Source organism: Paenibacillus sp. FSL H7-0716 (assembly GCF_038002705.1).
Classification (GTDB): Bacteria; Bacillota; Bacilli; order Paenibacillales; family Paenibacillaceae; genus Paenibacillus_AQ; species Paenibacillus_AQ odorifer.
Map to the genome: position 1 here is coordinate 1 of NZ_JBBODA010000021.1, position 115,343 is coordinate 115,343.

The 115,343-nt window shown below is 45.2% G+C and carries 119 protein-coding genes, 2 tRNA genes and 1 other annotated feature (1 of these 122 running past the window's edge); of the genes, 108 read left to right on the forward strand and 13 right to left on the reverse strand.

Features of this window, described 5'->3' with window-relative positions; genetic code table 11:
* Positions 1-1,121 precede the first annotated feature (1,121 nt).
* Complete coding sequence (locus MHH60_RS22565; protein WP_076136559.1) at positions 1,122-2,342, reverse strand: aminotransferase-like domain-containing protein; 1,221 nt, start codon at positions 2,340-2,342, stop codon at positions 1,122-1,124.
* A gap of 93 nt (positions 2,343-2,435) precedes the next feature.
* On the opposite strand from MHH60_RS22565, the gene pdxR reads away from it, so the two are divergent.
* Positions 2,436-3,866: a MocR-like pyridoxine biosynthesis transcription factor PdxR gene (gene pdxR, locus MHH60_RS22570; protein ID WP_076136557.1), complete on the forward strand. Its 1,431-nt coding sequence runs from the start codon at positions 2,436-2,438 to the stop codon at positions 3,864-3,866.
* 5 nt (positions 3,867-3,871) lie between these two features.
* On the opposite strand, the gene MHH60_RS22575 is transcribed toward pdxR, so the two are convergent.
* Complete coding sequence (locus MHH60_RS22575) at positions 3,872-5,806, reverse strand: S8 family peptidase (RefSeq protein ID WP_076136555.1); 1,935 nt, start codon at positions 5,804-5,806, stop codon at positions 3,872-3,874.
* Between the two features lie 316 nt (positions 5,807-6,122).
* On the opposite strand from MHH60_RS22575, the gene MHH60_RS22580 reads away from it, so the two are divergent.
* From MHH60_RS22580 to thiI, 6 genes are all read left to right on the forward strand, one after another.
* Positions 6,123-6,620, forward strand: a complete 498-nt coding sequence (locus tag MHH60_RS22580) for a YpuI family protein (protein ID WP_036683764.1) — start codon at positions 6,123-6,125, stop codon at positions 6,618-6,620.
* Between the two features lie 199 nt (positions 6,621-6,819).
* Positions 6,820-7,008, forward strand: a complete 189-nt coding sequence (locus MHH60_RS22585) for a DUF1540 domain-containing protein (protein WP_370511262.1) — start codon at positions 6,820-6,822, stop codon at positions 7,006-7,008.
* 12 nt (positions 7,009-7,020) lie between these two features.
* Positions 7,021-7,431 (forward strand): hypothetical protein, encoded by a 411-nt coding sequence (locus MHH60_RS22590; RefSeq protein WP_076136553.1) that lies wholly within the window; start codon positions 7,021-7,023, stop codon positions 7,429-7,431.
* Positions 7,432-7,616: 185 nt separating this feature from the next.
* The gene (locus MHH60_RS22595) at positions 7,617-8,321 is read left to right on the forward strand and encodes a lytic transglycosylase domain-containing protein (protein WP_038572880.1); all 705 of its coding nucleotides are present in this window, start codon (positions 7,617-7,619) and stop codon (positions 8,319-8,321) included.
* An 82-nt stretch (positions 8,322-8,403) separates the two neighbouring features.
* Entirely contained in the window at positions 8,404-9,555 is a 1,152-nt protein-coding gene (locus MHH60_RS22600; RefSeq protein ID WP_076136551.1) for a cysteine desulfurase family protein, read from the forward strand.
* Between the two features lie 3 nt (positions 9,556-9,558).
* Positions 9,559-10,845 (forward strand): tRNA uracil 4-sulfurtransferase ThiI, encoded by a 1,287-nt coding sequence (thiI, locus tag MHH60_RS22605; protein WP_256715163.1) that lies wholly within the window; start codon positions 9,559-9,561, stop codon positions 10,843-10,845.
* A gap of 67 nt (positions 10,846-10,912) precedes the next feature.
* Here thiI and MHH60_RS22610 read toward each other — a convergent pair whose 3' ends face one another.
* Positions 10,913-11,605, reverse strand: a complete 693-nt coding sequence (locus MHH60_RS22610) for a TerC family protein (RefSeq protein WP_076098540.1) — start codon at positions 11,603-11,605, stop codon at positions 10,913-10,915.
* A 172-nt stretch (positions 11,606-11,777) separates the two neighbouring features.
* Between MHH60_RS22610 and MHH60_RS22615 the strand changes: the two genes are divergently transcribed.
* The 6 genes from MHH60_RS22615 (at position 11,778) to MHH60_RS22640 (ending at position 17,377) form a co-directional block, all read left to right on the forward strand.
* Positions 11,778-12,437 carry a TerC family protein gene (locus tag MHH60_RS22615; protein ID WP_076136549.1) on the forward strand — a complete coding sequence of 220 codons (660 nt, stop codon included), beginning with the start codon at positions 11,778-11,780 and terminating at the stop codon, positions 12,435-12,437.
* Between the two features lie 219 nt (positions 12,438-12,656).
* A complete protein-coding gene (locus MHH60_RS22620; protein ID WP_076136547.1) occupies positions 12,657-13,166 on the forward strand; it encodes a hypothetical protein in 510 nt (169 codons plus the stop codon).
* Between the two features lie 206 nt (positions 13,167-13,372).
* Entirely contained in the window at positions 13,373-15,214 is a 1,842-nt protein-coding gene (typA, locus tag MHH60_RS22625) for a translational GTPase TypA (protein ID WP_076129029.1), read from the forward strand.
* A gap of 129 nt (positions 15,215-15,343) precedes the next feature.
* Positions 15,344-15,640 (forward strand): YlaH-like family protein, encoded by a 297-nt coding sequence (locus MHH60_RS22630; protein ID WP_036683721.1) that lies wholly within the window; start codon positions 15,344-15,346, stop codon positions 15,638-15,640.
* Between the two features lie 82 nt (positions 15,641-15,722).
* Positions 15,723-16,823 carry an LCP family protein gene (locus MHH60_RS22635; protein ID WP_076136545.1) on the forward strand — a complete coding sequence of 367 codons (1,101 nt, stop codon included), beginning with the start codon at positions 15,723-15,725 and terminating at the stop codon, positions 16,821-16,823.
* A 101-nt stretch (positions 16,824-16,924) separates the two neighbouring features.
* Positions 16,925-17,377: a pyridoxamine 5'-phosphate oxidase family protein gene (locus tag MHH60_RS22640; protein ID WP_076136543.1), complete on the forward strand. Its 453-nt coding sequence runs from the start codon at positions 16,925-16,927 to the stop codon at positions 17,375-17,377.
* A 55-nt stretch (positions 17,378-17,432) separates the two neighbouring features.
* Here MHH60_RS22640 and MHH60_RS22645 read toward each other — a convergent pair whose 3' ends face one another.
* Positions 17,433-18,008: a YhcN/YlaJ family sporulation lipoprotein gene (locus MHH60_RS22645; RefSeq protein ID WP_076136541.1), complete on the reverse strand. Its 576-nt coding sequence runs from the start codon at positions 18,006-18,008 to the stop codon at positions 17,433-17,435.
* Between the two features lie 107 nt (positions 18,009-18,115).
* Between MHH60_RS22645 and MHH60_RS22650 the strand changes: the two genes are divergently transcribed.
* Both MHH60_RS22650 and MHH60_RS22655 read left to right on the forward strand, forming a co-directional pair.
* Positions 18,116-19,447, forward strand: a complete 1,332-nt coding sequence (locus tag MHH60_RS22650) for a PhoH family protein (protein ID WP_036683710.1) — start codon at positions 18,116-18,118, stop codon at positions 19,445-19,447.
* Between the two features lie 380 nt (positions 19,448-19,827).
* On the forward strand, positions 19,828-21,054 hold the full coding sequence (locus tag MHH60_RS22655) for an extracellular solute-binding protein (RefSeq protein WP_076136539.1): 1,227 nt from the start codon (positions 19,828-19,830) through the stop codon (positions 21,052-21,054).
* On the opposite strand, the gene MHH60_RS22660 is transcribed toward MHH60_RS22655, so the two are convergent.
* Together MHH60_RS22660 and MHH60_RS22665 are read right to left on the reverse strand one after the other, a co-directional pair.
* Positions 21,046-22,146, reverse strand: coding sequence for a coiled-coil domain-containing protein (locus MHH60_RS22660; RefSeq protein ID WP_076136610.1), 1,101 nt, complete (start codon positions 22,144-22,146; stop codon positions 21,046-21,048). The genes MHH60_RS22655 and MHH60_RS22660 overlap by 9 nt on opposite strands.
* A 167-nt stretch (positions 22,147-22,313) precedes the next feature.
* On the reverse strand, positions 22,314-22,550 hold the full coding sequence (locus MHH60_RS22665; RefSeq protein ID WP_036683705.1) for a DUF2626 family protein: 237 nt from the start codon (positions 22,548-22,550) through the stop codon (positions 22,314-22,316).
* Between the two features lie 345 nt (positions 22,551-22,895).
* On the opposite strand from MHH60_RS22665, the gene MHH60_RS22670 reads away from it, so the two are divergent.
* The 38 genes from MHH60_RS22670 (at position 22,896) to MHH60_RS22855 (ending at position 65,199) form a co-directional block, all read left to right on the forward strand.
* A complete protein-coding gene (locus tag MHH60_RS22670) occupies positions 22,896-23,546 on the forward strand; it encodes an RsfA family transcriptional regulator (protein WP_036683702.1) in 651 nt (216 codons plus the stop codon).
* A 107-nt stretch (positions 23,547-23,653) separates the two neighbouring features.
* Positions 23,654-24,616 carry a ketopantoate reductase family protein gene (locus tag MHH60_RS22675; protein ID WP_076136537.1) on the forward strand — a complete coding sequence of 321 codons (963 nt, stop codon included), beginning with the start codon at positions 23,654-23,656 and terminating at the stop codon, positions 24,614-24,616.
* 21 nt (positions 24,617-24,637) lie between these two features.
* The gene (locus MHH60_RS22680; protein WP_036683696.1) at positions 24,638-25,024 is read left to right on the forward strand and encodes a DUF3397 domain-containing protein; all 387 of its coding nucleotides are present in this window, start codon (positions 24,638-24,640) and stop codon (positions 25,022-25,024) included.
* Positions 25,025-25,174: 150 nt separating this feature from the next.
* Positions 25,175-26,884, forward strand: coding sequence for a peptide ABC transporter substrate-binding protein (locus MHH60_RS22685; protein ID WP_076136535.1), 1,710 nt, complete (start codon positions 25,175-25,177; stop codon positions 26,882-26,884).
* Between the two features lie 221 nt (positions 26,885-27,105).
* Positions 27,106-28,038, forward strand: a complete 933-nt coding sequence (locus tag MHH60_RS22690; RefSeq protein ID WP_036683691.1) for an ABC transporter permease — start codon at positions 27,106-27,108, stop codon at positions 28,036-28,038.
* 3 nt (positions 28,039-28,041) lie between these two features.
* Positions 28,042-28,977 (forward strand): ABC transporter permease, encoded by a 936-nt coding sequence (locus tag MHH60_RS22695; protein ID WP_036683689.1) that lies wholly within the window; start codon positions 28,042-28,044, stop codon positions 28,975-28,977.
* 11 nt (positions 28,978-28,988) lie between these two features.
* On the forward strand, positions 28,989-29,984 hold the full coding sequence (locus MHH60_RS22700; protein WP_036683686.1) for an ABC transporter ATP-binding protein: 996 nt from the start codon (positions 28,989-28,991) through the stop codon (positions 29,982-29,984).
* A complete protein-coding gene (locus tag MHH60_RS22705) occupies positions 29,981-30,901 on the forward strand; it encodes an ABC transporter ATP-binding protein (RefSeq protein ID WP_036683682.1) in 921 nt (306 codons plus the stop codon). The genes MHH60_RS22700 and MHH60_RS22705 overlap by 4 nt, the downstream gene beginning before the upstream one ends.
* A 230-nt stretch (positions 30,902-31,131) precedes the next feature.
* Positions 31,132-32,763, forward strand: coding sequence for a bacillithiol biosynthesis cysteine-adding enzyme BshC (bshC, locus tag MHH60_RS22710; protein WP_076136533.1), 1,632 nt, complete (start codon positions 31,132-31,134; stop codon positions 32,761-32,763).
* 36 nt (positions 32,764-32,799) lie between these two features.
* The gene (locus MHH60_RS22715; RefSeq protein WP_170914265.1) at positions 32,800-34,071 is read left to right on the forward strand and encodes an adenosylhomocysteinase; all 1,272 of its coding nucleotides are present in this window, start codon (positions 32,800-32,802) and stop codon (positions 34,069-34,071) included.
* 263 nt (positions 34,072-34,334) lie between these two features.
* Positions 34,335-34,772: a division/cell wall cluster transcriptional repressor MraZ gene (gene mraZ, locus MHH60_RS22720; RefSeq protein WP_036683674.1), complete on the forward strand. Its 438-nt coding sequence runs from the start codon at positions 34,335-34,337 to the stop codon at positions 34,770-34,772.
* Between the two features lie 36 nt (positions 34,773-34,808).
* Positions 34,809-35,762, forward strand: a complete 954-nt coding sequence (gene rsmH / locus MHH60_RS22725) for a 16S rRNA (cytosine(1402)-N(4))-methyltransferase RsmH (RefSeq protein ID WP_036683671.1) — start codon at positions 34,809-34,811, stop codon at positions 35,760-35,762.
* 23 nt (positions 35,763-35,785) lie between these two features.
* Complete coding sequence (locus MHH60_RS22730; protein ID WP_036683668.1) at positions 35,786-36,178, forward strand: septum formation initiator family protein; 393 nt, start codon at positions 35,786-35,788, stop codon at positions 36,176-36,178.
* A 46-nt stretch (positions 36,179-36,224) separates the two neighbouring features.
* Positions 36,225-38,459 carry a penicillin-binding transpeptidase domain-containing protein gene (locus MHH60_RS22735; protein ID WP_076136532.1) on the forward strand — a complete coding sequence of 745 codons (2,235 nt, stop codon included), beginning with the start codon at positions 36,225-36,227 and terminating at the stop codon, positions 38,457-38,459.
* A gap of 79 nt (positions 38,460-38,538) precedes the next feature.
* Positions 38,539-40,464 carry a stage V sporulation protein D gene (locus tag MHH60_RS22740; protein WP_076136530.1) on the forward strand — a complete coding sequence of 642 codons (1,926 nt, stop codon included), beginning with the start codon at positions 38,539-38,541 and terminating at the stop codon, positions 40,462-40,464.
* A 55-nt stretch (positions 40,465-40,519) separates the two neighbouring features.
* Complete coding sequence (locus tag MHH60_RS22745) at positions 40,520-42,007, forward strand: UDP-N-acetylmuramoyl-L-alanyl-D-glutamate--2,6-diaminopimelate ligase (RefSeq protein ID WP_038572864.1); 1,488 nt, start codon at positions 40,520-40,522, stop codon at positions 42,005-42,007.
* Positions 42,004-43,410 carry a UDP-N-acetylmuramoyl-tripeptide--D-alanyl-D-alanine ligase gene (locus tag MHH60_RS22750; RefSeq protein ID WP_076136528.1) on the forward strand — a complete coding sequence of 469 codons (1,407 nt, stop codon included), beginning with the start codon at positions 42,004-42,006 and terminating at the stop codon, positions 43,408-43,410. The genes MHH60_RS22745 and MHH60_RS22750 overlap by 4 nt, the downstream gene beginning before the upstream one ends.
* A gap of 21 nt (positions 43,411-43,431) precedes the next feature.
* A complete protein-coding gene (gene mraY, locus MHH60_RS22755; RefSeq protein WP_036683653.1) occupies positions 43,432-44,397 on the forward strand; it encodes a phospho-N-acetylmuramoyl-pentapeptide-transferase in 966 nt (321 codons plus the stop codon).
* A gap of 3 nt (positions 44,398-44,400) precedes the next feature.
* Positions 44,401-45,822, forward strand: coding sequence for a UDP-N-acetylmuramoyl-L-alanine--D-glutamate ligase (gene murD / locus MHH60_RS22760; RefSeq protein WP_076136526.1), 1,422 nt, complete (start codon positions 44,401-44,403; stop codon positions 45,820-45,822).
* Positions 45,823-45,871: 49 nt separating this feature from the next.
* Positions 45,872-46,969: a stage V sporulation protein E gene (spoVE, locus tag MHH60_RS22765; protein ID WP_036683647.1), complete on the forward strand. Its 1,098-nt coding sequence runs from the start codon at positions 45,872-45,874 to the stop codon at positions 46,967-46,969.
* A gap of 5 nt (positions 46,970-46,974) precedes the next feature.
* A complete protein-coding gene (gene murG, locus MHH60_RS22770; protein WP_076136524.1) occupies positions 46,975-48,087 on the forward strand; it encodes an undecaprenyldiphospho-muramoylpentapeptide beta-N-acetylglucosaminyltransferase in 1,113 nt (370 codons plus the stop codon).
* Between the two features lie 205 nt (positions 48,088-48,292).
* Positions 48,293-49,576 carry a UDP-N-acetylglucosamine 1-carboxyvinyltransferase gene (murA, locus tag MHH60_RS22775; protein WP_036683642.1) on the forward strand — a complete coding sequence of 428 codons (1,284 nt, stop codon included), beginning with the start codon at positions 48,293-48,295 and terminating at the stop codon, positions 49,574-49,576.
* Between the two features lie 65 nt (positions 49,577-49,641).
* Positions 49,642-50,397 (forward strand): cell division protein FtsQ/DivIB, encoded by a 756-nt coding sequence (locus tag MHH60_RS22780; protein WP_076136522.1) that lies wholly within the window; start codon positions 49,642-49,644, stop codon positions 50,395-50,397.
* Positions 50,398-50,740: 343 nt separating this feature from the next.
* On the forward strand, positions 50,741-52,003 hold the full coding sequence (gene ftsA, locus MHH60_RS22785; RefSeq protein WP_076136520.1) for a cell division protein FtsA: 1,263 nt from the start codon (positions 50,741-50,743) through the stop codon (positions 52,001-52,003).
* 61 nt (positions 52,004-52,064) lie between these two features.
* Positions 52,065-53,186 carry a cell division protein FtsZ gene (gene ftsZ / locus MHH60_RS22790; protein ID WP_076129065.1) on the forward strand — a complete coding sequence of 374 codons (1,122 nt, stop codon included), beginning with the start codon at positions 52,065-52,067 and terminating at the stop codon, positions 53,184-53,186.
* 268 nt (positions 53,187-53,454) lie between these two features.
* Positions 53,455-54,402, forward strand: a complete 948-nt coding sequence (gene spoIIGA, locus MHH60_RS22795) for a sigma-E processing peptidase SpoIIGA (RefSeq protein ID WP_076136609.1) — start codon at positions 53,455-53,457, stop codon at positions 54,400-54,402.
* 92 nt (positions 54,403-54,494) lie between these two features.
* Positions 54,495-55,217, forward strand: a complete 723-nt coding sequence (gene sigE, locus MHH60_RS22800; protein ID WP_036683937.1) for an RNA polymerase sporulation sigma factor SigE — start codon at positions 54,495-54,497, stop codon at positions 55,215-55,217.
* A 78-nt stretch (positions 55,218-55,295) separates the two neighbouring features.
* Positions 55,296-56,078: an RNA polymerase sporulation sigma factor SigG gene (sigG, locus tag MHH60_RS22805; protein ID WP_036683631.1), complete on the forward strand. Its 783-nt coding sequence runs from the start codon at positions 55,296-55,298 to the stop codon at positions 56,076-56,078.
* A 130-nt stretch (positions 56,079-56,208) separates the two neighbouring features.
* Positions 56,209-56,553 (forward strand): YlmC/YmxH family sporulation protein, encoded by a 345-nt coding sequence (locus MHH60_RS22810; RefSeq protein ID WP_036683628.1) that lies wholly within the window; start codon positions 56,209-56,211, stop codon positions 56,551-56,553.
* Between the two features lie 104 nt (positions 56,554-56,657).
* On the forward strand, positions 56,658-57,515 hold the full coding sequence (pgeF, locus tag MHH60_RS22815; protein WP_076136518.1) for a peptidoglycan editing factor PgeF: 858 nt from the start codon (positions 56,658-56,660) through the stop codon (positions 57,513-57,515).
* 3 nt (positions 57,516-57,518) lie between these two features.
* Positions 57,519-58,205 (forward strand): YggS family pyridoxal phosphate-dependent enzyme, encoded by a 687-nt coding sequence (locus tag MHH60_RS22820; protein WP_076136516.1) that lies wholly within the window; start codon positions 57,519-57,521, stop codon positions 58,203-58,205.
* An 11-nt stretch (positions 58,206-58,216) separates the two neighbouring features.
* Positions 58,217-58,657, forward strand: a complete 441-nt coding sequence (locus MHH60_RS22825) for a cell division protein SepF (RefSeq protein ID WP_036683619.1) — start codon at positions 58,217-58,219, stop codon at positions 58,655-58,657.
* Between the two features lie 7 nt (positions 58,658-58,664).
* Positions 58,665-58,931 carry a YggT family protein gene (locus MHH60_RS22830; RefSeq protein WP_036683616.1) on the forward strand — a complete coding sequence of 89 codons (267 nt, stop codon included), beginning with the start codon at positions 58,665-58,667 and terminating at the stop codon, positions 58,929-58,931.
* Positions 58,932-58,940: 9 nt separating this feature from the next.
* Positions 58,941-59,723, forward strand: a complete 783-nt coding sequence (locus MHH60_RS22835; RefSeq protein ID WP_076129071.1) for a YlmH family RNA-binding protein — start codon at positions 58,941-58,943, stop codon at positions 59,721-59,723.
* A 227-nt stretch (positions 59,724-59,950) separates the two neighbouring features.
* Entirely contained in the window at positions 59,951-60,463 is a 513-nt protein-coding gene (locus tag MHH60_RS22840; RefSeq protein WP_051491297.1) for a DivIVA domain-containing protein, read from the forward strand.
* Positions 60,464-60,648: 185 nt separating this feature from the next.
* Positions 60,649-60,922, forward strand: a binding site (T-box leader).
* Positions 60,923-61,319: 397 nt separating this feature from the next.
* Positions 61,320-61,457: a hypothetical protein gene (locus MHH60_RS22845; RefSeq protein ID WP_341161160.1), complete on the forward strand. Its 138-nt coding sequence runs from the start codon at positions 61,320-61,322 to the stop codon at positions 61,455-61,457.
* Between the two features lie 23 nt (positions 61,458-61,480).
* Positions 61,481-64,573, forward strand: coding sequence for an isoleucine--tRNA ligase (ileS, locus tag MHH60_RS22850; protein WP_076136513.1), 3,093 nt, complete (start codon positions 61,481-61,483; stop codon positions 64,571-64,573).
* 335 nt (positions 64,574-64,908) lie between these two features.
* Entirely contained in the window at positions 64,909-65,199 is a 291-nt protein-coding gene (locus MHH60_RS22855; protein WP_282579970.1) for a DUF5665 domain-containing protein, read from the forward strand.
* 92 nt (positions 65,200-65,291) lie between these two features.
* On the opposite strand, the gene MHH60_RS22860 is transcribed toward MHH60_RS22855, so the two are convergent.
* Positions 65,292-66,014: a TraR/DksA C4-type zinc finger protein gene (locus MHH60_RS22860; RefSeq protein ID WP_076136511.1), complete on the reverse strand. Its 723-nt coding sequence runs from the start codon at positions 66,012-66,014 to the stop codon at positions 65,292-65,294.
* 246 nt (positions 66,015-66,260) lie between these two features.
* On the opposite strand from MHH60_RS22860, the gene lspA reads away from it, so the two are divergent.
* The 14 genes from lspA (at position 66,261) to MHH60_RS22930 (ending at position 82,502) form a co-directional block, all read left to right on the forward strand.
* On the forward strand, positions 66,261-66,773 hold the full coding sequence (gene lspA / locus MHH60_RS22865) for a signal peptidase II (protein ID WP_036683603.1): 513 nt from the start codon (positions 66,261-66,263) through the stop codon (positions 66,771-66,773).
* The gene (locus tag MHH60_RS22870; protein WP_076136509.1) at positions 66,766-67,737 is read left to right on the forward strand and encodes an RluA family pseudouridine synthase; all 972 of its coding nucleotides are present in this window, start codon (positions 66,766-66,768) and stop codon (positions 67,735-67,737) included. The genes lspA and MHH60_RS22870 overlap by 8 nt, the downstream gene beginning before the upstream one ends.
* Before the next feature lie 205 nt (positions 67,738-67,942).
* Entirely contained in the window at positions 67,943-69,196 is a 1,254-nt protein-coding gene (locus MHH60_RS22875) for an LL-diaminopimelate aminotransferase (protein WP_076098555.1), read from the forward strand.
* Between the two features lie 1,025 nt (positions 69,197-70,221).
* The gene (gene pyrR, locus MHH60_RS22880; protein ID WP_036683379.1) at positions 70,222-70,785 is read left to right on the forward strand and encodes a bifunctional pyr operon transcriptional regulator/uracil phosphoribosyltransferase PyrR; all 564 of its coding nucleotides are present in this window, start codon (positions 70,222-70,224) and stop codon (positions 70,783-70,785) included.
* Positions 70,786-70,789: 4 nt separating this feature from the next.
* Positions 70,790-71,695, forward strand: a complete 906-nt coding sequence (locus MHH60_RS22885) for an aspartate carbamoyltransferase catalytic subunit (protein WP_036683376.1) — start codon at positions 70,790-70,792, stop codon at positions 71,693-71,695.
* 109 nt (positions 71,696-71,804) lie between these two features.
* Complete coding sequence (locus MHH60_RS22890; protein ID WP_076136507.1) at positions 71,805-73,088, forward strand: dihydroorotase; 1,284 nt, start codon at positions 71,805-71,807, stop codon at positions 73,086-73,088.
* Between the two features lie 115 nt (positions 73,089-73,203).
* Complete coding sequence (locus MHH60_RS22895; protein WP_076136505.1) at positions 73,204-74,385, forward strand: glutamine-hydrolyzing carbamoyl-phosphate synthase small subunit; 1,182 nt, start codon at positions 73,204-73,206, stop codon at positions 74,383-74,385.
* Between the two features lies 1 nt (position 74,386).
* Positions 74,387-77,614, forward strand: coding sequence for a carbamoyl-phosphate synthase large subunit (gene carB / locus MHH60_RS22900; protein ID WP_076136504.1), 3,228 nt, complete (start codon positions 74,387-74,389; stop codon positions 77,612-77,614).
* A gap of 111 nt (positions 77,615-77,725) precedes the next feature.
* Positions 77,726-78,472, forward strand: a complete 747-nt coding sequence (gene pyrF / locus MHH60_RS22905) for an orotidine-5'-phosphate decarboxylase (RefSeq protein ID WP_038572835.1) — start codon at positions 77,726-77,728, stop codon at positions 78,470-78,472.
* Positions 78,469-79,107, forward strand: coding sequence for an orotate phosphoribosyltransferase (gene pyrE, locus MHH60_RS22910; RefSeq protein WP_076128834.1), 639 nt, complete (start codon positions 78,469-78,471; stop codon positions 79,105-79,107). The genes pyrF and pyrE overlap by 4 nt, the downstream gene beginning before the upstream one ends.
* Before the next feature lie 1,352 nt (positions 79,108-80,459).
* Positions 80,460-81,947 (forward strand): ABC transporter substrate-binding protein, encoded by a 1,488-nt coding sequence (locus MHH60_RS22915; protein WP_076136501.1) that lies wholly within the window; start codon positions 80,460-80,462, stop codon positions 81,945-81,947.
* A 113-nt stretch (positions 81,948-82,060) separates the two neighbouring features.
* Positions 82,061-82,225: a hypothetical protein gene (locus tag MHH60_RS22920; protein WP_167347621.1), complete on the forward strand. Its 165-nt coding sequence runs from the start codon at positions 82,061-82,063 to the stop codon at positions 82,223-82,225.
* An 82-nt stretch (positions 82,226-82,307) separates the two neighbouring features.
* Positions 82,308-82,384 (forward strand) — tRNA-Met (locus MHH60_RS22925).
* A 44-nt stretch (positions 82,385-82,428) separates the two neighbouring features.
* A tRNA-Ile gene (locus MHH60_RS22930) sits at positions 82,429-82,502 on the forward strand.
* 119 nt (positions 82,503-82,621) lie between these two features.
* Here the strand turns inward: MHH60_RS22930 and MHH60_RS22935 are convergent.
* From MHH60_RS22935 to MHH60_RS22945, 3 genes are all read right to left on the reverse strand, one after another.
* Complete coding sequence (locus MHH60_RS22935) at positions 82,622-83,782, reverse strand: site-specific integrase (protein ID WP_076136499.1); 1,161 nt, start codon at positions 83,780-83,782, stop codon at positions 82,622-82,624.
* Positions 83,783-83,802: 20 nt separating this feature from the next.
* Entirely contained in the window at positions 83,803-84,684 is an 882-nt protein-coding gene (locus MHH60_RS22940) for an ImmA/IrrE family metallo-endopeptidase (RefSeq protein ID WP_076136497.1), read from the reverse strand.
* Between the two features lie 339 nt (positions 84,685-85,023).
* Positions 85,024-85,494, reverse strand: a complete 471-nt coding sequence (locus tag MHH60_RS22945) for a helix-turn-helix domain-containing protein (protein ID WP_306082173.1) — start codon at positions 85,492-85,494, stop codon at positions 85,024-85,026.
* A 47-nt stretch (positions 85,495-85,541) separates the two neighbouring features.
* On the opposite strand from MHH60_RS22945, the gene MHH60_RS22950 reads away from it, so the two are divergent.
* The 22 genes from MHH60_RS22950 (at position 85,542) to MHH60_RS23050 (ending at position 97,074) form a co-directional block, all read left to right on the forward strand.
* Positions 85,542-85,769, forward strand: coding sequence for a helix-turn-helix transcriptional regulator (locus MHH60_RS22950; RefSeq protein ID WP_076136493.1), 228 nt, complete (start codon positions 85,542-85,544; stop codon positions 85,767-85,769).
* Positions 85,770-85,910 (forward strand): hypothetical protein, encoded by a 141-nt coding sequence (locus MHH60_RS22955; RefSeq protein ID WP_179088918.1) that lies wholly within the window; start codon positions 85,770-85,772, stop codon positions 85,908-85,910.
* Positions 85,911-85,922: 12 nt separating this feature from the next.
* Positions 85,923-86,225, forward strand: a complete 303-nt coding sequence (locus MHH60_RS22960) for a hypothetical protein (protein ID WP_076136491.1) — start codon at positions 85,923-85,925, stop codon at positions 86,223-86,225.
* Between the two features lie 128 nt (positions 86,226-86,353).
* The gene (locus tag MHH60_RS22965) at positions 86,354-86,869 is read left to right on the forward strand and encodes a transcriptional regulator (protein ID WP_076136489.1); all 516 of its coding nucleotides are present in this window, start codon (positions 86,354-86,356) and stop codon (positions 86,867-86,869) included.
* Between the two features lie 9 nt (positions 86,870-86,878).
* Entirely contained in the window at positions 86,879-87,151 is a 273-nt protein-coding gene (locus MHH60_RS22970; protein ID WP_076136486.1) for a hypothetical protein, read from the forward strand.
* Positions 87,148-87,420 carry a hypothetical protein gene (locus MHH60_RS22975; protein WP_076136484.1) on the forward strand — a complete coding sequence of 91 codons (273 nt, stop codon included), beginning with the start codon at positions 87,148-87,150 and terminating at the stop codon, positions 87,418-87,420. Before MHH60_RS22970 ends, MHH60_RS22975 begins: the two co-directional genes overlap by 4 nt.
* Before the next feature lies 1 nt (position 87,421).
* Positions 87,422-87,673, forward strand: coding sequence for an AbrB/MazE/SpoVT family DNA-binding domain-containing protein (locus MHH60_RS22980; RefSeq protein WP_076139120.1), 252 nt, complete (start codon positions 87,422-87,424; stop codon positions 87,671-87,673).
* A 121-nt stretch (positions 87,674-87,794) separates the two neighbouring features.
* Entirely contained in the window at positions 87,795-88,031 is a 237-nt protein-coding gene (locus MHH60_RS22985; RefSeq protein WP_341161161.1) for a hypothetical protein, read from the forward strand.
* A gap of 98 nt (positions 88,032-88,129) precedes the next feature.
* Positions 88,130-88,390 carry a hypothetical protein gene (locus tag MHH60_RS22990; protein ID WP_076139090.1) on the forward strand — a complete coding sequence of 87 codons (261 nt, stop codon included), beginning with the start codon at positions 88,130-88,132 and terminating at the stop codon, positions 88,388-88,390.
* Positions 88,387-90,375: an ATP-binding protein gene (locus tag MHH60_RS22995; protein WP_076139089.1), complete on the forward strand. Its 1,989-nt coding sequence runs from the start codon at positions 88,387-88,389 to the stop codon at positions 90,373-90,375. The genes MHH60_RS22990 and MHH60_RS22995 overlap by 4 nt, the downstream gene beginning before the upstream one ends.
* Positions 90,376-91,425, forward strand: coding sequence for a recombinase RecT (locus tag MHH60_RS23000; RefSeq protein WP_076139088.1), 1,050 nt, complete (start codon positions 90,376-90,378; stop codon positions 91,423-91,425).
* Positions 91,425-92,132, forward strand: a complete 708-nt coding sequence (locus MHH60_RS23005; RefSeq protein WP_076139087.1) for an MBL fold metallo-hydrolase — start codon at positions 91,425-91,427, stop codon at positions 92,130-92,132. The genes MHH60_RS23000 and MHH60_RS23005 overlap by 1 nt, the downstream gene beginning before the upstream one ends.
* Positions 92,129-92,308, forward strand: a complete 180-nt coding sequence (locus MHH60_RS23010; protein ID WP_076139086.1) for a hypothetical protein — start codon at positions 92,129-92,131, stop codon at positions 92,306-92,308. Before MHH60_RS23005 ends, MHH60_RS23010 begins: the two co-directional genes overlap by 4 nt.
* Positions 92,309-92,335: 27 nt before the next feature.
* Entirely contained in the window at positions 92,336-93,316 is a 981-nt protein-coding gene (locus MHH60_RS23015; RefSeq protein WP_076139085.1) for a hypothetical protein, read from the forward strand.
* Entirely contained in the window at positions 93,303-93,647 is a 345-nt protein-coding gene (locus tag MHH60_RS23020) for a hypothetical protein (RefSeq protein ID WP_076138555.1), read from the forward strand. Before MHH60_RS23015 ends, MHH60_RS23020 begins: the two co-directional genes overlap by 14 nt.
* Positions 93,640-95,058 (forward strand): replicative DNA helicase, encoded by a 1,419-nt coding sequence (dnaB, locus tag MHH60_RS23025; protein ID WP_341161164.1) that lies wholly within the window; start codon positions 93,640-93,642, stop codon positions 95,056-95,058. The genes MHH60_RS23020 and dnaB overlap by 8 nt, the downstream gene beginning before the upstream one ends.
* 10 nt (positions 95,059-95,068) lie before the next feature.
* Positions 95,069-95,365: a hypothetical protein gene (locus MHH60_RS23030; RefSeq protein ID WP_076139064.1), complete on the forward strand. Its 297-nt coding sequence runs from the start codon at positions 95,069-95,071 to the stop codon at positions 95,363-95,365.
* Entirely contained in the window at positions 95,304-95,474 is a 171-nt protein-coding gene (locus MHH60_RS33340) for a DUF6906 family protein (RefSeq protein WP_445667986.1), read from the forward strand. The genes MHH60_RS23030 and MHH60_RS33340 overlap by 62 nt, the downstream gene beginning before the upstream one ends.
* Entirely contained in the window at positions 95,474-95,677 is a 204-nt protein-coding gene (locus tag MHH60_RS23035) for a hypothetical protein (RefSeq protein ID WP_076139063.1), read from the forward strand. Before MHH60_RS33340 ends, MHH60_RS23035 begins: the two co-directional genes overlap by 1 nt.
* Entirely contained in the window at positions 95,658-95,855 is a 198-nt protein-coding gene (locus MHH60_RS23040; protein ID WP_179088989.1) for a hypothetical protein, read from the forward strand. The genes MHH60_RS23035 and MHH60_RS23040 overlap by 20 nt, the downstream gene beginning before the upstream one ends.
* Positions 95,806-96,219, forward strand: a complete 414-nt coding sequence (locus tag MHH60_RS23045; protein WP_076139062.1) for a RusA family crossover junction endodeoxyribonuclease — start codon at positions 95,806-95,808, stop codon at positions 96,217-96,219. Before MHH60_RS23040 ends, MHH60_RS23045 begins: the two co-directional genes overlap by 50 nt.
* A 21-nt stretch (positions 96,220-96,240) precedes the next feature.
* A complete protein-coding gene (locus tag MHH60_RS23050) occupies positions 96,241-97,074 on the forward strand; it encodes a hypothetical protein (protein WP_076139061.1) in 834 nt (277 codons plus the stop codon).
* 126 nt (positions 97,075-97,200) lie between these two features.
* On the opposite strand, the gene MHH60_RS23055 is transcribed toward MHH60_RS23050, so the two are convergent.
* Entirely contained in the window at positions 97,201-97,641 is a 441-nt protein-coding gene (locus MHH60_RS23055; protein ID WP_076139060.1) for a hypothetical protein, read from the reverse strand.
* A 98-nt stretch (positions 97,642-97,739) separates the two neighbouring features.
* Between MHH60_RS23055 and MHH60_RS23060 the strand changes: the two genes are divergently transcribed.
* Positions 97,740-98,207 carry an ArpU family phage packaging/lysis transcriptional regulator gene (locus tag MHH60_RS23060; protein WP_076139059.1) on the forward strand — a complete coding sequence of 156 codons (468 nt, stop codon included), beginning with the start codon at positions 97,740-97,742 and terminating at the stop codon, positions 98,205-98,207.
* A gap of 83 nt (positions 98,208-98,290) precedes the next feature.
* Positions 98,291-99,037, forward strand: coding sequence for a hypothetical protein (locus tag MHH60_RS23065; protein ID WP_076139058.1), 747 nt, complete (start codon positions 98,291-98,293; stop codon positions 99,035-99,037).
* A gap of 182 nt (positions 99,038-99,219) precedes the next feature.
* Here MHH60_RS23065 and MHH60_RS23070 read toward each other — a convergent pair whose 3' ends face one another.
* Positions 99,220-100,368: a hypothetical protein gene (locus MHH60_RS23070; protein WP_076139057.1), complete on the reverse strand. Its 1,149-nt coding sequence runs from the start codon at positions 100,366-100,368 to the stop codon at positions 99,220-99,222.
* 32 nt (positions 100,369-100,400) lie between these two features.
* On the opposite strand from MHH60_RS23070, the gene MHH60_RS23075 reads away from it, so the two are divergent.
* The 7 genes from MHH60_RS23075 to MHH60_RS23105 all read left to right on the forward strand — a co-directional run bounded on the left by MHH60_RS23075 (position 100,401) and on the right by MHH60_RS23105 (position 106,619).
* Positions 100,401-100,589, forward strand: coding sequence for a hypothetical protein (locus MHH60_RS23075; protein WP_076139056.1), 189 nt, complete (start codon positions 100,401-100,403; stop codon positions 100,587-100,589).
* 110 nt (positions 100,590-100,699) lie between these two features.
* The gene (locus tag MHH60_RS23080; RefSeq protein WP_076139055.1) at positions 100,700-101,431 is read left to right on the forward strand and encodes a restriction endonuclease; all 732 of its coding nucleotides are present in this window, start codon (positions 100,700-100,702) and stop codon (positions 101,429-101,431) included.
* A gap of 450 nt (positions 101,432-101,881) precedes the next feature.
* Positions 101,882-103,048 (forward strand): hypothetical protein, encoded by a 1,167-nt coding sequence (locus MHH60_RS23085; protein WP_076139054.1) that lies wholly within the window; start codon positions 101,882-101,884, stop codon positions 103,046-103,048.
* A gap of 587 nt (positions 103,049-103,635) precedes the next feature.
* Positions 103,636-104,058, forward strand: coding sequence for a hypothetical protein (locus tag MHH60_RS23090; RefSeq protein WP_143766821.1), 423 nt, complete (start codon positions 103,636-103,638; stop codon positions 104,056-104,058).
* 104 nt (positions 104,059-104,162) lie between these two features.
* On the forward strand, positions 104,163-105,464 hold the full coding sequence (locus tag MHH60_RS23095; RefSeq protein ID WP_076139052.1) for a site-specific DNA-methyltransferase: 1,302 nt from the start codon (positions 104,163-104,165) through the stop codon (positions 105,462-105,464).
* A gap of 63 nt (positions 105,465-105,527) precedes the next feature.
* Positions 105,528-106,223, forward strand: coding sequence for a hypothetical protein (locus tag MHH60_RS23100; RefSeq protein WP_076139051.1), 696 nt, complete (start codon positions 105,528-105,530; stop codon positions 106,221-106,223).
* A 186-nt stretch (positions 106,224-106,409) separates the two neighbouring features.
* Positions 106,410-106,619 carry a hypothetical protein gene (locus MHH60_RS23105; protein WP_076139025.1) on the forward strand — a complete coding sequence of 70 codons (210 nt, stop codon included), beginning with the start codon at positions 106,410-106,412 and terminating at the stop codon, positions 106,617-106,619.
* Here MHH60_RS23105 and MHH60_RS23110 read toward each other — a convergent pair.
* Positions 106,616-107,188, reverse strand: coding sequence for a hypothetical protein (locus MHH60_RS23110; RefSeq protein WP_076139024.1), 573 nt, complete (start codon positions 107,186-107,188; stop codon positions 106,616-106,618). The two genes, MHH60_RS23105 and MHH60_RS23110, sit on opposite strands and share 4 nt — an antisense overlap.
* A 44-nt stretch (positions 107,189-107,232) precedes the next feature.
* Between MHH60_RS23110 and MHH60_RS23115 the strand changes: the two genes are divergently transcribed.
* The 10 genes from MHH60_RS23115 to MHH60_RS23160 form a co-directional block, all read left to right on the forward strand.
* Positions 107,233-108,150 carry a phage terminase small subunit-related protein gene (locus tag MHH60_RS23115; RefSeq protein ID WP_256715264.1) on the forward strand — a complete coding sequence of 306 codons (918 nt, stop codon included), beginning with the start codon at positions 107,233-107,235 and terminating at the stop codon, positions 108,148-108,150.
* A 52-nt stretch (positions 108,151-108,202) separates the two neighbouring features.
* Positions 108,203-109,453, forward strand: a complete 1,251-nt coding sequence (locus tag MHH60_RS23120) for a PBSX family phage terminase large subunit (RefSeq protein WP_440941446.1) — start codon at positions 108,203-108,205, stop codon at positions 109,451-109,453.
* 3 nt (positions 109,454-109,456) lie between these two features.
* Complete coding sequence (locus tag MHH60_RS23125; protein WP_076139021.1) at positions 109,457-110,935, forward strand: phage portal protein; 1,479 nt, start codon at positions 109,457-109,459, stop codon at positions 110,933-110,935.
* Positions 110,928-111,758, forward strand: a complete 831-nt coding sequence (locus MHH60_RS23130; protein WP_076139020.1) for a phage minor head protein — start codon at positions 110,928-110,930, stop codon at positions 111,756-111,758. Before MHH60_RS23125 ends, MHH60_RS23130 begins: the two co-directional genes overlap by 8 nt.
* Positions 111,755-111,913 carry a hypothetical protein gene (locus MHH60_RS23135; RefSeq protein ID WP_179088986.1) on the forward strand — a complete coding sequence of 53 codons (159 nt, stop codon included), beginning with the start codon at positions 111,755-111,757 and terminating at the stop codon, positions 111,911-111,913. Before MHH60_RS23130 ends, MHH60_RS23135 begins: the two co-directional genes overlap by 4 nt.
* A 312-nt stretch (positions 111,914-112,225) precedes the next feature.
* Positions 112,226-113,452, forward strand: a complete 1,227-nt coding sequence (locus tag MHH60_RS23140) for an XkdF-like putative serine protease domain-containing protein (protein WP_076139019.1) — start codon at positions 112,226-112,228, stop codon at positions 113,450-113,452.
* Positions 113,453-113,473: 21 nt separating this feature from the next.
* Complete coding sequence (locus MHH60_RS23145) at positions 113,474-114,421, forward strand: phage major capsid protein (protein ID WP_076139018.1); 948 nt, start codon at positions 113,474-113,476, stop codon at positions 114,419-114,421.
* Positions 114,421-114,726 (forward strand): Rho termination factor N-terminal domain-containing protein, encoded by a 306-nt coding sequence (locus MHH60_RS23150; protein ID WP_076139017.1) that lies wholly within the window; start codon positions 114,421-114,423, stop codon positions 114,724-114,726. The genes MHH60_RS23145 and MHH60_RS23150 overlap by 1 nt, the downstream gene beginning before the upstream one ends.
* A complete protein-coding gene (locus MHH60_RS23155; RefSeq protein WP_076139016.1) occupies positions 114,704-115,090 on the forward strand; it encodes a DUF3199 family protein in 387 nt (128 codons plus the stop codon). The genes MHH60_RS23150 and MHH60_RS23155 overlap by 23 nt, the downstream gene beginning before the upstream one ends.
* Positions 115,087-115,343 carry the 5' portion of a hypothetical protein gene (locus MHH60_RS23160; protein ID WP_076139015.1) on the forward strand. Its footprint extends 70 nt past the window's final position, so only the first 257 of its 327 coding nucleotides appear in the window; it begins with the start codon at positions 115,087-115,089; its stop codon lies off the right edge, out of view. The genes MHH60_RS23155 and MHH60_RS23160 overlap by 4 nt, the downstream gene beginning before the upstream one ends.

The window sequence follows — 115,343 nt, forward strand, 5'->3', positions numbered from 1 at the left end:
GGCTGATGGTTGATGAGCTGACGGCTGATGGTTGATGAGCTGATGGCTGGTGGTAGATGAGCTGGTGGCTGATGAGCTGATGGCTGGTGGTAGATAGATGATGGTTGATGAGCTGACGGCTGATGGTTGATGAGCTGACGGCTGATGGTTGATGAGCTGATATGCTAACGGACCGAGATGCAGCTATTTGTGTATTTTATGCCTTTTTGGAGGAGTTTCGGACTGGAGAGCCGTTATTCGGCACAAACAGGGTGGATATCGGGCGTTTTGAATCCAATAGTGACTATGGAGTCCGATAAGCAAACCAAATGAACGGAATTGATGCAAATAAGAGCGCTGGGGTCCGATACGAACCTTCCGAACTCAGAACTCCAGAACTCCCGAACTCAGGACTCCAGAATTCAGAACTCCAGAACTCCCGAACTCCCGAACTCCCGAACTCCCGAACTCCATGGTTACTTTGACGCCAGAATTAGATTAGTAGCTAGCAAACTGCGCAATGCGGAGCTTGGCTAATCTTCTGCGGGAAGATTGGAGTTAGTAGCAAAATATCAATTGTAACCTCTGGCTGTAACTTCGCTGTGAAATCGGAGTTAGTTGAGTGGCAGATGAGTTGAGTAACTGGAGGATGTTTGGTGATGCGGAAAGCGAAATGTGGGAAATGGGATATATGACGTGCAAAGTGTAGAAATGCGAATGTGAAAATGTGAAACGAGATGTGCATAAATCGCTGAATGTGAAAATGCTAAATGAGTTGTACAGAAACGCTGATATATGACGAGCAAAAATTGCTGAATGTGGAAATAGGAAAATGTGATCTGTAGAGGCGCTGAAATGTGGAAATCAGAAATATGACGTGTGAAAATCGCTGAATGTGAAATGTGAAGATACGAAATAAGCTGAGCAGAAACGCTCAATGTGGAATTACGAAATGTGATTTGCAAAAACGCTAAAAGTAGAAATACGAAAATGTGATTTGCAGAAATGCGTAAAGGTCACATTCTGCAAATGCGCAAAAGTGAAAGCTCAGAAATCTACTCATAAAAACGGCTTTCCCGTCCAATAAAGGATGGAGAAGCCGTTTTATTTTGCCATTGTGGCTATTGATTACGAGCAGTTGTTCACGACCGAACGATGTTTTGATGTTGCTGCCACTGAGCCAATGCTTTCTCTAGACGCTGGACAGCAACTGGAACTTGCTGTGGTGGCGTGTGTGTGAAGTTAAGGCGCATTTTGTTTTTGTGAGGCTCCGCTGAATAGAATACCTCTCCGGGTACGAACGCTACTCCGTTTTCTACTGCCAGCGGGAGTAATTCCTTAGTGTTAATCTCTTCGGAAAGGGTAAGCCATAGGAACATGCCGCCTCTTGGCTCGAGGAAATGTGCTCCTTCCCAGTCATGTGATCTGAGTTCCGCGGACAGGAGCTTCATACGAGAATGATACTCTCTTGAGATGAGGCGGATATGCTGCTCAATATCAAAATGCAACAGTAGCTCATCTAAAGCACGCTGGTCGATGGTGCTGGAATGCAGATCGGCTGCTTGCTTTGCCTTGGCGATGGTTTTGATTAGTTCAGAATCGCCGATAATCCAGCCGGTGCGCAGGGCAGGGGCGACGATTTTGGAGAAGGTCCCTGTGTAGACTACACAATGATCCCCGCCGAAGCTTCTATCGATGGAGGCTAATGAGGATGGATATAGAGTTTTATCTTCATCAAAGGTTATTTCTCCATAGGGATTGTCCTCTAGAATAAGAACACCGTAACGGCGGCAGATTTCAACCACCTTCTCGCGGCGTTCTTTACTCCAGGTTGCTCCAGACGGATTGTTGAAGGTCGGAACTGCGTATAGCAGTTTTGGCCGATGTATCCGAATCTGCTCTTCCAACTGATCCGGCAAGATGCCATGTTCGTCGTTTGGTATCGAATGAATAGCAGCCCGGTAAGAACCGAGTACCTGTAGTGCTGCCAGATAGGTGGGCGCTTCCACAAAAACGGCATCGCCGGGATCCAGCAATATTTTGCATAACAGATCTATAGCTTGCTGTGAGCCTGTAGTTAATACCATCTCAGAGGCTGTAACCGGGATGCCTTGCCGGGTAAGCCTTTCAGCGATTTTGTCACGTAGTGGAGTGAAACCCTCGGTAAGCCCATATTGAAGCGCTGAGGTGTCGCTGGAGAGCACGCGATTATAGGCATCACGTACGGCCTCCAAGGGAAACAAATCCTCCCCAGGCAGCCCGCCTGCAAGTGAAATGATGTCATTGCCCTGTGTAACTTTTAGAATCTCCCGAACTGCTGATGACCCTAGATGATTGGCTGCCGTTGAGTATTTGATATCCATAAATTAGTTCTCCACCTTTCGATTTGATGCTATCATAATAGGAGCGCTGTATAACAGTAAAGCGTTGAATATAACAGTGGAGGTGAAGGGTTCATGCATATCGATTTGAATCGCAGCGGCAGCAAAACTCTACCCCATCAAATCAGTGAAACCCTCAGTCAGCGGATCTCATCAGGACTGCTTCAGCAAGGTGTCCGGCTGCCCTCTGTTAGAAGTCTAGCTATAACATTGAACGTGAGTCAGGTTACAGTAAGCAAGGCTTACGATATGCTTGAGAAACGAGGACTTATATACTGCAGACAGGGTAAAGGCTGCTTTGTAGCCAATCCAACCCATAATAGACGTCAAGAAGAGGGTTGCTGGCAGGATTTATATGATGATTATTTGCCGCGGGCTCAGCTTTGGCGGAATTTTGATATTTCGGAAGTGAAATATCCCTTTCATTTAGCCGCCATCCACAGTGAGCTGCTGCCACTTCAAGATATTGGTGACACCTACGCGTCCTTGGTCAAAGAGCAACCGGAGCTTATGGCAACCTACGGAAATTTTCAGGGAGATCTTGAACTGCGGAATGTCATGAGAGAACATTTGAAATCGCGTGGGATTTCGCTAACTTCTTCCGATTTGATGATAACCAGCGGGACCCAGCAAGGCATTGATCTGGTGGCTCGTACATTTGTTGGTCCTGGAGATACAGTCTATCTTGAGGCGCCTAGCTATACTGGTGCTATTGATGTATTTGCGGGACGAGGCGCAGAGATGATTTTTGTGCCTACGGATAGTGAAGGGATGCGAGTGGATGTTCTTACAAAAATGTGTGATCAAAGACCCCCAAAGCTAATTTATACCATCCCTACTTTTCAAAATCCAAGCGGCGTAACTATGAGCATCACAAGAAGACAACGACTGCTGGAATTAGCGCGCAGCTACCGTTGCCTCATTGTTGAGGATGACCCATTTAGTGATTTATATTTCCATACACCTCCACCCAGGGCGATTAAATCAATGGATCCCGATGGACATGTAGTCTATATGAAAAGCTTTAGCAAAGTACTTGCACCTGGTTGCCGAATTGCCTGTGTAGCCGCAGAAGGAAATATTCTGTCCCGGCTGATCGCCGCTAAATCTGCGAGTGACCTTGGAAGTCCCTTGCTGACACAGAAGGCCGTATTACCCTTCATCGCTGAAAAATACGACGCCTACGCAGCACAGCTACGAATTACACTCCGTGGTCGTATGGAAAAGGCGGCGAAGCTTCTGAAGCTGTACGCGCCGCCTGGAGTGAACTATATTCTACCAGAGGGAGGACTTAATCTCTGGCTTGAACTGCCCCCTTCTCCTGATATCGCAAGCCTGCATGACTTGGCGGAGCAGGAGAATATTTCTTTTTTACCAGGTGATGTCTGTTACTCTGCGGAAACGCCTTCCCGCCACATCCGTCTTTGCTATTCGCAAATGAAGGAACCGGAAATGGAGGAAGGGTTACTGCGGTTTCTGCGCTTACTTGGCCGGTTTTTGCAATGACACGGTTAAGGGGTGTTCTTTGTTTTTTGTTTTAATTGATTCATTTGTTGGCGTACATGCTGAGGGAAAAGCTGCAATGGGACTTGATTGCCGCTTGCCGCTTGTAGCGTTTTATAAATATCGACCTGACCCCAGCCAAAATATTTATCATGGCCGGAAGTTCCCAGATCAACAGCGTTTTTGGTCATAAGGTCCATAACTTCCTTATTCGTCAGATTAGGATTCAGTGAACGTACCAGACCCGCCAGCGCAGCGACATGGGGGCTGGCCATCGACGTGCCGGATAAAGCGGCATACTGGCTGTCCGGATAGGTGCTTGCGATGCTTTCTCCGGGTGCAGCGACATCAATATAATCGCCGTAGTTGGAGAAGGAGGCTTTTTCCCCTGAAGCATTTGTAGCAGCCACTGCAATCACTTCGGGATAAGCCGCAGGATATCCAGGCCGTTCTGTATTATCATTGCCTGCTGCAGACACAAGCACGATGTCCCGGTCGTAGGCGTATTTAATCGCATCATGGAGGAACTGAGAGTCGGCATAATTCCCTAAACTTAAGTTAATAACCTTTGCGCCATTGTCAGCTGCCCATATGATACCTTCTGCTACGGAATAAGTCGTTCCGGCACCTGAGTTATCTAGCGCTTTTACAGGGAGGATCTTATTGTACCAGCTGATGCCAGCTACGCCTTCCCCGTTGTTAACAAGTGCGCCAATGATACCAGATACATGTGTACCGTGACCTACATCATCTTCGGGTGTGGAACCATTGGTAATGGCATTGTAACCAGTCAAAAGCTTACCTTGTAAATCAGGATGATTAATCTGTACTCCCGTATCGACTACGGCTACAACCACTTCTTTGCTGCCTTTGGAAAGATTCCAACCTAGCTCAGTTTCAATCGCCGGGAGGTTCCATTGGTAAGTGGAGAATAACATGTCGTTAGGCGTGACAGTTCCTTCAGCGTTTTTAGTGATGGTATCATTGGTTAAATACATATAGTGAGGTTCCGTATACTCGGGATGCCATTTGTTGGTGAAATAGGATTTCAGCTGATAATAGGTCATCTTCTCAGAGCGAAAGATATAGGCATATCCCAGCTTGCGTGGCTGCTTGCAGTGGATATCGGCGGTTATCGTCTGGAGCTGTCCCTGAGTCGGAGCATTTCCCTTAAAACGGACTACAATTTCATTCTCATAAAAATGGCTGGCATTTTCGTTATCATGGCCGGTCTTGACTGTAATGTCCTTTAAGTTATCGGTGTGGACTGATTCCACATGGTATTTGCCTTCCTTAGGATACGGAATGAGACGCAGGTTCTTCAGCTGATGGTCTGCCACACGCCCAAGCACCTTTTGGTTAATAAGAGCAATGATCCCTACATTTTTCTGTTTGTTCCGCTGAGCGATAAAGTAATATTTTTCTTTACCGATTGTAAACGTTGGAGATTCATAGGATTGATGACCGTGGATTGCTGATTTTGCCGTATTGAGATATTTTAGAAGCTGTTTGTTCTCCTGTTCGGTTCCTTTTGGAAAAGACGACTTAAAGGTCTCAGTCTTTTGTGTGCGGAAATCGATCCACATCAGCATGGAGATAAACCCGTGGTCTTGCTGCAATCGTTTCGCATACACTGATTTATCATGAATCGAAGACATCCCGTCTGTTTCAGACAGGAGTTTAGTTAAATGTCTACTGACATCGACTCTGTTCAGATGGTCTGTCGCCTCCACATCCTGGCTTAAGGAGGTTTTCTTTAATGTTTTTTCCTGAGAGGGATTTGGAGGTGAATGCAAAGCTGAAGTTGGAGCCGGATTCTGAACAGCGACTTTTGCGACATCTCTGGTCGTCCCATTAGTGGCAGGGCGCAGGGCAAAGGTAAGTAACCCAACTGTAAAAGCTGCTGTAACCAAACCTGCAACTGTTAGATTTTTTCGTGACATGATTTCCGCTCCTCTATGCAATGTAATGTCTATAGGTTTAGAAGAGAGCGTATCTTTTATGCATCTTAGAAAAGGATACCTTCCTAACGTTTTTTATGATAATATCAGAGAGAATAAGTATCTCGAATTGTCTTCTTGATTTTGTAAGAGATACCTCATTAGATGTTGTTCTTAATAATTGTTCAGAAGGTTAGACTTCTCTGTGTTCACATCCTGATATTGCAAGAATAAAGAGATACGTCTTTAGGGCGGTTTCTTTCAGAGGATTAACTTTATTGACTACAAGAGCAGGGAATAATAAGGAGGAGCAACCGCTATGTCAGCAGCCAATGTGCAGAAATTATGTGAATCGACGAGAGATAAACTTAAAGTGGTAATCGACAAAATGGAAGTATTTCTAAATGAGCATGCATTGCCTCAGCTTGTAGTTGAGGGAGATGAGGAAACCGTACAATTTTACCAAGGTTTTCTGTCCGATCTTCGTCACCTATTAGTGTTCTCGGAAATGTCATATGAGAAATTAGGCGTTGCGCTGCGTCGTGCGACATTCGATGAATCTTTTGCACAGAAAGCGCTTTATAATGTATATCACTATGGCGTGAACAACTTCTTTTATCCGAAAAATGAAAGCTATTCTGAAGATGGCCGTTACGCTTATACTGGTCAGGATGCAATCCGTTTCCGCAAAAAGCCAGTACGTCCCGCACGTGATATCATCCTGGAAATCACCAAAACGTATGAAGATCTTCGCGATGATCTCATTTATTATGAGAACGACTATTTGACCGAGAAACGTATGCAAAATCAGGTTTAACTTCTAAATAGTGATCTATAGGGATCAGCAATTTGTCATTTTGTAATGACGATGAGCTGGTCCTTTTTTTGCGTGGATTAAAAGCCTGTCTCGATACATCAACTGGAAACCACTCTGTCGAATAGCGGGTAAATGGAGCGGACATAATGAAGCCGAGGTGATAATTATGTCAAGTGAAAAACCATTAGTAAAATGTAGCGTGAGCAATTGTCATTATTGGGGCGAGCATAATTTATGCCGGGCTGAAGAAATTGTCATCGAGATTGATAAGCACGTAGGCAATGGTTATAAGGAAGAATATGCTGAAGAAATGACAAATGAAGGTCACCGCGATCATGCCAGTACATCATCTGCAACATGTTGTCTGACGTTTAAGCCGAACGCTTAGGAGGCCGCCAGAATGGACACAGAAAAGGATAATGAATCAAGCTCATCACGAGAACAGTCCGGTCCGAGAAAAGTCATTCTTCGTCCGCGGAGAGTGGACTATCCTCGGCGGGACAGAGAGCATCGCGAAGAATACGCTGCTGAGGTAAATCCGGTTCCAATGCAGGTTCGGGATGCCCCGCGTTTAGTGGAAGAGCGCAAGGACAGTGAAGCGGAATATAGTGGAAGCCGGGTAATGGGGTATGTTGGACTGGGGATGGGGATCGCCTCATTGTTCATCTGGTCCTTTATTCTCGGACCCATCGCTGCCATAGTTGGTTATTATTCCTATGTCAAAGAGCAAAAAACGCTTGGGGCATGGGCAATGGGCTTAGGGATTGTTGCGACACTAAGTTACTTCGTGATGATTCCCTTTGCGCGCTAAAAAGAACTGAATGGCTTGATCTAAACAGGCTTTTAGACCTAAATATCAGGGTCTGAAGTCTGTTTTTTCATTCCAACATATAGCAATAATCTCAGATAAAATGTAAGATTAAGCCGTAATTCATCGAAATTTCAACGCGAAACCTTATATATGATTCGAGTAGGACAAAAAAGGAGTGCGCCAGCATGCAGATCAATCCCGCTGTAACCGACGGGTTAGGGCAGCTTAAATGGATCAACCTTAAGGCTACAACCGAAAAAACTAGCTCCGCGAATGGAAATGAACGGTCAACAGGAGTTTCAGCTTCTGGATTTGCGACAATGCTTCAGGCAATGTCAACGAGTAGTGAAAGTTCAAGCTATTTGACCTCTCTTCCGGATGCAACTTCTGTAAGCAGCTTGTTATGGCAGCAGATAGGTGGGACAACAGAAACCTTCAATAACATAATTTCCGGGGAAATAACGGGTTCCACACCTACAAGCTATGATGATCTCATTCAGAAGGCGAGTGCTAAATATGGCGTGCCGATTGATCTGATCAAAGCAGTGATTGATACTGAATCCTCGTTTAATCCTAATGTGGTCTCTTCCGCAGGGGCTAAAGGTTTAATGCAGCTTATGGATGGCACCGCGAGCGGCTTAGGTGTTACTGATTCGTTCGATCCGGCGCAAAACATTGATGGCGGCGTACGTTATTTATCTTATCAACTGAAACGCTTTGGCGGAGAGGAAAAGATGGCACTTGCAGCGTACAACGCAGGGCCGGGACGGGTAACAGATCTGGGAGTAACCAATGATCAGGAATTATTGGAGAAACTTAGCCTGCTCCCAAAAGAGACACAGTCTTATATCTTCAAAATAGAACGCGCCCGCGCTCAATACGCGGTATAATAAAAAGGATCAAACGGGAAACACCGTTTGATCCTTTTTCGATAATAAGTTCACTCAACGAAGTAAAGGAGACATTTGACATATGCTTTACTGGGATTATGCCGCCGCAACACCGCCCTATGAAGAAGTGGTGCAGACGATGGAACAAATTATGAAACTGCATTATGCGAACCCTTCCTCTTTGCACCGTGCGGGCAGTGAAGCGGGTAAGCTGATCAGACGGTCGCGTGAAGTATGCGCTGCTGCTTTATCTGTACAACCGCAGGAGATTCTATTTACTTCTGGTGCAACGGAAAGCAATAATTTGGCGATAAAAGGCGCTGCTCTGCAATATCAGACTAGAGGCCGCCATTTGGTAACTACAGAAATAGAGCATCCCTCTGTATATGAGAGTTTCCTGCAATTGCAGCGAATGGGCTGGGAGGTTACTTTTGTAGCACCCGATAGCACGGGCGTTGTTGATCCTGAGCGCATAGCTGCTGCTGTCCGGCGCGACACAGTTCTTGTTAGTGTGATGCATGTCAATAACGAGATTGGAACGATACAACCGCTTAAAGAGATGGGTAAGCTGATTAAAGCTGTGAATCCGCGAATCTTAATTCATGTAGATGGTGTTCAGGGATATGGTAAGCTTGCAGTTGATTTAAAGGATTGGCAGGTGGATCTTTATAGCCTGTCTCCTCATAAACTTCGAGGCCCACGTGGAGTGGGATTACTGTATATCAAAGATGGAATTAAGCTATTCCCATTGCTTACAGGGGGCTCTCATGAAGAAGGACAACGCGCTGGTACTGAAAATGTACCTGCGATTGTCGCATCTTCCAAAGCTATCCGTATGAGTGGTGAGCAGCGCGAAACCTTCGTTGCACAGTTGGTTCCACTCCGAGATCGATTATTACGCTTCTTGCGCACCGTTCCTGAATTTGTTATAAACAGCAGAGAGGATGGAGCTCCCCATGTTGTACATTTCTCTTACCCTGGCATGAAGGGAGAGGTATTCGCCCGCAAGCTGGAGGAACTGGGGATGGCTGTCTCCACCCGCTCGGCCTGCTCCTCACGACTGGCTGAACCTAGTCGTGTGTTATTGTCTATGGGTAAAGATGTCTCCATTGCTTCAGGTGGGATTCGTATTAGCCTTGGCGACAGTCATACAGATGAGGATGTCGCTGCGCTTGAGCAAGCATTAACCACTGCGGTACAAGCTTTAAAGATTGCTGAAGGAGGAATGAAGTAACAAATGAGCATAATGAATAAGGAATCTGCAGAAGGCAGAGCCCATAGTATAGAATACGCTGATATGCTGCTCCTGCGTTTTGGGGAGTTTACTTTAAAGGGCAAAAATCGTACCCGATTTGAAAAAACCGTACTGCGTCATGTGAAGGAATTGATTAAGCCTTATCCAAACGTAGTTCTGAGCAAGGAATTCGGAAGAATTTACGTGGAACTGAACGGGGAATCTGCGATTGAATTGGTACAAGCACTGAAGAATGTCTTTGGCATTGCTTCAGTCAGTCCAGTGAAGGTTTCTAAGTCAGAGCTTGAAGATATTGTAGCGGTCAGCCGTCAATTTTTGGAGATAATCGCGCCTGCTCCTGGCACCAGATTTAAGGTTAATGCTCGGCGGGTATGGAAAGAGTTCCCTTATGGCTCCATTGAGATGAATAAACTGATCGCGACACCACTATTGCAAGGATATCCTGGCCTCACCGTAGACGTTAAATCGCCTGAATTAGAGCTGAGGGTCGAAATTCGTCAGGGACATACTTATATTTTCTGTGAAAATATTGCCGGTGTAGGCGGATTTCCATTAGGCACTAACGGAAAAGCGATGTTATTGCTGTCCGGTGGCATTGATAGTCCCGTAGCAGGCTGGTCATCCATGCGGCGCGGACTCGAAGTGGAATGTGTGCACTTCTACAGTTATCCTTATACAAGCGAGCTTGCTAGACAAAAAGTTGTGGATCTTGCGCGGGTATTGTCACGTTATGCGGGTGTTATTAAGCTGCATCTGGTACCCTTTACAGAAGTGCAGACTTCCTTTACCGGTATTGGCCAGGATAATTTGATTATTACGCTGATGCGGCGGGCAATGCTGAGAATTACTACCCAGCTTGCTGATCGCGAAGGTGCATTGGCGATTGTAACCGGGGATAGTCTGGGACAAGTCGCTAGCCAGACCTTGCCAAGCATGAACGTGATTGGCCGGGCGACAACCCTCCCCCTTCTGCGTCCGCTGGTAATGATGGACAAAAGTGATATCGTGGACCTGTCGAAGAACATCGGTACCTATGATTTGTCTATCCTTCCTTATGAGGATTGCTGTACTTTATTTGTTCCAAAATCACCTACAACAAATCCGAATTTACGGATTGTGGATAAGATAGAGGCTACGCTTCCGGGATATTCTGAACTTCTGGAAGCAGCGATTGAAGCCACAGAGACCGTGTTAATCACTCCTTATGGAGATGAGAAGCCTAGTGATGTTGTAAGTGTTGAGGCTGGATTACAGGAAGAATGGTTCTAAAATAATAAACCAAAAAACTGCCTTGGAGCGTAGTGAAATCTACGTTCTGAGGCAGTTTTTTTGTGGTTTAGACGATTGTGCCCTCCTGAGGCTCTTCTGGTTTTGATTGGCGTTTCCAATGTCCTGCTGCCAAGATACCTATAATGATCACGATTATAAACAGATATTTGAGCAGCGGATGATGATCAAAAAATGGCGCAAGCTGATGTTCATCCGTCATCATACTTGAAGCAGTAAAACCTAAGACAGCAGAACCAATATAAATGATCCATGGATATTTGTTGATTAATTTAATAAAAAGGGTACTTCCCCACACAACAATGGGGACACTGATCAGCAGTCCTATGATAACTAGTGAGATATTATGCTTGGCAGCTCCGGCAATGGCGATCACATTATCAAGACCCATGGCAGCATCAGCTAAAATGATTGTCCCTACAGCGGACCACAAGCTTTGACCTGCCTTGATATCTGTTGAAGTGTTCTCACTGGTTAACAGCTTATAGGCAATCAGAATGAGTAAAATCCCTCCGGCAAGCAGTAACCAGGGGATTTTCAACAACCATACGACCAGAATCGTTGCGAAGATCCGCAACACTACAGCACCTGCTGTTCCAAATACGATAGCCTTTTTTTGCGTGTCTGACGGTAAATTACGCGCCGCAAGACCGATCACAATAGCATTATCTCCCGCCAAAATAAGATCTAGAAAAATAATGTTGAGCAGCGATAATATAAACTCCCAGATGGATGTATTCAAAGCGAAGTCACTCCCAAGTGTTGTTAGATTGAGCTTCAAAATATGCTTAGTTTTGTATACGCAAAAAAAGGAGCCAACATGCGTTCACGCTCAAAAAAAGTTGGACAGGAAGCATAGCTTGTCATTTCCGAACATACAAGTAGTTACATGTGACTCGGGGAGGTAAGTGCGAATGGATTCATTATTGCTCCTTGGTGAAATATTGATGATTAATCTGGTGCTGAGCGGAGATAATGCAATGGTTATCGCAATGGCCAGCAAGGATCTTTCGGCGAAGCACCGAAAGACTGCGGTTTGGTGGGGCTCAGCAGGCGCAGTTGTTCTGCGGTGTTTGCTTACTTTTGTGGCGGTATTGCTATTAAAAATCCCTTATATTCAGGCAGGAGGGGGAATGCTGCTGCTATGGATAGCGTTCAAGCTGCTTTTGGAGGAAGAGGAGGATCTCAGAGTAAGGGAATCATCCTCAGTCTGGAAAGCAATCCGAACGATTCTTGTAGCAGACTTCATTATGAGCCTGGATAATGTACTAGCCATTGCAGGAGTAGCTAAAGGAGATTTGGCTTTAATTGTCATCGGGATTGCCCTTAGCATTCCGATAGTAGTGTGGGGAAGCGGCATCATTGTAGGCTGGCTGCACCGGTTTCCAGTGCTCGTATTTATCGGTGCTTATATATTGGCGTTTACAGCAGGGGATATGTTGCTTCAGGATGCAAAATTAGGGACGATGCTCTCCTTTTTGTTCCCTTCCTCACATTCCTATTTGCCCATTGCTTTAGGAATATTAGTTGTGGTTACGGGAGCAATTAAACGCAGAAAAACATCTGCAGGTTAATAAACTGCAATAAAAGGCAATACTAAACGGACATCTCCATAAATTGGAATTGTCCGTTTTTTTGCGCGATCAGAAGTACTTATCGACACTGATTAATCACAGGGAGTGATGGCATTTTGTGTATGTTTCGGATAATATATGAGTAAGAATCCTGTCGCTTTCAGGCTATAAGGTGACGAGGAAATGAGGTAGACGTGAAATTGAAGGGATGGGTGAAGGATGTCTTCAAAGAAAGATATACAGCTAGGAATTTTTATTGTTGCTGCTGGCATCGTGATTTTATTAGGTAAGCTGGGCGTCTTCGGATATTTGGGCCGCGCGCTTTGGCCTCTAGTGATTTTAATTCCAGGAATAGTACTACACATGTTATTTTTCAGCCGTCGTGCTTCGGCCTCGGTATTGGTTCCTGCCGGGATATTAACGGTGTATGGTTTGTTGTTTGGTCTTTGCAATATTTGGGGATGGGGGCTTATGAGAAGCTTATGGCCTGTGCTGTTGCTTGGTCTTGCCGTGGGCTTGTATGAATACTCTATCTATGAACCAAGACGGACGGGTGGACTGTCAGCAATTGCTGTAACATTAGGCTTACTAAGCCTTGCACTTTGTATTTTCAGCCTTATGGGCACCGGCGCGATCTACCTGATCGGGATTGTATTAATAGCTGTAGGAATTTGGCTGATTACAGGACGAGGCAGAGTACGTGGCCGGAATAGATGGTATCGAAGCTAATTGCTGTAGGATCTTGTGAAAAAAAACGGAAATTGGTAACTGTTTTTTTCATAAAAAGACTTGCTTTTCATAGTACTTTCACTATAATATTAATGTTATGTTGAAGCGTCGGCTTTCTGCCTGGCGCTTCTTTTGTGAGACTGCCGTGACATGCTATGAATTTTAACAGTTTTAATTTGATAAATGAGAGGATTTGGATACAAATCATGCATTCAAGAAAAGATATTCGCAACATTGCGATCATTGCCCACGTTGACCATGGCAAAACAACACTCGTCGATCAGCTCCTTCAACAATCGGGGATCTTCAGCGCCCATGAGCACTTGCAAGAACGTGCTATGGACTCTAATGATATCGAACGGGAACGTGGAATTACAATCCTAGCTAAAAATACAGCAATTACTTATAAAGAGTTTTTGATCAACATTGTGGATACACCTGGACATGCTGACTTTGGTGGCGAAGTAGAACGGATCATGAAAATGGTTGACGGTGTATTGCTGGTTGTTGATGCTTATGAAGGCTGCATGCCGCAAACGAAATTCGTTCTGCGTAAAGCATTGGAACAAAAACTTACACCGATTGTTGTCGTGAACAAGATTGACCGTCCAGCTGCTCGTCCTAAGGAAGTTATTGATGAAGTGCTCGATTTGTTCATCGAACTTGAAGCAAATGACGAACAATTGGAATTCCCTGTTGTTTATGCATCTGCTCTTAATGGTACATCAAGCATGGTTCCTGAGAAACAAGATGAAACGATGCTTTCGCTCTACGAAACCATTGTTGAACATATTCCAGCTCCAACCGAAAGTGTTGAAGAACCGCTTCAATTCCTCGTAACGTTGATGGATTATAACGAATACTTGGGTCGTATTGCGATTGGACGTGTTAACCGCGGTGTGATCAAACAAGGTCAATCTGTAACAGTTATTATGCGTGATGGTAAGAGCAAAACTGCACGTATCGAGAAATTGTTCGGCTTCCAAGGTTTGAAACGTATTGAAACAGAGCAAGCGGGCGCAGGGGATATCGTTGCTATTGCAGGGATCAAGGACATCAACATTGGTGAGACCATTGCTGATCCTGCAAACCCTGAAGCACTTCCGGTTCTGAAGATTGACGAGCCGACCATGCAAATGACATTCCTAGTGAATAACAGTCCTTTTGCTGGTAAAGAAGGTAAATGGGTAACTTCCCGTAAACTACGTGAGCGTCTATTTAAAGAACTTGAAACAGACGTGAGTTTGCGTGTGGAAGAAACTGATAGTCCTGACGCATTTATCGTTTCTGGACGCGGTGAGCTTCACCTTGGTATTCTGATCGAGAATATGCGTCGTGAAGGTTATGAAATGCAAGTTTCTAAACCACAAGTAATCATTAAAGAAATCGACGGTGTCAAAATGGAGCCGCTTGAACGTCTAATGATTGATATTCCAGAAGAGAGCATGGGCTCTGTTATGGAGAGTCTGGGTACTCGTAAAGCCGAAATGGTCAATATGATTAACAACGGTACGGGTCAAGTACGTCTGGAGTTCCTGATTCCTGCACGTGGATTGATTGGTTACAACACTTACTTCTTGACTTTGACACGCGGTTACGGCGTTATGAACCATGCTTTTGACAGCTACGCTCCACTGGTTGCTGGTCAAGTTGGAGGACGTCATCAAGGTGTGCTTGTAGCAAGTGAGACTGGATCAACAACTCAATACGGAATCGTGGGTGTTGAGGATCGTGGTATTCTCTTCTTGGATGCAGGTACAGAAATTTATGAAGGTATGATCGTAGGCGAGCATACCCGTGATAACGATATTATCGTTAACATCTGTAAAGAAAAAGCACTTACCAACATGCGTACCTCAGGCAAAGATGATACTGTAAAAATGAAGACACCACGCACCTTCTCTTTGGAAGGCGCACTTGAATATTTGAACGATGATGAATATTGTGAAATTACACCTAAATCCATTCGTTTGCGTAAAAAGATTCTGAACAAAGGCGAACGCGAACGTGTAGAGAAACAACGTAAAACAGCACAAGCCAACGCGTAAACACATGCTTATGAATAAGACCGCCGGATTATTGCATCCGGCGGCTTTTTTTAATATAAGAAACAAAAAATTCCCCTACTGATGATATAATGTAAACGTATCTTAAATTTGGGAGGAGTGCGGTTATCTATGCAGGTGTGGTTCGCTGAGCATCCAATCGTCGCTTATATTGTTATCTTTATATTGCTTACTTTTGTTTATAATCAAGTCTTTCGTGTGAATCAAAAGTTATCGATTGGCAAGGAAATCATGCTCTACATAATGATGGCGATTGGCTCTGGCATGCTCCTCATTTTCCAACATGATAAGCTTCCGATTATCCAATGTCTGTTGGTTGCTGTCGGATTAATGCTGATGGTACGGATACGTTATATAGTAGAAGCTCGACAGAAGAGAAAGGCTGCGGCAGCAGCGAAGAGATCGTAATCGCAACTTTTGTACCTTAAGGATCGTCTAATTAATGTAGCAATTCTAATTCTAAATGAAATGAAAAGGACTTTATTCTATTATGAGTACAAGAAACAGCAGTTTACCTCCAAGAGCAAACGGGCAACAACCTACTAATAGAAAACAGCCTGTGAAGGGTGTTTCTAAGAAAAAAACGAAAAAGAAAGTAAAAAAGAGAGGTTTTTTTGGCAGATTAGTTAGAGTATTGTTAACTTTGCTAATTATTGCGATCCTCGGCGTGCTGGGTTATGGCGGTTATCTGTATTGGAAGCTTGAGCATGGCGTATTTAATGCAGGGGTTGAGGGTACGGTTGCTCCAGGGCATTCCGCTTCAGAAAAACCACTGACAATGCTTATACTGGGAACGGATAACAGACCTAAACACGAGTCTTATTTGACTGACGTGATCATGGTTGCAGCACTTAATCCAAAGACTAAATCAGCGACTATTGTTTCGCTTCCTCGTGATACCTATGTGGAGCTAAGCGGCTATAAGAAAACGAAAATTAATGAATTTTATGCTCGCTTCAAGGGTAAGGAGAAATCCTCTGGTCTACTGGCTGAAGATGAGATGAAGACGATGATGGGTAAGTATTTGGATATTGATGTAGATTATACAACGATTCTTGATTTTCAGGGCTTCCGTGATGTAGTGGACGAGCTTGGGGGAGTCGAAGTAAATATCAGTGAAAATATGTGTTATACAGACACTGTGGATGGCACGAATATCAATCTGAAAAAGGGTCCGGCAGAGCTGGATGGAAAAAATGCATTGGACTATGTGCGATATCGTAAATCCAATTGCAAGCCTAAGACCAACGCATCAGATGATTTTGATCGCAACAAACGCCAGAACGAAGTTCTGAACAGTCTGGTGGATCAGATGCAATCGCTTGGTGGCGTATTAAAAATCGGCAAGGTGCTTGATGCAGTGGACAGTAACATGAAGACAGATATCGAAAATTCGCAAATCAAAGATATGATTGCGACGTATTGGAAGATTTCCAAAGAGAATATCGAATTTAAGCCGGTTACTGGAACGTGGCGAAGTCCATATGTATATATTAATGATGAGGAGTTTGAGGCCGCTAAGAAAAGCTTGCAGGATCGGATTGCAGGAATTTCCACTGGAGCTGATTCGACAGCTGCTGAGACGCCTTGAGGACCTTAATATCTTCCATAGCTAAAATTGAATGCAAGTTTCAGCCTGTGCTATAATATAATAAATCGAATGAATTAACGTCGCATAGGGGGCCAGTACTTATGTCCGAAGCCGTTGCTCAGCTGAATGAAACTTTGCTATCGATGCTGCAATCGGAAACCTTTGTTCTTCTAAACACAGTTGATGCGGAGACAGGCGGTCCTACATCCACAGCGATTTCGTGGCTTTATGCTGTTAGTCCTAGTACTGTGCGTTTGGCTATTGATCATCGTTCAAGACTTGTGAATAATATGAAGGTAAATCCATTAATAACTATAACTGTGTTTGGTGAAGGAACTGTCTATGCCATTAACGGTAGTGCTGCTGTAAAGCAGGACCCGCTAGAAGATGTTCCTTTTAAGATGTGCTGTTTTGATGTTGAAATTCAAGCGGTCCGCAACGCGCTTTTTTACGGCGCGCAGCTGGACTCCGCCCCAAGATATGCGAAAGTTTATGATGGACGTGCCGCTGAGAAGTTGGACGGACAAGTATTTGCTGCCATGAAAAAAGCCTAGTGAAAATATCACTGGGCTTTTTTTGAACTCAAAGAACATCTTTTGTTCTCAACCTCTACTGTGCATTTTTTTGCGGCTTGGTATCCTCTGGCAGCTGTGGCATGATTCTTCCGATAATATCAGCCAGCTCGGATGAGAATCCGGATATCGGATGTCCCTTGGAGATATGGCGGCTCATTTCCGCTAATCTGCTGGAGAGATCCATATCGGCAGTGACAAGCGCCCGTACACTTCTTGGGTCTTTGCGGATGGCTTCCGCTACAGAATATTTGATGCTTCCTACACGTGAACGGCCTAGAGAACCTTCTACATCAAGACCAACAATGGCAACTTTGTTCATGACTACACAGTGCGCGCCATTTACACCGGGAACTCTTTTGGCCAACTGTTCAAAATGATCCTTAAGTGCAATTTCACTTTCTCCATTAACATTGGCGGCTTGACCAGCTTTTGAGGTGGCTTTAGGATTAGACGCACCATCATTGGACAATTGCCGGACCTCATGGTTCCCCGTACCCTTTACAGCATTCGCAGATTGTTTATTCTGAGGAGAGGGTGATGTCTTTTTATTAGCGATACCGCAGCTTGTCAGTAGCAGCAGTACCAGCAACAGACATATTGATTTTCTCATATGTGATTACTCCTTTCAGCCAAAGAATCGTTTCTGTACCATATCTTTTCCCTTGGCGGAAAGAGTTATGTATGATCAATCAAACCAGGCGCTGTGGAGGGGATAATATGAACAAGATATTTGTGCTAGATACCAACGTGCTTTTGCACGACCCCAATTCAATTTTCTCTTTCAAGGAGCATGAGGTGGTTATTCCGGCCGTTGTGCTGGAAGAAATCGACTCCAAGAAGCGCAATGCTGACGAAATCGGTCGGAATGCCCGTACGGTATCCCGATTGCTTGATGGACTCCGGGAACTAGGTCATTTGCATAGTGGTGTGGAACTGGAGCATGGAGGCAAGCTGAAGGTAGAACTTAACCATCGCAGTTTTGTGAAGGTACAGGAAATGTTTGGCGAGGTGTCTAACGACAATCGGATTTTGGCTGTTGCTCTCAATTATTTGAATGAAGAGAATGAGAAGCCCGATCCGCGTCCCGTTGTGCTTGTGAGCAAGGATGTACTGGTTCGTATTAAAGCGGATGTACTGGGAATTACGCCAGAGGATTATTTGTCAGATCGTACTGGAGACTTAAATGAACTATACACTGGTTACCAATCTCTGCAGGTTCATCCCGCATTGATTGATGAATATTACAGTCACCGCTCTCTGACGGTAAAACAGCTTGCGTTGTCGTATCCGTTGTACCCTCATGAATTTGTGATTCTCAAGGATGAGATTGGCACTGGCAAATCAGCTCTTCTCAAAGTGAATAGTGATGCCACACGGCTGGAGCCACTCTATCTGGGCAATGATTCGGTTTGGGGGATTAGCGCCCGTAATGCTCAACAACGAATGGCGCTGGAGCTGCTGCTAAATGATGAAATCCCACTCGTAACGATCACGGGTAAGGCTGGGACAGGGAAGACGTTATTGGCGCTTGCAGCCGGACTATTCAAAGTGGAGGATGAACATAAATACAAAAAATTGCTTATCGCCCGTCCGGTCGTTCCTATGGGTAAAGACATTGGGTATTTGCCCGGTGAGAAGGATGAGAAGCTTAGACCCTGGATGCAGCCTATTTATGATAATCTGGAATTCCTGTTCGATACCAAAAAAGCTGGCGATATCGATAAAATCTTAATGGGGTTAGGAAGTATACAGGTAGAAGCCTTAACCTATATTCGCGGCCGTTCAATCCCCTCGCAGTTCATTATTATTGATGAGGCGCAGAACCTTTCCCGTCATGAGGTGAAGACCATTGTCTCCAGAGCGGGAGAAGGAAGTAAAGTCATTCTTATGGGCGATCCGGAGCAAATCGATCATCCATATCTGGATGCTGCGAGCAACGGACTGAGCTATATCGTCGAGAAGTTTAAGCAGCAAGGGATTAGCGGACATATTACTTTGGAAAAAGGTGAGCGTTCCCGCTTGGCGCAATTGGCCGCGGATCTACTCTAACCGTTCATCAATCCTATTTTCAGCCGGGAGAAGCAAACACTCCCGGCTTTTTCCTGCCCCCCCGGAAACGGCAGAGGAATTTAAAGTTGGTTGTGGTGATTAGAGCCATGGAAAGAAAGTTTGGAACTGTAGAAGCGAAGCGTTCGCCTTTATCCTCGGATTTTAACCGCATGATGCGGTAATTAAATCAGGAAATCTGAGGATAACAGCGATCGGAAGTCCAAAGCTTTCTTGTAATGGCGGTCAGATCACCTTCCTATTTTTAATGCCTCTGGCGTTTCACCCATATAATAGAAAGAGAACGGTTTCACAAACTAAAGACAAGCACCGGAGGGTTTGGTAAAATAGGGGAGACCAATCAAAAGGGAAGGTGGGGAATCGTGCTGAAACGCAAAAATTATTGGCTGCTTTTTGCAATTTTACTACTATCGCTGACAAGCCTGTCGCCCAGTATGGAATTGAGTACCAGTAACGATCCACGTCCTATGAAAAGACCACAAAGTCAGTCGACCCATCCCTCTTCTGGAGATGAGGGAACTATAGATAGCTTACACATAAGAGTATCGTTAAATAGCGAAGAATTTAGTGAACTGGAGCTCCTTAGCAACCGTTATACCTTAGAAAGTGGAGTAAAGGTTATTTTAAGCAATGTGGATATGGAGGATGCCGATGAGGTATTGAAGCATGATTTAACGATCGGGGACAGCCCGGATATAGTCATGGCAGATGGACGAAGCATTCTGGACTGGGCCACACGTGGATATTTATTGCCGATGGATGTGTATCAGAGCGTTCCGGGGAGCGCACTGTTAACGCAGTTGATCCCCTTGATGCAGTGGAATGGATATAATTGGGGAGTCCCGTTAGATATAGATCCTTATGTGCTCGTTTATTCCCCACAACGGCTGGCGGAGCTGGGTTTTAATGCATTACCCAAAAGCCTCGAAGAGTGGAATATCCTGCTTCAGAATGTGCTTAAAGAGCAAGGGAAATATTTACTCGCGATGGATACCCGTAATCCTTATGGATTGTCAGCGGTAATGGAGAGCATGAATAGCAGCTTGTTAGCAGATAACCAAGAAGTGTTGAATTGGACTCAGAACGCCCGCAGTTATTTTTATCTCACCAGCCGTTACAATAAAGATGTCTGGGATATGCTACAAGGAGGTAGTGTCGCCGTTGCTTCATTACCGTTATCCGAGTGGCAGAAGCATGGAAATTCATCCCTTGCTGCTGTACCGGCCCTGACTGCTGATAATGGGGGTGGGTTTGAATCCTGTTACAGTCGATCTTTTGCCCTTCCAGCTCAATCTCAAAGTCCAAAGGAAGCTGTGAATTGGCTGACCTTTATCACCTCAGAGGATGCTCAGCTGGATTGGTTGGAGAATACGGGGAGCTTGCCGGCGCTTGATGTTCTTTATCGTTCGGAGCATGCTTTTAAATACAAGCTTCCTTTCGATGTTGAGCTATTGCTGACAGAAGAAACCGCCCCGGAGGATGAGTCACAGGGCGGCTGGAGTAAGGTTGTTGAAGCTGTATCGTTACTATTAACAGGGCAGATAGATGCGGAAGGCTACAAAGAATTTCTAAAAGAAGGCCTAAAATGAAATGGAAAGCTTAACATGCAAGACGCCCTCTTGGCTATCTACTGCCGTGGCACGAAGGAAAGATACTATTTTGCCTGGATAAAAGCCTAAGTCAAATTCTTCTTCCAACGTTTTTCTTGTCGTGTCAGGCAATTCAAGACCGTTAAATACAATATGATCGACTTGGAATATAAGGCCGTTGATCGGTTCCTCCTGAATGGTGTAGTGACCGGTCAGTGAAAGGGCTAGCGCTCCGCTTTTTCCAGTGGCAGTAATTGATCCGTCATTGAAATGAAAGGCGAAGTCTTTAAACAGCGAATTCTGCGATTGCAAAAATTCATTCAGATCCTCTTCCTTCAGGTTTAGCTCATAAGTCATTCCCTTTCGAGTCAGTACACCCTCTCGATTCTGAACAAACTGTGGTAGTTTATTCATTGCGGAGGATAACGCCTTGAAATAGGTTTTTACCTCGTGCAGGCCGATATTCTCCCAATATAATGTGAATTCTTTAAGTAGAGTACTCATATTTTCAGGATCGCTGCTATTTTTAATCCCACCTTCAATTTCCTTGTTGAGCGCGTTTACCCGAACTTGCTGTTCCTCCAGAGCCGTGCGCAGCCGGGCGAGCTCTTCCGAGTTTCGCTTCGCAGTCTGAAGGGTATCCTTCAAATCCTTATATTGTTCTTCATATTGTGAGAGAATATCGCGGTCATTCCCAATAATAATCTCATAATAATCGAACAGAGCCAGGAATCTGCTGATACTTTTTGCTGAAAAAAACGCGACCAGAAGATTATCTCTATCCCCCATATAATAAGAACGCACAACTGCACCTGCCCGTTCCTGTTGGTCCGCAATGGCTGTTTTTTTCTGGGTAGCTTGTCTGTTCAGGCTTTCTACCTTTTGCTCAAGCGCTTTTTGTTCGGCTGTAATCTTGATGATTTCACGTTCAATTTCTGCAGAAGACAAGGTCTGTTCAAGTAGTTTACGGGTTTCTTCATTATCTGGTATAGCAGAATTGAAAAAATCACCGCTAGGATCGGCAGACAAGTACTTCACAGGTTGTAACGGAAACAAAGTACAGCAGAAGAGAATTAGTATGGTTGCAATCATGCGGCTTTGTAAATTGCGGGAGCGCACCACACCACCACCTTTTTTTTGAAATGATATATGTATGTACTAATAATATGTTTAACCCTTCTAAAATAGCATACAAACAAAAAAACGGAAGTGATCCTTATAAGATAAGGACCTCATCCGCTCCAAAAGAGTACTGCAATTTATAGTGGAAGACCCATTTGAAAGATCGTCCAATAACTAAATCCGGTGAAAGTCAGAATCATGTATGCCCAGAAGAGAAGAACATAAGTTTTTTCAGTAAATTTCATATAGCCAAGTATTACGAAAAATGCAGTTTGCAAAAAGAAAAGCAAGGCCATTTCTGTTAGACCTCCGGCGAAAGCCATCAATCCAATAGCTAATGTGAAAAAACCTAATACCCGAAACATGCGGTCCAAGAGAGAGTCCCCCTTCCAGTATGTATCTCACGAATATTCCTTCGATTTATTATACCCTCAACATAATTATGTGTAAACGAATTCATTGAAAAAAATGCACTAATCTTCAAAAAATGTGATTTTTATAATTGACCTGAGTGATTAGCGCTTTAAAAAAGAGAATTTATAGTTTTATGCGTATGATGTACGCAGATAATGGAAATACAAATTAGTATCAAATAGATTCTATGAACTCTATGAGAAGCATAGAAATGGAGTAAGCAGCTTTTATCCCTATTCACTACCCGGCAGAACTGCCGGTTATGGAGATGGTTATTTCATGACGTTGTTAGGAGGTTTGGCTTTATGACAGCCGTTAGACAGGACGCTTGGAGTGCAGAAGATGATCTAATATTGGCAGAAGTAACTTTGCGACACATTCGGGAGGGCAGCACACAGCTTGCCGCTTTTGAAGAGGTGGGTGAAAAAATCGGCAGAACTTCGGCCGCTTGCGGATTCCGCTGGAACAGTTGTGTTCGGAAAAGTTATGAAGGTGCAATCGGTATTGCTAAAGGGCAACGTCAAAAGCGTAGCTACCTGAAAAAGCAGCCGTCAGTAAGAGGAGCGCAAGTAGCTGGTCTGATTCTGGGTGATGTCGATGAGGAATTTGGGCGCGGTGAGGGATTAAGTGAAAACACATTATCCATTGATGCGGTCATTCGTTTCTTAAGACAATGGAAGGGTACGATCCAGGAAGCAGGACGTCAGCTGAAAATGCTGGAAAGAGATCTGCGCGAGAAGGAAGATGAATTAACAGAATTACGATCTGAGAATGAGCGGTTGTCTAAAGAGGTTAATCTTGCTCAAAGTGACTACCGGGTAGTCAACGATGATTACAAAGCTTTAATTCAGATTATGGATCGTGCTCGCAGGCTTGCTTTTTTAAATGAAGAAGAAGAAGAAATGAAGACTCGTTTCAAAATGGATGGTAACGGAAATTTAGAACGCATTGAATAAACGATAGGTTCACTAACAATCCCGCAAGTGGTCTGCTTTTTAAGCACCACTTGCGGGGTTTTTGGTATACTTAGAAAAATTGTGCTTAAGATCAGCAGGAGGGTTATATGAAAATTGATATAATTGGTGCAGGTTCACTCGGGCTGCTGCTGGCAGGGAGACTGATCCAAGCCGGGAATGATGTGAGACTGTGGTGCCGAGGGGCAGAACAATGCCAACGATTAGGGCGTGATGGCTTAACGGTTACCTACGAGGATGAACGCGAGCCGATAACAATTTCGGAAGATCAGTTTGTATCCGCGCCTATAGGGGAGTTCGCTGGTGCTTATCTGGAAGAGCCGAGTGATTGGATCATGGTAACGGTTAAACAGAATACTCTACATAATGATTTGCCTGAATTTCTATCCCTACTTAAGGAAGAGCAAGTACATATGATTTGTTTTCAGAATGGTACAGGACATATGGAGATGTTGGGAGGCTTGTTGCCGGACGCCAATTTATATGTAGCTGTGACTACGGAGGCTGCGAAGCGCAAATCATTAACTGAGGTCATTCATGCAGGAGCAGGGGAGGTTTGGATAGGGAAATGGAGCTTAGTAGATGAACAAGCTTATAGCATACATAATGATTTAAAAGCGAATAATTTAATAGAAGTTCTCATAATGGCAGGATTCGCAGCCTTTTTGTCGAATGAAGTGGATACCATGATTTACCGGAAGCTCTTGATCAATGCCGTTATTAATCCACTCACGGCGATTTGGCGTATTCCAAATGGGGAGCTGCTGTCTTCAGAGCAACGCCTCCAATTAATGAAGGAAGTTTTTGAAGAAGCAACAATGGTGTATGATTTCTGTGAAATTACTTATGATAAGGATGCTTGGGATAACATCCTTCAGGTGTGCCGGTTAACGTCTGGCAATATTTCTTCAATGCTGGCAGATGTACTTGCTTCAAGAACCACAGAAATTCGTTGGATCAATGGAAGTGTTGTAGAAATGGCAGAACGATCTGGAGTGTCGGCACCATTGAATCGCTGGCTCTGCCAATTAGTAGAAGGTATTGGGGTATGATCTCTGGGGAGAGGTGAAGCTATGGGACTGCTGATGGATTCGGTTATTACTTTAAGCGTTATTCCGATTGTGCCGTTTTTGATCGTTTTTTTCATTGGAAAAGGCTTAAAAAAAGATAAAAAGAAAACTTTTATGCTCGCTATGGACGTGACCACATTTTTTTTATTATTGTCGGTCTCCGCATTGTTTAACAACATCTTTAATTCCGGGTTTGGGTTTTACCTTATACTAATTATTGTATTAATATCCGCTGGGCTGATTGGCGGAGCTCAAAATCGGATGAAAGGAAAGGTAGATGGGAAGCGGTTATTTCGGGCAGTTTGGAGACTTTCGTTCTTTTTTATGAGCGTCGGATATTTATTATTTATGTTTGTTGGGCTAATTACCTACATATCACAAGCGATGTAACGTTCCACTGCTTCGGTGAAGCGTCAACGTCACAAAAGTTTAAAGTTTTTAAAAAAAAATATTTTCTGAAAACATTGCACTAGATTTTTTTGACCACTGGTTGTATAATCATAAACCATATACCACATTCTATTTAGGGGGAACTGCTAGATGAAGAAGAGTAAAAGTCTATTGCTAATGATTGCATTAGTACTTGTTATCGGCACAGTGCTTGCTGGCTGCGGCGGAAACAATGCAAACAGCGGCAATAAAGGTAACAATGCTAACACTGGTAACACGGCAACTGGTAATGCAGCTACAGAAGAAAAATTGGCTGCTGACCAAACATTGAGAATTAACCTTAGTTCTGAGCCTCCAACATTTGATCCAGGATTGGCTCAAGATAGCCAAGCTCACACTGTCCTGACAACAATGTACGAAGGTCTGACTCGCATGAATGCTGAATCTGGTCAAGCTGAACCAGGTGTTGCTGAAAGCTGGGATGTTTCCGCTGACGGTCTGGTATATACTTTCAAACTCCGTGATTCACAATGGAGTAATGGCGATCCTGTAACAACAGAAGACTTCGTTCGCGCTTGGAAACGCGTGCTCGATCCTGCTGCTGCATCCGCTGCGCCTTACGCTTATCAATTGTACTACATCAAAAATGCTCAAAAGTTCTACAACAAGGAAATTACTGATTTCAGTCAAGTAGGTGTCAAAGCGGTTGATGAGAAAACTCTCGAAGTTACTCTTGAAGCCCCAACTCCTTACTTCCTTGGATTGCTTTCCTTCTACACTTATTACCCTGTACACAAATCCATTGAGAGTAATCCTAAATGGGCAACAAGCAAAGATACTATGATCGTTAACGGTGCTTTCACTCTTACTGAGTGGACTACAGGTCAAACACTTGTTGTAACTAAAAACGATAAATATTGGGATAAAGATTCCATTAAACTTAACAAAATCGACTTCTCCCTTGTAAACAGCGGTGCAACTGAACTGCTCAGCTACAAGAACGGTGAATACGATCGTGCCGGTGGACCAACTGGTGAAATTCCATCAGAACAAATTCCAATCGTGCAAAAAGAACTTCCTAACGAATTCAGCCGTAAAGGTATTGCTTCCGTATACTACTACGAATTCAATATCACTGAAAAACCTTTCACAAACGCTAAAATCCGTAAAGCTCTTGCAATGTCCATCAACCGTCAAGCTTTGATTGACAATGTAGTACAAGGTGGACAATTCCCAGCATTCGGTTATGTACCACCGGGTATCGCTGGTGCTGATGGTGAATACCGTACAGCAGTTAAAGATAGCTACTTCACTGAAGATATAGAACAAGCTAAAACATTGCTTGCTGAAGGTCTGAAAGAAGAAGGTATGGATAAACTGCCTACATTCTCCCTGACTTACAACACAAGCGAAGGTCACAAGAAAATCGCTTTGGCGATTGCTGATATGTGGAAAAACAATCTTGGTATCGACGTACAAACCGTTAACCAAGAGTGGGCTGTATTTATTGAAAACCGTCAAAACCTGAACTACCAAGTTGCTCGTGCTGGTTGGACTGCGGATTACAATGATCCAATGACTTTCCTTGATATGTGGGTAACAGGTGGCGGTAACAATGATACTGGTTACGCTAACCCTGAGTATGACAAATTGATCAGCGAAGCTAAAACAAGCACTGACTTGGCAGTACGTCAAGAAAAGTTTGCTGCAGCTGAAAAATTGCTCATCGAGCAAGATATGGTTCTGATTCCTTTGTACTACTACACTAACAACTCCCTGACTAAAGAGTACCTTAAAGGTGTTACTCTTGACTTTAGTGGTGCAATTGACTTGACTCGCGGATACTTGCTTGAGCACTAAGATATTGCTTTAGTAATTACAACAGAATAGTTAGTTGACTGAAGTTGCAGAATACTTCGGGATATATATGTGGAATTCCATATATATCCCTTTTTTTTGTACTCCTGTCTATTTGTTAATTAATGTTATTAATAACATATAAAGAAAATAGACAAAAATCCGTTTTTTTCATAAAATCATTATTATGTGTATCAAAAATTGTCGGAGGAGGTGTGATGGGGATGGTTCGTTATGTCGCAAATAAGTTTTTCTATATGTTGGTTTCTTTATTTGTATTGATTTCAGCTACCTTTTTCTTGATGAAAGCTATTCCGGGGGATCCGTTTACTTCTGAAAAGAAGGTACCGCCAGAAATTAAAGCACGTCTGATGGAACAATATGGTCTGGACAAGCCGCTCTCTCATCAGTATTTTAAGTATTTAGGTGATATTATCCAAGGTGACCTAGGTGTCTCAATGAAACGCCTAAATCAAGATGTATCACATTTGATCAGTCAAACCTTTTCAGCGTCGCTGAAGCTGGGACTCGTCGCAATCGTTGTGGCGGTTATTGTCGGAGTATTTCTCGGCATGTTGGCGGCACTCTATCACAGAAAGTTTATTGACAGCGCAGCTATGGTGCTGGCAGTTCTGGGGATTGCGGTTCCGAGCTTTGTAGTCGCGTCATTACTGCAGTACGTATTTGCTTTCAAACTGGGTTGGGTACCGGTTTCAGGTTTTAAAGGGCCAATCTATTATTTCTTACCCGTGGCCGCGCTCTCGGCACAGCCGATCGCCTTTATCGCCCGCTTGACCCGTTCAAGCATGCTTGAAGTTTTGAATGCGGATTATATCAAAACGGCTAAAGCAAAGGGATTGAGCTGGATGGCTATTCTGAGCCGCCATGTACTTCGTAACGGAATTCTACCTGTTGTCACTTATATGGGTCCAATGACAGCTAACATCGTAACTGGTTCGGTTGTTATCGAGCAGATCTTTGGTGTTGGGGGTATTGGTAAACAGTTCGTGGAAGCGATTGGTGTCCGTGATTATACCGTTATTATGGGGATAACCATTTTCTATGGTGTATTACTCATGGTTGCCCGCTTTATTACGGATATTGCTTATGTATTGATTGACCCACGTATGAAATTAAGTGGAGGAAAGGAGGGCTAAATAGTGGCTACTGAAAATAACTTGCTGAATCTAAAACCGGAAGATTTTCAAAAAGTCGGTGTAGATGAAAAAGAAGCCGAAGTTATCCAGCGTGAGAGTCTCTCTGCTTGGAAAGACTCTTGGCAACGGTTGCGTCAAAATAAAATGGCGATGACTGCGCTCGGTATCCTGGGTTTGATTGTACTTGCAGCGATTTTTGCACCTTTTATCTCGAAATATAACTATTATTCTAATGATTTGATGAGCACCAATAAGCCCCCTTCCTCCGATCACTGGTTTGGAACGGATGATCTTGGTCGTGATATCTTTGTTCGTACTTGGTACGGTGCACGGATCTCCTTGATCGTTGGTCTTGCTGCGGCAGCCATCGACTTGTTCATCGGTGTTATCTACGGAGGCATTATGGGCTTCTTCGGCGGCCGTGTAGATAATATTATGAATAAATTCTCTGAAATTTTGTATTCTATTCCTTATTTGCTGGTTGTAATCTTGCTCTTGGTCGTTCTTGAGCCAAGTCTTGGAACAATCATCCTAGCTTTAACCATTACAGGCTGGATTACGATGTCGTGGATTGTGCGTGGAGAAATTATGCAGCTCAAGAATCGCGAATTCGTATTGGCGTCCCGTTCCATGGGTGCTGGTTCTGCGAGACTGTTGTTCAAGCACCTTCTGCCGAACGCAGTTGGTCCGATTATCGTAACCATTACACTGTCTGTACCAAATGCTATCTTTGCTGAGGCCTTCCTAAGCTTCTTGGGTCTTGGTGTACAAGCTCCTGTTGCTTCACTTGGATCGATGATCAATGACTCACTCACCGGCTGGCTATACTATCCATGGCGCTTCTTGTTCCCTGCGATCCTAATCAGCTTAACAATGCTTTCTTTCAACATTTTCGGTGATGGTCTTCGTGACGCGCTTGATCCTAAGCTGAAGAAATAGGAGGAATATGGATGGAACCTATTTTACAAGTCAAAGATTTGCATATTTCCTTTTTTGTTAAGGGCGGAGAAGTACAAGCTGTCCGTGGTATGAATTTTGAAATTGGCAAAGGCGAAACGGTTGCCATCGTCGGCGAGTCCGGCAGCGGTAAGAGTGTAACAGCTCAATCGATTATGCGGTTGATCCCTTCTCCACCTTCTAAAGTGAAAAAGGGAGAAATTATTTTTCAAGGACAGAATCTGCTAGACAAAAGCATGAAAGAAATGGAATCTATTCGCGGTAAAGATATTGGCATGATTTTTCAAGACCCGATGACTTCTCTGAACCCAACCATCAAAGTGGGCAAACAGATCACTGAAGTTTTGATTAAACATCAGAAAATGTCAGCGGCCGAAGCGAAAAAGCAAGGTATGGAGATGTTGAAATTAGTAGGCATCAAAAATGCGGAGGCTCGCTTTAACCAATATCCCCACGAATTCTCAGGCGGTATGCGCCAGCGTGTAATGATCGCAATCGCGTTAGCTTGCCGTCCGGCTTTGCTGATAGCAGATGAGCCTACAACAGCTCTAGATGTAACCATTCAGGCGCAGATCATGGAAGTTATGAGAGAGATGCAGCAAAAACTAGGTACCTCCATTATTCTGATTACACATGATCTGGGCGTAGTTGCTGGCATGTGTGATCGGGTGATTGTAATGTATGCAGGTGAGGTTGTGGAGACCGGAACAAGATGGGAAATCTTTAAAAATCCACAACATCCATACACCAAAGGTCTGCTGCGCTCAATGCCGCGTCTGGACCAAAAGAAAGGCGAGCCGCTTATTCCGATCATCGGCACACCGCCAGATCTGATCAAGCCGCCGATCGGCTGTCCGTTCACTGCTCGTTGCAATGAAGCGATGCATGTGTGCGAACAAATCGATCCCGGCGCCACAGAATTCAGCGAAACGCATATGGCGCGTTGCTGGAATCTGCATTCGATGGCCAAGGAGGTGCAGTACTCTTGAGTAAGAACCTAATAGAGGTAGAAGGTCTTAAGAAATATTTTAATGTAGGTAAAGGTAAGGTTCTTAAGGCTGTTGATAATATTAACTTCACGATCCGTGAGGGCGAGACACTTGGGATGGTAGGTGAGTCCGGTTGTGGTAAGACTACTGCTGGACGTACGATTCTTCGCTTGTATGAGCCAACTGCTGGAAGTGTGAAATATAATGGTACAGACATTTATAAATTGCCTGGAAATCAAATGAAGGCTATGCGTCGTGACATGCAAATGATTTTCCAAGATCCGTACGCATCGCTTAACCCGCGGTTTACGGTTTCTGATATCATCGGCGAGGCACTGGACATTCACGGAATGGCTGGCAGCCGTGCAGAACGTAAGAAACGGATTGAAGAACTGCTGGATATGGTTGGTCTTAACCATGACCATGCAACCCGTTATCCGCATGAATTCTCCGGTGGACAACGTCAACGTATCGGGATTGCCCGTTCGTTAGCGGTTAATCCTAAGTTCATCGTTTGTGATGAGCCGATTTCCGCACTTGACGTATCCATTCAAGCTCAGGTCGTTAACTTGCTTAAAGAATTGCAAGATCGCCTGGGATTGACTTATCTTTTCATCGCGCATGATCTGTCCATGGTTAAACATATCAGTGATCGCGTAGCAGTTATGTACTTGGGTAAAATGGTTGAGTTGGCGGAAAGTGAAGAGCTGTATGCAAATCCTATCCACCCTTATACTAAATCCCTATTGTCGGCTATTCCAGTTCCGGACCCGGAAATTGAAGTCAACAAAAAACGTATTCACTTGCATGATGAGCTTGGCAGCCCTATTTATTCTGCTAACGATAAGACCAATGACAGTGACTTTGAATTAGTAGAAGTATCTAAAGGCCACTTTGTCAGCAAAAAATTCGCATAATTTATACTTAGGATTTCAAAGGCGGGAGCATTATGCTCTCGCCTCTTGTATGTATTTAGGATATTATTTATTGATTTTATAGTATAATTGAACAGTTGGCTGTACCTGTGTTGCTGATATCAAGACATGTTTTACTTTGACGCGGCTCCTGACTTTGGATACAATCATAGAGAGTTTTTACGAACTTGGATTTACATATAACTGCTTAGTAGAACTGGAGGCACTAGCAAATGAATATTGTAACGGAACCGCTCAAGGGTGGATCTGCACTCTCGCGCGACTATATAGATCATTTTGAAAAGGTTAGTCATTTGTACGGTGGGGATTTCCGCAATAAAGAAAGTAGAAGTAGAAGGGCGGAGTGGCTAGATGGCAGAGAAAGCCTTCGTGCCGACCGGACTCAGATTGCTGACTGTCTACGTCAATATAATGAAAAGCATAACTCGCATGATGCGGTGATGGCTTCGCTGGCGCTCTTAGAACAGCCGGGGACATTAGTGGTGACAGGTGGACAGCAAAGCGGACTATTTACTGGACCCCTGTTAGTGGTATATAAAGCTGCAACTACCATTATGGCGGCAAAAGAAGCAGCTGAACAACTCGGCCGACCTGTAGTTCCTTTATTCTGGATTGCAGGTGAAGATCATGACTGGGATGAAGTGAATCATACGTATGTACTGAATCGTACGCAGGAGATTACTAAGATTAAGATAGAAAAGTCAGAAGAGAAACGCTCCTCAGTAAGTGATATTCGTGTAGAAGAGGAAAGCTGGCAGCAGGTAGTAGAACAGTTAGACGGTCTGCTTCAGGAAAGCGACTTTAAGCCGCTGATTATGGAATTCATTCGCACTTCTTCTTTTAGAGCAGATAGTATGACGGATGCATTTGCCAAGCTGATGGGTTCATTATTTGGTAAATTTGGTCTGATTCTGCTTGATTCTGCTGATCCCAACTTACGTAAGTTAGAACAGCCATTTTTCACTTCGCTAATTACGCAGAATGATGCACTGGAAACAGCGTATATGAATTCTGCTTCTGATATTGTGGGCGCTGGATATGAGCTTCAGGCTGATGTTACAGCTGGCAATGCCAACCTCTTTTATATTCATGAAGGTACACGGCTTCTGCTTCTCAAGAAGGACGGAAACTTTACGGATCGCAAGGGTCAGGTATCCTTTTCCCGTGATGAATTACTTGAGGAGGTGCAGGCACATCCAGAACGCTTTAGCAACAATGTGCTGACACGTCCACTTATGCAGGATTATGTGTTGCCTGTTCTGGCAACGGTGCTGGGTCAAGGTGAGATTGCTTACTGGGCTATTCCGCATCATGCGTTTGAGACCATTGGGGGAGAAATGCCGTTAATTATCCCTAGAATGTCTTTTACTGTCGTAGAAGGTACGCTGCACAAGCATATGGATAAATATCAACTTAGCTTTGAGGATGTAAGACAAGGACTGGATCATAAAAGACATGAATGGCTGGCCGCACAGGATGAGCTGGGGATTGAACGTCGTTTTGAAGAAACCAAAACCTCATTCGCCGCCATGTACGAACCGCTGATTGAGCAGCTTGGGACTGTTCAGGCAGGTCTGCTTAAGCTGGGGAATAACAATAAAGAGAAGATTCTAGATCAGATTACTTTTTTACAGGCGAAAGCCCAAGATGCAATGGCAAAACAGAACGAAGCTGCAATCCGGCAATGGGAGCGGATCGAGCTGTCGTTAATGCCACTGGGTAAACTGCAGGAAAGAGTGTACAATATCATGTATTACTTGAACCGGTACGGGCTTGCTTGGCTGGATGAGCTAATGACGGTTGAACCGGATTACAGTGGAACACATCGCATCATTTATATGTAATGGAAGTATCGCTTCATAAAACTTTTAGGAGGTTTCATAATGAGTTCATCTAAACAAAATAGTATCGTGGCTGATATGTCACTCGCACCGGAAGGGCATTTGAAAATCGACTGGGTTCGCCAGCATATGCCGGTACTAAACCGTATTCGTGAGCAGTTTGAAGCAGAACAGCCATTTAAAGGTCTGAAAGTATCGATCACATTGCATTTGGAAGCTAAAACCGCGTATTTGGCGAAGGTTGTCAAAGCTGGTGGTGCAGATGTAACCATTACAGGTTCGAATCCACTTTCTACACAGGATGATGTATGTGCAGCGCTTGTGGAGGATGGAATCACAGTATTTGCTAAATACAACCCGTCTCCTGAAGAATTTAAAGCTCTTAATATCAAAGCACTGGAGAGCAAACCGGACTTGATTATTGATGACGGTGGGGATTTTGCTACATTACTGCATTCGGAGCGTCCTGATCTGATGGAGAATATTCGCGGGGGTGCTGAAGAAACAACTACCGGAATTATTCGTCTAAAAGCTCTGCAAAAGCAAGGCGTATTGAAGTTCCCAATGGTCGCGGTTAATGATGCCTACTGCAAATATTTGTTTGATAACCGTTATGGCACTGGACAATCGGCATGGGATGGAATTATTCGCACAACCAACCTTATCGTAGCGGGTAAAACAGTAGTTGTTGTCGGTTACGGCTGGTGTGGTAAAGGTGTTGCCATGCGCGCCAAAGGACTTGGAGCAAAAGTGGTTGTCACAGAAGTTGATGCGATTAAAGCCGTTGAAGCACATATGGACGGTTTTGAAGTAATGCCAATGCTGGAAGCAGCTAAGGTTGGTGATTTCTTCGTTACAGTAACTGGTAACCGTTATGTAATTCGCGGTGAACATTATGATGTGATGAAGGATGGAGCAATCATGTGCAACGCGGGCCATTTCGACGTTGAAGTGAATAAGCCAGAGTTGTCGGAAAGATCCGTATCCCAACGTACCGTTCGCAAAAATATCGAAGAGTACCAGCTTCGTGACGGACGTAAATTATATCTGCTTGCCGAAGGCAGACTTGTAAATCTGGGTGCTGCTGATGGTCACCCTGCTGAAATTATGGATACAACCTTTGCACTCCAGGCGCTGTCGCTGAAATATGTAAATGATAATTATAAGAGCATTGGCGTAAAAGTTGAAAATGTTCCCTATGAGCTGGATGAGCAGGTAGCACGTTATAAGCTGGAAAGTCTGGGCATTAACATCGATAGCCTCACTCCGGCACAAGTCGATTATTTGGACAGCTGGAATTTGAACGATTAATAACTGAACGCATAACAATAAAGTGTATTAACCAGTGTACCTTGAACTGAAGCAACTTTTTTAACAAAGCCATGCAACGGACAAGATTCCGATTGTATGGCTTTTTTCTGTGGAGAAATGTTTTTCGGGAAACGATCTATCTGATTTAGGAAAAATTTCCTTGGCCAGAAAAAGGTTTTTGATTTTTAATGGCGAATCTATTATGCTTAAGTGGTGAAAAGTGGGGTAAAGTGGGGATTCGGGGATTAGGGGTGGGAAAAAGGATGTTCATGGGAGAGTATCAACACAGCATTGACGACAAAGGCCGAATCATTATTCCGGCTAAACTCCGTGAATTGCTCGGAACCTCCTTCGTGACGACCCGCGGCCTAGACTCCTGCCTGTTTGTTTATCCCATGGAAGAATGGGCAATCATGGAACAAAAGCTTAAAAGCCTTTCGCTGATGAAATCAGATGCCCGCGCATTTAGCCGCTTTTTTTTCTCAGGTGCAACTGAATGTGTTTGGGATAAGCAGGGAAGGGTAAATCTGCCGGCCAATTTACGGCAGTATGCCAAACTGGACAAAGACTGTGTCATTCTGGGCGTTTCGAACCGGGTGGAAATCTGGAACAAAGAGCTTTGGGAACAGTACTTCGAACAGTCCGAGGAATCGTTCAACGAAATCGCTGAGAAATTGGTGGATTTCAATTTTGATCTATAAAACACAATAACGAATACTGTCCTGGAGGGATGCAGCTTGTTTCACCACATCACGGTGCTTAAGGAAGAAGCGACAGAAGGGCTGCACATCAAAAAAGACGGAATCTATGTAGATTGCACTCTCGGTGGGGCGGGACACAGCTCACTTATTGCTTCCAAGCTTAGCGGCGAAGGCCGTTTAATCTGTTTGGATCAAGATGATTGGGCTTTGGAGAACGCCAAAGAAAGATTAGCGGAATACGGAGACAAGGTTGTGACTATTAAGACTAACTTCCGTGATCTGGAGAGTGTACTTAAGGATGTGCCCTTTGTGCCACAAACAGATGGTATTCCCCAAGTAGATGGAGTGCTCTTTGATCTTGGCGTATCCTCTCCCCAGTTTGACGAAGGGGAACGAGGCTTTAGTTACAATCATGATGCTCCGCTGGACATGCGCATGGATCAGTCAGCACTTTTGACGGCTGCTGAAATTGTGAATACATGGTCCGAGCAGGAGATTGCCCGTGTTCTTTTCCAATATGGAGAAGAGAAATTCTCGCGGAGAATCGCTAGAAAAATTGTTGACAGAAGAGAAGAAGCTCCTATTGAGACAACAGGAGAATTAGCAGAACTGATCAAGGAAGGTATCCCGGCAGCTGCTCGAAGAACAGGAGGGCATCCCGCTAAACGTAGCTTTCAAGGATTAAGGATTGCTGTGAATGACGAATTGGGTGCTTTTGAAGAAGGGCTACATAGTGCAGTACGTTGCCTTGCACCAGGAGGCAGAGTATCCGTCATCACCTTTCATTCGCTCGAAGACCGAATTTGCAAGCAAATTTTTAGCAGCTATTTAAGCAGATGTACATGCCCGCCTGACTTTCCGTTTTGCGTATGCGGCGCGAAAGGCACGCTTAAGTTAATCAATCGTAAACCGCTTGTGCCTTCTGAAGAAGAGCTTGAGCTTAATACCCGAGCCCGCTCAGCTAAGCTGCGCATTGCAGAAAAATTGTAATTGACGATAAAGGAGAGTCAGAGATGGCCTATACCCGCGGCAATTTAGCAGTTCAGCCCAAAAGAAAAGAAGAGGTAAACCCCCTTTACCGCGAGAAGACAAAAGTAGTTACCAGACGAAGAGTACTTCCGCTGCAAGAGAAACTTTTGTATATGCTGACGCTAGGAGTATGCGTTCTGGTGGCGATCACCCTGATTTCACGTTACGTCCAAATTTATGATTTGAACTTGCAGGCTCAGAAATTAGATCAGGATATTGCAACAGCCAAGAAGCAGATTTCTACGTATCAGATGGAAAAGCAGAATCTAGAGCAGAAAGTCGCCCAAAAAGCACGGGATCTTGGTTATGTGTCTCCGGATGAGAATGCAACAATCTATATTCCGGCAAGCTCGGCAACGACTCCAGGTGATAATTAGTGAGCGATTGGCAAGGTCGCAATAAAAAAAGTTGTGAGGTTCGCTTATGCTGAAAAGAATAAAACTTCGCACGCTGTTTATAGGAGGGTGTATTACCCTCTTTTTTCTTGTTTTGATCGTTAGAGTGTTCTGGATTCAAGTTATGCAAGGTGAGGAATGGCAGGAAAAGGCGGCCACACTTTGGGCGCATACCTCAACTATCAAAGCGGAGCGAGGTACGATTTCTGACCGTAACGGGAGTGTGCTCGCTAGTGACGTCCCTGCTTATACCGTGGTGGTGAATCCTGAAGTGATTCAACAACAAGGCATCGGGGAAGAGGTCATCACAGGATTACACGAATTGCTCGGCAAACCAGAGGATGAGCTGCGTAAGTTGGTTGAAGCCAAGGACGAAAAGACGGGTGCTTACCTCAAGAACCGTGAAATTCGTAATGAAGGCTGGAAGATTGATCAGGAGCTTGCCGATAAGGTGAAAGAATTTTATATAGCTCTAGGTAAAGAACATAAAATTCAAGAGACCGGTATTGGGCTTGTTAGAGAGCAGAAGCGATATTATCCAAAAGATGAATTAGCTGCACATATCTTAGGTTATACAGATAGGGACGGCAATGCTATCATGGGACTGGAAAAATACTTTGATACGGAGCTTAAGGGTGCCGATGGCAAGCTGCTTTATCAAAGTGACGGTCAAGGGGTAAAATTGCCGGATTCACAAGATACCTATAAGCCAGTAGTAAATGGAAGTAATTTCAAGCTTACAATCGATAGTACGATCCAGCATTATATAGAAGAGGCCATGCAAAAGGCGTATGCGCAATATAAGCCAAAAAGTATGAGTGTCATTGCTGCTGATCCGAACACGATGGAGATTTTGGGATTAGCCAATATGCCTACCTATAATCCAAATGAATTTTGGAAGACCGGGGCCGATGGGGCGGGATTCTATAATCATGCTATTAAATCTAAATACGAGCCTGGTTCCACCTTCAAAATTGTAACGCTTGCCGCCGCAGTAGAAGAGAAGCTTTTTGATCCTGTTGCGACATTTTTGTCCGGGTCCATCCGGATAAAGGGATATAGTAAGGCACTGCATGATATTAATCATGCTGGATGGGGGCAAATTAGTTTTCTTGAAGGTGTGAAACGTTCTAGTAACGTTCTATTCGTTAAGCTATATGAAATGCTCGGACAGGACAAGCTATTACAGTATATCAATGATTTTGGCTTCAATGAGAAAACGGGAATCGATCTGCCAGGAGAAGTAAGCGGGGTCGTTAACCCTAACCTTGGACGTCCTATAGAAATTGCGACACTCGCATATGGACACGGTAAAGTGCTAGTAACCCCACTTCAACAGCTAGTTGCCGTATCTGCTATAGCTAATGGGGGGAAATTGATGACTCCGTATGTAGTTAAGGAAGTCACAAACCCTAACACTGGTGAGACAAAGGTTACTCAGCCTAGTGTAGTGCGTCAGGTGATTGATGAGGAAAGCGCCAAGAAGACGGGTGAATATTTGGAGCAGGTTGTTGCTGACCAAGTAAAAGGAACAGGCCGCAACGCTTATATTGACGGCTATCGCGTGGCAGGTAAGACAGGAACGGCTATCAAGGTTGAAGGTAAGGATTATGTGAAATCCAAAGTACTTGTCTCCTTTATTGGTTATGCTCCTGTTGATGATCCAAAGATCGCTGTTATTGTCATTATTGACGAACCGAACGTTGAGGTTGGCGGCGGTAAGGCAGCTGCTCCAGTATTTAAAGAGATTGTATCCCAGTCTCTGCAATACATGGGAGTACCTAAATTGGCGTCTGAGGCTAGTGATAGCAGCAGCAAAAAGCCGGCTAAGACTGAAACAGTCGCACTTCGGACTACACCAGATCTAACAGACAAGACGATGAAGGAAGCAAGAGAAGCACTTTTGGATCAAGGCTTCGATTATGTAGTGGTTGGTGAAGGATCTACTGTAGAGAGTCAATATCCTGAGGCAGGTACGAAGCTTGCTACAGGGCAACGGATCTATTTATTAAGTCCGCAGGGGGCTCAGCCTACCATTCCAGATTTAAAAGGGGAATCCCTGCGTGATGCACTTGAAATTCTAACTCTACTAAAAGTAGAGATTGCGGTAGACGGTGAAGGTTACGTCTCAGAACAGATTGTAGGAACGCAAAATGGCAAGACCTTGGTCACCTTGAAAATGAAGCCATTAAATGATTATGGCGAAGATATTCCCGTGGCCCCGCCTGCTGATGAGGGAACAGATTCCGATAGCGGAACATAGCTTGTTCTAACCCCTGTTTGTCCCGAATAGTCATGAAGATAAGAGCTCATGTCTATTGTTGAAAGTGGGGGAGAACGGAATGAAGGTTTCCAAAGTCGTAACACGGCGGAGAATGCTGTGGACATTGCTGGGACTGGCAGTGTTATTCGGTTCGCTGGTCGTGCGTCTTGCGTATGTGCAACTATCTCAAGGCGAGGAATTGACTGCGAAGGTAGAAGATTCCTTGCGCCGCAATATTCCTTTTACCGCTAAACGTGGTGAAATTATGGATCGTGAAGGTGTGCCGCTCGTTTCTAATATCACCACACCTACAGTGTATGCAGTACCGGTGCAGGTAAAAGAGAAGCAAAAGACAGCACAGCAATTAGCTCCACTGCTTGGGATGACTGAGGAGAAGCTGATGACATTGCTGTCCAAAAAAGAAATGTCGGTGAAACTTCAGCCCGGCGGCCGCAAAATTACGATGGATCTTGCCGCGAGCATCCGTGATTTGCAGCTGCCGGGCATCGTTGTCGCTGAGGACAGCAAAAGGTATTACCCTTACGGCGATTTAGCCGCGCATATTCTAGGCTTCACAGGTATAGATAACCAGGGTATTACAGGAGTAGAGAGTATATATGACAATCTGCTCAAAGGCATAGCCGGGAATATTTCTTATTTGTCTGATGCGGGCGGAAGACTTATGCCTGGCTCATCTGAGAAATATTCTGCCCCTCAAGACGGACTTAATCTGGAGCTGACGATTGATAAACAGATCCAGTCCATTATGGAACGTGAGCTTGATCAGGCTATGGTAAAATATCAGGCGCAGGGTGCTTGGGCTATAGCTATGAATCCGAAGAATGGTGAGATACTAGCCATGGCTAGCAGACCGGGGTATGAACCAGCATCATACAAGGAATATGATGCGCAGATTTACAACCGGAATCTGCCTATCTGGATGACCTATGAACCTGGTTCAACGTTCAAAATCATCACTCTGGCTGCTGCGCTGCAGGAAGGTAAAGTAGATCTTCAGAATGATCATTTCTATGATCCGGGGTTTATCGAGGTGGCAGGCGCAAAGCTGCGCTGCTGGAAAAAGGGAGGCCACGGTAGTCAAACCTTTCTGCAGGTGGTTGAGAACTCCTGTAACCCTGGGTTTGTAGCGTTAGGGCAACGGCTGGGAAAAGAATCACTGTTCAAATATATTCGTGATTTTGGTTTTGGCAGCAAAACGGGAATTGATCTGAATGGGGAAGCTAATGGTATTCTGTTCAAGCTCAATCAAGTAGGTCCGGTAGAGCTTTCGACTACAGCCTTTGGTCAAGGGGTTTCGGTTACGCCTATTCAGCAGATTGCTGCGGTATCCGCGGCTATTAACGGCGGCAATCTCTATAAACCGCATGTAACAAAAGCATGGGTTAATCCGGTTACTGGAGAGACTGTATCAGAGGTGAAACCAGAGCTTGTGCGGCAGGTCATTTCGGAGGAAACATCAAAGAAGGTGCGGGCAGCACTTGAGAGCGTGGTTGCCAAAGGCACAGGACGGCCGGCTTTTATTGACGGCTATCGTGTAGGTGGCAAGACGGGTACTGCACAGAAGGTTGTAAATGGACGTTATTCTCCAACAGAGCACATTGTTTCTTTTATTGGCTTTGCGCCAGCGGACGATCCTCAGATCGTTGTGTACACTGCCGTGGATAATCCGAAAGGGATTCAATTTGGGGGTGTGGTTGCAGCTCCAATCGTGCAAAATATTTTGGAAGACTCGCTGCACTATATGAAGATTCCGGAGCGCAGTGATCAGCTTCCCAAAACTTATAAGTATGGCGAAACTCCGATAGTGACCGTACCTGATCTTACCGGAGCAACGGTGCAGGATATCTATGAGGATTTAAATATGAATTTTAATCTTGCACGTTCAGGCACAGGAAATACGGTCATCAATCAAGCTCCTAAGGCTGGGGCCAGAGTAGAACAGGGCTCAACCATCAGGATTTATATGGGAGCATCTAGTGAATAATGATTAAGGTATAAGGTTTCAGCTCGTATCCGAAAATGTAGAGTGAGGGATTACTATGAAAGTTAACGAATTATCTGCTTGTCTTGCTACTTCGCAACTATACGGGGATGGAGATGTGGAGATTACTGATCTTCAGACGGATTCCCGCCGTGTAGGCCCGGGAGATCTATTCATTTGTTTGCCTGGCCACACCGTGGACGGGCACAAATATGCGCCGCAAGCAGTAGCCTCCGGAGCGGCGGCTATTGTATGTGAGCACAAGCTGGAGCTTGATATCCCGCAGATTGTTGTGGATGACTGCCGGTTTGCGATGTCTGTCATGTCGAATGCTTTCTTTGGCTCACCTAGCAGCCGGATGAGAATGATCGGGGTGACGGGCACAAACGGCAAAACAACAACGACTTATCTCATTGAGCGGATTATGCAGGATCAGAATATGAAGACAGGTCTGATTGGAACAATTCAAATGCGCTATGACGGCAAAAGCTACCCTATGTCAGGCACAACTCCAGAATCGCTAGATCTGCAGCGTTCCCTTCATGATATGGCTTCCAAAGGTGTGGAATGTTGTGTAATGGAAGTATCCTCTCACGCACTTCAGCAAGGACGTGTGAAGGGTGCGGACTTCCGTACGGCAATTTTTACGAACTTAACCCAAGATCATCTGGATTATCATCATACAATGGAGGAGTATCGGGCGGTTAAAGGGCTCTTTTTCTCCAGATTGGGAAATGTGATCTCTCCGTGGAAGGAAGAACGCAAATATGCGGTGTTGAACGCGGATGATGAAGCCAGTCAATATTTTGCAGCCCAAACTGCGGCGGAAGTGATTACATATGGCATTGATAACAACGCTAATGTCCGAGCTTCGCAAATATCGATCACCGCAAAAGGAACTTTTTTCCATGTAGATACGTTTAAGGGGAAGACGGACATTTCGCTCCGTATGGTTGGTAAGTTCAATGTCTACAATGCACTCGCGGCGATTACCGCTGCTTTATTGGAAGATGTCTCTCTGGCCGATATCAAGACTAGTCTTGAGGCAATCGATGGTGTAGCTGGACGGGTGGAGTCAGTGGACGAAGGTCAGGAATTTGCTGTTATCGTTGACTACGCACATACACCAGACGGGCTAGAGAATGTATTAAAAACGGTCTGCGAATTTGCTACCGGCAAAGTGCTTACAGTGTTTGGCTGTGGCGGTGACAGAGACCGGACGAAACGTCCATTAATGGGGAAGATCGCTGCACGATATAGCGACATGGTATTCGTAACTTCTGACAACCCTCGGACGGAGGACCCTCAACTAATCTTGAAGGATATAGAAGCAGGACTAGTAGAGGATGGAGTCACCTCTGACCGGTATCATATGATTGTTGATCGCCGAGAAGCTATCGGGAAGGCTATTGAAATGGCAAGCCCTGGCGATGTAGTATTGATTGCGGGGAAAGGTCATGAGACCTATCAACTGATTGGCGGAGTGGTTCATGATTTCGATGACCGCATCGTCGCTAAAGAAGTTATAAGGGGCCGAAACTATTGATTACAAGAACGCTTGAAAATATTGCTGCCATGTGCGCAGGGGAACCTGCTGCTGTCGAAGCTATGAATACACCCCTTACGGGAGTCGTTACCGACTCCCGTAAGATCACACCCGGCTGCCTGTTTGTGCCTCTATCTGGAGACAAATTCGATGGTCACCACTATGCTGCCGCAGCACTGGCTGCTGGTGCGGGTGCAACCTTGTGGCAACGCGATAAAGGACCGGTACCTGAAGGTGGCGGAGTTATTATTGTTGAAGATACGCTGGAGGCTCTCCAGAAGTTGTCCGCTGCTTATCTGAAGGAAGTGGCTCCGCAGGTTGTCGCTGTTACGGGCAGCAACGGGAAAACAACAACAAAAGATATCATTATGTCTCTGCTTGAAGTGCAGTTCAAAGTGCACAAAACAGCGGGGAATTTCAATAATCATATCGGTCTTCCGCTTACTATTTTATCCATGGCTGAGGATACAGAGATCGCTGTACTTGAAATGGGGATGAGCTCGCGGGGAGAAATTGCTCTGCTGGCTTCTTTGGCTGAACCAGACGTAGCGGTAATTACTAATGTAGGCGAGTCGCATTTACTGCAGCTGGGGTCACGTAAAGAAATAGCCCGCGCCAAGCTGGAGATTGCTGAAGGGCTGAAGCCGGGGGGATTGCTGATTTATAATGGTGACGAACCGCTGCTGACTGAGGTAATGCAAGAGTCCACTTTTAAGGCTCCAGAAGGGATGAGAACCTTCCGATTTGGTCTAAATGAGGATAATGATGATTATCCAACAGGGATGATGTCCCATACTGGTGGCATGACGTTTACGTCAAGCCGTCATAAGGAACATGCTTTTACATTACCGCTGCCAGGTCAGCATAACGTTGTTAACGCTCTGGCTGCACTAGCGGTTGCTCGTCATTTTGGGGTTACGGAGCAGAATATGAAGGACGGTCTGAGCAAGCTCAAGTTGACGGGCATGCGGATTGAAGTGATTCGGACTTCCTCCGGACTTACGCTTTTAAACGATGCTTATAATGCCAGCCCTACTTCTATGAAGGCGGCTATAGATGTCCTGCAATCTATGAAATGCAGTGGCAATAAAATCGCTGTGCTCGGGGACATGCTGGAACTTGGGCCGGAGGAAGTAGAATTTCATCAAGAAATAGGCTACTACCTTGACCCTTCCTTAACTGATTTTGTATGTACTTACGGACCATTGTCCGTTCATATTGCCAAAGCAGCAGAAGAGAAATTCGGCAAAGAGCGCGTAAAAGCTTTTACAGATAAAGCGGAACTAACCGCTGTCCTTCTAGAGAAATGCAGCGCTAAGGATATTGTTCTATTTAAAGGATCAAGAGGGATGAAGCTTGAGGAAGTGCTTCAGAGCCTAAATAAAGATATTCAACAGACCTAAATCATTGGAGGGGGTGTACCCATGGATTATCAACTATTGTTATTGACTATTGCTGTTTCCTTTATCCTTGCGGTCATTGCCGCTCCGCTCTTCATTCCGCTTCTGCGCAGGATGAAATTCGGACAGCAGGTGCGAGATGACGGACCGCAAACCCATTTGAAGAAAGCGGGAACGCCGACTATGGGCGGTATCGTGATTATCGTAGCTTTTACCTTGTCTTATCTGAAATTTTCTGTGGTGAATACAGATTTTTATGTACTGCTTGTAGCTACGCTTGGTTTTGGATTGATCGGATTTTTGGATGACTATATCAAAATTGTGTTTAAGCGTTCCTTAGGGCTCACAGCACGTCAAAAGTTATTTGGACAGCTGCTGGTTGGTGCTTTGATGTGCGGTCTTCTGATCTATGCCGGACACAGTACAAGTATCAGCGTACCAGGTACGGATTTCAGCTTTGATTGGGGTGGCTGGTTCTATTATCCATTCATCATTATTATGATGATGGCAGTGACGAATGCCGTTAACTTTACAGATGGAGTCGATGGGCTGTTGTCTGGTGTCAGTGCCATTGCTTTGGCCGCATACGCGGTGGTGGCAATGCAGGCTACGTCTATTGCGGCAGGTGTATGTGCTGCGGCAATGATTGGGGCTGTACTTGGTTTTCTTGTGTTTAATGCCCACCCTGCTAAAGTATTTATGGGGGATACGGGTTCGTTTGGTATTGGTGGTGCGATAGGTGCAATTGCTATTGTCACGAAGAGTGAACTGCTGTTTCTCATCATTGGCGGTGTTTTTGTAATTGAAATGTTGTCCGTTGTGATTCAAGTCGTTTCATTTAAAACCCGTGGCAAACGTGTATTCAGAATGAGCCCGATTCACCATCATTTTGAGCTTGGTGGCTGGTCGGAGTGGCGTGTGGTAATTTCGTTCTGGGCGGTTAGCTTGGTGTTGGCTGCTGTGGGACTATTTATTAGCAAGGGGTTGTAGAGAATGAAACATCCAGATATGTATCGTGGCGAAGAAGTTGTGGTTCTTGGGCTGGCTAAAAGCGGTGTCCAGGTGGCTAAAGTGCTGCATGAACGCGGCGCTGTAGTTACGGTGAACGATAAAAAGGAAAGAGATCAAAGTCCCGAAGCTTCCGAATTGGAATCTTTGGGAATTTGTGTTATATGCGGTGGGCATCCGGAAGGACTTATTCATGAAGGTGTAAGTCTGGTAATCAAGAATCCAGGCATTCCCTATTCTGCGCCCCCTGTACAAAAGGCAATTGAGCTTGGAATTGAAGTGGTCACAGAGGTAGAGGTGGCTTATCGACTTTGTGCAGCGCCGATGATTGGAATCACGGGTTCCAATGGCAAGACGACAACGACGACCTGGGTTGGCCATATGCTGGAAGCTGCGGGAATGAACCCTATAGTTGCGGGCAACATTGGTACGCCTCTCTGTCAGGCTGCACAAGAGGCTACAAAGGATGATTGGATGGTAGTTGAGCTTAGCAGCTTTCAACTCAAAGGTACGGAGACCTTCCGGCCTAAGATAGGCTGTCTGCTGAATATTGCAGAGACCCATCTGGATTATCATGGAAGCATGAAAGATTATGTGGATTCCAAAACGAAGCTATTCGCTAATCAATTAGCTACAGATACAGCAGTGCTGAACTGGGATGATCCTGTCTGCCGGGAACTTGTACCCTATGTGAAGGCTTCGATTCTTCCATTCTCCTTGTTTGAGGAGCTGCCTCATGGAGTATTTGTTAGCCCGTCCTACATTACGGGGCAAGATGATGAGCTGAAGCGCCACATTATCTATCGCGAATCTGCGGATAAGGAAACGATAATCGCGGATGTGGATTCCATCGCCCTTCCGGGCCGCTTTAATGTGGGGAACGCGCTGGCTGCCTGTGGAATTGCTATTGCCGCTGGAGCTGCCCCCTCTCTATTAAGCGAAGTGCTTTCTTCTTTTCGCGGTGTGGAGCACCGCCTGGAGTATGTAGCTGATAAGGCTGGAGCCGCTTATTATAACAATTCCAAAGCAACGAACTCCAAAGCGACAATTACGGCTTTGACATCGTTTCAGCGGCCGGTGGTATTGATCGCTGGCGGATTAGACCGTGGCTCCGATTATATGGAGCTGCTGCCTGTCCTGAGCGAACGCGTCAAAGCTTTGGTGGCGTTAGGACAAACCAAGGACAAGCTAATAAATGTAGCACAGCTGGCAGGATTAAAGCAGATTATCTCCGTCGATAATGGGGAGAGCGCCGCCGCCGTGCTGCAAGCAGCTGTGCGGGAAGCTTCCGCTCTGGCGGAAGAAGGAGATATCGTTCTCCTGTCTCCTGCATGTGCTAGTTGGGATATGTTTACATCCTATGAAGAGCGCGGGTGTATTTTTAAAGAGGCGGTGCATAACCTTTAAGTAGGGGGGTGGATAAGCCCCTACTACGGATGCAAGAGGTGTGCTCCTGATGAACAAAACTCGTCATGCTCCCGATATTTGGCTGCTGATTCCCATTCTTTCTTTGCTGGTGATCGGCATGGTGATGGTATACAGCGCCGGATCTGTTTTAGGCTTCCGCAATTATGGAGATTCGTTTTACTTTGTAAAGAGGCAGCTTTTGTTTGCAGGACTGGGACTTGTTGCAATGTTTGTTACAGCGAATACAGACTACAAAGTGTTAAAAAAGCTGGCTAAGCCGGCACTGATTGTCTGCTTTATCCTGCTCGTTATGGTGCTTATTCCCGGCATTGGTGTAGTTCGCGGGGGAGCGCGCAGCTGGCTCGGAATCAGCTCCTTCGGGATTCAGCCCTCCGAGTTCATGAAGATGGGGATGATTCTATTTCTGGCGAATTGGCTGGGAAAAGAAGAGTATGATATCACCTCCTTCACTCGTGGCTTACTTCCCCCGTTAGCGCTTATCGGATCAGCTTTTGCACTGATTATGCTCCAGCCGGATCTGGGTACGGGTACCGTTATGTTTGGCGCAGCCCTGATGATGGTCTTTACAGCTGGGGCAAGAATGAAACATCTACTCTCACTAGGAGTAGCTGGGGTGGCTGGGTTTGTTGCTTTGGTTGCCGCAGCACCTTACCGGTTGCAGCGGATTACCGCTTTTCTTGATCCTTGGTCCGATCCACTCGGTGCAGGCTACCAGATTATTCAGTCGCTATACGCGATTGGGCCTGGAGGGCTCGGGGGTCTCGGACTTGGAATGAGCCGGCAGAAGTACAGTTATGTACCTGAGCCGCAGACTGATTTTATTTTTTCTATATTGGCCGAGGAACTGGGGTTTATCGGTGGTTTGGCAGTGTTGATCCTGTTTCTTATTCTAATCTGGCGCGGAATGAAGGTGGCGATGAGTCTGCCTGACCGTTTTGGAAGCTATTTGGCCGTTGGCATCGTCTGTATGGTGGCTGTGCAAGTCATTATTAATATTGGTGTGGTCATTGGTCTAATGCCTGTAACAGGCATCACGCTTCCTCTGATTAGCTATGGAGGTTCTTCGCTTACACTGATGTTAACCTCCCTGGGCATTCTATTGAACTTATCCCGTTATGCGAGGTGAAAGACATGCGTATCGTATTAAGCGGCGGAGGCACAGGTGGTCATATCTATCCCGCAGTCGCTGTTGCTAGACAACTGGAATCAGAAGATAGTGAATCTACCTTCCTGTATATTGGTGGAACGCGTGGCTTAGAGAGCAAGCTCGTTCCCCAAGAGAATATCCCTTTCAAATCTATCGACATCACTGGCTTTCGGCGCAAGCTGTCCATGGACAACGTTAAGACGGTGATGCGTTTTTTAAAGGGCGTTAAGGCTTCCAAAGAAATGTTAAGAGAGTTTAAGCCTGATGTTGTAATTGGTACAGGCGGTTATGTATGTGGTCCAGTCGTTTACGCTGCATCCCGGCTGGGTATCCCAACCTTGATCCATGAGCAAAATGCTATCCCTGGTTTAACAAATCGTTTTCTAAGTCGTTACGCGAGTACAGTGGCCGTAAGCTTTGAAGGGACAGAATCTGCTTTTCCGGGGAGCAAGCACGTAATCTACACAGGTAATCCTCGGGCAACGACGGTTACTACGGCTAGTCCACAACGGGGGTTTGCCTCGCTGGGCATTCCGGATAACAGCACGGTTGTTTTGGTTGTTGGCGGCAGTCAAGGGGCTAAGGCTATTAATAAAGCCATGATTGAAATGGCCCCATTTGTGGGTAAGGGTAATGGTGTTCATTATGTTTACGTTACAGGTGAGCCTTATTTTGAGGATACCCGTGCTGAATTGCGTCAGAAGCTGGGTAGCACACCGAACTGGCTGCATGTCCTACCTTATGTTCACAATATGCCGGAGGTCTTGGCTTGTACCTCCTTAATCGTAAATCGGGCTGGGGCATCCTTTCTCGCTGAGATTACAGCGCTGGGTATTCCTTCTGTACTTATCCCTTCTCCTAATGTGACGAACAATCACCAAGAGGCGAATGCAAGACAGCTGGAACGCGAAGGGGCCGCCGTAGTGCTGCTTGAGAAGGATTTGAATGGTAAGGCGCTTTATGAAGCGGTGCAAGCAATCATTGGAACTGAAGCAGTACGCCAAAAAATGTCCGAGGCTTCCAAACGACTGGGCAAAAGGGATTCTGCTGCAATTGTCACTAACGAACTCCGAAGACTAGCCGGTAAACAGTCTTAAGCCATAAACCTTTGAGAGGTTTTTCCTTATTGGCAGCTCTCTGTCACACACTTGGAGGAACGAACATAGGATAATCCTATAATCGTGACAATCACCCAGAACACTTCCTAACCTGAAAGGTAGTGCAGGATAATCTTGTACATTTCATATGACCTTGTATCGGAAGTGTTTGTGGTGGGTGAGCGGTAATCTCGGAGGTGATACATTGGACAAATTGGTGATTGAGGGTGGAAGTCCCCTGTCAGGCACCATTCGTATCCATGGAGCAAAAAATGCGGCGCTGCCGATTCTAGCGGCAAGCCTGCTGGCCGAAGGAGTTCACTCACTGCATAATGTGCCGAAGCTGCTGGACATCGAGACTATGCTAGACATCTTGGATCGGCTGGGCTGCAGGTGCGTGCATCAAGAGGATACGGTGACGATAGATACGTCAGCCGTGGGGACATCTCATGTACCTGAGGATTTGATGCGGCAGATGAGATCTTCCATTTTTTTAATGGGACCGCTGTTATCCAGATTTGGTGAGGTAACGATCTATCAGCCTGGTGGCTGTGCGATCGGGGAGCGTAAAATCGATCTTCATTTGCAGGGTCTTAAAGCATTGGGGGCGGAGATCGAGGAAAGCAACGGACGAATATCCTGTCGGGGCTCAAAGCTTGTAGGGAGTGATATTCATCTCGACTATCCAAGTGTTGGAGCCACGGAGAATATTATGATGGCTGCCGCCAAGGCAGAGGGGACAACGACGATATCGGGAGCAGCAAGAGAGCCGGAAATACAGGATCTACAGCAATTTTTGAATAGTATGGGTGCTCAGATTATCGGTGCAGGCACGGATACCATTACGATCCAGGGTGTCAAAAACTTATATCCCTGTACGTACGAGGTAATCCCGGACCGGATAGTGGCTGGAACTGTAATGATTGCTGCGGCAGCTACACGTGGGAATGTGACCTTGACACATACGAACGCCGGGCATCTGACTTCGCTTATTCATGTGCTTAAGCGGGCTGGTGTTCAAATCACAGTATGCAATGATATAATTAATGTCAGCTGCATGGGGCGTCCGCGTGCGGTTGAGAGAATTGTAACCTCTCCTTATCCTTCTTTCCCGACGGATCTGCAATCTCAGGTCATGGTGCTGCTGTCGCTCGCCGATGGTTTTAGTGTGATCAAGGAGACGGTGTTTGAGGGAAGGTTCAAACATGTGGAAGAAATGGCCCGTATGGGTGCTGACATTTCTATTGATTTGAATCGTGCGTTTATTCGCGGCGTTCAGAGATTGTATGGTGCTACTGTGGAAGCTACTGATTTGCGGGCGGGTGCAGCTCTGGTCATTGCCGGGCTTGCTGCACAAGGGACTACGGTCGTTGAGCAAGCGCATCACATTGACCGTGGTTATGATGGAATAGAGAAGCTGTTTCAGAAGCTTGGCGCGCGTATAAGCCGTAAGGTGCCTGTAACGGATCCACTTGATTTGGCCAATTAAAGCTCCCTGTCTCCTTCCAGATCTCCCAGAGAAGGAGACAGGGCCTTATTACGGAGAATATGAGAATGACTACAACCCGATTACCTCTTCTTAAAGAGGACAAGCCTAAGAAAAAAATGAGCCGTAAGATTACGGCGATCCTGCTGCTGCTCTTCACTGCACTTCTTGCTGTGATTTTTTTCAGATCGTCTATTAGCCATATTACAGTGATAGATTTTCAAGGTAGCAAGTATTCTACTAGTGAAGAGTTACTCTCACAAAGTGGAATTAAAATAGGTGGACAATACTTTGCTGTATCAACAAAAGCTGTGGAAGAATCTCTGCTGAAGCTAAAGACGATTAAAGACGTCAGCGTGGAGAAGGATTTCCCAGGGGTGATCACAGTGAAGATTGAGGAATTCCCTGCGGTAGCCTATGAACTGGAACAGGGAGGCCTCTTAAAGGCGATTCTGTCCAGTGGAGCTGCAGTGCCTGTTAATGAGACTGGAATTGCTGTTGAGAAACCTATATTAACGAACTGGGACCCGGAAGATCCGAATAAGGCTAAGCTTTGTCAAGCATTAGCAAGCATTCCTAATGAATTGACAAGTGATATCTCCGAGATTGTTCCCTCGCCGACCTTATCTTTTCCAGACCGGATCAAGCTCTATACTAGATCCCGTTTTGAGGTGATTACAGCCATCTCTTTGCTAAAGAGCAAGGTGTCCTATTTGAATCAGATTATAGAGACTGAACAGCCTGGGCTCATTAAAATGCTAGAAGCCGATTCATATGTTCCTTTTCAGGTTGAAAGCGATGAAGAAGATGTTGCGCAAGAGTAGTGTGGAGGTAAATAGTCCCTACTAATAGAGTTAAAAAAATGCTACAATCGGAGTTACGGGCAATAAGCTATATCCCTCTTTTTTCTTCGATTTTTTTGAGATATAGTACTATATTTGGTTGAAATGACCAATTAGGCCGATATTTCTTGTGATAATTGCTATTTTTACAATAACATATGAGTAACTATTCACATTTGGGGATGTTGGAATATTATTCCGTTCAAAAAATTTGTAGAAAAAAGAGGGAAAGGATTAGGTATGTTGAATATGTACAGAGAAGTTTCCCGGGACCGGGATAAGGTAATGCAATTAATTATGATTATAACAGGAGGTGCCATAGGACTTGAGCAACAATGACATCATTGTTAGTTTGGACATCGGTACATCCAAAGTTCGGGCAATAATTGGGGAAGTTACCAATGGAACCTTTAATATTATTGGCGTTGGATCTGCCGATTCGGAAGGAATACGTAAAGGCGCGATTGTAGATATCGACCAAACTGTGCAATCGATCAAAAGTGCTATAGATCATGCAGAGCAGATGGTGGGTATTCAAATATCAGAGGTTTATGTAGGCATTTCCGGTAATCATATTGGCCTGCAATCCAGCCACGGTGTTGTGGCCGTTCAGAATGAGGATCGTGAAATCGGTGATGATGATATCGATCGCGTAATTAAAGCTGCGGAAGTCATTGCTATGCCTCCGGAGCGTGAAGTGATTGATGTTGTTCCCAAACAATTTATCGTCGATGGTCTTGAAGGAATTCAAGACCCGCGTGGAATGATTGGTGTTCGTCTGGAAGTTGAGGCAACAATCATTACGGGTGCTAAGACGCCAATACATAATCTACTACGCTGTGTTGAGAAATCAGGGCTGAAGGTAAAGGATCTTGTGCTGATGTCTCTTGGAGCTGGTGGATTGGCGCTGTCCAAGGACGAGAAATCGATGGGATCTGTTCTGGTTGATATCGGTGCGGGCTCAACAACAATAGCCATATACGAAGAGGGTTCTCTTAGTGCAACCTCCACGATTCCGATCGGAGGAGAATTCGTAACCAATGATATTGCCTACGGACTTCGGACACTTACTGATCAAGCGGAGAAGGTAAAGCTTAAATATGGTTGTGCTTGGATTGACGATGCAGCCTCAGACGTTGTCTTCAAGGTATTGCGCATTGGCAGTAACGTGGAGAAGGAATTTAACCAAGAGGATCTGGCGGCCATTATCGAGCCAAGGGTGCAAGAAATATTCCACCTGATTCGTCAAGAAGTTAAACGGCTTGGTTACAGTGAACTGCCTGGAGGTTATATACTAACAGGTGGGACTGTCTCGATGCCGGGTGTATTGAAGGCTGCTCAGACTGAGCTGGCTGCATCTGTACGCATCGCCGTGCCGGATTATATCGGTGTACGGGACCCTGGGTTTACCGGCGGTGTCGGTATTCTGCATAATGTTGTCCGTAGTTTCCGTGGAAGAAACAGTGGTGGAAGCAGCAACAAAAAGACGGTCAACCGGAGCAAGCAGAACGCCACTCCGAGTCAGGAAACTGTTCAGAAGCCCGGATTTGTGGAGCGTCTAAAAAATATGTTTAGCGAGTTTATATAAGTGTAAGTCCAGATATACTTGGACCGGCCATCCAAGCACATTGAGGGGGAGATGGAACAATATGTTAGAATTTGATTTTGAAATGGAGAGCTTGGCGCAAATAAAAGTCATCGGCGTGGGCGGCGGAGGTAGTAATGCTGTCAACCGGATGATTGAAAACGGCGTTCAGGGTGTAGAATTTATTACGGTTAATACAGACGCCCAAGCGTTGCATATGGCCAAATCGGAGCACAAGCTGCAGATTGGGGACAAGCTGACCCGCGGTTTGGGTGCAGGCGCCAACCCTGAAGTCGGTAAGAAAGCAGCGGAGGAATCCCGTGATCTGATTTCGAATACCCTTAAAGGTGCAGATATGGTATTTGTTACTGCAGGAATGGGGGGCGGTACAGGTACAGGTGCGGCACCAGTTATAGCTGAAATTGCTAGAGAGTGTGGAGCCCTGACTGTGGGTGTCGTGACTCGCCCGTTCACTTTTGAAGGAAGAAAACGTTATAACCAGGCAATGCTTGGAATCGAAGCTTTGAAAGAAAAAGTCGACACGCTAATCGTCATTCCAAATGACCGTTTGCTTGAAATTGTTGATAAGAAAACACCGATGTTGGAAGCTTTCCGTGAAGCAGATAATGTTCTCCGGCAGGCTGTTCAAGGTATCTCTGACCTAATTAAGGTTCCTGGTCTGATTAACCTTGACTTTGCGGATGTAAAGACGATCATGACAGAGCGTGGTTCTGCGCTTATGGGTATTGGTATTGCAAATGGTGAGAACCGTGCGTCTGAAGCAGCACGTAAAGCCATCATGAGCCCACTCTTGGAAACGTCTATTGAAGGCGCCCGCGGTGTAATCATGAACATTACGGGAGGATCTAACCTCTCTCTATACGAAGTCAATGAAGCAGCTGAAATCGTTACATCTGCCTCTGATCCTGAAGTGAATATGATCTTTGGTGCGATAATCGATGAAGGTCTGAAGGATGATATCAAAGTAACAGTAATTGCTACTGGCTTTGAACATAAACCATCGCCTGAAGCACCAGGACGCCGTCCGGTTTCGACGAATAACGAGCCAGCGGCAGCACCGGATAAGAATGCTGCTAATCTGCGTCCGTTCGGAAATCAGAACACGTCAGATCAGTTAGATATTCCGACGTTCCTGCGTAACCGTAATCGTGGCAACAATGACTAATTAAATATTACTATTAAGAGATATGAAGCACCGTATTTCCCAGCTAATAGAGCTAGGGCAATGCGGTGCTTTTTTTTATGTGAAATGCTGTTCAGTAGGAATAAAACCCTCCCGCGCTATAACTCGACAAAAAAACCTTCAGAATGCCCCCCAAGTTTAGACAGACTTTGAATGCGAGACTTTTTATACTAATCATATCGTCCAAAAAACAGAGCCTGATCCATTTTGGCTACAGGATAGATTCCGCCATAGTAAGCAGGTGAATGCACTGGTTGTTTATATTGACTTGATATTCGCCGCCAATCTAGTGATCGACGGAATTCTTTTGTGGCTGACAGGCTGGATGGTCAAGCTGAGGATGCCATGGTGGCGCTTAGTCCTCTCAGCTCTGGTTGGTGCGCTGTATGTGGTGATGATGTTTGTACCGGAGTTGTCTTTCATGTATACCTTCCTCATTAAGTTTGGATTGTCGGTGGTTATGCTATGGATTGCCTTTGGTTTTGGGAGTCTGCAAAGCTACCTTCGCACTATGGGAGCTTTTTATATTATCAATTTCGCAGCGGCTGGTGGGATTGTGGGTATTCACTATTTGCTGCAGAGCTCCGGTGATATTTGGAATGGTATTATGTTCACTGCTTCAGGAGGGCATGCTTACCGCCTAAAGATTGGCTTTTGGTTTGTAATTGCAGTATTTCCCCTGGTGTTAATCTGCTTCAAGGCAGTGCACTCCTCACGAATCAGAAGGGAGCAGCTTGAAACCTATATCGGTGAGGTGGTAGTAGAAATTGATGGAGTGACTGTTTCCTGTCCCGGCCTGCTAGACACAGGTAACCGGCTTTGTGATCCTTTGACCCGCATACCGGTGATGGTTATGGAATCTTCGCTCTGGGAGGGACATCTGCCTGAAACATGGAAAGGTAGACTCACTCAGGACGGAGCGGACAAACTTTTACTAGAAACGGACGGGCAGTCGTTTGCTTGGCAGGACAGGATGCGACTGGTGCCTTACAGGGGAGTTAACCGTGGGGCATCATTTATGCTCGCACTGAAGCCTGATCAGGTGACGATAAAGCTTGGTGAAGATATCTTTTATTGTAAAAGAGTCTTGATTGGGCTGGATGGTGGGACATTGTCGGGGGATGGAGCCTATCGGGCTGTAATACATCCTGATTTGACTCAAAAAGAGAGCGCTACTGTTGCAGCACTGCCTTCCTAATCTTTAAAGCTAGCTGAACCAAACTTCTGATGGCTGAAAGCGGGATTTGAAAGCTTCACACGCGAACCGTGCACTTCTTGGAGGAGGAACAAATAATGGTCAAATGGAAAATTGCTCTGCAGCTGCAATATTACCGCATGCTGTTTCTACTAGGGCTGAAGAGTCAGGAAATCTATTATATTGGCGGGAGTGAGGCACTTCCTCCACCGCTGACACGGGAAGAAGAAGAATATCTGCTTCAACGGCTGTCTAGCGGCGATGCAGCTGTTCGTGCGATGTTAATTGAGCGCAATCTTCGCTTGGTAGTATATATCGCTCGTAAATTTGAGAATACCGGCATCAATATCGAGGATCTGGTTTCGATTGGAGCTATTGGCTTAATTAAGGCAGTGAACACTTTTGATCCTGAGAAAAAAATAAAACTGGCTACTTATGCATCCCGCTGCATAGAGAATGAAATCTTGATGTATCTGCGGCGGAACAGCAAGACACGGAGTGAGGTTTCTTTTGATGAGCCGCTTAATATTGATTGGGATGGTAATGAATTATTACTTTCTGACGTATTAGGAACGGAAAATGATACCATTTATCGGAACATAGAAGAACAGGTTGATCGCAAGCTGCTGCAGAAAGCACTGGAAAAGCTGAGTGATCGGGAAAGACTCATTATGGAGCTGAGATTTGGCCTGCGCGGAGGCGAAGAAAAGACACAAAAAGATGTGGCTGATTTGCTTGGCATCTCCCAATCTTATATTTCGCGGCTGGAAAAAAGAATTATCAAGCGGCTGCGCAAGGAGTTTAACAAGATGGTGTAAGGTGAAATTAGCAAGGAATAAAATGGCGAGCCCGGGAGATAATGTACAGTAATGTTTCTCCTTGGGAGGTAAATCATCATGACCCGTAATAAAGTCGAGATTTGCGGTGTGGATACTGCTAAGCTGCCTGTTCTAACGAATGTGGAAATGCGGCAACTGTTCACTTCGCTGCAGCAGCAGGGCGAGCGATCCGCCAGAGAGAAATTGGTAAACGGTAATCTTAGACTTGTTCTAAGCGTTATCCAGAGGTTCAATAATAGGGGAGAATTTGTTGACGATTTGTTCCAGGTGGGTTGCATCGGTCTGATGAAAGCCATCGATAATTTCGATTTATCACAAAACGTTAAATTCTCCACATATGCGGTTCCGATGATTATCGGTGAGATTCGGCGTTACCTGCGTGATAACAACCCGATTCGGGTATCACGTTCTCTCAGAGATATCGCCTACAAAGCGCTCCAGGTACGTGATAGTCTGACTAATCAGAACTCGCGGGAACCGACGATATTCGAAATATCAGAAGCGCTGGGTGTGCCGAAGGAAGATGTTGTATTTGCTCTTGATGCCATTCAGGATCCAGTGTCCTTATTCGAGCCGATCTATCATGACGGCGGCGATCCTATTTATGTAATGGACCAGATTAGCGACGATAAGAATAAGGATGTGTCGTGGATCGAAGAAATTGCATTACGTGAAGCGATGCGTAAGTTAGGACAAAGGGAGAAACGAATTTTATCCATGCGGTTTTTCGAAGGGAAAACACAGATGGAGGTCGCAGATGAGATTGGCATTTCACAGGCACAGGTCTCACGTCTGGAGAAATCTGCGATTCAGCAAATGCAAAAACACGTGAAATCTTAGAGCAGTAGCCATGAGGAGATATTCCAGAATCCGGGTTAAGGATTTTGGACTGTCTCCTCTTTTTAATGCATGTTGACAAGCTTCCGGATCATATATTGGACTATAGGTCGGATTGTACAGGGGTGGTGAGATGAACGAGGATTATCAAGGGTCTGCCAAAAAAATGAAAATATCTGATTTTCAGACGAAGGATGTTATCAACATTGTAGATGGCAAGCGGCTGGGGCAGATAAGTGATCTGGAGCTTGATTTGCGCCGTGGTGTCATTGATGCCATCGTTATACCCGGATACACTCGGTTTATGGGATTGTTCGGAGGCGGGACAGATCTGATTATTCCTTGGCGGAATATAGTTAAGATCGGGTCCGATGTCGTGCTCGTGAAGATTGAAGAGTCGCGGATGTCTCCGGGACAGGAAGAGCGGGAAACGATGTATCTGGAACGGGGAGATCGCAGCGAACGGCGCACTTATTAATTAGGTGCGTTTTTTGTTTTTTTATTTAAGAATTTAAGAGATCTGGCTTAACCGTCACTTTGTACGGGTATTTACATGTGGTACACTAAGGCGGAGGTGAGGAAATGGAACCGTTTGTGCAGGGGAAAGAAATGCTTATGCTGCTCCATCTGGAGCCTTGGCGAGTAGAGCATAACGAAATTACAGCGGGGTTTACTGGTAGACAGGGAGGGGCTAGCAAGGCGCCCTATGACAGCCTGAATTGTGCGTTTCACGTTGGGGATGCTCCTGAAGATGTCCTGAGCAATCGGAGAGCGCTTGCCGAAGCTCTTGATTTCAAGCCGGAAGCATGGACCTGTGGAGAACAAACTCATGGGGCAGAGATAGCTGTAGTAAGGGAAGTAGACCGTGGGCGGGGACAACAGGACAGAGCATCGGCATTTCAAGCTACGGATGGTCTGCTGACGGATGTGCCTGGGGTTTTGTTGACTTCTTTTTATGCGGATTGTGTGCCCCTTTATTTTTATGATCCCGTGCGTAGAGTCGTTGGTCTTGCTCATGCAGGCTGGAAAGGAACGGTGGCTCAGATTGCCGCAGCCATGGTGAGTAAGCTGCAAAAGGTATACGGCAGCCATCCACATGATATTATGGCAGCGATCGGTCCATCCATTGGCGACTGCTGTTATGAGGTGGATGATTATGTGATGGAGCATGTTCGGCAGCTGGAGGGCAGCTTGAATGAGGGGATAGAAACTTTCGATGCTGTGGAGCTTTACAGAGCCTCAGAGACTGATCAGAGTAAATACTTGCTAAACTTGAAAGAAATGAATCGACGCATTATGATAAAAGCAGGAATATTGCCGACTCATATCGAATGTACAACATGGTGTACAAGCTGTAATCGTGATTTGTTTTTTTCTTATCGCAAAGAAAACGGTATTACAGGCAGAATGACGAGCTGGATCGGAATAAAGGAGAGTTGAAAGTTGTCTTTAACACTGCAGGAGAGAATTGCTGAGGTAGAGGAACGTGTAGCACGTGCCTGCGCGGCAAGCGGCCGGGATCGTAATGAAGTCAAGGTAATTGCAGTGACGAAATATGTTTCTCTGGAAATGGTATCCTCCGTATTGGAGGCAGGCCTAGAGCATGTTGCTGAGAGTCGCTGGCAGGATGCTGAGCACAAATGGAAGGTTTTAGGGGACAAAGGGACATGGCATTTTATCGGGCATTTGCAAACCAATAAGGTTAAAGACGTTATTGGCAAATTTCAATATATACACTCTTTGGACCGGATGTCTCTGGCGCAAGAATTACACAAAAAGGCGCTTGCCGCTGATCAGGAAGTGAATGTGTTTCTTCAAGTGAATATCTCTGGCGAAGATACGAAGTTTGGTCTGTCACCTGAGGCAGTACCTGGATTTTTACGTGAAATCGCTAGTTTGGACCGCGTTAAGGTAATTGGACTTATGACGATGGCACCTTTAGAAGGTGATCCAGAGCTTACCCGTCCTGTATTTCGCGGACTTCGTGAGCTGCGCGATGAGCTTAATCAACTTGCTTTGACACCTGAGCCGATTACGGAGCTGTCCATGGGAATGTCGAATGATTTTGAAGTGGCGATACAGGAAGGAGCCACCTGGGTACGCCTGGGTACGGTGTTAGTAGGCCATTAGGAGGGATCGTGATGAGCGTTATGAACCGATTTATGAGTTTTTTGGGCTTGCAGGAGGAAGAGGAAGTTGTGGAGCGGGAGCAAATCCACGAAGAGGATGAGTATGAGCCGGCCCCTGTAGAAACCCGCAAAAATCAGAGGGGCAACGTTGTCAGTATCCATTCGCAAAAAAATGTCAAGGTTGTATTATATGAACCACGTTCATATGATGAGGCACAGGAGATTGCTGATCATCTCCGTTCGCATCGGACGGTAGTAATTAACCTGCAACGTGTTCGCAATGATCAAGCAATGAGAATTATTGATTTTCTCAGCGGAACTGTTTATGCCCTTGGGGGAGGAATCTCTAAAATTGGGGGCAATATATTTATGTGCACTCCAGATACTGTTGAAATTCAAGGCTCCATTACAGAAATCCTAGGTGACGATCAAGACTATAACAGAATGAGGTGAATGGGCTTTGCTTCAAATTGATTACATTATCGATATTTTGTTTAACATTTATTTTTACATGATTATTTTTTATGTGCTAATGTCCTGGTTACCCAACGTTCGTGATAACTTCATTGGAGAACTGCTAAGCAAACTCGTAGAGCCGTATTTAACACCGTTCAGACGGTTTATTCCACCGCTCTTCGGTACACTTGATATCTCTCCAATCATTGCATTACTTGTCTTGGAATTCGCGGCAGGCGGACTTAAATCTATCCTGCATTTGATTTTTTAGGCAACTGTGATGAAGAACGAAGTTTATGGGCATTTTCATCCCGATGAACGTCAATTTGTGGACAAGGCCTTCGAATGGGTTACCAACGCTGGAGAATATCATGAGACTAAATTAACTGAATTTCTCGATCCCCGCCAAGGTTTTATTCTGCAAACTTTAGTTAACCGCCATCCTGATGTGATTGTTAAATGGGAGGGTGGACATGCTGAGGCAGAGCGGAAGCGAGCGCTTGTCGCTCCTGATTATCGTGACCTGGATCAGGAAGACATGGAGCTGAAGGTGCTTGCAATAACCTCAGGGGAGCAGAAGTTTCTGGCTCTGGAGCACGGGGACTACATGGGTTCTATTTTGGGGCTGGGTGTTAAACGAGGAAAAATCGGTGATATTCATGTTCTGGACGATGGTTGTCATGTTGTAGTCGCTGCTGATATTGCAGATTATTTAGCTATGAATTTAACTGGAGTGCACCGGATACAGGTAAGTACGGAAGTATTACCCCTTTCCGCCTTGCGTAATAGTGAGGTTAAGCTGGAATTGATGGATTTGACTGTAGCATCCCTGCGATTGGATGGCATTGCCGCAGATGTAACACGGCTTAGCCGAAGCAAAATTCTTGCTCCCATCAAGGCTGGACGCGTTCGGGTAAACTGGAAAGTGGAGGAAGACCCATCCTGCAGTCTTAAGGATGGTGACATGGTATCTATTCAAGGCTTTGGTCGCTTCAAGGTTCTAGAGGTCGGCAGTTTGACGAAAAAGGGCCGATACCGTGTTCAGATTGGTAAATTTGTATGAATCCCTTGCAGGAATACGGTCTTACTTGTCGAAATTGATTATTTCGAGGGAATCAAACATTTTTTAAGCTGGACGCCGATACTTTAAAGAAGAGGCGGACCATGAATGGCAGGCGGAACACAGGAACACCTTCTGCCTTTACTTGAAGTACAGTCTTTCTTCTTTGTCTGCCGCTTAGTTGCGATTTAGAGATAAAGAAGGTCCGAAATTTCTAGGAGGTGCACAGCATGCCATTAACACCGCTCGATATACATAACAAGGAGTTTTCTCGGAGACTTCGCGGTTATGATGAGGACGAGGTCAACGAATTTCTGGATCAAGTGATCAAGGATTACGAAAGCGTCATCCGTGAGAACAAGGAACTGCAGAATCAGCTTTTGTCTATTCAAGAGCGTCTGGATCATTTTGTGAATATTGAAGAAAGTTTATCGAAGACGATCTTAGTCGCTCAGGAAGCGGCGGATGATGTGAAGAACAACTCCAAGAAGGAATCCCAGCTCATTATCAAGGAAGCGGAGAAAAACGCCGATCGGATTATTAACGAAGCGTTATCCAAATCCCGTAAGGTTGCTATTGAGACTGAAGAATTGCGTAAGCAAGCTTCGATCTATCGCACTCGTTTCCGGACATTAGTGGAAGCTCAGCTGGAGCTGTTATCACAGGATGACTGGAATGCCTTAGAGAGCCGTGAGGCGAGCGAGAACGTAGCTTTCAAGGATGATGTCCTTCATCGCATCTAAAGGTTTCAGACGATAATTGGCTAAATAGAGGGAGCTATTCCCTCTATTTTTATTTTCCGATAAAATAGACCATAATAAAGTGAACTCCATGCGCAAGTACGCTCATAATAGCTAGATTGGGCGAATGGTTGTTGACATTTAGATTCAAAAAGTCTATAAATAGAACATATCTGTATAATGTTTATATGTATTCGATGACGGGACAAGTACGACAAGGTAACGTTCTCCAGAGAGTCGGCGATTGCTGCGAGCCGATTGTTCGAACCCTGCCGGAAGATCTTCCCCTAGAAGTTAAGCTGAAGCGTTGATCGTGCGTAAGCCTAACCGTCTGCCGGACGTTACACCGGACCTGTGCACAGATTTACGCGCAGGACTGAGATTGTGCTGAATACACTCCCCTTAAGGATGTGCTCATGCGCAGAATTAGGGTGGTATCGCGAGCGTCGTCTCGCCCCTTTGGGGGTGGGATGACGCTTATTTTGTTGTTCCGGGGCGGCCATCCCCCTAAATCCCCCTTTCTAAGGGGGACCCCAAGGGCTGCTGCCCTCTGGACACCCGCAAAGTAAAGCCTCGTGCAAACTAGGTACGGTGGTGGAAACAAACGGACCCATGTGGCTGAAGGAGCGGCCCTTCTTAGGCTCCCCTGGCGGGTTCGCCTGCGGGGCCTTTACGGCAAGGGCGGTGCGACCAGCTGCGCAAGGTCGCGCATGGCACCCCGAGCGATTGCTGCCCTAACGGGATCGCGGCTCGGGAGCCAGGGCAAGAGCGGTGCGACCAGCTGCGCAAGGTCGCGGAATGGCACCCCGAGCGATTGCTGCCCTAACGGGATCGCGGCTCGGGAGCCAGGGCAAGAGCGGTGCGACCAGCTGCGCAAGGTCGCGCATGGCACCCCCGAGCGATTGCTGCCCTGCGGGATCGCGGCTCAGGAGCCCGGAAAGAAGCGGCAGCTGCTGCGCAGGATTGCCCGAAGATCGAAAAGAGCTTTATAGACTAATCCATGAAAGGATTGACCATCACATGCAAAAAGTAGATGTCAGAGAAAAGGCGCGGGCAAGAGATGTCCGCATATTGAAGAAATGGAACGAAGAGAATACGTTCCGCAAGTCCATGGAGAACCGTGAGGGACGTCCAAACTATGTATTCTACGAAGGTCCGCCAACAGCAAACGGTGCGCCGCATATCGGACACGTGCTGGGACGGGTAATTAAGGATTTCATCGGTCGTTACCAGACAATGAAAGGTTACCGCGTAGTACGTAAAGCCGGCTGGGATACACACGGTCTGCCAGTAGAACTAGGCGTACAAAAGAAGCTTGGCATCTCCGGTAAACAAGAGATTGAGGAATATGGCGTAGAAAAATTCATCCAGGAATGTAAAGACAGCGTCTTCGGTTATGAGAAGCAATGGCGTGAATTTACAGAAGCAATCGGATACTGGACGGATTTAGATAATCCTTACGTAACCTTGGATAATACCTATATCGAAAGTGTATGGAACATCTTGGCTACAGTGCATGAGAACGGGTTGCTTTACCGCGGACACCGTGTTAGCCCGTATTGCCCGAGCTGCCAGACTACACTAAGCTCACATGAAGTTGCTCAAGGCTACAAAACCGTTAAGGATCTCAGTGCAACCGCGAAGTTCAAGCTGGATGACAGCGGAGACTACGTATTGGCTTGGACGACAACACCTTGGACCTTGCCAGCCCATATGGCGCTAGCTATGAACCCGGACATGGATTATGTACGTGTGCAACAAGAAGATGGTGTGTACATCGTTGCCAAAAACTTGGTTGAAGAAGTAATGAAAGGCGAGCACACAGTCCTTTCTACACATAAAGGTTCCGAGTTTATCGGTAAAACTTACGCACCTCCATTCGGATATATTAAGGCAGAGAAAAGCAATGTTATCGTAGGTGCTTCTTTCGTTACAGATTCCAGTGGTACAGGGATCGTACACATGGCACCAGCACATGGTGAAGATGACTACAAGACTTGCCGTGAGAATGGCATCAGCTTCGTAAATGTGGTTGATAATTCCGGTAAGTATACGGATGTAGTTTCTGATTTTGCGGGACGTTTTGTTAAGGATTGCGATCTGGATATCATTAAGGTTTTGTCTGAAAAAGGATTGCTTTACGGTAAAGAGAAATACGAGCACAGCTATCCGTTCTGCTGGCGTTGTGATACACCACTTTTGTATTACGCAACAGACAGCTGGTTCATCAACACTACAGCGATCAAAGATCAGCTGATTGCTAACAACAACAGTGTGGCTTGGTACCCTGAGCATGTACGAGAAGGCCGTTTCGGGAAGTTCTTGGATGAACTGGTTGACTGGAATATCAGCCGTAACCGTTATTGGGGTACACCCCTCAACGTCTGGGTATGTCAAGAAACGGGCAAAGAGTTTGCACCACACAGCATTGAAGAGCTAAGAGCGATGGCGATTGGTGATGTTCCTGAAGATATTGAGCTGCATAAACCTTTCGTGGATAAGATCAAGCTGCGCAGTCCGTTTAGCGAAGGTGCAGAGATGGTTCGTACATCGGAAGTGATCGACGTATGGTTCGACAGTGGCTCAATGCCTTTTGCACAAAGCCATTATCCATTTGAGAACGAGGATAAGCTGAATGATCAGTACCCGGCAGATATGATCTGTGAAGGGATCGACCAGACCCGCGGATGGTTCTACAGCTTGCTTGCAGTATCCACCTTGTTTAAGGGTAAAGCTCCATATAAAGCAGTTATTGCTCACGGTCATATCCTCGATGAGAATGGTCAAAAAATGTCCAAATCCAAAGGCAATGTTATTGATCCTTGGGAAATCATGAACGATTACGGCACGGATGCATTCCGTTGGGCTATTTTGTCCGACAGTGCGCCGTGGAACAATAAACGTTTCTCGCGTGGTCTTGTAGGTGAGACGAAATCTAAAGTAGTGGATACGCTGGTAAATACACATGCCTTCTTAACGCTTTATGCGGGCATCGATGGATACGACCCAGCCGATCATCCTTTTAAGGTATCAAAACATAAGCTGGACCGCTGGATCCTGTCCCGTCTGAACAGCTTGATTCTTTTGGTGGATAAAGGACTTGCGGTAAATGACTTCGTGAATACGTCTAGAGCGATTGAGAACTTTGTGGATGAGCTGAGCAACTGGTATATCCGTCGTTCCCGTGACCGCTTCTGGGGTAGTGGTCTAGGTGAAGATAAATTGGATGCTTACCGTACGTTGACTCATGTGCTTTTGGCGACAGCGACTTTGATGGCTCCATTTACACCGATGTTGTCCGAAGATATCTTCACAAACCTTGGCGGCGGAGAAAGTGTGCATTTGGCAGACTACCCGGTTGCTGACGAGAACTTGATCGATAAAGAGCTGGAAGAGGATATGGAAAGTGCAAGACAGATCGTTGAGCTGGCGCGTAACGTACGTAACGAAACAGGCATTAAGAATCGTCAACCGCTGTCCGAGCTGATCGTTTCGATGAACCGTGACTTCCATTTGGCTGAGTATGAAGAGATCATCAAAGACGAGATCAACATCAAGAACATCGTGCTGGAGAACAGTGACAGCGGATTTGTTGATTTCACACTCAAGCTGAATCTTAAGGTTGCCGGTAAAAAATACGGTAAAAACGTAGGCTTCCTGCAAGGCTTTCTGAAAGCTATGGATAGTGACTCTACCCGTAAAGCGGTGCAAGACGGCTCAATCGCGATTGCGACTCCTGAAGGTGAAGAGCTTGTAATCACTTCTGAAGAACTGCTTGTTGAAAAACAAGCCAAAGCAGGTTTCGCCGCAGCTTCCGGATATGGAGTTACGGTTGCGCTCAATACCGAAATCACGCCTGAGCTTGAACAAGAAGGCTGGGTTCGTGAGATCATTCGTGCGGTTCAAGATTACCGTAAACGTCTGGATCTGCCGATCGAGAAACGGATCGCACTCACCTTGAAGTTAGACGATGAGCTGAAAGCAGCTGTTACAGCATTTGACAATGTATTGCGAGACAATGTACTTGTGACTACGGTTGATTTTGATGGAGAACATGCTTTTGAGACGGTAGAAGTCGGTGATAAATCCATCGGTATCCATATCGAAGCATAATTCTGCATTACCTGTCCCAAAACAGCATATACTAGCGGCATAAGTGTAAACGGAGATCTTCCGTTTATGCGGGAAATATAGTCTTTATATTTCGGCGCAAAACTAACGAGTCCCGAGCTTAAGGAGATGAATTCTCTTTGGCCGGGCTCGTTTACTTTGTAGCGAAGGAAAGACATATGAGAGGAGCCGTAGCTGTGGAGGGAAACAAGAGGAGAATCTCCATTAAGACATCCGGCAATAAGAATAATCCAGACAAGGAAAAGGAGAATAAGGCTTTTCCTGAAGTTAATCCTGAGTATCTAACAGCAGATCCGCGTAATCCCGAGGATATTCCGCTGGAAGAAAAAATGAATACAATGTACCGATTGACCTTTGAGTGGGCTCATATTTTGGAAAAATCCCGAATTTATCAATATACGGATCTGCTATATTCACCTTGGCGGTTGATTTGGAGAAATATTTTATTTGGAGCAGCTCGGGGAGTTGGGATCGCACTGGGTTTTACTTTTTTTGCGGCAACGATTATTTACATCCTTCAGGGACTAGGCGCGCTCAATCTACCGATCATTGGGGATTATATTGCGGATATTGTGCGGATCGTACAGCGTCAGCTAGAATTCAAATAGCCATCGAAACGTTAAGATTAAAAACAGCGAACCATTCCTTAAAACTGGAACAGTACGCCGTTTAAATGATTTTGTGTATGGGACATCTGTGTTTAGTCTTCCTCGAGAGGATCAAGACTATGGGTTGCCTCGTCACTGTCCAAATAACGCTGGTAGCTCCGTCCCGGCACTACAATCAGATTGTTGCCCGTGATATCAGTGGCGATAAAGTTCTCCCAAGGCTCTACGCAGCCTTCCAGCTCATCGGCTTCAATCTCCATATTATTATAAGAATCAATATTGTTGCCCTCCGCCATGGCGGGAGAATTCGAGGTACCCCAGCTTTCAACAATCTGCCAGGCATCCTCGCCGTCAAAACCGTTTTGATCGTCGCGCTCATCCAGACTGGTGCGTCCAAAAGGTGGAGATAACAGCTCCTCTTCCACTGGACGAGTGAAAGGTGCGTTTTGCCGCGGGTTGTGTTCTTTACAATAAAGTGTGGAAGGGATGGCAGATAAACGTTCAAAAGGGATCGGCTCACCACTAGCCTTGCATATCCCATAGGTGCCATTATCCATAGCGGATAAAGCAGCTTCAATATCGTCCAGCTCATGCTCGTCCCGCTCTAACAGTGAAATGTCCATGGAGCGATTATACAAATCGGTGGCTGCATCTCCTGGATGGTTGTCATTCTCGGAAAGCTCTCCGGAACCATCCCGCATGGATTCATCTAAGCCGTAATGTTCATTATTCTGAAGCCTGCGCTGAATCGTATCCCGATCTTTTTCCAATCGTGCACGTAGCTCTGAGAGCTGCTGTACTGTCAGGTGCGTCATAATGAGAAAGCTCCTTTCTGTACCTTTTATAAGAATCATTCCGACTTGCCGGATAACACCGGATGGTTCTTCTGTTAGGTTGACCGGAGAGCAGGGATTTTAGCGCTGGAAAATAGTCCCCAAGATTGAACTTAGCGGATGTCCCGCAATAGACGATTCTTTAAGGGCTGTGCTACAATATACAAGTCTTTAAACAGTATTCGTACCGCATTTAGCGGGAAAAATAAGAACGGAGTGACAACTTCTGTGGTGTACTATTTGATTGCTCTTATTGTATTTTTGGTGGATCAAGGGACAAAGTATCTCATTGCTACACGTCTGGAGATCGGAGAACAGATTTCTGTTATCGGAGATTTTTTCCTGATTACCTCTCATCGCAATCGCGGGGCTGCTTTTGGGATTCTCGAAGGTCAGCAATGGTTCTTCTTTCTAGTTACGGTTGTAGTGGTTAGTGGTATCGTTTGGTATTTGAACAAGACTAGACACTCGCGGAAGCTGTTATCTGTTGCCCTAGGGCTTGTACTGGGTGGAGCTATCGGGAACTTCCTGGACCGGATAATCAATGGTGAGGTTGTTGATTTCCTTCTGTTCAATTTTGGGAGCTATAGCTTCCCGATTTTTAACGTGGCGGATTCTTGTATCGTCATTGGGGTTGGACTGATTCTTCTGGATTCTTTTCGTGACCTTAAGAACGGCGAAGAAATTACGGAAATAAAAGAAGTAAAAGAAGCAAAGGAAGTAAGAGAAGGGAATGAATGATTTGAATAAAGACGTCAATCACCAAGCGGCATCTACGAGCGAAGAAGAGAGGGACGTCACGGAATGGACCGTTTCGGCAGAGAACGCGCGGGAGCGAATCGATAAATATATTACGGAATCATGGGAAGAAGAAATTTCCCGTTCTCAGGTGCAGCTGTGGATCAGCGGCGGTAACGTTACGGTTAATGGCAAGCCAGTGAAAAGCAATTATAAGCTATCGGAAGGCGACGTGGTTAGTGTTGTTGTCCCTGAAGCAGAAGTAACGGATTTGATCGCGGAGAACATTCCTCTTGAGGTTGTATATGAAGACAGCGATGTCATTGTGATTAATAAACCCCGGGGCATGGTTGTGCATCCAGCTGCGGGACATCCGTCAGGCACCTTGGTAAATGCGCTGATGTATCACTGTAAGGATCTGTCCGGCATTAACGGTGAGATTCGTCCAGGTATTGTCCATCGGATCGATAAGGATACCTCTGGTCTTATCATGGTGGCTAAGAATGATGCCAGTCATGCCTCACTTGCCGCACAGCTTAAAGAGCATAGTGTTACGCGCCGATATATAGCAGTCGTACACGGCAATTTGTCGCATGATAAGGGCACTGTTGACGCACCGATTGGCAGAGATCCACATGATCGTAAGCTATACACAGTAACCGAAAAGAACAGCAAGAAATCCGTGACCCATTTTACAGTAATGGAACGTTTCGGAGATTGTACACTACTGGAGCTGCAGCTGGAGACTGGCCGCACGCATCAGATCAGGGTACATATGAAGTTCATTGGTCATCCACTTGTAGGTGATCCGATATATGGACGCAGCAAGGGCACTACGATGAATGGACAAGCGTTGCATGCGGCGGTACTTGGATTTGTTCATCCTACCACAGGTGAATATAAAGAATTCAGCAGACCTATTCCAGAGGATATGGAAGAAGTCCTGTTCACCCTACGCAGCAGATAAGTACAAATGAAGTGATAATTAGTCTATGGTATTGAACACTACTTTACGGCATATTTAAAAACATAAGGATAAAGAAAGGGTAATGCCTTATTCTTTATCCTTATTTTTATAATGAAACGGATATCCGGAAACATACGCCATCCAAGGGACGGCGAAGCCGTTTCTTTTAAAAGTAGAATAGATATTCAGGAGATGAGATGACAGTATGAGTATTGAACAATACCAAGATAGCTTCATTCAGACTAATTTTGCAGACCGCATCGGCGGTGCCAATTATGGCAAAGACACTTCGATTTATAAATTCGAGAAAATCAAACGTGCTAAAGCATCCGCAAAACAGGATTTTCCAAACATTGAACTAATTGATATGGGCGTAGGCGAGCCGGATGAGATGGCTGATGCGGGTATCGTAGCTAAGCTTGCTGAAGAAGCAGCGAAGGAAGAAAACCGCGGATATGCGGACAACGGAATTGCCGAATTCAAGACTGCTGCTGCTGAATATTTGCGGGAAGTTTTCCGGGTGGAAGGTATTGATCCAGATACGGAGGTAGTTCACTCCATCGGATCGAAGCCTGCGCTGGCTATGTTGCCATCTTGTTTCATCAATCCAGGTGATATCACGATTATGACCGTGCCGGGTTATCCAGTCTTGGGTACACATACTAAATATTTGGGTGGACAAGTATTTACGGTGGAGCTGAAGAAGGAGAACAAATTCCTTCCAGATCTGAATGAAATTCCGGAAGACATTGCTCGTAAAGCTAAGCTTCTTTATCTAAACTATCCAAACAATCCAACGGGTGCTAGTGCCACTCCTGAGTTTTTTGCTGAGGTCGTTGCATGGGCGAAAAAATACGATGTAGTGGTTATTCATGATGCTCCTTATGCTGCCTTGACCTATGACGGTTTGAAGCCACTTAGCTTCCTCTCCGTTCCAGGTGCGAAGGATGTGGGTGTAGAGCTGCATTCTCTTTCTAAGTCTTACAATATGACGGGCTGGAGAATTGGTTTTGTGGCTGGCAATCCGCTAGTGGTTAAAGCTTTCAGCGATGTGAAGGATAATAACGATTCCGGCCAATTTATCGCGATTCAAAAAGCAGCGGCTTATGGTCTTGCTCATCCGGAGATTACTGAAGCGATTGCGGATAAATACTCCCGTCGTCACAATCTGCTGGTTGATGCACTGAACAGCCTCGGCTTTAAAGCTGAGAAGCCAAAAGGCTCCTTCTTCCTGTATGTCGCTGCACCTAAGGGAATCAAAGACGGTCGTCGTTTTGAATCCGGTGAAGATTTCTCCCAATTCCTCATTCGTGAGAAGCTGATCTCCACTGTGCCTTGGGATGATGCAGGTCCGTTTGTTCGTTTCTCCGTTACCTTTATTGCTAAAGGTGAAGAGGAAGAGAGACGTGTCATCTCTGAAATTCAAAGACGTCTTAGCGATGTGGAATTTGAGTTTTAAGCATTTTTATTGAAATTAATGAGGCTGTCTCAAAAGTAGTGATTTCTACTTGGGCCAGCTTTTTTTTATGGAATAGGAAATGTTGTAGATATTACTGTGCCCTATGACTATACGCCACGTGTTGTGCATTGTAATGCATTGTAGTGCATTGTAATGCATTGTAGTGCATTGTAGTGTTCTGTTTTATTCGGATGTGGGGGTTGACTGCTATTTTTGATTTTCGTACAGCTTGCAGTAGATGATTTGTGGTAACTGTGACGGTGGAATTTGTGCAGTAGACTTGTGTGACGGACTTGTGTGGTGAGCGTTATGCGTGCTGTGTTTGTGCGAAGTAAAGAGTGGGTTTTAAACTAATTAGGGAAAAACTCCTTGAAATTAGCCTATATTCGCTCTAAATGAACGAAATCAGGGAAAAGTTCCCTAATAATCAGCGGGTTTTCTATATTATTTACTGAACTGGTCAATAATTAGGGAAGTTTTCCCTAATTACAAGTCTGATGAAGAGAATTCACTAAATTTCAGGGAGAAATTCCCTAATTACTATATAAGTACCTCACCGATTGCATCATTGTCAGCATTACTAGGTGCATCTCTTGAACCATTTGGACATCAAGTAGTATTAAGAACATAAACGAGGTTGTCCTAAAAGTGATGAAACGGTTATTTGAGACCAGCCTCGTTTTTTATGCAGATACGGAGTACTGCTTTCTCCTTGTTGTTAATAGAAGTAAGGAAGAGAAGTGCAAAAGTTTAGACAGAGAAAGTTGACATGAGGGGGTTGTTCTGTCATAATTCTTGTTAAATGAATAGCGCCTTTAATTCAGTCCTGTGAGGCTGGCAAGGTAACGTGAATCGAGGTTCGCGACTCTTAGAAAGGTATCCGTGTGTAAATACGGAACTGTCTTTTTATGCGCGCGGCCGTCATCTTCCTCATCTGCGGATTTCACTCCTTGCCTGTTATAGGCAAGGAGTTTTTTGATTTCCGGGAACTTGAATAGGCGAACAAGCTGGAGGGTGACAAGATTATGGTTACTGAGAAAAATGTCATTATGGATGAAACGGCGATCCGCCGGGCCTTATCACGTATTGCTCATGAGATTTTGGAGAAGAACAAAGGTATCGAGAATTGTCTGCTGGTCGGTATTCGGACACGAGGTGTGTATCTGGCACAGCGTATCGCTGAGCGCATCAAGGAGATTGAAGGCGTCGAGATTCCATACGGTGAGCTGGATATCACACATTACCGGGATGACCGTGAAGTGGAAGGCAGTGAAGCGGTAGTGAAGAGTAACGTCGTTATTACTTCAGGAAGTGCTGGCATCCATGATCAAAAAGTTATTTTGTTCGATGATGTACTTTACACCGGACGCACCATCCGCGCGGCGATGGACGCTTTGATGGATTGCGGACGCCCACGAATGATTCAACTGGCAGTACTGGCTGACCGCGGACACCGCGAGCTGCCGATCCGGCCGGACTACATCGGTAAGAATGTACCTACCTCAAAGCACGAGCAGATTGAAGTGGCGCTGAAGGAATACGACGGCAAAGATGAGGTCTACATTATTTCAAACCGGGAGGAACGATAACATCATGACACTTACCAAGGTAAAGGAACGTAGTCTGCTGGGAATCAAAGAGCTTGACCGGTCGGAAATTATCCAACTGCTTGACAGAACAGCATTTTGGGACAATCAAAGTGAAAAGCTAACCCCCATCTTGAACTCCCATTTTATTTCTAACATGTTTTTTGAGAACAGCACACGCACACGCTTCTCTTTCGAGATGGCAGAGAAGCGACTAGGTGCGCAAGTACTTAATTTTACGGCTGCAGCTTCTAGTGTAGAAAAAGGGGAGTCGATCTACGATACAGTGCGCACACTGGAATCGATGGGGATCGATGCCGGAGTTGTGCGTTTGAAGCCTGCAGGTGTGCTGCAGCAGTTAGCTGAGAAGGTGTCCATACCGCTTATCAATGCGGGCGACGGCAACAATGAACATCCTACGCAGGCGCTGCTTGATTTATACACCATGACCAAAACCTTTGGGGAACTAAAGGGCCTGACAGTCTCCATCATTGGGGACATTATGCATAGCCGCGTAGCGCGCTCTAATCTCTGGGGGCTTACGAAAATGGGAGCCAAGGTGCAGTTCTGTGCACCGGATAATATGAAGGCTCCTGAGCTTATGGAGTATGCGCCTTACGTAACTATGGAAGAAGCTCTTAAAGCGGATGTAGTAATGATGCTTCGAGTACAGCTTGAGCGCCATACTTCCGGCATTAAGCTGTCTGCTGAAGATTACCGTAGCCACTATGGTCTAACAGAAGAGCGGGCAGCTAAGCTGGCCAAAGACACAATCATTATGCATCCAGCTCCGGTTAACCGGAATCTAGAAATTGATGATGCAGTAGTTGAGTGCAGTCAATCGCGGATTTTCCCGCAAATGTCTAATGGCGTACCGGTCCGGATGGCGGTTCTCGAAAGAGCTTTACTATAAGCTTATAGAATGCTAACGTATAGAGACTAATAAATATACACAAAGATGAATTTTTATTATATAATAACGAGAGGGCCCGCAGCTGTGATCTGAGGGTAAAGGTAGAATCATGACAGTGATTATTAGAAACGCCAGCGTATTGAATAAGGAAGGCTTGCTTGAGCGCAAACACATCGAACTTCAGGATGGTGTGATCTCGGCTATAATCGACGGAAATGAAGCTATCGGAGAAGCTACGGAGATCATTGATGCTGAAGGTAAGTTGCTCATTCCGGGACTCATTGATATGCATGTGCACTTGCGTGAACCGGGATTTGAACACAAGGAAACAGTGGAAACCGGAAGTCGCTCAGCTGCTAAAGGCGGATTTACAACCATTGCATGTATGCCAAATACTCGTCCGGTGACAGATAGCCCGGAGATCGTGCAATTTGTGAAAGACAAGGCGCGTGAAGCAGGACTAGTTAAAGTGCTTCCTTATGCAGCCATTACGAAAAATGAGCTCGGACGTGAGTTGACGGATTTTGCGGCGCTCAAAGAAGCTGGAGCTATTGGTTATACAGACGACGGTGTGGGCGTACAAAGTGCTCAAATGATGAAAGATGCAATGAACATCGCAGTATCGCTCGATATGCCAGTCATTGCCCACTGCGAAGATAATTCGTTGGTCGAAGGCTGCTGTGTAGCTGAAGGTGAGTTCTCTAAGAAGCATGGCCTCAAAGGAATTCCGAATGAGTCAGAAGCGATCCATGTTGGACGCGATATTTTGCTGGCAGAAGCGACAGGCGTTCATTACCATGTATGCCATGTCAGTACTGAACAGTCGGTTCGGCTGATTCGCCAAGCAAAAGAAATCGGCATTAAAGTAACTGCTGAGGTATGTCCGCATCACTTGCTTCTTGCTGAAGACGATATTCCAGGCCTGGATGCCAATTGGAAAATGAACCCGCCGCTGCGCTCCCGCCGCGATGTTGAGGCGTGTATCGAAGGGTTGCTTGATGGCACACTAGATATGATTGTTACAGATCATGCGCCACATAGTGAGGAAGAGAAAGCAAAAGGAATGCAGCTGGCACCTTTTGGTATCGTTGGATTCGAGACAGCTTTCCCACTCTTATACACAGCGTTTGTAGAAACCGGAAAATGGGATTTATCCTTACTAGTACAAAGAATGACTGCCGATCCTGCACGGGTATTCAGATTGAAAACCGGGGTTATGGAGATCGGAGCTCCTGCAGATTTGACACTGATCGATCTGGAGCAGGAAAAAGAAGTAGACCCAAGTTCCTTCGCAAGCAAAGGACGTAACACTCCTTTTGGCGGCTGGAAGCTTAAGGGTTGGCCGGTAAAAACTTGGGTGGACGGCAAAGCCGTATGGACTGAGAAAAACTAGCGGACTGGTGAGGCGAAATTGCTGATCTTTGCGGATCAGCAATTTGAGCGCGTACACTCCGGAAGGCATGCAAGGCATACGTATTAGACTACAGAACATGAAGGAGTGGAAGGGAATGCAGGCGAGATTGCTGCTTCAAGACGGAACTTTATTTACAGGTACCGCATTTGGCGCTGAAGGTGAAAAGACAGGCGAGGTTGTTTTTAACACAGGAATTACAGGATATCAAGAGGTACTGTCTGACCCTTCATATTGCGGGCAAATCGTTACCATGACGTACCCATTGATCGGGAACTACGGGATTACGCGGGATGATTTCGAATCTGTTCGTCCTTTCGTACACGGTTTTGTAGTGCGTCGTCATGAAGAAGTTCCAAGTAACTGGCGCGCAGAATACAGTGTGGACGACCTGCTGAAAGAATATGATATTCCTGGAATCAGCGAGATTGATACCCGGATGTTGACGCGGATTATTCGCCACTACGGAACAATGAAGGCGATTCTGACTACCTCTAATAAACGTGTAGAGGAATTGATGGAAATGATGGGCGACACTTCAATTGAAGAACTGCGCAATCAGGTAGCCCGCACATCTACTCCAAGCATGTACAATAGCCCGGGAACTAAAGAACGCATCGTGCTGGTTGATTACGGCGCGAAGGCTGGTATCTTACGCGAGTTGAACAATCGCGGTTGTGATGTTGTAGTTGTACCTCATGACGTAACCGCTGATGAGATTCGTCGCCTCAATCCAGATGGTATTCAACTCTCCAACGGCCCTGGGGACCCGAAAGATGTTCCACACGCAGTGAAGACGATTTCGGAATTGCTTGGTGAATATCCAATCTTCGGTATCTGCTTAGGTCACCAGCTGTTTGCACTGGCTTGTGGCGCAGATACAGAGAAGCTGAAATTCGGGCACCGTGGCGGTAACCATCCGGTTAAAGAATTGGAGAGCGGACGTTGCTTCATTACTTCTCAGAACCATGGCTACACAGTGAATGAAGATTCTGTGAAGAGCACGGAGCTAGAAGTTACTCACATTAATAATAATGATAAGACCGTTGAGGGACTTAAACATACCCGTTACCCTGCATTTTCAGTACAGTATCATCCAGAAGCAGCACCGGGACCTCATGACAGCAGCTATTTATTCGATCGTTTCTTACAGATGATCGCTGATCATAAAGCTAACACACCTGTGAGCTCGCGCCAGGCGCAGCTTGCGGCAAACGCCAGAATCACGGCGCCAAAACCTACAGTAAAACAGCTTGAAGCCGTGAAAGGAGCTCTATAACATGCCTAAGAATGAAAAGCTTAAAAAAATATTAGTAATCGGTTCTGGACCGATTGTTATCGGGCAAGCCGCAGAATTTGACTATGCCGGAACGCAGGCCTGTCAGGCCCTGAAAGAAGAAGGCGTCGAAGTTGTGCTGATCAATAGTAACCCAGCGACTATCATGACTGACACCAATATGGCTGATAAAGTTTATATCGAGCCGATTACCCTTGAATTCGTAACTGGCATCATCCGCCAGGAGCGCCCGGATGGCTTGTTGCCAACTTTGGGAGGACAGACAGGTCTTAATATGGCTGTAGAATTGGCTCGTGCAGGAGTATTAGAACAAGAGAATGTTAAGCTTCTAGGTACCCAGCTTGAGTCCATCGAAAAAGCAGAGGATCGCGATTTGTTCCGCGATTTGATGCGCGAACTGGAACAGCCTGTACCAGAGAGCACTATTATTACCACAGTAGATGAAGCGATGAAATTCGCTGAGGAAATTGGTTTCCCACTGATTGTACGCCCAGCCTATACGCTTGGCGGCACCGGCGGCGGGATCTGCGACAACGAAGAAGAGCTGCTTGAGACTGTCAAAGCAGGTATTCGTTATAGTCCAATCGGACAATGTTTAGTGGAGAAAAGTATTGCCGGCATGAAGGAAGTTGAATACGAGGTTATGCGTGATGCGAACGACAACTGTATCGTTGTCTGCAACATGGAGAACTTTGACCCGGTAGGTGTGCATACGGGGGATAGTATCGTTGTGGCACCTAGCCAAACGTTATCCGATCGTGAATATCAGATGCTGCGCAGCGCCTCACTCAAAATCATTCGTGCACTGAATATCGAGGGTGGCTGCAACGTGCAGTTCGCACTGGATCCGCAAAGCTATCAATATTATGTAATCGAAGTAAATCCACGTGTCAGCCGCTCTTCGGCTTTGGCTTCGAAAGCAACCGGTTATCCGATTGCCAAAATGGCTGCCAAAATCGCACTTGGTTACACACTTGATGAAATCGTCAATCCAGTTACTGGACAGACCTATGCTTGCTTCGAGCCTACACTTGACTATATCGTAAGCAAAATCCCACGCTGGCCGTTCGATAAGTTCATTCATGCGAACCGTAAGCTGGGCACACAAATGAAAGCCACTGGAGAAGTTATGGCCATCGGTCGTACCTTCGAAGAGTCCATTCATAAAGCAATTCGTTCCCTGGAAATCGGTGTACACCGTTTCCGCCTGCCGGGCGCTGAAGATTTGGAAGAAAGCGTCCTGCGTGAACGTCTCGCAAAACCTGATGATGAGCGGTTGTTCTTGATCGCGGAAGCTTTCCGTCGCGGATTTGGCTTGCAAGAGATCCAAGACATCACTAACGTAGACTGGTGGTTCCTGTCCAAGATCGAGGGACTGATCAACTTTGAAGAGGTCATCCGTGGGGATGAAAGCTTATCAGAAGAAACCTTGTACCAAGCTAAACGCAGAGGTTTTACAGACCGTGCGATTGCTGAGATTCGGGCAGAAGGACAAGCGAACGTTAAATTCATCAAAGAAGCTGATGTACGCGCGCTTCGTTTAGAGCGAGGATTAACGCCTGTATTCAAAATGGTAGATACCTGTGCGGCTGAGTTCGAAGCTTCTACACCTTACTACTACTCTACTTATGAGACTGAAAATGAAGTCATTCATTCCGATAAACAAAAGGTTATCGTGCTTGGATCGGGTCCAATCCGGATCGGTCAAGGGATTGAGTTCGATTACTCCACTGTGCATGCAGTATGGGCGATTCAGAAGGCAGGTTATGAAGCGGTTATTATCAATAATAACCCTGAGACTGTATCTACCGACTTTAATACTTCGGACCGGTTGTATTTTGAGCCCTTGTTCTTTGAAGATGTAATGAACGTAATTGCGCAAGAGAATCCGATTGGGGTTATCGTACAATTCGGAGGCCAAACAGCCATTAACCTTGCTGCACCATTAAGTGCCGCTGGCGTTAAAATTCTCGGAACTAGCCTAGACAGTATTGACGAAGCTGAAGATCGGAAGAAATTCGAAGCTTTGCTGGCTCGTCTGGATATTGCCCAACCAAAAGGGAAGACGGTTATCAACGTAGATCAAGCAGTAGAAACTGCACAATCGCTTGGATATCCAGTCCTGGTACGTCCTTCCTATGTACTTGGTGGACGCGCAATGGAAATTGTATATAATGATGCGGAATTGCTTAGCTACATGGTAGAAGCGGTTAAGGTGAATCCGGAGCATCCGGTATTGATTGACCGTTACATGTTAGGTAAAGAGGTTGAGGTAGACGCAATTTGTGACGGTGAGACGGTAGTTATTCCAGGGATCATGGAGCATGTTGAGCGTGCAGGCGTTCACTCCGGTGACTCCATCGCTGTATATCCTCCGCAATATCTGGATGAAGGTCTGAAAGCAAAAATTGCTGAGATCACAATCAAGATTGCTAAGGAACTGAAAACGATTGGTCTGGTCAACATCCAGTTCGTTATCTATCAGAATGAAGTGTACGTAATTGAAGTAAATCCACGTTCCTCACGTACGGTTCCATTCTTGAGTAAAGTAACTGGAATTCCAATGGCGCATCTGGCAACCAAAATCATTCTCGGCGGCAAGCTGATAGATGACGGTTATGCAGAAGGTCTATGGCCGGAAAGTGATTATGTATCGGTTAAAGTGCCGGTGTTCTCTTTTGCCAAGCTGCGTAGAGTAGAACCAACGCTCGGACCTGAAATGAAATCGACGGGTGAAGTTATGGGCCGCGATAAATTGTATGCAAAAGCTTTGTATAAAGGTCTAATCGGAGCAGGAATGAAAATTCCAGCAACCGGCGCTATCATCGTTACAGTGGCAGATAAAGATAAAGCAGAGGCTGTAGAGCTTATGAAAGGCTTCCACTCGCTGGGTTACAAGATCATTGCTACCGGAGGCACCGCTCAAGCGCTTGAAGAAGCAGGTCTCAACGTAATGAACGTGAACAAGCTGGATGAAGGTGCGCCGAACATTCTCGACTTGATTCGTGGTGGGCAAGCCAACTTCGTCTTTAATACACTGACTAAAGGGAAAACACCAGAGCGTGATGGATTCCGTATCCGTCGTGAAGCGGTTGAGAATGGCGTCGTATGTATGACATCACTCGATACAGTAACGGCACTGCTCAGAATGCTGCAGACGATCAACTTCTCGTCACAGTCCATGCCTGCTTTTGTCGGTCAATTAAACTAATCTCATAAAGATGTATAGGGCGGTTTGCGTTTACGCAGACCGTTCCGCTATGCCTAGGGGCTAATAAATGAAGAGTGTGGATTTAAATCTGCACTGGATAGGAGAACGGTTATGGGACAGGGAGATGCAAAGTGGAATGAAATGGCGAATCGCTTGATGATCGCCTTAGATTACCCTGATGTTGCTGGGGCAAGAACCTTGATTGACAAGCTGGAAGGGATTCCTTGTTATATGAAAGTGGGAATGCAGCTTTTTTATGCAGCGGGACCGGAATTCATTAATGAACTGAAATCTCGGGGGTATTCTGTATTTGCAGATGTCAAAATGCATGATATTCCTAACACGGTAAAAGGCGGGGCAGAAAGCCTTACGCACCTCGGTGTGGATATGTTTAACGTACATGCCGCAGGAGGCTCAGCGATGATGGCTGCAGCACGGGAAGGCGCTGCTTCAGTAGTTAATGCGAATGCTGCGCTTAAAATGCCTTTGATTATCGCAGTTACACAGCTGACCAGCACGAGCCAAGAAGTGATGAATAACGAAATTGGAATCGCAGGAGACGTAGCAGATACTGTAGTCAGATACGCTAAGCTGGCAGCCGCTGCAGGTCTGGATGGAGTGGTGGCTTCACCGCAAGAGTCTTCAGCGATCGCAGAGGCTTGTGGGCCCGCATTTTGTACAGTTACACCTGGTATCCGGCCAGCAGGTGCATCCCTAGGTGACCAGTCCCGGGTGATGACGCCGGGCAAAGCCATTCAGCAAGGTAGCCACTTCCTGGTGGTGGGCCGTCCTGTTACAACTGCAGCTGATCCACGTCAAGCAGCACTAAATATTATTGAGGAGATGACCTTAGCATGAGTACATTAAATAGAAGTGAACAAGTAGCAAGTTATCTGCTTACGATAGGAGCGGTGGCACTGCGTCCGCAGGAGCCTTTTACCTGGACCTCTGGTATTAAATCCCCGATCTATTGCGATAACCGTCTGACTATGGCTTACCCAGAGGTACGTAACTATATTGCTGATGCCTTCGCTGAGCTTATTAAAAGCCAGTATCCAGATGCAGAGGTGATCGCAGGTACAGCAACCGCAGGCATTCCTCACGCAGCTTGGGTAGCTGATAAACTTAATCTGCCAATGGCTTATATCCGCGATAAAGCTAAGGGTCACGGCAAGCAGAATCAGATCGAAGGACTGATTAAGCCGGGACAAAAGGTAGTGGTTATCGAAGACCTGATCTCCACTGGCGGAAGCTCCATCAAAGCAGCTCAAGCTGTGCAAGAAGCAGGCGCAGAAGCGTTGGCTGTATTGGCAATCTTCAGCTACGAGCTGGACCGTGCGGTCGATGCTTTTGCCGCAGCTGAAATGCCATTGCAAAGCTTGTCCAACTACAGCACATTGATTGACGTGGCTCTTACACAAGGCAAGATCGCAGCTACAGATGTGGAACTGCTGAAATCTTGGAGAAAAGATCCTTCCGCATTTGGCGTTTAAACTAAATATTTGAGTATAGATTGGACGGGCCTCTCACATTTTGGTGGGAGGCTTTTCTTTTTAACTACACTGAGAGTAATAAAAAGGAAAAGCTTAAAGTGCACTCAGCTGTACCAGGTGCATGAAGTACGCTGTTATTTATTGCTGAAAGATGCAATTATCCAGCCGCGGCAGGTGTAAACTCTGACACTCGAGATTCTGAAACTCTGCTGCTCTGAACGCTCTGACGCTTTGGAATACTATACTCTGTTCCGGTGATTCCATTGTGCTGTCGTCTCAAACTCTGCTGCTATGCGCTGTCACTCTATGCTCTGAACGCTCTGAAACTCTGGAATCTATACTCTGCTTAGGTGATTTCATCGCGCTGTCGTCTCAAACGCCGAATAGTTGCAGTTTGTGCACTTAAACTAACCTTTCTTAGAGGATCTGGCGATATAGTTGCACTTTGTGCAATTATATCCACCAGAAATCTGCCGAAAGCACCTAATAACGTTTTTTAACTGTACATAGTGCAATTAAAAGGAAGAAGCACAACACACTCAGCTGTAATAGTTGCATAAAGTGCAATTATCCTGCGTAGAAGGGGCGATTTGTGCCGGTCACAGGTTAGCTAGTAGATTAGTTAGTAGGTTAGTTAGTAAGGAAGCAAAATGCTGTATGGTAAAAGGAAAAGTAGAGTGGAGTGTAGGGTTTTGGTGTTTGCATTCACATTTCACATCTACATTCACGTTCTGACACTTGGCTGACCTGCGTTCTGTCGCTCTGGTATATTGCCTCTGACACTCGGGATTCTGACACTCTGCTGCTCTGCGCTGTCGCTCTACGCTCTGAACGCTCTGAAACAATGCTGCTCTGCTGCTCTGCGATGTCGCTCTATGCTCTTGCTCTGAACACTCTGAAACGCTCTGGCACTGTAGATTTCTATACTCTGCCCCGGTGATGCCATCGCAATGTCATCACACACGCCGAATAGTTGCAGTTTGTGCACTTAAACTAACCTTTCTTAGAGGATCTGGCAATATAGTTGCACTTTGTGCAATTATATCAGCCAGAAATCCGCCGAAAGCACCTAATAACGTTTTTTAACTGCACAAAGTGCAATTAAAAGGAGAAGTACAACACACTTCGCTTTTATAGTTGCACAAAGTACAATTATCCTGTCGCAGAAAGGCATTTCAGTATCCTCAGGAAACTCGCGGAACATTTTTTATAGAAATAATATGAAGAAATCGTAGCATAACTTTAAACAGCCTGTAACTTCCCCTCCTGAATAAAGCTATATACTGTTACTAGAATTATGGGTAATTATTCATAAGGTGGATGGATTGAGTATTTTATGGGAGGGTTCAAGAATGAATCATATAAATAATAATAGAAGGCTATGGCGGCGCTGGTTAAGCTTTGGAATATGTGCAGCACTCCTATTGCCTTTAATCTCTGAAAGCAGGCACACAGCCTGGGCGGAGGCTTCTAAGCCATCTACAGAACAGCGCGTGTTACGTATTGGCAGCCTCTGGTCTGGAGAGGACGATTCTTCTTTTCGTCAGCAGTTTACAGATATGTATGAATTGCAGCATCCTGAAATCAAACTTGAGATTATTCCAGCCATCAATATGAATGAGCTTCGTTTTGACAGCACCTATCCAGAGGTTAACCCAGATAATCTGGAGAATATCCGAACAATTATGGGCGGTGCACAGCCGGTTGATGTAATCGTCGGTGATAGTACATTGGTGAAGAGTTTGGTGGAACATAATCTGGTGCAATCGCTGGAGCCGCTTATCGCACGAGATCAATATGATTTAAGCAATATGGCGCCTACGATGCTAAGTGGAGTTCGTGAGCTGGGTGGAGGAAGTCTTTACGCGTTAGCGCCGACTTTTATGTCGAGTGCGTTATATTTTAACAAAGGTATTTTTGATGCTGCTGGGGTAGGTTATCCGACAGACGGAATGACTTGGGATGAAGTGTTCGCGCTGGCCGAAAAGGTGACCAAGAAATCGACAAATAAAGATAAGCGTATATATGGCTTTTCGATGAACCGTTATATGAGCGATCCTTACTGGGATATGCAGACCTATGTCTCACCGCTTGAGCTTGCTATGTATGACAACAAGGGACATAAGATGGAGGTAAACCAAACACAGTGGAGTCAAGCTTGGACGACCTACAGCCAATTGGTGAAAAAGCAAATTACACCTGGGTTAAACGGTATGGATTTTATAGAAACAGAACGGACCACCTATAGTCCTGTCCAAGGGGATCTATTCCTTACCGGAAAAGCTGCAATGGTAATTGGAGAATACGATTATCTTAATGAGCTTGCAGGTGTGAGTCGTAATGCAGCAAAAATTAAAAATTACATTCCCGTCGATTGGGGTTTAGTTACCGTACCTACTTTTAAGGAGAAACCAGGAGTGGCTGTAGGTACCTGGGTAGGTAATATGATGGCTATCAACTCTATGGCTGCTAATAAGGAAGATGCGTGGGATTTGATCAAGTTCGTTAACAGTAACGAGGTAGCCAAAATCAAAGCCCATACCCGCGGGGAACTAACTTCCCGTAAGGATTACATTACCACGCAGGTACTTTCAGCAAAGCTGGAGTCCTTCTATACGCTCAAACCATTACCAGCCAATGATCCTTTGATGAACGTCCTACAGACACAGAAGCCTGGAATTAGCCGTATTAACGATGTTGGGCGTCAACTGTTCACAGAAGTTTATCAGGGCAAGAGAACGGTCGAGAGTGCCCTAAAAGCTTGGGAGAAGCAAGGGAATACCATGCTGGGTACGCTCGAAAAAGACCCCACATATTATTTTGACTCCATAGGGGATTGAGTTTTGGAATATGTAGCAGCCACCGGATTTCCGGTGGCTTATTTTGTGGAAGTTGGGCATGATAAGCTTCAGAGCAGCGTAAGATTAATTTGCGAAAAGGAGAAGAGGGCATCATGAATTGGATATACTTCGCGAAACTGTTCAGAACGAGATTTCAAGCAGGCTGTTTGGCAAAAAGACTTGAGCAAGATGGCTGGATTTATGGCTATCATGACCCAAGTTTTGTGGAGATTTATCGATCCCGCAAAGGAAGATATGGGGTTAGATTTTTGCCTTGAGAACTTTTACAAATTCATCCTTGACGTAGACCCATTTTGTACTGTATATTATTTATTGTCGCTGTTTGAATATTATTTCTGACGCGGGGTGGAGCAGCCCGGTAGCTCGTCGGGCTCATAACCCGAAGGTCGCAGGTTCAAATCCTGCCCCCGCAACCAATTTTATTACAACAGCAATTGTACATTCGGATATTTTTAGATCCGGGCCCTTAGCTCAGTTGGTTAGAGCGGTCGGCTCATAACCGATTGGTCGGGGGTTCGAGTCCCTCAGGGCCCACTTAGAGAAAACCCTTACTTTGTAAGGGTTTTTTGCTTTCTATAGGCTTTGTAATATTAAGAAAATAGAATGGATAAAGACTAGGATTTTGAGCTTGCTAACGGATTTGCTAACGGGAATTATTTTTCTGCAGTTTCGAGCTGTTTTTCAGCGTATTTATTCAGTTCTGCTTCAATTTTGTCAACGGCCTCTTCCTGCATGATTGGGAGTAGGTGTGAGTATCGTTCGTTGAACATCGCTGGAGTCATACCCAGCCGTTCAGCAGCTACCTTTGGATTTATTCCGATCGCCAATAAGAATGATGCATGTGTATGTCGCTGGTCGTGGAATCTAATTTTTTTGACACCTGCTTTACGTACAAGTACGTCCATACCTTCAGTAATTCGTTTTGGCTTTATATAACCTCCGCCAGGGTAGCAACATACTAAGTCATTATCCTCATATGAGTCCCCATATTCTTTTTTATAAGCCTCGATTTGCTTGTAGCGTTCCTTAAGGTCATCAATAATATTCTGAAAAAGTTTTACCCGTCGTATGGAATCATTCGTTTTCGGACGTTGAATGACTAAACCATCACGTGTCCAGTTGGCCGTCTGGATCACCTTGAGTTCTTTCTTTTCGAAGTCGATATCACCCCAGCGAAGCCCAAGGATCTCACCACGTCTCATTCCAGTATAAATTGCCAATGAAAACACAATATAATGAACATGATACTTTGACGAATTAAGGAATTGGGTGAATTCCTCTATGGTCCAGAACTGCATCTCCTTTTGCTCGTTCGCGTTTATCTTACTCCGCATAGATACTTTACTCATTATATCTTCTGCCAATAGTCCAGATTCAGAGTATGCAAGTCTGAGCGCGCGTTTCAGCACACCATGGATATTCTTTACATAGTCCTTCGAATATTTCTTCCGAAGGTCTGCATAGAAGCTCTTAATCGTTCGTGGGGTGAGAGCCTGAAGCTTTACTTTGCCAAGTGCGGGTATAATGCGGGCTTCAATTATGGTTTTCTCTGTGTCATATGAGGTTGGCTTGAAGTTGGGTTTAGCATGTGTCTCCAAATATTCCACCAAATACTCTGCTAGTGTAATCTTAGACTGCTTTAGATCCAGTCCTTTTTCAGCATCAGTCATTGCTTTTCTGCATGCACTCCATGCTTCTTTTTCGGTTTTAAATCCACCTTTTGATTTTTGGCTCCTTTCACCTGTCAACGGATCTGCTGGTAAATCGAAGACGTAGGTGTATGTTTTACCTCTAGGGTATACATGGCCTTTCATAATCAACAATCCCTTCGTAATTAGAAATTTATAGCGTCATCAATAGCATCCATAGGAAGAATCAGCCGTGTTACGCCCTGGCCATGACGCCAGGCCACTCGAGATAAGTTGATGGTCACATACCCTTTCCGATCCGGAAGCAGAGTAAGGTCTCCAGGCAGAACGGTAGCATCATGTCGAGAACGGTGGAATGACGAACTATGTAGTTTATAGTTTTGCTCGACATTAAGGTCCAGTGGCTTGTTCCAATTGAAACCCTGACGCTGCTCAATGACTAAGGCTTGGGGGCGAGAGAAGTCTTCTAGACCATACAATGAATGAATACGGGGCTCCTGAAGGTAGCCGAGACCTGAAACAGGGGATTCGTGGATTGTGGTTTCAAGACTGGACGTAATCTGGTTGGTGTATGTAAAGGTTGACATGAACTCCGAATTATTTATTCGATCTTCCACTTGTTTGAGACGCAACTCTGCTAATTCTGGATAGGCATGGAATTCTAAAGCGAGTAAGCTAATGGCTTCACTCCTGTGAATAGGAAGTGTTATCTGCTCAAGCATAAAGAATGGGATCGTGGCGTATAACGCAAAACGGTCAGCATCAATCTCTTGAGCTTCACGAAACAAATCTGGCATCCAGCGTTGATCACCTGAGTGACGAATTACATGACAAAGCTCATGAAAAAAAACCTTACGCTGTTCTGTACGATCATTGCGGTTGTCTATAAAAATGACTCTTTCTTCATTTTCACTAAATGTTGTTTTGTCATAATAAACAATATCTACCCCGAAGATCAGTGCGATCTTGTCTATATCAAGATCATTAGGAGTGAAAACACAGTTAGATCGGTATTGTTCTTCAATCCATTGTTCCAGAGGAGTTTTGAAATAGTTGGAATAATTCATATAATGACCCCCGTTTTACGTACATATGTTCTGTTTTATTGTGAAAAGAAAAGCCATTGCTGGCTTAAGTAATTCAGTGCTTATCAGGTTTATTCTCGTTAACTTTAAATCCTCTTATAAAGCCTAATATTAAAACTAGTAACATGCTAGAGATAAAAAGGATGTCAATGATTTTCCCCCACCAAGCAAATTCCCACAAAAACAAAGCTACAAATCCAAGGAAGAGGAAAGATATTATATTTTTCAAACTTCGACTATAAAGTACCGCTAATATAAGAATAATTATGAGTACCATACGTATTACCAACCTTATAATTCTCCATCGGATGGAGGATTTTATTATTTCTTTTGAGTTTGTTCGGCCGCGCGTTTTTTCATTTCTCGGTAACGCAAGAGAGCGGCTTCCATTTCTTCTATCTCGTCTTCAGTATAATTCTCTGGACCTCCGAAAAAGGACATATTTGTATCAGGTCTTTTACGTATGTCTGACCGACCACTTAAATAATCAGTATCGACATCGAATACGTCAGCAAGCCTACTTAACGTATCTATTGGCGGGAGTTTAGTTGCGTTTTCATAGGCAGTATATGTAGGTCTTGCTACACCAACAAGATCAGCTACATATTCTTGTGTCCATTTAGAATCCGACTTCTTAAGGTTTTCTCTCTCACCCTTTAATCGTTTAGCGACTATTTCCATATACACCACACCATCTATAAGAATAAAACTATTATAACGTTCCTTATAGGAACAATAAATAAATGTTCCTATAAGAATCAAATTATATTGACATGTTTCTTTAAGTAACATATAATCAATCCATAAAGTTACTTATAGGAACAATGGAGGTGTCTATCATGCGAAACTGGTTGAAGGAACTTCGTGAATTATTAGGAAAAACACAAGAACAAGTAGCTGACGAAGCTGGGATTTCTCGAAGTTACTATACAAATATCGAAGCTGGAATTAAAACACCAGCAGTTCCAGCAGCGAAAGCTATTGGAAAATCATTAAATTTCCCTTGGGAAAAATTTTTTAATGATGAATGTTCCTTTAAAGAACAAATTGAGAAGGAGGTGATTTGATTGGAAATTCAAGATATCCGTGAAGTGAAGGAAACAAGGAAGTCTGAGGAAGTTAATCGGCTGATCAATGAAGGTTGGCTTCTCGATTACCGAGAGCATGGTCAAGGTTATTCGCGCTATGTGCTAGTCAAAGTTAAGTAAGGAGGTACCGTCATGGCTAAGGCTGTAAAAACACCAGCGACATTCGCGGAAGCCCTCCGCCTGGCGGCTGATCTTGCCGAGCAGAATGAAAAATTGGAAAAGCAGCTTACAGAACTACGGTTGAATGGAGAATATCCCGAAGTGCTCCGACCAGCTCATATTATGAAGCTACTGAGAATGAGCGCTCCAAAAGTTCAAGAGCTTACCAATCATCCTACCTTTCCACATTTGAATCGGAATAGGAAGAAGGGCGAGGCAGTAACTGTTCTTAAATCGGATCTGTACCACTGGTTAAAAACAGAGCGTTATGAATGAGGAAACCCGCCAAGCTGTACCGGCTACGGCGGGTGGGGGATTCGGCAAGGGGAATTGCTTAACAACATCATACATCAGGCCTCTGTCCGATAGCATCCCATAAAACGGACAAAGGAGAGGATCAAAAGTTGGCAATCGGACAATTCGGACCAGCATTAGAGCAAGCATTAAAGCTCTCAGGTGATACCAGAGAAAAAGCAGGGCTTATCGTTCATGCTGATGCTTCCTTAATAGGGAAAATTGCAAGGGGAACTCGAAAAGCATCCAAACCGGTCATGAGAGCAGTAATTGAACATTACGATGATGGGCAACTCTCACTAGCAGCTGCTGCAGATGTAACTGGTGGGGCGTTTGCCCCATGGTTAGACAATGTAGACCTGCATAGAGCAAGCGTTTTATTCAAAACGATCGAAGAAATGCAAGAAGTGCTTGAAGCCTCTGGGCAAGCTCCAATCAGTAAAACAAATGAACAAATAACGGATGCAGAGCGGCATCAAATAAAGCAACTGCTTATGGAATCGGTGGAAGCTATCACGGCCCTGACTCATCTGGCTGCAGTGATATGTAAAGAGTATTCCTTTAGCTGGTTGGGAACTTGGAAAGAGCATCGAGCTGAGCTGAAAGCAAAAAAATATTTGAAATGAGGGAGCGCTTTGGAAAGAGAACAATTGGTTGCTGAGGCAAGAGAAGCGGGTCAACATGCAACACATAACTTGCAGATGATCCGTAAGAACCCGAGTGTGATGCTACCTGGAAGGATTGAGGATGCGGAGAGCTATTTGAACAATATGATACTCGTTGCAGAAGTAGAAATAAAAAATGACCGCCTGGCAGGGCAGTCACTTGGTTTGAAATCTCGGTTAGAGAATCTCTTGGTGTCCATTTTAACCTCGAAGCGTCAAAAGCGCAAGGAGGGGGCAGTGTGACAGAACAGCAGATAAGAAGCTTCGGTCAAGCTCTGGCTGAACGCTTTAAACAAGTGGGGGATGAAAGACTCGTTGCAGAGAGACGGTTTCGAGAATCGCTTTACTCCCCAGCATCCATCCGGTTTGAGGTGCTAGAACTGGAGCGGAAGCGAGATATCGCTCAAGCCGCTTTTGATTCTTGGAAGGAAGTCACCGAAAATCTACCTTCTGAGATTCAGAACGCTTTTAAAGAACACTACCAAAAAATAAATCCTATGGAGGCTAAATAATATGAAATCTACTGGAATTGTACGCAAAATTGACGAGCTTGGACGGATCGTTATCCCGATTGAACTACGTAGAACGATGAATCTGGAAATTAAGGACCCGGTGGAGATCTTTGTGGACGACGAGAAGATCATCTTCCGCAAATATGCACCCGGTTGTGCGATCACTGGTAGCCAGGAAGATTTGGTTCCGTTCGAAGGGAAACTGTACAGCCGTGCAATTATTCAGCAAATGGCAGCAGCAGCAGGGATTTAAATAGGAAAGGCAAGGGCTTCGGCCCCTGTCTCCAAGCGTCGACCCTTAGAAATAACCTTTCCTCCGGGTTGGCGTTTGGAGATGCGGCTGACGCATCAATACATATGGAAGGAGGGCATATATGCAGGTCATTCAAAAGTTAACAGTGGTTAGTAATCCTACACGAGTATTTGAAGTTGGAACCGAGATTGATAGCAGTGAAGTAATTGAGATTAAGCAGGTTGGTTCTGAGTATGAGGACCATGTTCATTCAGAGTATGTCGTTCTGGACGAAGATGGCCACATGATAGCCAGTGTCGAGAACGCTCCAGTAATCGTGGATTACAAGCAAATTGCTGAACACGACAACGAAAAATAGCCCACTGGCATGGGCTATCTCAGTTCTTTGAAAATCAAATTTTCTTGCCCCCACTATATCATGCTGGGGGCGCACCACACAAGAGGGGGAGTTCATTCATGCGTGGAACGCACACATTTCTCTTACATGAGGAAACCGTTGACTTCATCATCGATGCGGAGACCTACTTTAATCCTCCGGTTTTAAATATCCAGCAAAGTGGGGAAACCATTCAGCATCATTTTAGCAATGAGCAATTGGCTGAGCTGGAATACAAAATCCGGACTTATTTGGATGGTATCAGCTATCCAGAAACACCTGATCAACAAATGATCTTACATGCTGAATGTAATGCAGCAATCGAGGAGGGAATCGCTTGAAACGTATCGTTTTGGAGCGCCTGACGCTCCGTAATTTCAAAGGTATTAAAGAACTTGTCCTCGCCGCTAATGGCGGGGACGCTGATGTCTATGGTGACAATGCAACTGGGAAGACAACTATGTTCGACGGCTTTGTCTGGCTCTTGTTCGGTAAGGACAGCCAGAACAAGGCTGACTTCGAGATTAAGGGTTTGGATGGAGCGGGAAAGGTTCTTCAGCACAAGTTGGAGCACGAGGTGGAGGGAGTTTTCTTGATCGATGGCCGCCGTCGTACTTTCCGCCGAGTGTTTACTGAAAAGTGGACGAAGAAGCGTGGCTCTGCGACGGACGCCTTCGAAGGACATGAAACGAACTACTTCCTTGATGGTGTTCCTGTGAAAAAGGGAGAGTACACCTCTGAAGTTGATTCCATCATCAAAGAGGATTTATTCAAACTATTGACTTCACCTTCTTACTTCAATGAACAGCTAAAGAAAGAAGAGCGCCGAAAGACGTTACTGGAGGTATGCGGTGATCTTACGGACGCCGAGGTCATTCACGGTAACAAGGAACTTGCTTCATTACCAGGTATCCTGGGAGATCGCGACCTTGAGTCACATAAAAAGGTTATCTCTTCCCGATGCACTGTGATTAACAAGGAGATCAAGGAACTGCCGGTGCGGATCAGTGAAGTGCAGCGCCAAATGCCGGATGTTGCGGAGCTGGATGAAGAGCTCCTTAAGGAAGATATCGCAATGCTTCGCCGCCGTGTTGAATTCAGCGAGGCAGAATTGTCCCGCATCCTTTCTGGCGGGGAAGTGGCAGTTCAGGAGAAGCGGCTTCGTGAAATTGAAGGCGAGCTGATCGATATTAAGAGTCGTATGCAGTCCAATGTGTTGGATAAGTTGGCTCTCAAACGTGATGAAGTGAACCGGATGCATAACGAGCTGGATAAGTACCGCCGGACAGTAGAGGACAAGGAGCAACGTATTAAGCAGAATGAGCGCTTAGTTGCTGATCGTCGGCAAGAAGCAGATCGCTTGAGAACAGAATTTGCTGAGCTGAAGAGTCTTACCTTCGAACAACCTGAAGGTCATGATGCCAATTGCCCAGCCTGTGGTCAGTCACTCCCAGAAGATCAAATTAAGGTGGCTCACGACAAAGCTGAGGCTGAATTTAATCGTCGATTAGCGGAGCGTAAGGAGCGTATCAATAATTCCGGTAAAGCGGCGGTGACCGAAGCTCAGAAATTCGAGCAGGAAATCGTTCGGCTACGGGAAGAAATTGAGGGTTTGAACAGTACGCTGAAAACCCAGCAGGCTGAAGTCACATCCGCTGATGATCAGCTAACCGTCCTTCGCGCAGGTGTCAAAGATCCTGCCTCAGATCCGGAATATGCGAGCAAGCAGGCTGAAGCTACTCAAGTTAAACAGCAGATTGAAGTATTGAGAACTTCAGGTGAAGATGCTGCTGCGACAGCCCGTTCCGAAATTCGTCGGCAACGTGTTGAGATCGAAGAAATGGAACGTGATCTCGCTAAATTCGATGGTGTCCGCCGGGCGCAGATGCGGGTGATGGAGCTAGAGAAACAAGAGCGGGAACTTGCAGCGGACTATGAGCGCCTGCAGTATGAACTGTTCCTTTGCGAGGAATTCACTAAGACCAAGGTCAGCATGCTGGATGCCAAGATCAACAGCAAATTCAAGCTTGCCCGGTTCCGCCTCTTCGAAGATCAAATTAACGGCGGGATCAAGGAAGTCTGCGACACGCTTTATAAGGGAGTTCCTTATGATGGTGGACTCAACAATGCGGCTCGTATCAATGTAGGTTTGGACATCATCAATACGCTAGGTGAACAGTACGGATTCTCGGCTCCGATCTTCGTAGATAATGCCGAGGCAGTGACTAGGTTGATTGATACAGATGCCCAGGTCATTCGGCTGGTAGTTAGCGAGAAGGATAAGAAGCTTCGCATAGAAACGGCAGCCATACAGGAGGCGATTTAATTGAGTACTACAGATCAAACAAAGCAACAAACAGCTCCGGCAGAGATTCCTAAAAAGGAACCTACTCAATCGGAACGCTTCATGACCAAGGTAATTTCCGAGTTTGGTTCCGGCGTGGGTGAGGTAGCTCTTACCAAGTTTCAGAAACGTCTGGCTCAGAATTACTTCATCGCTCTGGATGCCATTCTTAAGACAACTGAAGAAAAGCGGTTGAAGAAGTCTGAGAAGTTCCGTGATGCTGTACCGGTAACTTGGCAACACGTAAACATGGAGAAGCTTGCTCGTGATGTGGTGGCTATGGCAAGGGTTGGATTTGATCCTTCGCAGCCTAACCACATCAACCCAATTCCTTATAAGAACAAACATACCGGAAAATACGATATCACCTTCATCGAAGGGTACCGAGGCATTGAACTGAAAGCTACTAAATATGGTCTAGACGTTCCGGATCATGTGACCGTTGAACTGGTCTACTCAACCGATAAGTTCAGACCGGTCAAGAAAGATTCAAAGAATCAGTATGAAGGCTATGAGTTCGAGATCGTCAATGCCTTTGACCGCGGGGACATTATCGGAGGCTTTTATTATCACAGTTATTCAAAGGCTCCAGAAAAGAACAAGCTTGTCGTCATGACAAAAAAGGATATCGAAAAGAGAAAGCCAGATCATGCTTCTCCGGAATTCTGGGGAGGGGAAAAGGACAAATGGGAAAATAACAAAAAAGTTGGTACGGAAACAGTTGAGGGCTGGTATGACAAAATGGCCTGGAAGACGATTTACCGTGCAGCCTATGGCGACATAACTATCGACTCTCAAAAGATCGATGATGATTATCTACGTCTGAAGCAGATGGAAAGTGATTTTGCAGAGGCGGAAGTCGACGAAGAAATTCGGGAGAATGCGAACGGACCGATTATTGATATTACTCCGAATGGTCCACCGGCGGATGCTACTAAAAGCCCGCCAGCAAATGATAAATCCACAGGTGAAAGTGACCCTGATAATTTCTCTGGTGATGTACCTCCTGTGGAACAAGAGATGGAATTCTAATGATCGAGATCCAATGCCTCGGCTCCAGCAGCGCGGGTAACGCCTATCGCATATCTGACGGGTATACCGTGCTTCTGCTGGAAGCCGGTTTTCCTTATAAGTCCATACAACGTGCACTTAATTTTAGAATGTCGGACATTGCAGGTTGCCTCGTCACTCACGAGCACCTGGATCATAGCAAGGCTGCTCCTGACATTATGCGGACAGGCATTAACATTTACACCAGTGCAGGCACGGCAACTGCTAGAGGGCTAACAGGACATCGCCTGAAGGTCATAAAGGCGTTGGAACAGTTCACGATTGGTACTTGGACAATTCTACCGTTTGATATTCAGCATGATGTGGAGGAGCCGCTAGGATTCCTGCTAGCCAATACAGAGGGAGATAAACTAGTCTTCCTGACTGATACCTACTATTGCCGGCATCGATTCAAAGACCTTACTCACATCATGATGGAGTGCAATTATTCTTTAGATATCGTTAACAAGCGGGTGGCTGCCGGTCACTTGCATCCTGCCCAAAAGAAACGGCTGCTTCGTTCTCACTTCGGATTGGAACATGTGAAAGAATTTTTGAAAGCCAATGATACCCGTAATGTTGAGGAAATTTGGTTACTGCATCTGTCTGACGGTAATAGTGACGCAGAGCGCTTTAAGAGAGAGATTCAGGAGACTACCGGAGCTCTTGTCAGGGTGGCAGATCGATGATCAACGATAAACCTATGATGCAGAGCATGATGGGGGAGCGGATCTGGATGTTGATGAAGGTAGATCAAGAGGAGTTTAAACGGGAAACTCGAGAATACTTCGCTCGAGCTTATCCAGGCTGGACGGTGAAAAGGGTTAAGTATCCGATCGTTGACCTCCAAGATGATAGAAATTGATATGAATGATTTATAGGGGATGATTTAATGCCCGAAGGCAGTTACCCGTTTCCAACATACTCAGGGCTTTTGGAGCCGCAACATTACAAACAAATAGGCACAGCGATATGGCTTTTCCTGTGGTGTATCAGCTCCACGACAGCGGAGAAGGAGAAAGAGGGGACTGTCTGGGGTATCGTCCTCGGGAACAAGCCTATCCGGATTAATGAGCTTGAAGCGACATTCGAAGTCAGTAATCGGACTATCCGTTCTTGGATAAAAACGCTCGAAGATTATGGTTACATCCGAGTGACAAGAGCACCTTATGGACTCATTTTCAGTGTTAAAAACTCTAAAAAGTATCAAAACAGATCGGCAGTAAATTTCCACTCTGACACTGGAGATAGGCAGAAAGTTGCCACTCTGGAAGATAGAGATAGGCAGAAAGTTGCCGATCACGCGGCAGAAAACTGCCGATCTAATAAAGATATTACAAAGATATTGATTGATAGATGGATTAATGGCTTATCGGAAGACGATCAAAAAGAGTTGAGTTCAAGGTCCGGGGTTCTGTCGTCCGCTGTGGGTGCCGTCTCCACAGGCCAAATAGATCTTGATAAACCGACAATCGAGCAGCGCATGCTCCATATTGAGAATTACTTCAGACAGCAGAAGGGGAGCATCAATCCTGTTTCGGCTGATTGGGAGCATGTGCGTGAAGTTGCGAACGAGGCCATTCCGCTGGATCTCGTATACTTTTTTATCGATCTGGCAATCGCTCGGCACAAATTATCACGGAGGAGACCGTCGGATGTGATCCGGACGTTCAAGTATTGCAAGACCGTGATTTTTGGCTGCTGGGATGATTTGTCCTCATTTCTTGAGCGGTACCTAACTCCCCCTGCATCTTCAAAGCAGGGAACAGTCGCCCTGGGAGCCTCAAGAGAGCGTCGGAAAAGCCAACGACAACAAGAAATTGACGAGCTTGAAGAGTTCATCGAGGAGGAGAAGAAGCGTGGAAGTGGTTGAAGTTGCTCAGCTTTACCGAGAGATCAAGAAGCATTTCCCGTTTTTTGATGCTTCTGTCGAAAAGGTGAAAGCAGATTATAAATATCTCAAAGATTTTCCAGTGGAAACAGCCCAGGAGAATATTGATCGCTATATTCTGACTGAAACGGTAGAGCCAAAGATTGCAAATATTCGTGGCCGGTTGGGAGATCTGCAAGATAGCCAGCGCAGCAAGGAAGCTGCTGCAGAACATTTCGCCAATCTTGATGAATGGGTGTCTAGTCATAAACCACCACCTGAAGGTTACTGGGAAACAGTAATGCGGAAGCTTCGAGGTGAAACGAATGCTTGATCGTGAGGTTTTTTTAGCAGCTGCGGGAATTGAAATGCCAGTTGACCTTCAAGCCGAGCAAGCGGTACTAGGTGCGTCCTTGATAGACCAGTCGGCTTATGAAGCTTCAGCAGATATATTGCAAGGCGGGGAATTTAGCGACGAAGGACATGCACGGATATATAGAGCGATGCATCGACTCAGCAATGTGGAACAGCCTATTGATTTGATCAGCCTGACCTCACAGCTGCAGGACAGCGAGGAAATCGACAAGGTTGGTGGGGTTAGTTACCTGTCGAAGTTGGCTCATTCAGTGCCGACAACAGCGAACGCAGCCTACTATGTTGAGCGAGTACAGGAGATGTTCCTTCGTCGTCAAGCGATTGATACGGCCCTAGATCTGCTTCGCAATGCTGGGGAGGAGCAGGATGTTAAAGGGTTCGTTGCAATGGCTGAGACTGCTGTATCTAAACTCTCAGACCAGACGGTTCCAGTACGTGAGTTTATTGGGATCAAAGATGCATTGATGCAGGTCTGGGAAGAGGCAGAGCAACGGTACAACGTCCGTGATATAAACCGCGGAATCACAGGGATTGAGTCGGGGTTTACTGATCTCGATAAGATGACTGCCGGATTCCAGAAAAACGACTTAATTATCGTAGCGGCAAGGCCATCGGTTGGTAAAACGGCTTTTGCACTGAACATTGCTCAAAATGTCGGAGTACGAGCGAAGGAGACCGTCGCTATCTTCAGTTTGGAGATGAGTGCCGCGCAGCTTGTACAAAGAATGATTTGTGCTGAAGCCCAGATCGATGCTAGTCGTATGCGAACAGGGAAGTTTGAAGGTGATGATTGGGAACGCATGGCGATGGCCGTTGGATTATTGTCGGAGGCGGATATTCACATTGACGATACCCCTGGTATAACGGTGAATGAGATTCGTGCCAAGTGCCGGCGGTTGAAGAAAGAAGGCAAGCTGGGAATGATCGTGATCGATTATCTGCAGCTCATCCAGGGTAGAGGGCGCAGCGGTGCGAACCGGCAGGAAGAGGTATCACAGATTAGCCGGACCCTAAAACAAATAGCCCGGGAACTTGAGGTGCCAGTTATCGCGTTATCCCAACTCAGCCGGGGTGTAGAGCAGCGACAGGACAAGCGTCCAATGATGAGTGATCTTCGTGAATCGGGAGCAATTGAGCAGGATGCAGACATTGTAGCGTTCCTTTACCGTGACGACTATTACGACAAGGAAACCGAGAAAAAGAACATCATTGAAATCATTATTGCCAAGCAGCGTAACGGCCCGGTGGGGACCGTCGAACTTGTTTTCATGAAGAATTTCAATAAATTTGCTAATTACGAATATGTGCATGAGGGAAAAACGTCGGCAGGGAATGCGAAGAACATTGCAAAGCGCCAATGGGCGCAGTAAAGGAGCCAATATGGAAGAGCAATTTTACGGGTTTTGCTTCCCGGAACCGGGCGGCTGGCATACACCTTCGGTGACACTGAACACTCCGGAGGAAGTTTATCGCTATACACAGCTTCATGGTAAGACAGGGATGTTCCGCGAGGTACGTGTGACAGATAGCGGTGATTCTATCATTGTACAGATGATTGACGGGCAGTATGTATGGCCTGAAGAGTGGAAGCAGCTGAATAAGGGGGATGGAGAAAATGAAGCAGGGAAAACGGCCGACGCGACGGCAGAAGGAAACGATCCGGGCCAGTCGGCTTAACCCGGATAATTGGTTGGTTGAGCGGGAGACGCCTGCGGAACTGGTATTGATCCCCAAGATCAGTGTCGAAGGGAAGACGAAGAAGCGGACGATCCGCAAGGGTGCCTGATGAGCGGGCGGAATTATTGGCACGTGTATAACCAGATGCGTCGTCATTATATAGATACCGGAGTTGCTCAGGGACGTACGGATCTGCTAGCTGAGTTTTCGGACATGGAGCCATCGGAAGTGGATGAGGGTATTGCTGAGTTTGAGTTAGCAATCGGTATACGAATGAGGGGAGTAGATCTTAATGGTTGTAAAGAAGCGTAAGCCGATAGATCCATTTTTTCAGCAGCAAAACTACTTCGCGGTTGTAGATGAGACTGGAGCAATGGCAGGCATGGTGTATGTGCTTGATACATCTATGATGCCGGCTAAGCATCGAGGAGGAAAACGTAATGATTCAGTTTACGGTTTACGGAGAACCGGTCGCCCAGGGCCGGCCTAAATTTAGCACTGCCGGTGGATTCCCGAGAGCCTATGATCCTGCCAAATCTCGGGATTATAAAGATTACGTCCGTTTGGCTGCCAGTGAGCATGCGCCAGCAGCACTGCTGGATGGTCCGTTGGGAATTGCGGTTACAGCCTATCGTTCCACACCCAAGAGCTTCAGTCAGAAGAAGGCGGCGGCAGCTGAGCGAGGTGATATTCTCCCAGTGACTAAGCCAGATGCAGACAACTATCTGAAAGGTGTTAAGGATGCGCTGAAGGGCATCATCTGGAAGGACGATAGCCAAGTAGTCGACGCATTCGTAAGGAAACGGTACAGCGCACGACCACGCATTGAAGTGAAGATCAAGCAACTCCAATAAAAACTTGAGGGGAAGATCGATATGATAAAGGATTATGCAAAATTTAGTGCAACGGTAGCAAAGGGGATCAAGGTTGGAGACACAGAGGTTGAAATTAAACTGCTACTTCCGCTGAGAGTCATGCAGGAGAACTTCCTGTTTCTCAGCAGCAATCAAGGGGAAAAGATCAATGTCTTCATGGGAGATCCGCAGGCTGCTTTTGATTTCGATGAAGAGGACGGAGATATATACCGGGAAGTCACTGGCCGTCGTGTCATAACTGATGCTTCCGGTATCGTGATGAGCACAGAGAAGCTCGGGGAAGAAGATCCGAACCAAGGTGATCTCTTCGAAAAGCAGGAGTGTGAATTGAGCGGCGAGCAGAAGAATGATGATATTGAGATTATTGAGCCGGATGCGGAAGAAGACACTAATGGCGTTCAATCATCTGAAGAAGATATTAATGATGGCGGTTCTGATGAGCATTCAAAGGGAACAGACCTCGAACCGGATTGGATGAATGATGGAACTGGAACTGACAGCCAAAATTACGAAGGTGATCCTGATGAATCAGGAAAACAAGAAAATGTCGAGAATGGTGAAAGCTCTGATCTTGGTGAAGCTGCTGCAGATGAGACAAGTAAGGAAGAACTGGACGCTTTTATCCTTGCTGAACGTCCTATCTTTCCAGAAGTCGAATATGATGGACAGCCAATCCCGTTCCCTATTCTTCTGGAGAAACGCATCAATGAAGATAAAACCTGGCGTGAAATCGCTAATGAAAACGGCATGACCAGTGGGCAGCTGTCAACCAGATGGACGGCATATCGCAAGCTGGCAGCAAAGAAAATGAAGGATGGAGGAGGAGCAGCGTAAGCTGCTTCTTACTTTGCTTGATCTTAAAGTAGTCAGCTCGATGGACATTTTTAAGCAGAGAAATTTTTTTTGTAACTTAATTTACTTTCACTTTTTATGTAATTTGGAAGGTTTGTGTCATTTATTTCAAAGATATTTATCTCTAAGACGTTTTTCGCGTCGAGTTGTTATTAGTTCTAATTTCTTTTTATTTTCCAAACGGGATTGGAGTTCGACATCAATTTTCTTTATATGAAATACTGCTTGTTGATAACACTCCGACATATTTTTAAGGGCTTTTGTTAGAAAAAAAACTGATATTATTATTGCAATTAGTAGGAAATACTTTAATTCAATGCGTACAATGCTCATAGTAAGACTGAGCATTGTAGCCATTAAGGAGAAGACTATCGAATAAATAGCTTGAAACTTCAACTTTTCTGTTACACTTTCCAGAAATGATTTATGCATAAGCAGCTCTTTACTATTTGTTTTTGATACATCCGGTCCCCACTCATTTAATAGATTTATTATTTGTAAAGAAAAGTTTTTATTAGATTGGGTTTTAATACGTAACGGATTTTTCATAGTAACCTCCAAATTATAAGAACCCCCAAAACCTGGCCGGGCATGGGGGCGAATCTCTTACCTTCATTCAAAATTATACCACGAGTGAGGGGATTATCATGGGGAAAAGCGACAAATTAGCAATCCAATTGGCGTTTGATATCCTTCCGATCGACGAAAAGGAAACCCGCCGTCGGGTCGAAGAATATTTGGAGACAGTTCGCGTATATCGACACATCGGCTTTGTTCGACGCCAAGCGGCGCTCACGGCCAGTCCGGAGCCACGATATCATGGATCAACCAATGCAACCAGCCGGACGACTGAGAATATAGCAGTATGGAATACGGACAGAGCTGTTCAGTTGGAGAAACAGTCCAAACTCTTGGATTTGGCGATGGGGAGGCTTAAAAAGGCCGAGCGGGAAATCATACAGTTGCGTTATCTTGAGCATGAGGATGAGTATGATTCCATTCTGTGCGGTGAGTTGGGTATGAGTGATCGAAAATATCGGCGGGTTAAATCGAGGGCTATTTATATATTGGCCTGTGCATTGAGTATAGAAGTACTCATAGAGTCCACAGAATAAAGTGGATTATCTTGAAGCTTTTTTTGTTATAGTAAAATGATAGAGTTATTAGAATACAATTTCTCACAAGGAGAATTAAAATAATGGATGAAGGTAAAAATTTAATAAATATTTTTAAAGTTATAAAAGAAAATGTTGATCACCTGGATGATTTTTTGGACAAAGCATTAGCTCCGTTTACGGAGTATATTGATACAGCTGGTGATATAGCTACACCTATTAAAGGGTTGCAGAAAGCCTACTCGTTATCAAGACGATTGAAATTTAAGGGCTATCTTAGAGCGTATTCGTTAAAAGTAAACAGGGGCCAACTAGATGATGATTATTACAAAAAGTTAGAGGATTATATAAAAATTCCTAAAAACTTAGAAATAATTGCTCAAATAATCGATTCTGCAATAGAAGCTAAATCTGTTAAATCAGCTACAGTTCTAGGATGGTATTCTGGGGAAATCCTTAATGATATACGAGAATTGAATAGCCGTGATTTGGTAGCAATAGAAGCTTTGAAAATTATGTATGATGATGATTTTAAACTCTTTCTAAAACTATACAAATATGCTGAAAATCGAGATGTTTTTCAAGCGAATGCTTTGGGAGAAATGAGAGTCCATGACCTACAGGAGTCGTTACTTTTAGAAGGCTTTCAATTGTTTGAAACAGAAATGCTGATTGAAAAGCTTAAGGGTGTATTAGCAATTGGTTATGGTGTTGGGGGATTTGATAGTACTGGTAATTCATGGGGAGCTTTTAAATTTAACATGAATACATCGTATCTTTATGAAATAATAATTAAAGCTGTTAATGAAGAAGCTATTTTACGGGAGTAGATCGGATTAACTGGCCGCTTTAAGACCGGAATTTGACCGTACAATGACCGTTCATTAGGCTTTAATCATGATATATTTGTACTGTTGAAATCAGGCGAGAGTGACACGCACGGCTACGGTAATGCAGCATTAACCGGGGCGTACCTCCTCTCGCTTTTTGTATGCAAAAATATAGATGCAAACTAATTCTGGTTTTGATCTTTTTTATATTTTTCGAGAAATTTCCAAAACATTACTTTGATTTTTATTGCTTCGTCTTCATCGGGAACATCCATTTCATCTAGACGACCGAAGAATTGAAGAAGATTGTAGGTGTTGTTGCTTGAAATTTCAGTATATGAAGATGAAAATTTCCCGAATTCTCGCACACCTATTATTCGTATAATTTCTTGTTGTACCCTGAAAGCGAATATATCATCAATTTTTGTTTTATGGGCAAGCTTGATTACTTCGACTACCCAATCAAGATGCCTCTTGATGTCCTTGATTTCTTGAAGTTTTTCGATAATCGGGGTTAGTGATCTCCCTCTGTGAACAATAGTAATGGGTTTATCCATAATGAGTGTGGCAGAGGTACCGTCACGATTTGTTAAATCAAAAGTTGGATAGAACCCCACAGTTTTTTCTTTTGATTCGCTGTTCACCAACGTGAATCCGTAACTCAATTTTCCTATTTCACCCAGATTGATTTCTTCATCTGATACAAAGTCCAACTTCATGCTTGAATGATCAATTCTGTATAAAGATAAATAAAACTTCATATCTAACTGTTCCAAGGCCCATAGTGAGATATAAAGGAGAACATGGTTATCAATTGGTTTGTATGCTGGAGTTGCAAAGCAGCGAGCAATTCGACTACCGTTTTCAACTACTGTTCGAATTAATACAGGAGCTTCTGGATGCACTTGATTAAACCAATAATCAAAGTTTGTTAACAACATGGGGAGATGATCGTTTGAATTCTCAAGCATATACTTAGCGTATTGGTTCATCTTATCGGGAGTGAATAGTTGGGTAACTGCTTCAGAAGTGGTCATAAAAGCATGATCTACATCATTTAAGTTAATTATAAGTTGTACATTTCCATCAGCATCTGGTTGAACGCCAGATATTGATATTTCATTGCTTTTTTTTGTGAAGTCTTCCTTTGTCCATGTTGTCTTTGGGATGAGAAGCTCAAATATTTTCTTTATCCCATTGACTTTCATAAACTCATCAGAAGCTGAGTATCTCTCACCATCGAAGTGATTGAATACTGCTTGTTCAAACTCCTGGCTCATATCTAAGAGTTGAATTAGACCGCTTTTTTTTACTCTGAGATCATCTGACATAAAGAACCTCCTGAAGGGTGTGATTTTAAATAATGATAACGACTGGCGATATTTTAGAAATGAAAAATGGAAAGGCTTTTGAAGTACTGGAGGGTTATTCTGATTTATTAATTAAAGGCGAATTATTGGTTATTGAAATAGATGAAGATAATATTAGAATAGGTGAGCCGTTTGTTCTGAAGATCAACGCATCAACTCCAATAATAGACATAATTAGATGAAAAAATAGATGCCCCTCCCTTTTACCTAAGACTTTCGACATAGTTAGAGGAAATTCCTTCCTTTATGGAGAATATTAGACTATACGAAGACTTTTGCGGAGGGGTTTCAAATGGCAAGAAGAAAGAGTAAGGCGAAGCAGGAAGAAGAGTTTTTTCAGGGGTTGGCCGGCTTAGCGGCAATGGGGTTAGCACTCGGAGGATACTATTTAACCAAAACCTTACAGGGTGCAATGGTTGGAGCTGTGATTGGGTTGGTTATTGTAGTAACAATTATGATTGTGGTAGGGAAAAAGCGTGCCGAACGTTTGAAGAAATCAGGTATAGCCGACATCGATAAAATGGAAGGTATTCAGTTTGAAAAATATCTCGGCCATCTCTTTCGAGCACAGGGATATAAAGCGGAGGTCACAAAGGCTGCTGGTGATTACGGTGCGGACCTTATCATCGAAAAAGACGGTAAGAAGATTGTTGTTCAGGCTAAACGTTACAACAAGAATGTTGGAATCAAAGCAGTACAAGAGGCTCAGGCATCGATCGCACATTACGGAGCTTCTGAAGCTTGGGTCGTATCGAACAGCGATTATACAGCAGCTGCTAATGATCTAGCTAAATCGAATAGGGTTAAGCTGATAAATCGGGAAGCCTTAATAGAAATGATCCTGACCATGAACCCTGGAGCTGCGCCAACACCGCAGTCTGTAATAGCGGAGGTACCGGTAGATGAATTTATTTGTCCAAAATGCGGTAGTAAGTTGGTCTTGCGTAATGGTCCGAAAGGTCAGTTTTACGGTTGCAGTAGCTTTCCAAAATGCCGGAAAATTAAGTCAATCAATGCAGTCTAACGAAAAAGTGAGGAATATAACGTTAGGAAGCTGAAATATGGATTGAATCATCTTTGATCGTTATCGTTGCTTTTGACTCCTATTTCAGGAGATATGTAAAATGGCCTTGTCCTCTTTTGTAATAAAGTCCGTAAAGATTTTAAGCAAAGAGCGCAGCGCATTTGCTGCGGATGCGGAGCGGACGCCGTTCTACAGATCGGATTCATTGCACGATTGAATTTAATATATATTCCGAGGTCGCTCATTATTGGGCGGCTTTTTTCTATTGGGGGAATTGATATGAAAAAGAGGCAACAGCAGCGGCGTCTAAAAAATCCGCCTCGTCAGCCAGCTAGGTGTAAGGGCTGCATATGGGGCCGTTGGGAAGGAACTGCACAGTTTTGTTCTCGACCTATTTGTATATCAAAGGTAAAATATCCCTAGATAGATTTTATTATTTGGGGGTAGAAAATGAAAGTCACACTTAATGAACCTGTATTAAATACACCAGCCTATTATGGGTTGACTATTTCACAGTGGGTTACGCTAGGAGCTGTTTTAGTTACACTTATTATTGGGTTAATCAATTTGTTTAGCAGTTTACGAACGAATAAGAGAACCACGTTTGTTAACGCAGTAACCTCAGAACGGGTAAAGTGGATGGGGCAGCTTAGAGAATTAACTTCTGAATATTTACAGCTCACTACTTATTATGAGCGAAAGCCGATTTTAGAAGGAAAGGAACATGATGATTTTTTTGAAAGATTAGTCTATTTGCAACACCGCATCAAACTTCATATGAATCATACTGGTGTGCCAGATCGTGAGATTAACGAATTAATAAAGAGAATAAATGAAAAGATTTTTGAGATATACCAAGCGAATGATTTGCTTAAAATTCCACCTGAAGATCGTTTGCAGTATTTGCTCTCTTCATCAAATGAAATAATTAAAAAAAAGCTCATCCAAAAACAAAAAGAAGGAACTTTAACGCAGGTACTTAATCCCGAAGAAAGTAAAGACAATGCTATTCAATTTCTTAATGAAATTATTGAAGAATACAACAAAGAGTTTAAACAGAAAAATGGATACTCAGGGAGAAATCAACTTGAAAAGGATGTCCAAGATCTTGTTGATAAGACAAGTGCATATTTAAAATACGAATGGGAACGAGTCAAGGATGAAGCAAAAGAAGGGAAGCTAAAGAAGCAGAAAAAAAAAGAGTGGAAAGAGAATTTACAAATCAAAGATGATGTGTATGACTTCTACAAATATTTAAAAAAACAAAGAATTTGGAGCAATTCTCGTGATAGGTTTCTGGCAGTAATAAGCAAATTAAAATCAAATAAAAATCTGAATCAGGAAAAGACAAAAGAAATATTAAGATATTGTAATTTAGATATCGTAGGTGGAAACACTATTAATGCTGTTATCACTACATTAGTTTCACTTATTATGGGGGCTTTTGTAGCTAGTGTTTTAAAAAATAGTCAAAAAGATGATCCAGTCTTTTTTCAAGCTTTAATTGCAATTGTCATTTATATTTCAATCATAACTTATTTGTCTCTTCGAAGAGACAGAGCTAGCCTTGTAAAGGAAGGGCTAGAGCATTTTATTGAATTAGAGAAAGATAAATAATACTTAAGCACCTTCGGGTGCTTTTTTCATGTCTACATTCAGTCTTCTGTATGCCTCTCTCAGGTTTTGAATGTGGGAATGCGTTTGTGAGGCAAGGCGCGGAAAAGAGCAGGGCCAGTAGGTTCTCTTTGTCTCCCACTGAGTTTCTACCTACCCAAAGATGAAAAACCAACTCAACTCAATACTGGCAGAAATTATTAATTGATCATGGTATATTTGAGTAAGGGGTGATGTAAATAAACCATAAGACTACCGCAATTAATACGGCCTTAAAAATACCTTTAAAAATTGTAGATGGTATACCGTTAGTTGGCCCGGTTATCAGTTTAGTTTGTGAGGACTTTGGGAATCGATATTTATCAAGGCTAGAAGAACTAAGGGTTGGAGATGCTGCTCAATACTGCATTAAGGAAATAAACAACAGAGTTCAGCTAGGAAATGAACCAAGAAGTGATGACTATTTTTTTGCTTATAATGAAAACTATAATTCTAATGCTGTAGAAATATTTGAGGGAGTCCTTACAAAATGCAAAATTGAACATGAAAGAAAAAAATCTAATCATATAAGTAATGTTTTTATTAATTCAGTGTTTGAAAAAGTTAGCTTGGGTGAAATAAATCTGATTCTTAAATCGGTCAGCTCAATGACATTCAGACAGTTGGTATTATTGAAAATTCTTCATGATAATAAAAACAATTTATTGAATTTGAGAAGCGGAAAACTGATGAGTTATTCATCAGAGCAAATATCAATTCAACAAGAATTGTATGAACTAACTCAAATGGGCTTTGCGCAAAAATTAGTAGCTGATGATGAAATACCAAAGGCATCTTGGTCCTCTATTGATAATGATCTAAAAGAGCTAGCAAAAAATCCAATGTATGGATGGGCTGAGGTTGTTCCTGCAAAAATGCAACTAACGCATTTTGGCGATACGGCATATAGGCTTATGGGCATTAAAGATATTGACGATAGCGAAGTTGATAGAACTATTGCTTATCTCAGCTAAATAGAAATAAACGTAAAGACCCGGTTAGGCACTGGGTCTTTTTGTCGTTCGAATTTGATTGAAAAAGGCAACTAACAGCAAATCTTGAGAAAAAGAGGTCATATATGGACATCAGAACTATACCAATAGAGCAGCTCAATGCAGCTGTCTATAACCCCCGCTTAGACCTTCAGCCGGGAGATCCAGAATACGAAAAACTTCGTCGCAGCCTGGATGAATTCGGCTACGTTGATCCGATTGTTTGGAATGAGCAGACTGGCAACATGGTCGGTGGCCACCAACGATACAAGGTGCTGGTGAATGAGCAGGGCTGCACGGAGCTGGCTGTTTCGGTTGTTAACCTTGACCCTGAGCGGGAGCGGCTACTTAATCTTGCACTTAATAAGGTTTCTGGCCGTTGGGATGATGAGGCACTGGCGCAGCTGCTGAATGAGCTACAGGAAGGCGGGGCGGATCTGGCACTGTCCGGTTTTGATTCAGAGGAGATTGGGGAATTGATAGCTGAGTTTGTCGGTGTTCCTGATACTGAGATCGATCAACCGATTGTTGAAGATGATTTCGACGTCCAGGGAGCTCTCGATCAGATCAAAGAGCCGGAAACATGCCGCGGTGATGTGTGGCAGCTTGGTCGGCATATCCTTATGTGTGGTGACTCTACGGATGCTGAGGATGTTGCCAGGCTGATGGACGGGGTGAAGGCGGCACTGGTTGTGACGGATCCGCCTTATAATGTGGCGGTGGAGAGCGACTCGGCTCGCCTGGTTGAAGCCGGTACCAGTTCAATAATGAACGACGATATGCCCGCAGATGAGTTTGTGGGCTTTTTGCATGCTGTCTTTGAACAGTACGCCGTGGCTATGGAATCGACTGCAGCAATCTATGTCTTCCATCCTTCCTCCTATCAACGGGAGTTTGAAGACGCGATGAATGCCGCTGGTATTACGGTACGCTGCCAGTGCGTTTGGGTCAAGAACGTGGCCACTTTCGGCTGGGCACAATACCGCTGGAAGCATGAGCCGGTCTTTTATGGCCATATGCAGGGTAAGGCCCCGGCATGGTACGGCGATCGTACTCAGACTACAGTTTGGCGGTCCGGCTTGCCCGCGGAAGATCCGCTTCCGGAGACTGTCTGGGAGGTTTCAAAAGGGGATGTAACCAAGTATGTGCACCCTACACAGAAGCCACTTGAACTGCTGGCCATACCAATTCGGAACAGTAGCCAGCGTGGGGATACTGTGGTCGACCTATTCGGTGGCAGTGGCTCCACCATGATGACCTGTGAGCAGCTTGACCGCTCTTGCAGGACCATGGAATTAGACCCGGTATTTTGTGACGTTATTAAAAAGCGATATCAGATGGCAACCGGTATTGAGCCGAAACTATATCAAAGTGAAGATTTAACTTAATAGCTTTTAATCCGGTAATGATTTACAATTTAGTCATTTCTATTATTCGACGAGGTGATTATATTGAGTGATATCAAAAAGGATTTAGAAAATTCTGTGGGAGATTACATTCATTCAGCAACAAAAACTGGTCTGTCTGCGATTCCATTATTAGGCGGAGCAGCGTCAGAAATATTTTCCCTTATAATTACACCACCGGTTTCAAAACGAAGAGATGAGTGGTTAATTAAACTGGCAGAAGATCTAGAGCAATTAAGAAATACAGTTCCGCATTTCGATATTAATACACTAGGCAATAATGATATTTTTGTTACTGCGGTTTTACAAGCTACGCAGGTTGCAATGCGGAGTCATCAGGAAGAGAAGATCACAGTATTAAGAAACGCTGTTCTCAATTCAGCTATTGGGATAGATATTGATGAAAACATTCAACTTATGTTTTTGAATTTTATTGATTCCATGACCCCTTGGCATCTTCGTGTACTGTTACTATTTCAAAATCCTGAAAAATGGTTTGAAGATAATCAACGACAAGCACCACAGTTTAGTATGGGTTCCCCAAAAGGTGTGCTAGAATCTGCATATAATGAATTGAATGGAAAACGTTCATTTTATGATATCCTGGTCAAGGACTTAAATACACAGGGACTTTTGGGAATAGATAGTCTACACACTACGATGTCAGGCAGTGGGGCAATGGCACCAAGAACTACGGAATTTGGCAATTTGTTTATTTCATACATTACATCGCCCTATTAATTTAAGTGAAAACCGTCGGATACACTAAGACGGTTTTTCTTTTGTTCACATTAAAAGGAGGACGCGTCAACGTCCTCCCAATCACCCAGGGTATCCCCCGGCTGAGACAACGGCGCGCCACGCGTGGCATTTCCAGACATCCGCTGTCTCGCATTCCATCATAACGGAAAGTCGAGGGGTACGTAAATGGGAACACAAGATGAAATTTTATTGCAGCATGAGCTTGAAGTTATGGCCGGTATCCTGGAAAGCAAGTCGCAGTATCGCAAGATCGTTAAGGCTGGTATAGCCAAATGGGTCAAGGACTTCCAGGACGGCCGGATTGAGATTAAGACGGTGGATGACTTGAAGAAGCTGATTGAGATAGATATTGAGCTGCAGAAGGATGAGATTTAATCATCTTTTAACGCTTCTTCAATAAATCTTAAATGCTTTACTTTGAGTTTATTCTTTGCGTCTACAACATGAGAATGTGAAGTGAAAACAACAAAAATAATTAAGCCAATGACTATCAAATTTATAAACATGCTTAGACTGTTTGTAAAGTTGGAAAAATTCTTTCTGATTTCTTCAACAAATGTTACTTGGTCAATTTTCGTTGAATTATTATCTTTGAGAAATGCCAACATGGCAACTGAAATAGTTGTAGCAACTGTAACGGCAGAAATTGTAACCGTCAATATTAGTTTGTGGAAAGAATCAAACATTTGGGTCAACCAACTATTACTAAATTCTATAGACTCTAGCTCTAGTTTAATTAAATTAAGGTTTTTACGTGGAACAAGTTTATATTTTTGAAGTAGTAAGTCAGTTGAATATGCGAACCTAGATACTTTGTTCTTGTCTATTACTATTTTTGTATAGGTACTAACTATCTTTTTCTGAAAAAACCATAGGGTTAAATAATCCCATAGTATTAACAAAGCAAAAACTGCTGATATTTTATAAATCCACGGATCTATCAAAAGATTCGCCTCACCTTTTTATTATTATTATCGGTTCGGGGGTGGTGACATGTAACATGGCCAGAGAACGCAGTCCCGAGCGGGACAAGGCAAAGCAAATGTGGCTGGAGAGCGGCGGGACGATGAAGCTTAAGGACATCGCAGCTGCTCTTTCTATTCTGGACAGCAAAGTCCGAAAGTGGAAGGCGATGGATAGCTGGGAAGAGGAGCTTAAAGGGAGCGTTCCACATGAATTCAATGGGAGCGTTCCAATTGAATTGAAAGGGAGCGCTCCACATCGCGGCGCTCCCAAAGGGAACAAAAACGCAGTCGGTAATCGAGGCGGTGCTCCTCCGGGCAATCAAAACGCGAAGAGAAACAGCGGTGGTACCGGTGGACCACCTGGCAACAAGAAGGCAGTCACCACAGGCGAGCATGAAACCATTTGGTTGGATGCATTAACCGAAACCGAGCAGCAGCTCATCGATCAGGTGGACACTGACCCGATCATCCAGGCGAATGAATCCCTTTATCTTCTAACGATCCGTGAGCGCCGCATGATGCACCGGATCAAATCCCTGATGGATGGTTTATCCGAGACCGAGCGCAGTGTGCTCTATGAGATGAAGGCCATCAAGGAAGTCGCGGAGATCCATGATGAGAAGACCGGTATAACGAAGAAGATCCCGCACAGTCGAAATGAAATGATGGAGTCTAAGATTGAGGAGAAGGGCTTCCGCAAACTGGACGACATCGTGAAGTTGGAAGAGGCTCTGACTCGCATACAAGATAAGAAGATCAGAGCTATCGAGCTCAAGAACCGCCTAACTGATGACGAGAAGCGTATCCGCATCGAGACCATGGAGTATGAGCTGCAAATGTTGCGCGGTGGTGGAGGTAAGGAAGCCTTTGAGGATGATGGTTTTATCGATGCGCTGAAAGGCATGGCAGCGGGGGTGTGGAGCGACGATGGCGAAGCTTAAACTCAAACCAGCGGCGTTCAAGTGGTCCCCTTTCTCGAATAAGCAGCTTAAAGTGCTGACATGGTGGACACCTGAAAGCCCACACCACGATAACGACGCAATCATCTGTGATGGTTCCGTCCGGGCCGGCAAGACGGTCTGCATGTCATTCTCCTTTATCGCATGGGGGATGGACACCTTTCGAGGAGAACAGTTCGGCATGTCAGGAAAGACAATTGGTGCGCTACGACGTAACGTGGTCGGTCCGCTGAAACGCATGCTGGTCAGCCGCGGGTATCATGTTCATGACAATCGATCTGAAAATGTACTGACAATTACCCGGGGCTTAATAAGCAACCGGTTCTTTTTATTTGGTGGACGAGATGAAAGCTCACAGGATCTGATTGCCGGTATCACGCTGGCCGGGATGTTCTTCGATGAAGTGGCGCTCATGCCGAAGTCCTTCGTTGACCAAGCGACTGCACGTTGTTCCGTAGATGGTGCCAAGCTCTGGTTCAACTGTAACCCTGCAGGACCGTATCACTGGTTCAAAAAGGAATGGCTAGATCAGCTGCAGAAGAAACACGCACTGCACCTACACTTCACAATGGAGGATAATCTCTCACTTTCTGAGCGTGTACGGGAGCGGTACCGTCGCATATACAGCGGGATCTTCTATCAGCGGTACATCCTGGGGCTGTGGGTCATGGCCGAGGGAGTAATTTTCTCTAAGTTTAATGATGCAGTTCATAAGAAAGCCAGAGACTGGTTCCCGACCAAGTTTGATCGCAAATTCATTTGTATCGACTACGGGGCTAATAACCCGACGGCATTTCTGAAGTATGGAGTCCGTGGGAACGTTTATTATGAGCTGGATGAGTATTATCACAACATCCGCCACAAGGGTGAGAAAACGAATGGTGAATATGCGGATGACCTGGAAGCCTTTCTTGATGGTGATGAGTATTCAATCTTCATCGACCCGTCAGCAAAGGCTTTTATTATTGAGCTGAAGAAGCGAGGGATCAAAAATATCCGGGCTGCCGTGAATACTGTACTAGATGGTATTCAGACGGTATCTAACCGATTTCAGAATAATGAACTTTATATCTGTGCCGATAACACCAATTCCCTTCAGGAGTTGGTGTCTTACGTTTGGGATGAAAAAGCCGCCGAGCGCGGCGAGGACAAGCCTATTAAGCAAAACGATCATACCTGTGACGCGCGTAGGTACGGTATCCATACGGATTATCTGTTGCAGCGTGTGAAGCAGCGTAAAAAAGAGAGAGAGGAGCGATCTGATCATGACGTGGGGTGGGTGTAAGGCATGAGTGGCGAGCCACAGTGGTTCCAAATATCAAAAGCAGAGGACAGGCATATTCCATCGAGCGCACAGCTACCGGATAGCTTTGAAAACCTATACGATCAGCACGGGCTGCTTCCGTTTCCATCAGGCAATGACCCTGCTTCCTGCAAACTTCTTGTTAAGAACAGTAATATCATTCCGCAGTGTATCGAGGCGTATAAGCGAAACATTGCTGGATATGGTATTGCTTTGGAGTACCTCCCTGGTGAGAGTGATCAGACCGCGCAGGAGGAGTGGAACAAGGCTGATAAGTTCTTGGAGACCTGTAACCTGGAGGATACGCCGGATGAGATTATCAGTTCCTTGATTGAAGACATCGAGAGCAGCGGAAATGCAAATGTGGAGGTCGCTTGGCCTGCCGGTAGTGAGTTTCCGACACTCTACCGAATCAATCCGAAATTCGTTCGTTGTACCCGGGAGACGGATAAGGTGACGATTAAGCGTAAGCGGCTGATCCGATCATCGAAGAAGGTAGAGGAGTTCTCTCAGGATATATATGCCCGGAAATATGCTATGAAGCGAGGGCAATCTGTGGTGTGGTTCCGTCCATTTGGAGCCGAGGGCCAAGGCAATCAGATCATACCTTTGAAGTTGGGAAACGACGGTCCTTATGGTGAACCACGCTGGTTTGGGAATGCACCTGGAGTGGTTGGTAGTCGTGAAGCAGAGGAACTCAATGTTTCTTATTTCAGTAACGGCCGAATGCTCTCTATGCTGCTAACAGTGACCAATGGCCGACTGACGAAGCAATCGATGGAACTGTTACGAAATGTAAAGGGTTCACAATCCCAGGGAGGCATACTCTACTTGGAAGCCATCGGTGAAGAGACTGGGGGGCCGCTAGACGAGAAAGTTGAGAAGGTCTCTATTAAGCTGGACAAACTGAACGATCTGCTGCAACAGGATGCCTTGTTTCTAGAATACGGGAAGGACAAGAAAGCAGATATCCTCTCCGCGTTTCGGCTGCCACCTATACTGGTTGGCCAGAGCTCCGATTACAACCGTGCCACAGCGCAAGCCGCGCTGCGATTTGCAGAGGAACAGGTCTTCGAACCTTACCGCAAGTGGATCATGGATGAGATCTTTAATAAACGCTTATTCCCGGCTATGGGCATCTTCCGTGTACGGGCGACTTTGCGTGGACCGCGCATTATCGATCCGGAAGACCGGAAGGCGTTGCTGGACTTTATCGCAGACCGTGGGATTATGCTGGTCCGTGATCTGATTCCAATTGCTGAGGAAGTGCTGGACACAACTATCGATGAGTCTAAGTACAGCGATGAGTACCTGGATACACCGATTGCTCAACTGATTAATAGTCAGCCTGCATTAACCGTACCAGAACCCGATTCCGATGTGAATGATCTGCAGGAGCAGGTATCCACAATTGCCAAGCGTCTGCTGCGGCAGAGTCATGACGAGGTAGTCGGTCATGTGTAAGGAATGCTGGGAGCGCATCGCAAAAGCAGATGATACAGAGTTTCTGGATAGCTTGGAGCTGACCCATGCGGAGCGGACGGTGCTGGAAGATTTGTACAAGCAGGGAGAAAACCGAATAGTTGAAATCCTTGAGCTACAAGGGAAGGCATTGCATGACGCGATTCTGGACCTCAACGAGGAGTTGCTGATTGATATCGGGGAGCTGGGAAAAGTTATACAGTCCGTGCAGTCCAGCGATTTGTTTACTGTCCAGTTTGAACAGGCGGTATATGATTCCTTCACGCCGCTGTTTCACTTGGCAGGTGAGTCTGAGCTGACGGTGCTTAACACCGACAAGACTTGGTCCACGAAGAACAAGGCGGCTTCCCGGTTTGCTAAGAACCTGCAGAAGCTTGTTCCGGATATGAACGGGACCAGTGCGGATGTCATGACCCGGGCTTTTCAGAAAGCTATTAAGGAAGGAAAGACCCCTTCTGAGCGAGCGCTTTTAGTACGAGAGATAAGCGCAGCGGCCGCTAAAGGTGATGCCGGTCCATTCAACATGGAGCGGGCCATTACCGTTTCGCGAACCATGAGCACAGCAGCGGCCAACGGCGGTAAGATGGAGGGTTGGAAGCAATCTGAGGTGGTTATTGGTAAGAAGTGGAGGTCTTCCAAAGGCGATCGGACCCGTAAGACACACCGTAAAGCAAACGGCCAGGTTCAGCCGCTGAACAAGCCTTTTGAAGTCGGTAAGGGTAAGTTGATGTTTCCGGGAGATCCTTCTGGACGTGCCGAGGAGATTATCCGCTGCCGCTGCACAATGCAGTCGGTGATGGAATGACAACAAAGCCCAGTAGCTTGGCACAGCTACTGGGCTTGTCTCACGCTTGTATACTTCAGTCTCTTGCAATTACTGATCACGGAAGCCCTATGGTAGGGGCATTCCGTCCAAGTATAGCGACTGGTCTTACAGCACGCGGGCTGAATAATCAGTAATACTTCAGGTGCCACCGAAGCTTCTATGAGAGTCGTCATGACTTACGCAGACGTGACCCTGCAAAAAAACGGAGACCCTATTAGCACATGACATTTAGAAAATAATAATTATTCCACATGTAGTTTACCCTGCTAATTTCCGCAGTTTACCCTAGATTGTTCTAATTACGATACTTCTAAACAGAAGAACGAGGGTAGGTCAAAAGTTTAGTCATCTTCGACCACTCCCTTCCAACTTACAGAATATAGGCTCTATTAAAATATATATTCTTTTGGATAATTTTACAATAGTGAAAGGAGGTGAGAACAAAAATGACTTTTAAACTAAAAGACGCTAAGATCACGCACATCTCCTTGGTAGATAAAGGAGCCAATGGCGTGCCGTTTGCTATTATTAAGGCTGCAGGGAAGAACGCTATTCAGAAGCAGGTGCAAATCGCTAAGATTGATGATGATAAGCGGATTGTCAAAGGCGTTGTTTATCAGCCGGATGTGGCAGACGCACATGACGATCAAATGGATGAAGTCGAGATTGAGAAGGCAGCCCATCTCTTCATGGAGAAGCAGCACACCTATAACATCGATAAGCAGCACGATCTCGAAGTCGACAAGGGATTTGTCATTGAGTCTTATATTGCACCCTGCGACATGACGCTCGGTGATCAGCAGATAGTAAAGGGCTCCTGGGTGGCAGCTGTGAAAGTGACTGAAGACGATACTTGGGAGGCAATCAAGAAAGGCGAGATAACTGGCTTTTCAATGTGGGGTGTAGGTAAGCGGGAAGAGATCGAGGAGGAAGGGGAGGTATCCAAGGGAATCTTGAGCCGAATAGCCAAAGCGTTGGGCTTGATCGAAAAGGGCGCGGTCGCTGATAAATACCATAAGAACCGGAAGAACCGAGAATTTTGGGCGGCGCAGGATGCCCTCAACTCGGTTCTTTTTAATTGGGACAGTTATAACAGCGGGATGGAAACCGATGCTGAGACCATTCGGGAGGCGCTTCAAGATTTTGTAGATATTGCGCAGGATGTGCTGACCAAGGATGACATCATAAAAGCCATTGGCACACCTTCAGAGCAGATTGCTAAAGCCGGTAAGAAAATTTCCGCTGGCAACCTGAAGCACGTAGATGATGCGATCGCTGCATTGACCGAACTTAAAAATAAAACGGCTCCTGTAGAACAAGAGCCCGAGGAGGATGACGATTTGAAAGCTGAAGATATTGCCAAGGCCGTTACGACCGCAATGGCCCCGATCGCCAAGCAGGTAGAAGGTCTGACGGCAGAGATTGCGGAGCTGAAGAAAGAGGAAGGTGTCGAAGGTGAAAAGCCTGCAGGTGATGCTGCTCCAGCTGCTACCGCAGAAGAGACTGTAATTACTGAAGCCATTGCCAAGGCTCTTACACCGCTGAGTCAGCAGATGCAGACGCTGGCAGCTGACGTGCAGTTGGTAAAGAATAGCCGCGGTGCTTCCGCGCAAGGTGAGCAAGAAGAAATCAGCAAATCAGAAGGCACCGTAAGTTTCGGACGCTTCCTGTAATTCGAAGGAGGAATGCAAATCATGAGAACAAACGGTAACATCGCTAGTACGAGCATTCGTAAATCAACCATCGTTACACCAATGGACCAAAATGCCTTGAACTATGAGGAAGTTGAAGCTTTCACGGATATGGCGTATGAGGCGAACGGTTTCTTGAAAGGCATTCGGCATGAGAACCGTAAAAGCTCAAAGGGAACAATTGATAAAGTCGGTGTACGTGGCCGGAATATGCGTAGTAAAAAAGAGAATATTATGGCTTCCAACACGCCTGGTCTGACCTTTCCACAGATCCCATATTCAGTGGAGCCAGTAATTGTTCCATTTGATATTACTGAGGAATTTATTCGCCAGACTCAGCGGGTACGTGGCCAAAACGCAGAGGATATCATCATGCGGGCTATGGCTAACAACTACGGTGAGAATATGCAAGACATCGGTTTTAATGGTGATACGGCAACTCTGAACACTGACCCGGATTATGAGTTTTTGAGCATAAATGACGGTTGGTTGAAGAAGGCACGTACCACTGGTCATTACTTAGATTGGAAGACACTTTCGGCTAAAGAGAAAACAGGGATTTTGTTTGAGGTTGAACGTGCGATACCAACCCGTTATCGTGCTGGTGGGGTATTTAAATACTTCATGCATCCAAATACCTTCAGCGAGCGACTTCAAATGTTGGCTGAGAAGGACACTAGCGCATCTATTCAGTTGCAGATCTTGGGGGGCACGAAGAAAGTCAACGCTTATGATGTTGAAGAGGTCTGGAGTATGCCAGAAGGAGCGATTCTCTTCACATATCAGCCGAACTTTGCAATGGTCCACACCTACGATATGCAGATTCGGAAGACGACTGAGGGTAAGGAGGCAATCTGGACTGATAAGCGTTTCTATGCGATTCATTCCGATTTTGACGCCATTTTTGAAGAACCTCAGGCACTGGCCTATGTGGAAGGGGTGGAATTCTAATGCCATACGTAACCTATCGAGGAAAGAACGCCTCACTTCGGTTGTATAGTATTCGTTTTGAGCCGGCTAAGCCGGTACTGGTGGAAGATTCGGTTGTGCTGGAGAAATTGCGTGATCGTTCTGATTTTGAAATCAAAACAGAAAAGATTATTCCACTGGAGGACTTGTCTCTACCGCAACTGAAGGAAAAAGCGAAGAAAGCAGGCATTGAAGGCTTTGCGGATATGAAGAAACCCGAACTTATCAATGAACTAAAGGCACTAGAAGGCGGCGGTGTGCCCGATGCTGACAGTAACACTCCTTAAGAGCCGTAGCCGCGTCAGCACCGTGCAGGAGGCGACTGGTGAACAGCTTGAGCAGTATATTGATGATGCACAGACCCGGATTGAGCTGTATTTACCTGTTTCTTTTCCGGAGGTGGCAGATAAGCAGCTTATGCTGGCCTGGGTCAAGTTGGCGGAGTCGCTGGCGTTACAGGACAGTGAGGAATACCTGGCTTCAGTCGCCCGTGGATACTCAGCGGAAAGTGACGGCGCTTGGACATATACCCGACAGGCAGTTGAAGGGAAGACCACAGGCAATGCTGATGTGGACTCTATCCTCTTCCTGTGGGTCAAGAAGCAGCAGTCCGGGCCGGATGATGGGAACATCACGGCCTATTTACTATGAATCATCGTATGAGTACTCCGCTGGCGGTGTACAGGGTCGGCCGCCAGCAGGATACCGATAATCTGTTCAGTGATCGGAAGGCGGGTAAGGTCGCGGATCTGAAGTGTTTCGTTGTTAAGACGCAGACTGATGCCAAAGCAGATTCCACTCCTGTCATATACATTGTCAAAAAGACAATTGGGGTTCCGAAGACAGCAGAAGTCCGAATTAGTGACGAGGTGTTGCTGTTCGGACGCAAATATCTGGTGATTGA

Bases quoted from the DNA above. Each gene is read 5' to 3' on its own strand.
- MHH60_RS23065 (WP_076139058.1), top strand. From the start codon at position 98,291: ATGGATGAAGGTAAAAATTTAATAAATATTTTTAAAGTTATAAAAGAA.
- thiI (WP_256715163.1), top strand. From the start codon at position 9,559: ATGAGCATAATGAATAAGGAATCTGCAGAAGGCAGAGCCCATAGTATA.
- MHH60_RS22895 (WP_076136505.1), top strand. From the start codon at position 73,204: ATGCAGGCGAGATTGCTGCTTCAAGACGGAACTTTATTTACAGGTACC.
- MHH60_RS22630 (WP_036683721.1), top strand. From the start codon at position 15,344: ATGCAGGTGTGGTTCGCTGAGCATCCAATCGTCGCTTATATTGTTATC.
- MHH60_RS22835 (WP_076129071.1), top strand. From the start codon at position 58,941: ATGAAGAACGAAGTTTATGGGCATTTTCATCCCGATGAACGTCAATTT.
- MHH60_RS22685 (WP_076136535.1), top strand. From the start codon at position 25,175: ATGAAGAAGAGTAAAAGTCTATTGCTAATGATTGCATTAGTACTTGTT.
- MHH60_RS22980 (WP_076139120.1), top strand. From the start codon at position 87,422: ATGAAATCTACTGGAATTGTACGCAAAATTGACGAGCTTGGACGGATC.
- MHH60_RS23105 (WP_076139025.1), top strand. From the start codon at position 106,410: ATGGGAACACAAGATGAAATTTTATTGCAGCATGAGCTTGAAGTTATG.
- murG (WP_076136524.1), top strand. From the start codon at position 46,975: ATGCGTATCGTATTAAGCGGCGGAGGCACAGGTGGTCATATCTATCCC.
- dnaB (WP_341161164.1), top strand. From the start codon at position 93,640: ATGCTTGATCGTGAGGTTTTTTTAGCAGCTGCGGGAATTGAAATGCCA.
- MHH60_RS22580 (WP_036683764.1), top strand. From the start codon at position 6,123: ATGTCAGCAGCCAATGTGCAGAAATTATGTGAATCGACGAGAGATAAA.
- MHH60_RS23055 (WP_076139060.1), bottom strand. From the start codon at position 97,641: ATGAAAAATCCGTTACGTATTAAAACCCAATCTAATAAAAACTTTTCT.
- MHH60_RS23010 (WP_076139086.1), top strand. From the start codon at position 92,129: ATGATCAACGATAAACCTATGATGCAGAGCATGATGGGGGAGCGGATC.
- MHH60_RS22740 (WP_076136530.1), top strand. From the start codon at position 38,539: ATGAAGGTTTCCAAAGTCGTAACACGGCGGAGAATGCTGTGGACATTG.
- MHH60_RS22600 (WP_076136551.1), top strand. From the start codon at position 8,404: ATGCTTTACTGGGATTATGCCGCCGCAACACCGCCCTATGAAGAAGTG.
- MHH60_RS23075 (WP_076139056.1), top strand. From the start codon at position 100,401: ATGATAACGACTGGCGATATTTTAGAAATGAAAAATGGAAAGGCTTTT.
- MHH60_RS23040 (WP_179088989.1), top strand. From the start codon at position 95,658: ATGGTTGTAAAGAAGCGTAAGCCGATAGATCCATTTTTTCAGCAGCAA.
- pdxR (WP_076136557.1), top strand. From the start codon at position 2,436: ATGCATATCGATTTGAATCGCAGCGGCAGCAAAACTCTACCCCATCAA.
- ftsZ (WP_076129065.1), top strand. From the start codon at position 52,065: ATGTTAGAATTTGATTTTGAAATGGAGAGCTTGGCGCAAATAAAAGTC.
- MHH60_RS22635 (WP_076136545.1), top strand. From the start codon at position 15,723: ATGAGTACAAGAAACAGCAGTTTACCTCCAAGAGCAAACGGGCAACAA.
- MHH60_RS22890 (WP_076136507.1), top strand. From the start codon at position 71,805: ATGACAGTGATTATTAGAAACGCCAGCGTATTGAATAAGGAAGGCTTG.
- spoVE (WP_036683647.1), top strand. From the start codon at position 45,872: ATGAACAAAACTCGTCATGCTCCCGATATTTGGCTGCTGATTCCCATT.
- MHH60_RS22990 (WP_076139090.1), top strand. From the start codon at position 88,130: ATGCGTGGAACGCACACATTTCTCTTACATGAGGAAACCGTTGACTTC.
- MHH60_RS22590 (WP_076136553.1), top strand. From the start codon at position 7,021: ATGGACACAGAAAAGGATAATGAATCAAGCTCATCACGAGAACAGTCC.
- mraY (WP_036683653.1), top strand. From the start codon at position 43,432: ATGGATTATCAACTATTGTTATTGACTATTGCTGTTTCCTTTATCCTT.
- MHH60_RS22615 (WP_076136549.1), top strand. From the start codon at position 11,778: ATGGATTCATTATTGCTCCTTGGTGAAATATTGATGATTAATCTGGTG.
- MHH60_RS22730 (WP_036683668.1), top strand. From the start codon at position 35,786: ATGGCCTATACCCGCGGCAATTTAGCAGTTCAGCCCAAAAGAAAAGAA.
- MHH60_RS23135 (WP_179088986.1), top strand. From the start codon at position 111,755: ATGACAACAAAGCCCAGTAGCTTGGCACAGCTACTGGGCTTGTCTCAC.
- MHH60_RS33340 (WP_445667986.1), top strand. From the start codon at position 95,304: ATGAAGCAGGGAAAACGGCCGACGCGACGGCAGAAGGAAACGATCCGG.
- MHH60_RS23095 (WP_076139052.1), top strand. From the start codon at position 104,163: ATGGACATCAGAACTATACCAATAGAGCAGCTCAATGCAGCTGTCTAT.
- MHH60_RS22875 (WP_076098555.1), top strand. From the start codon at position 67,943: ATGAGTATTGAACAATACCAAGATAGCTTCATTCAGACTAATTTTGCA.
- bshC (WP_076136533.1), top strand. From the start codon at position 31,132: ATGAATATTGTAACGGAACCGCTCAAGGGTGGATCTGCACTCTCGCGC.
- MHH60_RS23050 (WP_076139061.1), top strand. From the start codon at position 96,241: ATGATAAAGGATTATGCAAAATTTAGTGCAACGGTAGCAAAGGGGATC.
- pyrF (WP_038572835.1), top strand. From the start codon at position 77,726: ATGGGACAGGGAGATGCAAAGTGGAATGAAATGGCGAATCGCTTGATG.
- murD (WP_076136526.1), top strand. From the start codon at position 44,401: ATGAAACATCCAGATATGTATCGTGGCGAAGAAGTTGTGGTTCTTGGG.
- MHH60_RS22860 (WP_076136511.1), bottom strand. From the start codon at position 66,014: ATGACGCACCTGACAGTACAGCAGCTCTCAGAGCTACGTGCACGATTG.
- MHH60_RS22810 (WP_036683628.1), top strand. From the start codon at position 56,209: ATGAACGAGGATTATCAAGGGTCTGCCAAAAAAATGAAAATATCTGAT.
- MHH60_RS23015 (WP_076139085.1), top strand. From the start codon at position 92,336: ATGCCCGAAGGCAGTTACCCGTTTCCAACATACTCAGGGCTTTTGGAG.
- MHH60_RS23045 (WP_076139062.1), top strand. From the start codon at position 95,806: ATGATTCAGTTTACGGTTTACGGAGAACCGGTCGCCCAGGGCCGGCCT.
- MHH60_RS22745 (WP_038572864.1), top strand. From the start codon at position 40,520: ATGAAAGTTAACGAATTATCTGCTTGTCTTGCTACTTCGCAACTATAC.
- MHH60_RS22915 (WP_076136501.1), top strand. From the start codon at position 80,460: ATGAATCATATAAATAATAATAGAAGGCTATGGCGGCGCTGGTTAAGC.
- MHH60_RS23150 (WP_076139017.1), top strand. From the start codon at position 114,421: ATGCCATACGTAACCTATCGAGGAAAGAACGCCTCACTTCGGTTGTAT.
- pyrR (WP_036683379.1), top strand. From the start codon at position 70,222: ATGGTTACTGAGAAAAATGTCATTATGGATGAAACGGCGATCCGCCGG.
- MHH60_RS22660 (WP_076136610.1), bottom strand. From the start codon at position 22,146: ATGATTGCAACCATACTAATTCTCTTCTGCTGTACTTTGTTTCCGTTA.
- typA (WP_076129029.1), top strand. From the start codon at position 13,373: ATGCATTCAAGAAAAGATATTCGCAACATTGCGATCATTGCCCACGTT.
- MHH60_RS22565 (WP_076136559.1), bottom strand. From the start codon at position 2,342: ATGGATATCAAATACTCAACGGCAGCCAATCATCTAGGGTCATCAGCA.
- MHH60_RS23030 (WP_076139064.1), top strand. From the start codon at position 95,069: ATGGAAGAGCAATTTTACGGGTTTTGCTTCCCGGAACCGGGCGGCTGG.
- MHH60_RS22640 (WP_076136543.1), top strand. From the start codon at position 16,925: ATGTCCGAAGCCGTTGCTCAGCTGAATGAAACTTTGCTATCGATGCTG.
- MHH60_RS22690 (WP_036683691.1), top strand. From the start codon at position 27,106: ATGGTTCGTTATGTCGCAAATAAGTTTTTCTATATGTTGGTTTCTTTA.
- MHH60_RS22885 (WP_036683376.1), top strand. From the start codon at position 70,790: ATGACACTTACCAAGGTAAAGGAACGTAGTCTGCTGGGAATCAAAGAG.
- MHH60_RS22700 (WP_036683686.1), top strand. From the start codon at position 28,989: ATGGAACCTATTTTACAAGTCAAAGATTTGCATATTTCCTTTTTTGTT.
- MHH60_RS23145 (WP_076139018.1), top strand. From the start codon at position 113,474: ATGAGAACAAACGGTAACATCGCTAGTACGAGCATTCGTAAATCAACC.
- MHH60_RS23080 (WP_076139055.1), top strand. From the start codon at position 100,700: ATGGCAAGAAGAAAGAGTAAGGCGAAGCAGGAAGAAGAGTTTTTTCAG.
- sigG (WP_036683631.1), top strand. From the start codon at position 55,296: ATGACCCGTAATAAAGTCGAGATTTGCGGTGTGGATACTGCTAAGCTG.
- MHH60_RS22595 (WP_038572880.1), top strand. From the start codon at position 7,617: ATGCAGATCAATCCCGCTGTAACCGACGGGTTAGGGCAGCTTAAATGG.
- MHH60_RS22950 (WP_076136493.1), top strand. From the start codon at position 85,542: ATGCGAAACTGGTTGAAGGAACTTCGTGAATTATTAGGAAAAACACAA.
- MHH60_RS22650 (WP_036683710.1), top strand. From the start codon at position 18,116: ATGAACAAGATATTTGTGCTAGATACCAACGTGCTTTTGCACGACCCC.
- MHH60_RS23035 (WP_076139063.1), top strand. From the start codon at position 95,474: ATGAGCGGGCGGAATTATTGGCACGTGTATAACCAGATGCGTCGTCAT.
- MHH60_RS22645 (WP_076136541.1), bottom strand. From the start codon at position 18,008: ATGAGAAAATCAATATGTCTGTTGCTGGTACTGCTGCTACTGACAAGC.
- MHH60_RS22940 (WP_076136497.1), bottom strand. From the start codon at position 84,684: ATGAATTATTCCAACTATTTCAAAACTCCTCTGGAACAATGGATTGAA.
- carB (WP_076136504.1), top strand. From the start codon at position 74,387: ATGCCTAAGAATGAAAAGCTTAAAAAAATATTAGTAATCGGTTCTGGA.
- pgeF (WP_076136518.1), top strand. From the start codon at position 56,658: ATGGAACCGTTTGTGCAGGGGAAAGAAATGCTTATGCTGCTCCATCTG.
- MHH60_RS22960 (WP_076136491.1), top strand. From the start codon at position 85,923: ATGGCTAAGGCTGTAAAAACACCAGCGACATTCGCGGAAGCCCTCCGC.
- MHH60_RS22675 (WP_076136537.1), top strand. From the start codon at position 23,654: ATGAAAATTGATATAATTGGTGCAGGTTCACTCGGGCTGCTGCTGGCA.
- MHH60_RS22985 (WP_341161161.1), top strand. From the start codon at position 87,795: ATGCAGGTCATTCAAAAGTTAACAGTGGTTAGTAATCCTACACGAGTA.
- MHH60_RS22825 (WP_036683619.1), top strand. From the start codon at position 58,217: ATGAGCGTTATGAACCGATTTATGAGTTTTTTGGGCTTGCAGGAGGAA.
- MHH60_RS22945 (WP_306082173.1), bottom strand. From the start codon at position 85,494: ATGTTACTTAAAGAAACATGTCAATATAATTTGATTCTTATAGGAACA.
- MHH60_RS22670 (WP_036683702.1), top strand. From the start codon at position 22,896: ATGACAGCCGTTAGACAGGACGCTTGGAGTGCAGAAGATGATCTAATA.
- mraZ (WP_036683674.1), top strand. From the start codon at position 34,335: ATGTTCATGGGAGAGTATCAACACAGCATTGACGACAAAGGCCGAATC.
- MHH60_RS22920 (WP_167347621.1), top strand. From the start codon at position 82,061: ATGAATTGGATATACTTCGCGAAACTGTTCAGAACGAGATTTCAAGCA.
- MHH60_RS23155 (WP_076139016.1), top strand. From the start codon at position 114,704: ATGCTGACAGTAACACTCCTTAAGAGCCGTAGCCGCGTCAGCACCGTG.
- pyrE (WP_076128834.1), top strand. From the start codon at position 78,469: ATGAGTACATTAAATAGAAGTGAACAAGTAGCAAGTTATCTGCTTACG.
- MHH60_RS23130 (WP_076139020.1), top strand. From the start codon at position 110,928: ATGTGTAAGGAATGCTGGGAGCGCATCGCAAAAGCAGATGATACAGAG.
- MHH60_RS22620 (WP_076136547.1), top strand. From the start codon at position 12,657: ATGTCTTCAAAGAAAGATATACAGCTAGGAATTTTTATTGTTGCTGCT.
- MHH60_RS23125 (WP_076139021.1), top strand. From the start codon at position 109,457: ATGAGTGGCGAGCCACAGTGGTTCCAAATATCAAAAGCAGAGGACAGG.
- ileS (WP_076136513.1), top strand. From the start codon at position 61,481: ATGCAAAAAGTAGATGTCAGAGAAAAGGCGCGGGCAAGAGATGTCCGC.
- MHH60_RS23085 (WP_076139054.1), top strand. From the start codon at position 101,882: ATGAAAGTCACACTTAATGAACCTGTATTAAATACACCAGCCTATTAT.
- MHH60_RS23070 (WP_076139057.1), bottom strand. From the start codon at position 100,368: ATGTCAGATGATCTCAGAGTAAAAAAAAGCGGTCTAATTCAACTCTTA.
- MHH60_RS22680 (WP_036683696.1), top strand. From the start codon at position 24,638: ATGGGACTGCTGATGGATTCGGTTATTACTTTAAGCGTTATTCCGATT.
- MHH60_RS22840 (WP_051491297.1), top strand. From the start codon at position 59,951: ATGCCATTAACACCGCTCGATATACATAACAAGGAGTTTTCTCGGAGA.
- MHH60_RS23140 (WP_076139019.1), top strand. From the start codon at position 112,226: ATGACTTTTAAACTAAAAGACGCTAAGATCACGCACATCTCCTTGGTA.
- MHH60_RS22735 (WP_076136532.1), top strand. From the start codon at position 36,225: ATGCTGAAAAGAATAAAACTTCGCACGCTGTTTATAGGAGGGTGTATT.
- MHH60_RS22870 (WP_076136509.1), top strand. From the start codon at position 66,766: ATGAATGATTTGAATAAAGACGTCAATCACCAAGCGGCATCTACGAGC.
- MHH60_RS23005 (WP_076139087.1), top strand. From the start codon at position 91,425: ATGATCGAGATCCAATGCCTCGGCTCCAGCAGCGCGGGTAACGCCTAT.
- MHH60_RS22780 (WP_076136522.1), top strand. From the start codon at position 49,642: ATGACTACAACCCGATTACCTCTTCTTAAAGAGGACAAGCCTAAGAAA.
- MHH60_RS22935 (WP_076136499.1), bottom strand. From the start codon at position 83,782: ATGAAAGGCCATGTATACCCTAGAGGTAAAACATACACCTACGTCTTC.
- MHH60_RS23060 (WP_076139059.1), top strand. From the start codon at position 97,740: ATGGGGAAAAGCGACAAATTAGCAATCCAATTGGCGTTTGATATCCTT.
- MHH60_RS22575 (WP_076136555.1), bottom strand. From the start codon at position 5,806: ATGTCACGAAAAAATCTAACAGTTGCAGGTTTGGTTACAGCAGCTTTT.